This window comes from Geothrix alkalitolerans (assembly GCF_022808885.1).
GTDB classification, from domain to species: domain Bacteria; phylum Acidobacteriota; class Holophagae; order Holophagales; family Holophagaceae; genus Geothrix; species Geothrix alkalitolerans.
Genome location: NZ_JAKZLE010000001.1, coordinates 114,401 through 216,899 on the forward strand (window position 1 = coordinate 114,401; position 102,499 = coordinate 216,899).

Consider the following 102,499-nt stretch of genomic DNA (forward strand, 5'->3'; position numbering starts at 1 on the left):
CGCCGTGTCGACGTGGAGCCAGAAAGTCAGGGTCCCGGTGGCGGTGCTGGGGATGGCGATCTGCTGGTAGATGTAGTCGGTGTGGGCGGAGCCGTAGCCGCACATCCAGGCATCGTAGGAACCGGTGTGGGCGGGCTCACCGGTGTAGGTCCCAATGACGCCGGTGGTCTGGGTCCAGCTGGTGGCGCCGCTCTCGAAGCCGCCGTTCAGGACCAGTTCGGTGCCGGAGGTGCTGTTGGAGACCGTGAAGCTCACACCGGTGCTAGTGCCCACGTTGCCGGCGGCGTCATAGGCCTTGGCGGTCAGCGTGTGGGTGGCGTTGGTCAGCGTGGTGCTGTCCAGCGTCATGCTGTAGGGGCTGGTGGTGTCGCTGCCCTTCAGCGCGCCATCCACGTAGAACTCCACCTTGGTGACGCCCACGTTGTCGGAGGCGGTGGCGGAGAAGGTGATGGTGCCGCTGGTGCCGGATTCGGAGGCGGAGACGGTGGGGGCGGTGGTGTCAGAAGAACCGCTGGTCCAGGCGGCACCCACGTTGATGCCGTGGAAGGCGTTCCACACGGCCTGCTCCTCGACCCCACCGGCGCCGTAGAGGTCCTTGGCGGCGCTGATGGCGGCCGTGCGGGCCCCGGCGTAGTTGGTGCTGGAGGTCATGTAGACCGTCAGCGCGCGGAACCAGATGGCCGCGGCCTTGTCGTTGCCGATGCCGGTCATGCCGCTGGGCAGGTAAGTGGTGCTGGTGTTGCCGCTGGTGGTGGCGCCCTGGCTCAGGAAGTAGAAGCATCGGTTCATGGGACCGCTGGAGTAGTGCACGTCCAGGTTGCCGATGGTGGAGGACCAGGCGTCGGGGCTGGAGCCGTCCAGGCTGGGCTTGTACATCCAACGCAGGGGGTTGGTGGCCAGCTGCTCGCCGATGGTCCAGTTGCCGCCGGTGCTGCCGATGGTGGAACCCGACCCGCCGCGGGCGTAGAACTCGATCATGGTGCCGAAGATGTCCGAGTTGGACTCGTTCAGGCCGCCCGACTCGCCGGAGTAGGTGAGGTTGGCGGTGCGGGCGCAGACGCCGTGGCTCATCTCGTGGCCGGCCACGTCCAGGGCAGTCAGCGTCGTGAAACTGGAGCCGTCGCCGTAGGTCATGCAGAAGCAGCTGTCGGACCAGAAGGCGTTGTCGTAGCTGTTGCTGATGTGGACGCGGCTGTAGGTGGCGGTGCCGGCGCCGTCGATGCCATTGCGGCCGAAGACGTTTTTGTAGAAGTCCCAGCTCTTGATCATGCCGAACATGGCGTCCACAGCCGCGGTCTCGCCGTTGGCGGCGGTGGTGGAGGAGCCTTCCACGTAGTTGGCGCCGTCGCCCCAGGTGTTGTCCGCGTCGGTGTAGAGCGTGCCGGTGGCGGTGGAGGTGGTGGCGGCGTGGGCCATGTTGGTGACCACGTTGTTGCCGAAGGAGCCGCCGCTGCCGCGGGTCATGTCCCGCAGCTCATAGGTGCTGCCGGTGTAGTTCGTGGGCAGGGAGACGGTGCCGTTGTACTGGCTATTGCCCGTGCCGGTGGCCGCGGTGGTGTGGAGGGTGTTCCAGGACTTCAGGATGGCGCCGTTGCGGGCGTCCACCAGGTAGTCGGTGTGCTTGATGCCATCCTGGTCGTTCTCGAGCTCGGTATGGACGTGGTAGGCCAGGGTGTAGCGGACAACCTGGCGGGTCATGTCCTCGGCGTTCAGGTCGGCGGCGGTCCGGCCGTGGCGGGCGACCTCGATCGTTTCGGGGTAGACCACCAGCTCGGCGCTGGGGGCATAGGCGTAGGCACCCTTGGGGGCCAGGTCTCGCTGGACGACGGCCAGGGCCTCCGCCGTGTCGAGGGAGGGCGTCACGTTCAGCTGGATGCCCTTGAGCAGGGCGTTCGTGAGGGGAAGCTCGGTGCCGTTCTTGGCGGTGTGGGTGATGACGTCGCCGCCCCACACCTTCACGCCCTTGTAGGTCTGCTGGAAGTGGGCGTGCGACTGACCGAGCTGGTCGGAGTGGGCGTCGCGGAGGAGGAACGCGTGGTCGCCGTCCAGGCCGAGCTGGGCGCGGGAGGCCAGGAGGTGCTGGGACGCGGACTCTGCGCGCAGGGTGTCCTGCGGGAGGCGGGCGCTCAGGGAACCGGCGGCGAGGGCCGCGGTGAGGAAGGACAGGGCCATACGGCCCGTGGAGATCGCCATGGGGGCTCCTTGACTTGGGGGGGGCCTGCCCGCTTCGCACAAGCGAGGGCGGAGGCTCGGTGGGGGGGGGAAAGATCGGAAAGTCGGAACCAGAGTCCCTACCGCGCGTCAACCCCTCAAGTTAAGGCTTGTTAATTTTCTTGAGAATCATTTCTATTTAAAAACATGCGATATAAATTTATTAATACCAATGGTTGATAATTAATCCATCGGTCCGGTTTGATCATTTTGATCAAAGGCCCTGAAGGGATCTCGCCCTTCTGGAACCCCGGGGGCGGATCCGGAGCTTAGGGCCGCTTGGTGGATTTCTGGCGGACCCGCCTCGGGCCGGTGCCCTTGCGGGGGGCCTGCTTGGCCGCCGGTCGGGGGCCTTCCTTCTTCTTGGGCCTGGGCCGGGCCTTCACCCTGTCCGCCCGCTGGGCCTGGAGGGACTCGTTGCTGCGGGAGGGCTTGAGTCCTTCGCCGGGATCGAGGATGCGGCGCACGGGGGCCACCTCGGCCTCCTCGCCCTCGCCCTTCTGCTTCTTCTGGACGCTGAGGCGGAGGGGCACGCCCGCCAGGCCGAACTGCTCGCGCAGGCGGTTCTCCAGGTAGCGCACGTAGCTGAAGTGCAGGCCCCGGTCCGTGTTGGCCTTCACCACGAAGCTGGGAGGTCGCACGCCCACCTGGGTCATGAAGTAGAGCTTGGGAAGCTTGCCGTCCACCGCATGGGGGCTCATGGCCGCCACGGATTCGCGCAGGAAGCGGTTCAGTTCGCCCGTGGGGATGCGCCGTGCGTGGGCTTCGGCCAGCTCGTCGATCATGCCGAAGAGTTTGGACACTCGTTGTCCAGTCAAGGCGGAGAGGAAGATCATGGGCGCGTGGTGCAGGAAGCCGAGGCTGCGGCGGAGGTCCTCCTCGGCGCCGTAGATGGTGTGCGTGTCCTTCTCCACCAGGTCCCACTTGTTCACCACGAGGATGACGGCGGCGCCGGCCTCCTGCGCGTAGCCGGCGATGACGGCGTCCTGGTGGGTGGCGCCTTCGACGGCGTCCAGCAGCAGGAGGCTGACATCAGCCCGGGCCATGGCCTGCTTGGCCTTGAGGATGCTGAGCTTCTCGGCGCCCTCGTGGGTCTTGCCCTTCTTGCGGATTCCGGCGGTGTCGATCATCCGGTAGACCTTCCCCTTCACGTGGAAGACCGTGTCCACCGTGTCCCGCGTGGTGCCGGCCACCTCGCTGACGAGGCTGCGCTCATAGCCCAGCAGGCGGTTCGTGAGGGAGGACTTGCCCACGTTGGGACGGCCGATGAGGGCGAAGCGCAGCTCGTCCGAGAGGTTGTGGATGGCCGCTTCCTCGGGGGTGCGGTGGAAGGGCAGCCGGGCGCGGATGGCCTCCAGCAGCTCGGGCACGCCGGACCCGTGGGCCGCCGAGATGGACAGCACTTCGTCGAAGCCCAGGCCATAGAATCCGGCGTCCGGGGCGCCGCCCTTCATGCCATCCAGCTTGTTGATGACCAGCAGGATGGGCTTGCCCTGGCGGCGGAGGCGCGCGGCGATCTCCTCGTCCCCGGCCGTGAGGCCGTCGTGGCCGTCCACCAGCAGGATGGCGACATGAGCCTCGCCCAGGGCCGCTTCGGCCATGCGGGTGATGCCCTGGGTGATGACGTCGTCACCCTCGAAATCCAGGCCACCGGTGTCCACCAGCTCGAAGACCTCCTCGGCCACCCCCTCGTCATCGAGGCAGGTGACGCGGCCGTAGCTGCGGTCCCGGGTCATGCCCGGCAGGTCGTGGACCAAGGCCGCCCGGCTGCGGGTGAGCCGATTGAAGAGGGTGGACTTACCCACATTGGGGCGTCCGCAGAGGGCGACGAGGGGCAGTTTCATATCTGTTCCAAGCCCTTCAGTCTATCGGCCTGGACGGGAAAAGACAGCGCACGAATGAGGACGCGTCGTCGCTTCCGCCGTAAGCTGGGGAGGATAAATCCGACGAGGTGCGTTCATGAAGAGGATTCTGGCGGTCTTCCTGGTCGTGGCAGGGCTGTTCACCGGGGTCTACTACGTCATGACGGGCCGCCTTCCCTGGGTGGCCCTCTCCCAGGAGGAACAGCAGGTCATCGCCCTGGGCGAGGAGTTCCAGCGGGCGAGGGAGCAGTGGCAGACGGCCGGCCGGACCCAGGCCCTGGGGGTGGATGCGTCCAGCCAGATCGAGGCCCCGCTGGCGACCTTGGATCGCCTCGACCAGGAACTGGCGGACCTGACGCCCCAGCTGAAGTCGACCGAAGCCAAGAACCGGGCCACGATCCTGCGGAGGGAGATCGCGGCGTTCAAGAGCGAGATGAGGTAGAGGGCCCATCGGGTTGGCCGTTCTCCCCCTTCCGCACCGACCCATGAAGTCGCGGGGCTCGACCATTCGACTGAAGCGCAGCGGAAGGAGAATAGGACGGCATGACCGGAGGTCATGGCCGCCCGAAGGGCGAGGGCGGAGCCCGAGTCAGCGGGTCCGCGGAGCCCTGCGGGCTTGCGTCCCCCGGCCTTGCGGAGACAGGGCATCAAGCCCTGTCGGGGCAAGGCCACTCGACGCTGGATCCTGGCCGCGCATGCGCGGCCGGGGCGGGTCCGAGCCCCGTCGGCCCCGCGCTTCAGAACGAAAAAAGGGTCCCGCATGGGACCCTTTTTTCGTTCTGGCGGGGCTGACGGGGCTCGAACCCGCGACCTCCGGCGTGACAGGCCGGCACTCTAACCGACTGAGCTACAACCCCTTGCTTTTTCACCAGATGAATCTGGTGGGCGATGACGGGCTCGAACCGCCGACATGCTGCGTGTAAGGCAGCTGCTCTACCGACTGAGCTAATCGCCCGAATCGCCGAACCATGATGCTCACACAGGATGCAGGAAGGGTCAAGGCCAAAGGTCTGCATTGAGGGTTTCCTCCAGATCTGGTAAGGTTTTCAGACTTCCGTGCCAGGGGTTCCCGGGGACCTTTCGCTGGTGTCGGTGTGACCCTGGCCGATCCCTTCGGCCGTGGCCTTGGGATGTTTCTGGAGGGTGGCCTGTGGCGCTGCTGGAACTGGCGAATCTGACGCTCCGATCACCGGAAGGGGACGGCCCCGTCGCGCGCATCCTGGCCCAGATGCCGGATCCCATGCGCCCGGACCTGCCGGCCATCCTGTTCGTGATCGTCCTGCTCGTGGTGCTCTACATCTACCTCAAGGTGGTGTTCTTCAAGCCCATCACCCAGGTCATGGACGACCGGGAGCGGGATCTGAGCGCCGGCGGGGACGCCAAGGCCGAGGCCGCGGCGCAGCTGGAGGCCCGTCAGAAGGATTATCAGGGTCGCCTGAAGGATCTCCGTGCGCAGGCCTTCGAGCGACGCAAGGCCCTGGCGGATGCCGCCGGCAAGGACAAGCAGCAGTTGCTTGACGAGGCCCGGGCCAAGGCCCTGGCCGAGCGTCAGGCCGCTGTGGCTTCCCTGAAGGCCCAGCAGGCCGAAGCCAAGCAGAACCTGCTGGCCCAGGTGGACGCCTTGTCCGAGACCATGGCCCAGACCCTCCTGAAGCAGGCCTGAGCATGAAGACCCTGAGCATGAAGACGCTGACCCGACTCTCTCTCGCCGCGGCCCTGGCGCTCAGCCCCCTCGGGCTGTCGGCCCAGGCCCACGACACCCACGAAGCTCCCGCTGCCGAGAAGCACGAAGCCCCGGCGGCCGGGCATGAGGCCCAGCCCGCGGAGGGCCACGCGCCAGAAGCCCACGGAGCCGAGGCCGCCGGCCACGAAGCTACAGGGCATGAAGCTCATGGCGGCGCCCACCACGGCCCGGCCATGACGCTCTTCGGCAAGGCGTACGGCAACCTGGGCGCCTTCCTCGTCCAGCTGCTGAACTTCGCCATCTACGCCGCGGCCCTCTTCTTCCTGCTGAAGGGTGCCCTCTCCGCCATGTTCAAGTCCCGCAAGGAGGAGCTGGAAACGATGCTCGCCCAGGCGGAGAAGGACAAGGCCGAAGGCGCGGCCCAGATGAAGGAGATGGAGGCCAAGATGGCCGGGCTCGAAGGTGAGCTGGCGGGCATTCTGGCCAAGGCCGAGACCGACGCCGAGGCCGAGAAGCAGCGCGTGCTGGAGGCCGCGAAAGCCGAGGCCGCCCAGATCCTGGCCCAGGCCCAGGCGGAGATCGGCTTCCAGAAGCGGCAGGCCGAGCAGGAGCTGCGGGCTCTCGTGGCCGAGCTGGCCGTCGAAGGCGCCGCCAAGCGCCTGGAGGCCAAGCTGGCGGGTCCTGACGCCGCCAAGGCCATCGACCGCGCCATCCAGCAGATCGGCCAGCAGGCCGCCCAGCAAACCGGGGGTATCCAGTGAGCAACCGCCTGACCGCCCGGCGCTACGCCAAGGCCCTCCTCCAGATCGGCGACAAGCAGGGCAATGTGCCCCAGCTCCAGCAGGAGCTGGACACCGTGGCCGCCACCGTGGCCGCCAATGCCGACCTCACCCGCCTGGTGGCCTCGCCCCTGGTGCTGCCCGCCAAGAAGGCCGAAGTCTTCGAGGCCATCCTCGCCAGCGCGAAGGTGAGCCAGACCCTGCGCCACTTCTTCCGGGTGGTGGCCGAGGCGGGACGCCTGAACCTGCTCGCGGACATCCACCGCACCTTCGCCGAGCAGGTGGACGAGCGCGCCGGCATCGTCGAGGCCAAGGTGGCCAGCGCCCAGCCCCTCAGCGAGGCCCAGTCCAAGGCCCTCGTCGCCTCGCTAGCCACCCGCACCGGCAAGACCATCCGCCTCTCCTGGCACCAGGATCCCGCCCTCCTAGGCGGCCTGAAGGTGCAGGTGGGCTCCACGGTCCTGGACGCCTCGCTCCAGGGCCAGCTCCGCCAGCTCAAGACCCAGCTGCTCTCGGCCTAAGTCACCCCGGCATCAACCCCTTCGCATTCACTCGCAGGTTTTGGAGGACTTCATGGACATCCGCGCGGAAGAGATCTCCCGCATCATCCGCAGCCAGATCGAGGGTTTCGACGCCCAGGTGGACGTGGCCGAAGTCGGCACCGTCATCAGCGTGGGCGACGGCATTGCCCGCGCCTACGGCCTCGAGAAGGCCATGGCCGGCGAGCTGCTGGAACTGCCCCACGGCGTGATGGGCCTCGCCTTCAACCTGGAGGAGGATAACGTCGGCATCATCCTGCTCGGCGATGCCGCCGCCATCAAGGAAGGCGACACCGTCAAGCGCACCGGCAAGATCATGTCCGTGCCCGTGGGCCCCGCCTTCGTGGGCCGCGTGATCGACGCCCTGGGCAACCCCATCGACGGGAAGGGCCCCATCCAGGCCGTCCAGACCAACCCCATCGAGCGCATCGCCCCCGGCATCGTGGACCGCAAGAGCGTGCACGAGCCCATGCAGACGGGCCTCAAGGCCATCGACAGCCTGATCCCCATCGGCCGCGGCCAGCGCGAGCTTATCATCGGCGACCGCCAGACCGGCAAGACGGCCGTGGCCGTGGACACCATCATCAACCAGAAGGACACGGGCGTTGTCTGCATCTACGTCGCCATCGGCCAGAAGCGCTCCACCATCGCCCAGGTGGTGAAGACCCTGGAAGAGTACGACGCCATGAAGCACACCATCGTGGTGGCCGCCTCCGCTTCCGAGGCCGCCCCGCTGCTCTTCCTGGCCCCCATGACCGGCGCGGCGCTGGGCGAGTACTTCATGTGGCACGGCAAGGACGGCAAGCCGGCCGGCAAGGACAACCCCGGCGGCCACGTGCTCTGCATCTACGACGACCTCTCCAAGCAGGCCGCCGCCTACCGCGAAATCTCCCTGCTGGTGCGCCGCCCTCCCGGACGTGAGGCCTACCCCGGCGACGTGTTCTACCTCCACTCCCGCCTGCTGGAGCGCGCCTGCAAGCTCAGCGACGAGCGCGGCGCCGGCTCCCTGACCGCCCTGCCGGTCATCGAGACCCAGGCCGGTGACGTGTCCGCCTACATCCCCACCAACGTCATCTCCATCACCGATGGCCAGATCTTCCTCGAGAGCGACCTCTTCAACGCGGGCGTCCGCCCGGCCGTGAACGTGGGCATCTCCGTGAGCCGCGTGGGCGGTTCCGCCCAGGTGAAGGCCATGAAGTCCGTGGCCGGCACCATCAAGCTCGATCTGGCCCAGTACCGCGAGCTGGCGGCCTTCGCCCAGTTCGGCTCCGACCTGGACAAGGCCACCCTGGCCCAGCTCAACCGCGGCCAGCGGCTCGTCGAGATCCTGAAGCAGGGCCAGTACCAGCCCATGTCCGTGGAGAAGCAGGTCGTCAGCATCTGGGCCGCCACCAATGGCTACGTGGACGACCTGCCGGTGCCCCAGGTGCGCCGGTTCGAGAGCGAGTTCATGGCCTACCTCGACGTGAACGCCCCGGAGCTTCTCCGCGGCATCCGCGACACCAAGGTGCTGAGCGACGATGCCAAGGCCCAGCTCAAGACCCAGGTGGCGACCTTCAAGGAGACCTTCCTGGCCTCCCTGAACCAGGCCGCGGGAGCCTAGTCCGATGGCCGGTCTCCAGGACATTCGCCGCCGCATCCGGTCGGTGAAGAACACCCAACAGGTCACTAAGGCCATGAAGATGATTTCCGCCGTGAAGCTGCGGAAGTCCCAGGAACGCCTCGTGGCCCTGCGCCCCTACGCCGGGAAGATGATGGACGTTGTCCATCGCGTCGTGGGCCGCATCAAGGGTGATTCCGAGATCCAGCCGGGCCCCGCCGCCCAGGCCTTCCTGGCCCCCCGCGAGGAGAAGCGCATCCGCGTGGTCCTCGTGGCTTCGGACAAGGGCCTCTGCGGCGGCTTCAACGCCAACGTGCTCAAGGCCGCCACCGCCTTCGCGACGGAAACCCAGGCCGAGATCGTGCACCTGGACGTGGTCGGCAAGCGCGCGGCCGAGTGGGCGCGCAAGCGCAAGCTGACCGCCACCGGGGAATACCTGAACATCCCCCTCGCGGGCTTCCAGCGGGTGGTGACGGAGATCTCCGAAGGCGCCGCCACCCAGTATCACGCGGGGGAGATCGACGCGCTCTACGTCATCTACAACTACTTCAACAGCCCCGTGGCGCAGACGCCCACGGTCTTCAAGGTCTTCCCCATGGAGCTGGACCGGCGCACCGAGAGCCGCGAGGCCGCCGAGGTGCCCCACCTGCTCGAGCCTGATCCCAACGCGGTCCTCGAGACGCTGCTGCCCCGCTTCGTGGAGACCGAGCTGCTGCGCAACCTCCTGGAGAGCAGCGCCTCCGAGCACGGCGCCCGCATGGCGGCCATGGACAAGGCCAGCAACAACGCCGGCGAGATGATCGCCAAGCTGACGCTGACCATGAACAAGATCCGCCAGGCCAGCATCACCAACCAGATCATCGAGATCGTGTCCGGAGCCAACGCATGATGACTGGAACGCGAAGACCGCGAAGAGGAGCGCGAAGGGCGCGAATTCTCGGGTCTGCGCTCATGGTCTTCACAGAGTCACCTTCGCGTTCTTAGCCTTCTTCGCAAACTTCGCGTTCTTCTTTTTCCGAGGTCCCCATGTCAACCACCCTTCAAGGCCGCGTGATCGCCATCGTCGGTCCCGCCGTGGATGTCGAGTTCGACAGCCACCTGCCCGAGATCATGAACGCGCTGCACACCGAAATCGCCGGCGTCATGGTGACGCTGGAGGTGCAGCAGCACCTTGGCGAGAACCGCGTGCGCTGCGTCTCCATGCAGCCCACGGAAGGCATGATCCGCGGCCAGATCGTGACCGACACCGGCAAGGCCATCAACGTGCCCGTGGGTCCCGAGACTCTGGGCCGCATCATCAACGTGGTGGGCGACCCCGTGGACGAGCGCGGCCCCATCGGCCACAAGATGACCCTGCCCATCCACCGCGAAGCCCCCAAGTACGAAGACCTGAACACCTCCTCCGAGATGTTCGAGACGGGCATCAAGGTCATCGACCTGCTGGAACCCTACGCGAAGGGCGGCAAGACGGGCCTCTTCGGCGGCGCCGGCGTGGGCAAGACCGTGCTCATCATGGAGCTCATCAACAACATCGCCAAGGGCCACGGCGGCTACTCCGTGTTCGCCGGCGTGGGCGAGCGCACCCGTGAGGGCAACGATCTCTGGCACGAGATGATGGATTCCGGCGTCATCAACAAGGACGACATCTCGAAGAGCAAGGTGGCGCTCATCTACGGCCAGATGACCGAACCCCCCGGAGCCCGTGCCCGCGTGGCGCTGACCGGCCTCACCGTCGCCGAGTACTTCCGCGACGTGGAAGGCAAGGACGTGCTGCTCTTCGTGGACAACATCTTCCGCTTCACCCAGGCCGGCGCCGAAGTGTCCGCGCTGCTGGGCCGCATGCCCTCCGCCGTGGGCTACCAGCCCACGCTGGCCACGGAGATGGGCGAGCTGCAGGAGCGCATCACCTCCACGAAGAAGGGCTCCATCACCTCCGTGCAGGCCGTGTACGTGCCCGCGGACGACTACACGGATCCCGCGCCCGCCACGACCTTCGCCCACCTGGACGCCACCACGAACCTCTCCCGCGAGATCGCGGCCCTGGGCATCTACCCCGCCGTGGATCCCCTGGCCTCCACCAGCCGCCTGCTGGATCCCCGCGTCCTGGGCGACCTGCACTACAACACCGCCATGCGCGTGAAGGCGATCCTGCAGAAGTACAAGGAGCTGCAGGACATCATCGCCATCCTGGGCATGGACGAGCTCTCCGACGACGACAAGCTCGTCGTGGCACGCGCCCGCAAGATCCAGCGCTTCCTCAGCCAGCCCTTCCACGTGGCCGAACAGTTCACGGGCATGCAGGGCAAGTACGTGAAGCTGGAGGACAGCATCAAGGGCTTCAGCGAGATCTGCGACGGCAAGTGGGACCACCTGCCCGAGCAGGCCTTCTACCTTGTCGGCACCATCGAGGAAGCCGTCGAGAAGGCTGAGAAATTGGCGGCGGTTTAACTCCCCAGCCAGGTTGAAAAGTCATGGAACGGTACGCCGAGGCATCCACCTTTGATGTCTCGGCAATCCGCGAAGCGGATTCCGAGAAGATGGCCACGGATCCCGAGAGGCAATCATGTCCCAATCCATCAAGCTTGAAGTCGTGACCCCGGAACGTCCCGTCTTTTCGGCCGACGTGGCGGAGGTTCAGTTCCCCACGGCCACCCGCGGCTACTACGGCATTTTGCCGGGCCACACGCCCCTGATGACCGCGGTGGGCGACGGCCTGCTCTACTACGTGCAGGATGGCCAGAAGCACTGGCTGACGGTGTTCGGGGGCTTCGCGGAAGTCGGCCCCGATCGCGTCACCATCCTGGCCCGCGAAAGCGAGACGGTGGACATGATCGATCTGGAGCGCGTCGAGGCGGACCGCCAGCACGCGCTGAAGCTCCTCAAGGAGGCCCAGACCGAGCATGACCTGGCCTCCGCCCAGGCCGCCCTCGACGCCAGCCTCATCCGCCTCCAGGCCGCGGGCCACCCGGCCGGCCACGGATTCTGATCGGCTCCTCTCCCCCCGACGTCTTCCACCCGTTCTCATGGACCCGGTGCCCGGGGCCGATGAGGGCGGGTGAAGTCTTCCTGTCGGAGCCGCCTTGCCGGATCTTCTGCCCATCCTCGACCCCCGTCCTCTCCACGCCCTCCTGGAGATGGGGGCGGAACCGGGCTTGGTGACGGAGCTGATCGGTCTGCTGGAGGCGGATGTCCCCCAGCGGATGGCCGCCCTGCGGCAGGCACTGGAGCGCGAGGACGGTGACGCGGCGATACCGGAGGCTCACCAATTGAAGGGGGCCCTGGGGACCATGGGGCTCCAGCGCTTCGCCGACCTGGGCCACCGGATGGAGGAGCACCTCCGCGCCGGCGAGTGGGAGGCCGCGCGCCACCTCCTGGAGGCGTTCCCCGCCGCCTACGGGGAAGCCCTGGCCGCGATCCGGGCGGCCTTTCCGGAGGCCTGACCGTCCCCTACCAGACCAGCCGTTCGTCCTGGGCCAGCAGGCTGACCCGGCGGTCGCCCAGGGACTGGATCTGAGGCAGCATGGTGGCCTTGTCACCGGGGGTGAGGTGGTAGATCCTCACGGGCACGTCCCGGGTGAGCTTCCGGAGCTCGATTCCAAGCATGGCGGGGGTCAGGTGCTTGGAGGCCTCGGCGAGCCCGGCCTGTTCGTTGGGGAAGCTGGCTTCCGTGATGACCAGGCGCAGGTTGGGCGTGGCGTTGGCTTCCGCCCAGATGCGATCCGTTCCCGCGGTGTCGCTGGTGAAGATGAAGGCGTCCTTCCCGTCGTCGACCTTGTAGCCGACGCAGGGAACCAGGTGGTTCACGCGGATGGGTGTGATGGCGAGGCCGCAGACGCGGTAGGTGTGCTCGGGCTCGATCTCCGTGTAGCGGATGGTGGGATCGTTGGGGCTGGGGATCACGCTGAAGTCGGGCCACAGCTCGTCGTTGAAGAGGTGGCGCCGGAGCACGTCGAGGGTCTCGGGCAGGGCATGGATCTCCACGGCCTCGTGGGTGTGCCCGAAGATGTTCTTGGTGAAGAAGGGCAGGGTGCAGATGTGGTCCAGGTGCGAGTGGCTGAGGAACACATGCTGGATGGCCACCTGCTCAGCCACCGTGAGAGCCGCCGTCAGCGAGCCGGCATCGATGGCCACGCAGCCGTTGACGAGCAGGCCCGTGAGCCGCTCACCTTCGACCTCTCCGCCGCTGCAGCCCAGGACTCTGAGTTCCATCGTTCCTCGGTGTAAGTGGACTCATCATACGAAAAAGGGGCGCCGGAGGCGCCCCTTTTTCGTCGCGGGGACCGACCGCTAGAAGCGGATGCCGCCGTAGATGCCGATCTGCACCTGCGGAGCGAGGGCCTCGCTCAGGTCCTTGTAGGTGGCCGTGGTGTCCTTCTTGGTGAGGGGCGCGGCCACTTCGAGCGTGAAGAAGGGGCTCACGAGGGGGGTCGGGATGCTGAAGCCGACGTTCACGCGGGCCCAGGGGCGGCCCAGGGTGCTGTCCGTGCTGGCGCCCGCGGTGGGGCGGAAGGTGAGGCTCTCGGAGCGGTATTCCACGCCGGCGCCCACGTTCACCAGGAGCTTCCAATTCACCATGGCGCCCACGGCCCAGTACTGGTTCTCCAGCTCTCCGTATTTGGTGCCGCCGTAGGTCAGATCGCCGGTGGTCTTGTTGTGCCAGGTGGCGTTCAGCTGGAGGGCGGCCACCTTCAGGTCCACGACGTCGAAGCCGCCGCGGATGGCGAAGCCCGTGGGGCTCACGGCATCGTATTTCTGGCCCGTGCCGAAGGAAGCAGCCTGGGCCTTGCCCACCTGCTTGTCCAGCAGCACGCCGACCTCGCCGGCGGAGGCTGGGAGGGCGGTCATGGCGGCGAGCGCCGCGAGTGATAGCAGTTGCCTGCGCATAGGGTCCCCCAATCCGGCAGATATGGCATCATCGGGCCTCCGGAGGCTGTGGTCAACCTCCGCCGGTCCCGGCATCTTGCTAACCTCTGGTCATGCGGGCCCACCTTCGCTTCCTGATCCTGGACGGCTTCGACCCCGATACGGGCGAGCTCGCCCTGCGGGTGGCCTTCCAGGCGGGGCCGGAGCCGGGCATGGACCTGATCCGCCTGCACCTGCACCTGGGCAGGGCCGGCAACGCGCTGGACCCCCTGAGCCGCCAGCTCCGGACGCACGTGCAGATGCCGGTGCCGCCCCTCTGGGAACACGGCCTCAAGACCGTCATCCACGCCATCGAGGAGGAACTGCCCGGCCCCGAGGGGCGCAACCCCCTGCGCTACCTGTGGGTCAGGACCCAGCTGCTCCACCCGGCCGAGGCCGCGCGCTCCACACCGAACCATCCCGTGGCCCGCCAGGTGGAGATTCTGCGGGACTGGGCGAACCGCCTGGACCAGGAAGGCCAGGCCCTCCGGGCCGCCGAAGTTCTGGATCGCCTGCTGCTCCTCGCGCCCAAGGATGTCGCCAGCCTCGCCTACCTGACCACCTTCTTCCGCGACCAGGGCATGGCCGAGGAGATGGCCGCCGTCGCCGAGCGGTGGGTCAAGGCCGAGCCCGGGCGCCTGGAGGCGCAGCTGCGCCTGGGCGAGGCGCACCTGCGCCTGGGTCGCGCGCGGGAGGCCCGGGCTGCCTTCGAGGCTGTCCTGAAGGCCCAGCCGGTCCACCTGCTGGGCCACCTCGGCATGGCCCAGGCCCTGGGGATGCTGGGGGGAAACCCGTTCCCGCACCTGGACGCGGCCCAGGAGCTGGATCCCGCCGCCACGGCTTCGGTGCTGCGGGAGACCTTCGACTACCGGCTGCTGGAGCCCCCGGCCGGGGACCGGGTCCATCCCCTGGACGCGCTGCCGCCCCTCCTCGGCGTCTCCGGCGCCGAGATCCAGGACTTCCTCCAGTTCCTGGGCCTGCCCCTCACGGGGCCCGAGGGCAGCGTGCGCGAATCAGAGCTGGCCCGGTGGGTGGGCGTGATGAACCGCTACGCCCTGCTGCCCGGAGGCCTCAACTGGTCGGCCCCCACGCCCCGGCGGCTGCCGGATCTGGTATAGGAGCTGTCAGCTGTCAGCGATCAGTGACGGACCGGTGACGGCCGGCCGTTAGGATGGATGTTTCGACTCTGGAGGCTTCATGGCCGTCGTGTTGAGCACCGACCTTCCCTTCCCCGTCTTCCGCCGGGGCAAGGTCCGGGATGTGTATGACCTGGGCAAGCAGCTGCTCATCGTGGCCACGGACCGCATCAGCGCCTTCGACTGCGTGATGCCCGAGGGCATCCCGGACAAGGGGCGCATCCTCACGGCGGTGGCGGCCTACTGGTTCGAGGCCACCGAGGATCTGGTGCCCAACCACTTCCGCGGCAATCCCGCGTGGCCGGCGGCGCTGGAACCCTACCGCGAGGCCCTGGCCGGCCGCGCCGTGGTGGTGGAGAAGACCCGGCCCATGCCCGTGGAGTGCGTGGTGCGTGGCTACCTGGCGGGGAGCGGCTGGAAGGAATACCAGAGCGGCCAGTCCGTCTGCGGCGTGCCGCTGCCGGCGGGCCTGCGCCTGGCGGATCGCCTGCCCGAGCCCATCTTCACCCCCGCCACCAAGGAGGAGGAGGGGCACGACGAGAACATCAGCTTCGAGCGCATGGCGGAGATCGTGGGCGCGGATCTGGCGGGGCGGCTGCGGGACCTGAGCCTGGCCCTCTACCGGCGCGGCGCGGAGCTGGCGGCCCAGAAGGGCATCCTGCTGGCAGACACGAAATTCGAGTTCGGCCTCAGCGACGCCGGCGAGCTGATCCTCATTGATGAAGCCCTCACGCCGGACAGCAGCCGCTACTGGCTGGCGGATACCTGGGCGCCAGGGAAGAACCCACCCAGCCTGGACAAACAGTTCCTCCGCGACTACCTCGAGACTCTCGACAGCTGGGACAAGCAGCCGCCGGCACCGCATCTGCCGGAGGCCATCATCGAAGGGATCCGGGCCCGGTACCTGGACCTGGCCGGACGGTTCGGCGTGCAGGTCTGATCAGGGGCCGACGGGGCCGGCGAGGACTCCGGTCCGCATACGGGCCGGGTCCAGCCACCGGCGGAGCCCTTGGTTCAGGGTCTCCAACGTGAGCGCATCCAGGCGCGTGGGGGAGACCGACCGCCCCCGCGCCTCGGCCAGGGCTTCGCGGACCTGGGCTTCCGGGTGGAGGGTGATGAGGGCGCGGCTTTCGGACCAGGCGGCCTGGGCGCGGCGGAGATCCGTCTCGGTGAAGCCGCGCTGACGGATGGCCTGGAGGCGTTCCACCATCGAAGTTTCAGCGCTGGCCGCGGATCCGGAGGGATCCGCCTCCAGCTCGCCCACCAGATCCAGACCTTCCAATCGGAGCTGCGCGGGAGCCAGGGCCGGGTCTCCGGGGAGAAGCAGAGCGAGAAGCGCCGCCGATTCAGGATCCAGGTCCTCCGGCTGGGCCGCCACGGCCATGGCCAGGAGAGCGGGTCGAGGGCTCCGGACCAGGATCCGGGGGGCCTGCGGGGTCGCGGGAGCCGGGGCCGATGCGGCGGCGGGTGCCGAGGAGGCGGCGGGTTGGACGGTAGCCTGGGCGGCGGCCTCGGTGGTGGCGGGAACCGGCGGCTGCGCCTGGACGGTCCACGTGCCGAAGCTGAGGAGCACGAGGCGCTTGGCCTGCTCCAGGCCGAGGTCGCCCTGGAGGACCAGCACCGCCCGGTCGGGTCTCAGCGCGCGGGCGTAGAAGGCCAGCAGGTCCGGGTGGTTGATGGCGGACAGGTGATCGAGTGTGGGGATCTGGAGGGTCCAGTCCGGCTCCAGCAGCAGGCGCAGCTTGGCCCTTGGGGAGGCTTCCAGGCGCTCCGTCTCGCGCCAGCTGGCGAGGCGGTCGGTCTCGAGGGTGAGGGAGGTGGCCACCGAGCGGAAGGCGCGATCCGCCAGCAGGCCCAAGGCCAGATCCTGATCCCGGCTCCGGGCCAGGAGGCTCCAGGAGAGGCCGTCCGCCCGGAGGGCGGGAACCAGCTCGATGCCGGCCCCGGCCAGGAGCTGCTCGAACTCGTCGAGGCTGAAGGCGCCGGCGTCCGAATGCCCCAGGACACGCAGGGCTAGGGCCGCCAGGCCCGGGTGGACCGTCTCCAGGTCGCGGCTCAGGAGCACGTTCAGGCGGGCCCGGACCAGGGGGCGCTCGTGATCCTCCAGGAGGACCACCCGCATTCCGTTGGGCAGGCTGAAGGCCTGGGGCCGGATCGAGGTCTGGGCCTGCCCCGGGAGGGTGAGGATGATCGCGGCCAGGGCCGCCAGGGGTCTCATCGCTTCTCCGGTGTGAGCTGGGCTTCCAGGAGCTTGAGGGTCCGGCGGCGCTCGTCGAGGCTGAGCATGCGGAGCTGGCGGAGCCCCTCCGAGACCAGGCGCTCCCGCTGGGCCAGATCCTCGATGCGGGTGGCCGCGAGGGCTTTCAGCACCCGCGCTGTCTCTGCCTCCAGGGGATCCTGGCTCTCGTCCGTGCCCGACTGCAGCCAGAGGGTCGTCCGGTGGCTCGGGTTCAGCCAGGTCCGGGTGGCCAGCTGGACGGCCTCCGGCCCCAGGTTCCGCAGGCGCTGGACCTCCTGTTCCGCCTGCCGCCAGTCCCCGGCCTCCGCCCAGGCTCGAGCCAGGGTCGAGGCGAGGGCTCCGGGCTCATCCTGGATCCGGAGCTGCTCCACGTCGATCTGGGTCAAGGCGCGCTGCCACTCGTCCGTGGGGATGGGCTCCTGCTGGAGCCGCAGGATCTCCGTGTGCAGGGCGCCTTCCAATTCCGCGAGGCTGTGCCCTTCCGACGGCACGGCGCGGACCACCAGCAGGCCGGGCAGGCGGCCTCCCGGGACATCCATCCACACGTCGGCGGACTGGGCCACGGCCTTTTGGCGCACCAACCGCTGGGCCAGGCGGCCCGAGGGGCCTTCCAGGAGGCGGGCGGCCATGCGCAGGGCCAGGTGGTCCCGGTGCGGGCGCGCCGGGATGCGCCAGCTCACCAGCAGGGCGGGGGCCCCGCCCAGGCTCGCCTGGATGCGCCGGTCGCCGAGGTCTGCCGGGATTTCCGGCAGGAGGGGGTCCTCCGTCGAGGCGCTGGTCGCGCCGGCGGGCAGCGCCCCGAAGGTCCGCTCCACGAGGGGCAGAGCCGCGTCCATGCTGAGGCCGCCCACCAGCACCACCGTGAGCTGGTCCGGTCGGCAGGCGCGGCGGGCCCAGGTCTGGAGGTCCGAGCGGCGCATGGCCTCCAGGGCGGGAAGGTGGTCGGCCAGGTCGCGGCCGTACGGGTGGCCGGGCAGGGCGGCGCCCTGGATCATCGGCAGGCCCTGGGGGCCCCGGGACCGCAGTTCCGCCGCCAGGGCGGCGCGGGCTTCGGAGAACCGGCTGAGTTGGAGGACGGTCAGCCGCTGGGCCTCGGTGCGGCACCAGAACTCGAAGTCCGAGGCGGGCAGTTCGGTCTGGACCAGCAGCGCATCGGCGCCGGCGGTGGCGGTCTGACGCCCGCCGCGGGCCGCGTAGAGGTCCGCCAGGGGCGAGGTGGAATAGCGGGCCCGCACGGCCTGGTGCAGGGTCCAGAGGCTGGCTCCCAGGGCCTGCGCCTGGTTCGCGGACTCGGGCGCCTTCCGCTGGCGGAGCCGCTCCAGCCGCAGAGCCTCCAGCAGGCCCTCCTCTTCCTTGAGCAGGGCGTCGAGCGAACCGCTCCCCTTGGCCGGGTCCAGATCCTCGGGCCAGGTGGCGCCGTAGAGGGCCCGGGCCAGCAGGTCGGTGGCGCCGGCCAGCGGCGGGGGTTCCTCCGCCCGGCCGCCCCGGAAGACCAGGGCCGCATGGAAGGCGGTCACGGCCCGCCGCTCCACCACCAGGAGCCGGACGCCGTTCGCCAAGCGCCGCTCCTGCACATCCTCCGTGTGGGAGTCGAGGAGGGGCGCCTGGGCGCTCAGACCGAGGACGGCAAGAAGGGGCAGGACCAGGCGTCGCATGGTCCGTAGGGTACTACTTCACCCGGATGCTGCCGTTGGTGGTTTCGAGCCGGATCTGCTGCGTCCGGCCGGGCACCTTCACATGGGCGCTGTGCTTGGTGATCTCGATGACCTGCGCGCCCGGGACCTTGACGTCCATGGAGCCGTTGCTGTTCTCGGCCATCAGTTCTCCCGTGGCCTTTCCCAGCTCCACCTCGATGCTGCCGTTGGTGGATTCCAGGTAGATGCCTTCGCCCCAGCCGTCCAGGTTCCGGGCCCGGACGCTGCCGTTGGTGGTTTCCAGGCGGATGCCGCCGGCCACGTCCTCGAGGATGATGCGTCCGTTGGTGGTGCCGCCCTTGATCCGGGCCGCCAGGTTCCGGGCCTCAATGGGGCCGTTGGTGGTGTCCGCCTGGACCTCGCCCCGCACGTCCGCGACCTGGATGGCGCCGTTGGTGGCCTCGCAGCGGGCGTAGCCCTCGAGGTGCTCCACGGCCACGGTGCCGTTGGTGGTGCGGAAATAGCCCAGGACCCGACGGGGCACCTGGAGCGTCATTTCGCAGCGGGGGCTGATGTAGACGCCGAAGCTCCAGGAGGGCTGCTGGAACATCGCCTCGATGTCCAGGTCCGATCCCTTGCGCTGGAGCACCAGCTCCACCCGGCGCTTCTCGCTGTCGCGGATCTGGGCGGTGAGGGCAACCTCCTCCTTGTCCCAGCCGGTCACCCGGATGCCGCCGTTCCGGTTCTTCACCCAGAGCTTCGACCCGTAGGCGAGCTGCTCTGTGCGCTGCTCCGTGCGCGAGCCTGAGGGCACGTCCACCCCGATCATCGGAGCCGGGGGCGCCGGCGGGGGGGGCGGGGGCGGCGGTGGGGGAGCCTGGGCCAGCAGGGCGCTCCCGACCAGGAACAGGGGGATCCAACGGCTGGAGACGGTCATGGCGGCTTCCGTGGAGGAAAGAACCAGGGCGGGCCTGGATGTGAAGTTCACGGTAATGCCTCGGGGGCGTTTAGTCACCAGGGCTTGTCCCGGTCCCGACCGGGGCGGCCGGACCTCAGCTTTTCCTGGGGGCGGGCCCCAGGGTGGATCCCTCGACGATCTTCACCGGGACTACCACGTGCCGGACGGCGTCGCGCTCGATGGCCCCGAGGGCCAGCGCGACAGCTTCGTGGGCGATGGCGGGAATGTCCTGGGCCACGGAGGCGAGCCCAGGATAGAGGTCCACCAGGCCGTCAAAGCCCAGCACGGAGACCTGTTCGGGGACGGCCACGGACAGGTCTGCCAGGGCGCCCAGGGCCCCCACGGCCATCTCGTCCGTCGCGCAAAAGATGCCTGTCGGGCGGTGGCCCTGCTGCCAGGCATCCCGCATGAGCCGGTAGCCGCCCAGCACCGAGCCCCCGCCACGCAGGATGACGGGGGCCAGGGACTGGCCGCCGTGCTCGGCCAGGGCGGCGGTGAAGCCGGCGGCGCGGTCCACGGCCCACTGGTGCTCATCGGCCACCGTGAGGTGCAGCAGGTCGCGGTGGCCCAGCGCGAGCAGGCGCATGGCGGCGAGGCGGCCGCCGCCGATGTCGTCGGGCGCCACGCAGGACACGCCCGGGTGGTGGCCGATGAGCGCGCCCGGGACTCCGCGCCGCCAGAGGGTCGCCAGCCGCTGGTCGATGTCAGCGCAATGGAACATCAGCACCGCATCCAGCCGCCGCCGCACGGGGGTGATGTCCACCGGAAGCTCGATGAACTGGGTGGCGTGCATCTGCATCTCCCGCAGCAGGGCGCGCCAGATGACGCTGAAGTAGGGGGACAGCCGGTTCTCGCCGGCGCCCACCCAGATGCCGAGGGTGTGCTTGCTGCGCCGCGACAGCTCCCGGGCCACGGGGTCCGGCTCGTAGCCGAGTTTCTTCATCACGGCGAGGACATTCTCGCGCGTCTCCGCGGCCACGGTGGGCTTGCCGTTGATGACGCGGCTCACCGTGCCCGTGGAAACACCGGCCTGGCGGGCGATCTCACCGATGGTGATCTTCATGGGGGCCGCCAGGGAAGGATCGCGGGAGAAGGGAAGGGACCACCCATGAATAGCGTTCGGTCATCCGGGCGTCAATCCAGGCAGTCCAGGGCGCGGGCCGCGCCGTAGAGGCTCAGGTCGTAGTCCCGGGTGATGAAGACCGGCGTTTCCCGGGCGAGGGTGTCGATGTGCGGGCGGTAGTTCCGCTCGAACCGGGCCATGAAGCGCCCACCCTCCATGAAGCGGTCCGAGTTCTTGGCGGCGATGCCCCCGGCGAGGAAGAGTCCCCCGGTGGGCAGGAACGCGGCGCAAAGCTCGGCGCAGACCCGGGCGTAGAGGTCCACGAACATCGCCATGGTGCGGGCGCAGGCCGGATCCCAGCCGGCACGGGCGGAGATGGCGGCGGGCTGGTCCGCGGCGGGAAGGTCCAGGAGGGCGGTGGTTCCAGCCGTCCCATGCGCGCGGCCCGAGTCGAGGAGGAAGCGGAGGATGCGCGCCAGGCCCTGCCCTGAGACGGCCAGCTCGGCGCCCGGCGGGCCGGGCAGGCCTTCAGCCAGGTGCCTCCAGAGGGCCAGGGAGTCCTCGTCGAACACCGGAAGGCCGATGTGTCCCCCTTCGCTGGGGTAGGCCCGCGGGCCCTGGGGCGTGCGGACGATGAAGCCCGCGCCGAGGCCCGTGCCGGCTCCCACCACCAGGGCGAGGCCGTTGGGATCCGCCTTTGGGAGGCTGCCGTCGCCGTGGGGAAGCGGGAGGACCTGGCCGGCGTCCGAGAGGTCCAGCTCGAGCACGCCGCAGGACAGGGCCGTGAAGTCGTTGATCAGGCGGACCGGGATGCCCAGCGCCTGCTCCAGCTCGGCGCCGTCCATGTCCCAGGGGGCGTTGGTGAGGCGGATGCGGCGATCGAGAACCGGGCCGGCGCCGGACAGGCAGGCCCGGACCGGCCGATCGGCCGGAGCGGCGGCGAGGAACCGCCGGATGGGACCGAGAAGGGATGGCTCGTCCTGGGTGCTGAAGCGTTCCTTGCGGTGGAGGCGATAGCCGGATTCACCGGGCGCCAGCAGGGCCAGGCTCAGGTTGGTGCCCCCCACGTCCGCCACCAGAATGAGCTTGTCAACGGTTGCATTCACTGGACATCACCTCAGCAGGTCCCGAACGTGGGGCCGCACCGCCCCTTCATGCATGACGGTCGGCCAGGACCAGATTGTCCCCTCCCGGGCGAGGCGTCCACCGGATCCCATGGGATGACTCGGGCGGGTCGGAAGGGCTTCCAGGCGGACGTCGGCGGCTGAAAACGAGCCTGGATGCTGAATCGCATGCGAATCGTCAAAAAGTTCCCCCACCCCTGAATTCCTTCCTTGACACACCCATGACACCAGTCGACCATACCTGCGACCTCCTTGTAACCGTTTACACACGCCTCGACGCCACGCCCCTGACCCCATCCATGTTTCCCGCAGGTATCCAGGAAAAGCCCCTCGTGAATATCGATTTGTAACCGGTTACATACGAATTCATCCTGTGCCCCGCTCCCGTCCTCACCCCAACAAGGAACTCTGACCATGCCCGTCCGGGAACCCGTCGCCCACGCGATCCCAGGCACCGAATGGTGGCGCGGGGCGGCGATCTACCAGATCTACCCCCGGAGCTTCCAGGACACGAACGGGGATGGCATCGGCGACCTTCCGGGCATCACTCGCCATCTGGCCCACGTGGCCGACCTCGGGGTGGATGCCATCTGGATTTCGCCCTTCTTCACGTCACCCATGAAGGACTTCGGCTACGACGTGTCGAACTACCGGGACGTGGACCCCACCTTCGGCACGCTGGCGGACTTCGACCGGATGGTGGCCGAGGCGCACCGCCTGGGCATGAAGGTGCTCATCGACCAGGTGCTGTCCCATTCCTCCGACCAGCACGCCTGGTTCAAGGAGAGCCGAGCCAGCCGGATCAATCCCAAGGCGGACTGGTACGTCTGGGCCGAGGCCAAGGCGGACGGCACGCCGCCCAACAACTGGCAGTCGGTCTTCGGGGGCCCCGCCTGGACCTGGGAGCCGCACCGGCGGCAGTACTACCTCCACAACTTCCTGGAGTCCCAGCCGGACCTGAACTTCCACCATGAGCCCGTTCAGGCCCAGCTGCTCGAGGAAGTGCGGTTCTGGATGGAGCGCGGCGTGGACGGCTTCCGCTTCGACGCCTGCAACTTCCACTTCCACGACCGGCGGCTGCGGAACAACCCGGCGGCCCGGCCTGGATCCGTGGAGCTCACCTCCGTCCAGGAGGGCAACCCCTACGGGCGGCAGATCCACCGCTACGACAAGACCCAGCCGGAGAACCTCGGGTTCCTCAAGCGCCTCCGCATCCTGCTGGACCAGTACGGCGCCACGAGCGTGGGCGAGATCGGGGATGAAGGCGCCCTCGCCACCATGGCCGACTACACCGCGGATGGCGACAAGCTGCACATGGCCTACGGGTTCAGCCTCTTCACGGACGAGTTCAGCGCCGGGCGCATCCGGTCCGTGGTGGAGGAGTTCGAGCGCCATGTCCGTCGCGGCGGCGGGTGGGGCTGCTGGTCGCTTTCCAACCACGACAGCGTCCGGGTGGTCACCCGCTGGGGCAAGGGCGTGGATGATCCCGCCTTCCCGAAGCTGCTGCTGGCCGTGCTGGGCTCCCTGCGGGGGAGCTTCTGCATCTACCAGGGCGAGGAACTGGGCCTGCCCGAGGCGGAGGTGCCCTTCGACCGCCTCATCGACCCGTACGGCATCACCTTCTGGCCCGACTTCAAGGGCCGGGACGGCTGCCGCACCCCCATGCCCTGGACCAGCGAGGCGCCGCGGGGCGGGTTCTCGACCGTGGAACCCTGGCTGCCGATGTTCCCGGATCACCTGCGCCGCTCCGTGGCGGCCCAGGCCTCCGACCCCGATTCGGTCATGGGCTTCTACCGACGTTTCCTCGCCTGGCGGAAAGGCTTCGAATCCCTCCGGCGCGGGACCATCCGGTTCCAGCGCACCGCCGAGCCCCTCCTGGCCTTCCGCCGCGAGGCCGGAAACGAACAGATCCTGGCGGTCTTCAACCTGAGCCCCAACCCCATCAGCCACACCGTCCCCGGTTCCGTCCAGCCCCTCGACGGGCCTGGCCTCCCGGCCTGCCGGCTCGAAGGCCGAACCCTCCACCTTCCCCCTTGGGGAGGTTTCTTCGGCCGCATGGCCTGATCCCATGCGCCGGCCCTCCCTCCGCAAGCTTCCCACCCAACCCGCCGCCCCCGCGGCTTCTCCCACTGGAGGCAAGACCATGAAGTCTCTCTCCCTCATCAAGGCCGCGTTGCCCTTGGCGCTGGCCTGCGGACCGCTCCTCGCGCAGGACGTGGTCGAAATCCACGGCTACACCCGCATGGGCGTCGGCCGGTCATCGAACGGCGGCGAGCAGGTGTCGTTCTTCATGGCCAACACCGGCGGCGCCCCCACCAACGGCCCCGGCTACCGGCTCGGCAACGAGACTGACAACTACCTTGAACTGGCCGTGGACGTGAAGGCCTACGAGAAGGGCAACACCACCTTCAAGCTTCATTTCCGCCCGACTTTCCGCCAGTACTACCAGGTGCGCGACGCCTCCGCCGACGCCGGCGGCAATGTGGACAACAGCAAGGTCGCCAACCCCAACCAGATGGTCTACCTCCGCGAGACCTGGGGCGAGGCCACCGGCATCTTCGGGAACAGCGGTCCCTTCAAGGACGCCTCCCTGTGGGCCGGCCGGCGCTTCTACATGCGCCAGGACCTCCACATCCGCGACCAGTGGTACTGGAACAATAGCGGCGACGGCGTGGGCATCGAGAACATCGACTTCGGTGCCCTCAAGCTCCACTACGCCTACATCCAGCACGACACCGGCAACCTGGGCAGCGACTGGAACAATGGCGCCATCCTTGGCACCGTGAACCCCTACAGCCAGTGGGTGGGTGGCGGCGGCCACACCATCGTAGGCTCCCACGACCTGCGCGTGTCCGACATCAAGCTCTGGGAAGGCGGATCGTTGACCTTCGGCGTGCAGTTCAACGACGCCCGCACGAAGACCGGCTACGAGAACGACGGCAACAAGAACAACGGCATCCAGTACAACCTGATCGTCAACCAGGCCGGCGTGCTTGGCGGCGACAACCGCGTCTACGCCACCTGGGGCAACGGCTCCACTTACTGGAACTGGTACAACCCCGACGTGAAGACCGAGAACAACTGGTGGCACGTCATGGACATCTTCTACATCAAGCCGATGTCCAACCTCGAAATGCAGGGCGTGGTGCAGTACCGGAAGCAGAACGGCAAGGGCACCATGGAAGGCACCACGAACGCCTGGACTTCCGTTGGCGTGCGTCCCACCTACTTCTTCACCAAGCACTTCTCCGTGGCCTATGAAGTCGGCTTCGACAAGCTGAAGTTCGACAACGAGACCGAGGCCCGCAAGCTCCTCAAGAACACCATCGCGCTGCAGTGGAGCCCCCAGGCCTCCTTCTGGAGCCGCCCGGTGATCCGCCTGTTCGCCACCCGAGCGGACTGGAACAAGAACGCCAACAACTGGAACCTGATCGGAGAAGGCCAGTTCGGCAACTCCCTTCAGGGCATGACGTTCGGCGCCCAGGTCGAGGCCTGGTGGTAATGGAAGGCTGAAGAGACGGCCCGTCCTCCGGGACGGGCCGTTCCTCGCTCCTGACGCAAAGGACCGGATGTGAAGACCCTCCGCCTGATGACGGCCACGGCCCTGATCGCCTACCTCCTGGTGGGCGGAATGGCCTGCGTCGGCCCCACATCGAGCGACGCCAGCCGCTACCCGGTGGACACCACCACCATCGCCATCGGCCAGCAATTGGAGAGCGCCCCCGGCTGGTACCGGGACGCGGTGGTCTACCACATCTGGGTGAAGGCCTTCGCCGATGGCGCCTACCAGGACGGCATCGGCGACCTTCCCGGCCTCCAGGGCAAGCTGGACTACCTCCAGTCCCTGGGGGTGAACACCCTGTGGCTGTCGCCGATCTTCGAGTGCGGCTACAAGGGCGATAACATGCACGGGTACGACACGACGGACTACTACGCCGTGAACGACCGCTTCGGCACCCGCGCGGACCTCAAGGCCCTCATCGAGGCGGTGCACGCAAAGGGGATGCGGATCCTCTTCGACTTCGTGCCCAACCACACCTCCACGAAGCACCCCTGGTTCACGAACGCGGCCACCCGGGACAGCTGGTATGTCTGGAACTCCGGGCAACCCGCCGGCTGGGGCCTGCCCTGGGGCGGGGGGACCCCGCAGGACGTGTGGAAATCCGGCGCCTCGGGCTATTTCTACACCTCCTTCGCCACGGACACCCTGGCGGACCTGAACTTCTACAACCCGGCCGTCCAGGCCGAGATGCGGAAGGTCCAGGCCTTCTGGCTGGACCGCGGCTTCGACGGCATGCGCGTGGACGCCGTGCGCTACCTCTGCGAGACCGGCCCCGGCCAGCAGGCGGACCAGCCCGACACCCACACCCGGCTGCAGGCCTTCCGCGCGCTGCTGGACGAGTACGACAGTGGCGACCTCCATCCCCATCCGGGCAACGATCCTTTGAAACACAGCAGCAAGGCCATGATCGCCGAGGCCTGGACCAACGACGCCTCGGGCGTCACGCCCTACTACGGCAACGGCACAAACGAGTTCCACATGTGCCTGGATTTCAGCGCGCCCTGGGCTGTCTACAACACCATCAACCGAGGGGATGCCACACAGCTGACCTCCCTCTGGGAGTACGAGCAGCGCACCTACCCGGCGGGCTACCGCTCGGCCACCTTCGACTCGAACCACGACAACCTGATTTCCCGCCCCGGCACCCAGTACGGCGGCGACCGGGGCCGAATCATCCTGGCCGAGGCCCTGAACCTCCTGTCCCCCGGCACCCCCATCCTCTACTACGGCAACGAAGTGGGCATGACCGGCAAGGCTGGCGCGGACATCAACCTCCGCCAGCCCATGGACTGGGCGGCCGTCGCGACCCAGACGGGCCAGCCCGACTCCATCCTCAGCTGGTGCAAGTACCTCATCCAGGCCCGGAATACCTACCCGGCCCTGCGCGGCGGCTACGCGACCCTTGCCACCGACGTGGGCACCGGCAAGGCGCTGGCCTACCTGCGCGACGCGGGTACCGAGCGGGTGCTGGTGGTGGCGAACCTCACGGGATCGCCCCAGACCGTCACCGTGTCCGGGCTGACAGCCCTCGGCGCGCCCTCCGGGGGGCCCGTCCAGGCCATTCTCGGCGACCTGAAGGGGGCCACCGCCCTCAGCGGTGACACCTACACCGCCGCCAGCCTGCCCCCCTTCGGGATTCGCGTGCTCTACGTGGCGGGCACGGGCTTCCAGGGAACCCTTCACGGCGACCTGAACTGACCTTGCCTCCCGGGCCCTGCGGCCCTATCCATCTGGCTCCACCCGTCTCATCCGGAATCCCCATGGCCGACCTCCAGTTCAAAGCCCTCCGCAAGTCCTTCGGGGACATCGAGATCCTCCACGGGATCGACCTCGGCATCACCGACGGGGAGTTCGTCGTGTTCGTGGGGCCCTCGGGCTGCGGAAAGTCCACACTCCTGCGCTGCATCGCGGGCCTGGAGGAGATCACCAGCGGCGAGCTCTACATCGGGGGCCAGCTGGTGAACGAGGTGCCCCCCTCCAAGCGCGGCATCGCCATGGTGTTCCAGAGCTACGCGCTCTACCCCCACATGACCGTGGCCGAGAACATGGCCTTCGGCCTCAAGCTCGCCGGGCGTCCGAAACCGGAGATCGCGGAGGCCGTCCAGCGGGCCGCCCAGATCCTCCAGATCGAACCCCTGCTCGATCGCCGTCCGAAGGCGCTGTCGGGGGGACAGCGCCAGCGGGTGGCGATCGGCAGGGCCATCGTTCGGAAGCCTGGCGTCTTCCTCTTTGACGAACCCCTCTCCAACCTGGACGCCGGCCTGCGCGTGCAGATGCGAGTCGAGCTGGCCCGCCTGCACAAGGACCTGGCCACCACCATGGTCTACGTCACCCACGACCAGGTGGAGGCCATGACGCTGGCCGATCGCATCGTGGTCATCAACGAGGGCCGCATCGAGCAGGTGGGCACGCCGCTGGAGCTCTACCGCCGCCCCGCCAACCGCTTCGTGGCCGGCTTCATCGGCTCGCCCAAGATGAATTTCCTTCCCTGCACGCTGGTCTCCGCGACGGAGGGGCTGGCCACGGTGCGGCTGGAGGACGGCACCCAGGTGACCGCGCAGGTCGACGCCCGGGGCCAAGCCGAAGGCGCGGCGCTCACCTTGGCCATCCGCCCGGAGCGTCTCCTGGCCGAGACCGCCTCAGGCGAAGGCACGGCCCGCACATCCGTCATCGTGTCCGAGCACCTGGGCGACACCGTCTTCCTGTACGTCCATGTCCCCGGCGGCCAGGGCCAGCTCACGGTGAAGGCCCTGCCCGAGACCCCCCTCCGGACCGGCGACGAGACCCACCTCCGTTTCCCGGCCAAGCACTGCCACCTGTTCGGCCCGGATGGCCGGGCCTGTACCCGCCTCATCTAGCGTTCTCATCCACCGGACCTTCCGGCCCAACCCAAGGAGACTGTCGTGAGTCATCCATCCACCCTCCGCAAACTGGCGGCCACCACCGCCACCCTGCTCGTCGCCGGCGCCCTCACCGTGGCCCAGGCCGCCGAGAAGGGCAAGCTCCTCATCTGGATCAACGGCGACAAGGGCTACAACGGCCTCCAGAAGGTGGGCGACGAATTCACCAAGAAGACGGGCGTGAAGGTCGTTGTCGAGCATCCCGAGGACGCCCCCGGCAAGTTCCAGGCGGCCGCCGAAGAGGGCAAGGGGCCCGACATCTGGATCTGGGCCCATGACCGCGTGGGCGAGTGGGCCGACAGCGGCGTCATCAACGCCGTGACCCCCGGCAAGAAGATCAAGGAGCAGATCGACGCGAAGGCCTGGCAGGCCTTCACCATCAAGGGCAAGGTGTGGGCCTACCCCGTGGCCATCGAGGCGGTCTCCCTCATCTACAACAAGAACCTGATCAAGACGCCGCCCAAGACCTTCGAGGAGATCTTCGCCCTCGACAAGAAGTTCGCGGCCCAGGGCAAGAAGGCCATCCTCTGGGACTACACGAACACCTACTTCACCATGCCCATGCTGGCGGCCAACGGCGGCTACGCCTTCAAAATGAACGCCGACGGCACCTATGACCAGAAGGACACCGGCGTGAACAACGCGGGAGCCGTCATCGGCGCCGAGCTGCTCACGAAGATGGTGAAGGAGGGCGTGATGCCCAAGGGCGCCACCTATGCCGACATGGAAGCCCAGATGGCCCAGGGCAAGCTCGCCATGATGATCAGCGGCCCCTGGGCCTGGGACAACCTCAAGAAGGCCAAGATCAACTTCGGCGTGGCCAAGCTCCCCAGCGTGGCCGGCAAGCCCGCCAAGCCCTTCGTGGGCTACATGGGCGCCATGATCACCAAGGCCGCCTCCTCCGCCGGGAACGTGGACATCGCCCGCGAGTTCATCGAGAACAACATGCTGACGCTGAAGGGGCTCGAGACCATCAACGCCGACGTGGCCATCGGCGCTCCGGCCAACAAGGCCGCCTACGCCAAGATGAAGAACGATCCCTTCATCCAGGTCTCCATGGCCAGCGCCACCGATGGCGTCGTCATGCCGAACAATCCCCGCATGGGCCGCTTCTGGGCCGCGATGGTCTCCGCCCTGAACAACATGACCGAAGGCCGCCAGACCCCGAAGGAAGCCCTGGACGCCGCCGCCAAGCGGATCCTCAAGTAGCCGTTCCTCCCGGCGCGGGGCGGGCCTCCGGGTCCGCCCCGCTAGCCGGGGCCCTCTTCCCGATTCGGATCCACCCATGCCCATGCCGCCGGTTCTCAAACGCCTCCTGCCGCCCCTCCTGATGGTCCTCCTGGGACTGGCCGGGCTGTACGTCGTCACCGTGGTCTACGCCACGGGCGAGACCCTACTGGCAGGCGTCATGCTCGTGACCCTGGTCTGTTTCGTGTGGATCTACACCTCGAAGAAGACCTACGCGTACCGCTACCTCTTCCCGGGCATCGGCGCGGCGCTGATCTTCGTCGTCTTCCCGATGCTCTACACCATCCGCATCGGCTTCACCAACTACAGCTCCACGAACCTCCTGACCTTCAAGCGGGCCACCCAGTACCTGCTGGAGGAGACCTATCGGGCCGAGGGCGCCACCTACACCTCCGAGCTCCATGCCGACGGCAATCACTGGAGGTTCCGCCTGGAGGACGCAGACAGCGGCGCCACCTTCGCGACGGAGCCCTTCGCCCTGGGCGCCGAGGGGACGCACCTCACGCTGAAGGCCCAGCCTGCTACTGGGCCGCTTCCCGGCGACGAGATGCCCCTCAAGGACCTGATCGACCGCCAGCCCTTCCTCAAGGGCATCACCGTGCTCATGCCTGACGGCGGCCAGGTGCGCATGACCGGCCTGCGGGAGTTCGCCCCCAGCCGGCCCCAGTTCACCCGCAACGCCGACGGCAGCCTCACGAACAACGAGACCCATGACGTCCTCCGGCCCAACTTCAAGACGGGGTTCTACGAGACCACTGGTGGCGAGTCGGTGACGCCGGGCTTCCAGGTGGACATCGGCTGGAAGAACTACGTCGACATCTTCACGGACACCTCCCTGCGCGAACCGCTGTGGCGGATCTTCACCTGGACCATCGTCTTCTCCACCCTGACGGTGGTGTTCTGCACCGCACTCGGCATGGTGCTGGCCGTGCTGCTGAGCTGGGAGAACCTGCGGTTCCGGGGCGTGTACCGGCTGCTGCTCTTCCTGCCCTACGCGGTGCCGGGCTTCATCTCGATTCTCGTGTTCAAGGGGCTCTTCAACAACAACTTCGGCGAGATCAACCTGGTGCTGAACGGCCTCTTCGGCATCAAGCCCACGTGGTTCTCGGATCCCTTCCTGGCCAAGACGATGATCCTCATCGTCAACACCTGGCTGGGCTTCCCCTACATGATGGTGGTCTGCATGGGCCTCATCAAGGCGATCCCCCAGGACCTCTACGAGGCCTCGGCGGTGGCGGGCGCGGGGCCGATCACCAACTTCTTCAGGATCACGATGCCGCTGATCCTCAAGCCCCTGACGCCGCTGCTCATCTCCTCCTTCGCCTTCAACTTCAACAACTTCGTGCTCATCAGCCTCCTGACGGGCGGGCTGCCGGACTTCCTCAACACCTCCACGCCGGCGGGCACCACGGACATCCTCGTGTCCTACACCTACCGCATGGCCTTCCAGGACTCGGGCCAGAAGTTCGGCCTGGGCGCCGCCATCTCCACGGTGGTGTTCCTGATGGTGGCCGTGATCTCGATGATCCAGATCCGGTCCACCCGCATCGCCGAAGACACCAAGCGCTGAAAGGAGACGCCATGGCCATCGTCATCGACAAATCCCAGCGCTGGCGCGTCGTCGCCGCCCACCTCTTCCTGATCTGCCTCTGCGCCCTGGTCATCTTTCCGCTGCTGATGGTGGTCTCCATCTCGCTCCGCCCCGGGAACTTCGCCACGGGGAGCCTGATCCCCACGACCATCAGCCTCGAACACTGGCGCTTCGCCCTGGGTCTCCCCGTGACCAACGCGGATGGCCAAGTGATCATCCCCGACCTGCCCGTGCTGCGCTGGCTGTGGAACTCCGTGAAGGTGGCCACCCTCTCGGCCACCACGGCGGTGCTGCTCTCCACCACCGCCGCCTACGCGTTCTCCCGGATGAAATTCGGAGGGAAGAAGGCTTCGCTCGTGGGGCTGATGCTGATGCAGATGTTCCCCACGATCTTGGCCCTCATCGCCATCCACGCCATCTTCTCCCGCCTCGGGCACACCTTCCCCGCCTTCGGCATCGACAGCCCCTGGGCCCTGGTGCTGGCCTATTCCGGTGGCATCGCCCTGCACATCTGGACCATCAAGGGCTTCTACGAGACCATCCCCGCCGAGATCGAGGAGGCCGCCACCGTGGACGGCGCCACCCCCTGGCAGGCGTTCTGGCGGGTGCTCCTGCCCATGGCCCTGCCCATCATCATGGTCATCTTCCTGCTGGCCTTCATCAGCGCGGTGAACGAGTACCCGGTGGCCTCCATCCTACTGCGCAGCCAGGACCAGCTCACCATGGCCGCGGGCATGAAGCAGTTCCTTTACCAGCAGAGGTACCTCTGGGGCGATTTCGCGGCCGCGGCCATCCTTTCCGGCCTGCCCATCGCCGTCGTCTTTATTCTCGTCCAGCGCTGGATGATCTCCGGCCTCACGGCCGGCGCCAACAAGGGCTGATCCGTTTCCCCCCCCAACCCGAGGGCCGAGCCCTCCCTTCCCCCAAGGAGTCACGCATGAGCCTCCGCACGACCTTCCTCAAGGCGATCGCCGTGATCGCCCTGATCATCACCCCCGCCCTCGCTGCGCCGCCCGAGGGCAAGATCCAGATCAACTACCACCGCTGCGACGGCAAGTACGAGCGCTGGGGCGTGCACCTCTGGAAGAGCCCCAACATGCCCCTGCCCGACATCGAGTGGCCCAACCCCATGATGCCCACCGGGAAGACCGACTTCGGCGTCTTCTGGCAGGTGGACCTGGAGGAGTTCAACACCGGCTCCAGGTCCCAGGTGAACTACATCATCCACAAAGGCGACATCAAGGAGCAGGGCGCCAAGGACATGGCCTTCGACGGCCGCGCCCACAAGGAGATCTGGGTGATCAACGGCGACCGCACCATCTACTTCTCCAAGGAAGAGGCCCTGAAGGACCACGACTGCACGAAGGACAAGAAGTAAATGAATGCCCCGGCGCCAGGGCCGGGCTGCGTCCGGCCCTGGCTGCCCTTGAACTCTGATGAGATGCCCATGACCAACCCTCTCCGCTCCTCCGCTGCCGTCCGCGCCCTCCTCGTGGCAGGCGGCCTCGCCGCGGCCTGGCTGCCCTCGCGGGCCCAGGCTCCGATGCCGGCTCCAGGGCAGGCTCCGGCGGCCGTCCCCGGCACCTTCGCCGAGAACCCCATCGTCTATTTCGTGATGACGGACCGTTTCGTCAACGGGGATCCTTCCAACGACCACGCTTACGGCCGCCAGCGAGAGATGAATCCCAAGGACGACGTGGGCACCTGGCACGGGGGCGACTTCAAGGGCCTCACCCAGAAGCTCAAGGAGGGCTGGTTCAAGGAGCTGGGCGTGAACGCCCTCTGGATCACCGCGCCGTACGAGCAGATCCACGGCTGGGTGCAGGGCGGCCAGCGGGAGTTCAAGCACTACGGCTACCACGGCTACTGGGCCCTGGACTACACGGTGATCGACCAGAATCTGGGCACGGCGGCAGACCTCCGCGACCTGGTGGACACGGCCCACGCCCAGGGCATCCGCGTGCTCTTCGACGTGGTGATGAACCACCCCGGCTACCTCGACCTCCAGACCGCCAAGGACCTGAAGGTGGACGTCCTGTGGGACGGCTGGGAGAAGGATCCGAATCTGCTGCGGAACTACCACAACTACATCGACTACAACTCCTTCAAGTTCGGCGATTGGTGGGGCCGGCCCTGGGTGAGGGCCGGACTGCCCGGCTACATTGACGGTGGCCGCAACGACCTTACGATGCAGCTGGCCTTCCTGCCGGACTTCCGGACCGAGAGCCCCGACTTCGTGAAGCTCCCGAAGTTCCTGAAGGAGAAGGCGGACACGAAGGCGGCGGACCTCCCCAACACCACCGTGCGCGGCTACCTCGTCAAGTGGCTCACGGACTGGGTGCGCGAGTACGGCGTCGACGGCTTCCGCTGCGACACCGTGAAGCATGTGGAGCCCGAGGCCTGGGCCGCCCTCAAGGCCGAGGCCGTGAAGGCCCTGGCGGAGTTCAAGGCCAAGAACCCCACCCGCAAGATCGACGACGCCCCCTTCTGGATGGTGGGCGAGTACTGGGGCGCCGGGCCCGAGAAGCACAAGCTGACGAGCTTCGGCTTCGACGCCATGATCAACTTCGACTTCCAGCAGGAGGACGGCGCCTTCGCCAGGCCCGAGAAGCTCTTCCGGGGCTATGCCCAGGCCCAGGCCGGCAAGCCCGTCCACATGCTGAACTACCTCTCGTCCCACGATACGGAGCTCTTCGACCGCACGCGGCTCATCGAGGGCGGCACGGCTCTCCTGCTGGCGCCTGGCGGCGTGCAGATCTTCTACGGCGACGAGACCGCCCGGCCGGAGGGGCCCATGCCCCGCACGGACAAGCAGCAAGCCACGCGCTCGGACATGAACTGGGGCAAGGTGGATCCGAAGGTTCTCGCCCACTGGCGCAAGCTCGGCACCTTCAGGGCCCGTCACCGGGCCCTGGCCACCGGCGAACACAGGCAGCTCGGCGACGCTCCCTACACCTTCAGCCGCGTCGAAGCGGCCAGCGGCGACCGCGTGGTGGTGGCCCTGGGCGCCAAGGGCCAGGTGAGTGTCCCCGTGGCCGGCGTGTTCCAGGACGGCGAGACCCTGCAGGACGCCTACACCGGACGCACGGCCACGGTGGCGGCCGGAAAGGTCGCGCTGGAGACCGACGGCGTCGTGCTGCTGGAGCGGGTGCAGGGCAAGGCCCATTGAATTTGACCTTCGCGCCGTTCGGCATGAATGGCGCGCTGAACATCGCACAAATCGGGAACGAAGGAGCCTGCATGACCACCAAGAAGCTGCCCCGGGTCGCGTACTTCTGCATGGAGTACGCCCTCGAGAGCTCGTTCAAGATCTACTCCGGCGGCCTGGGCATCCTCGCCGGCGACTACCTGAAGGGCGTGAAGGACCACGGCTATCCCATGGTGGGCATCGGCATCCGCTGGAAGCAGGGCTACGGCGAGCAGATGGTGGATCCCGCGACGGGCCGCGTGTATGACGCCTACAAGAACGCCAGTCACGAGTTCCTGGAGGACACCGGCGTCACCGTCGAGGTGGAGATCAAGGCCCGGCCGGTGAAGATCAAGGTCTGGCGGGTGAACAGCTATGGCGTGGATTCCCTCTACCTTCTGGACACCGACATCGAGGAGAACGACGGCGAGGCGCGCTGGATCACGGGCCAGCTCTACGGCTGGTTCGGCGAGGAGCGGGTGGCCCAGGAGATGGTGCTGGGCATCGGCGGCGTTCGCGCCCTCCAGGCCCTCCGCATCAAGCCCGATGTCTACCACTTCAACGAGGGCCACGCCCTGTTCGCGGGCTTCGAGCTGATCCACCAGCGCATGGCGAAGGGCGCCACCTTCGAGGCCGCCTGGGCGAAGACCCGCGAGGAGGTCGTCTTCACCACCCACACGCCCATCGTCCAGGGGAACGAGTCCCATCCCATCGACCGCTTCCTGTACCTGGGCGCCAACCTCGGCATGACGAAGGCCCAGCTCAAGCAGCTCGGCGGCAGCCCCTTCAACATGACGGTGGGGGCGCTGCGCCTGTCGCGCATCTCCAACGCCGTGGCCGACCTGCACCGCGTCACCTCCAACCAGATGTGGAAGCACATTGAGGGGCGCAGCGAGATCATCGGCATCACCAACGCCATCCACCGCCCCACCTGGGTGGACCATCGGATGCTGGAGCTTGGGGCCGGCTACGATGGCACGAAGAAGGCCAAGGACGCGCTCTGGAAGACGCACCTGGACAACAAGAAGAAGCTCATCGCTTTCGTGGAGGCCCGCACGGGCGTGAAGCTCGATGCGGAGAAGCTGCTCATCGGCTTCTCCCGCCGCGCCGCGCCCTACAAGCGCTCGAACTTCATCTTCACCGACCGCAAGTTCATCGAACCCCTGCTCAAGAGCGGCCGCCTCCAGATCGTCTTCTCCGGCAAGGCTCATCCCCTGGACGACAACGGGAAGCGCATCGTCGAAAACATCCTGGAGATGACCCGGAAATACCCCGGCAGCGTCGTGTTCCTGGAAAACTACGACATGGAGATCGGCCGCATGCTCACCCGCGGCTCCGACGTGTGGCTCAACAACCCGCGCCGGCCCAAAGAGGCCTCGGGCACCTCCGGCATGAAGGCCGCCATGAACGGGGTCCTGAACCTGTCGATCCTGGATGGATGGTGGCCCGAGGCCTGCGAACACGGCGTGAACGGCTGGCAGTTCGGCGACGGGTTCGAGAGCGAGGACGAGGCGGTGCTGGACAAGCACGACTTCAAGGCCTTCAAGAAGGTGCTGGCCGACGAGGTGCTGCCCGCCTACTACGATCGCCACGACGCCTGGGTGGACATGATGGCCGCCTCGATCCGGAGCACCCGTGACGCCTTCGGCGTCGAACGCATGCTCGATGAGTACTACAGCCGGATGTACAAGCGGGCCACCCGCTAGCTCCTCCGCAGGAGGTCCCATGTCCCGAACGGCCCTGTCCCTCCTGACCGCCAGCCTGGTCCTCATGCTCGCCTGCGGGGGTGGAGGCGGTGGGGGCGGTGGCACGGGCCCCTCCAACCCCAGCGCCTCCGCCTTGGATGCGGATCCGAACGCCACGCCGGCCCCTGACGCCAGCTACTACAAGGTGCCCAGCACCGCCCTCGGCCCCGTCTTCCGCGCCGGGACCGTGACCTTCTCCTACTGGAACCCCAACGCAGGGAGCGTGAGCCTCTGCCTCTACGCCCACTGGAACGACGCCCTGAACGCCCCTGCGGCGACCGTGGTCATGACCCGTGGGTCCGGCGGCGTCTGGAGCACCGGAGCCATCGCGCCTCCCGTTCAGAGCTTCTACGTCTTCAAGGTGGGCAGCGAGTACGTGCTGGACCCCTACGCCAAGTCCATGGCCCAGTGGGTGCGTACGCCCAGCGCCTCCATCCCCGGCGACAGCATCGGGAAGGGCGCGATCGTCGATCCCACCGCGATCGGTCCGGATGGTGGCTGGACGCCCTATGCGGGCGCCTCCTACTACTTCGATGGATCCGCCATGAGGGGGCCGGATGGCGCCAGCGCCCCCTACGCCTACGCCTCGAACCGGGACGCCATCATCTACGAGGCCGGCGTGCGCGACCTCACAGTGGACCCGAACCTCAGCGGCTTCGTCGCCGGGAATACCTGGGGCACGTTCAAGGGGCTCGTGGACTTGCTGCCTCACATCCAGAAACTGGGCGTCACCCACGTGCAGCTGCTCTGCCCGCTGGAGAACTACACCTACGATCAGACGAAGGTCGGCACCCGGGAGCTGGACATTACCAGGACCTCCGGCGCCAACTACAACTGGGGCTACGATCCGCAGAACTACTTCACCCCCACGGGCATGTACTCGGCGACACCAGACGATCCCGCCGCCCGCATCAACGAGCTGAAGACGCTGGTCAATGAGATCCACAAGCAGGGCATGGGCGTCATCCTGGACGTGGTCTACAACCACACGGCCAACAACGCCGTGCTGGGCGATACCGGCATCCAGGGCTACTACTACCGCAGCACCAGCCGCAACGGGGCCGGCAGCCAGGACGTGCGCTCCGAGGCCAAGATGGCGCGGAAGCTCATCGTGGACTCGGTCGCCTACTGGGTGCGGGAGTACAAGGTGGACGGGTTCCGCTTCGACCTCATGGGGGTGCTGGACACCCAGACGGTGAAGGCCGCCTACGCCGCGGCCACCTCCTACAACCCGAAGACCCTCTTCATCGGGGAGGGCTGGAACGGCTTCTACAGCGGGCCGGCCACGGACTACAACGGCGACGCCACCGCGGGCGCAGACCAGGGGAACTCCGCCCAGTTCCTCGGCCAGAACGTCGCCATGTTCTCCGACAGCTACCGCCAGGTGCTCAAGAACGGCTATCCCAACGACGGCCAGCCCGCCTTCCTCACGGGCGTCTCCCAGTCGGTGGCCGCCCTGTTCTCCAACATCGCCGGCGTGCCCACCAACACCAGCCCCGCCTTCGCGCCCGGCTCCACGGACAACGTGGCCAGCTACCTCACCTGCCACGACAACCTCTGCCTCTACGACGTGCTGGCCATGGCCACCGCCTCGCCCAAAACCGCCGCGGGCGACGCCGTACTCCTCAAACGGGCCCGGGTGGGCTATGCCGCGCTGCTCACCTCCCAGGGGCTCGCGTTCATCCACGCCGGGGACGAGATGTTCCGGACGAAGGAGACCACGGGGCTGTACGCCAACACCAAGTCGAACGGCGGCCGCTACTTCGTGGACAACTCGTACAACGCCTCCGACGCCATCAACCTGGTGGCCTGGTCCCGGGTGTACACGAACGGCAATCCCCTGGCCGGCGGTTTCACCAACTACGATACGACCCAGAACGGCACCCAGCTCTACCGCTACGTCCAGGGCCTCATCGTCCTGAGAAAAAGCACCAACGCCTTCCGCCTGCCCGACGCCGTGCGTTCTGCGAACCTGACCAGCCTTCCAGCCGGCGCCGGTACCAGCGCCCTGGCCTTCGGCTACAAGGCCGTGTCCTCGGACGGCACCGGCACCTACTACGTCTTCCACAATGCCGACACCACCGCGAAGACCTTCTCGGCGGACATCGACCTCACCACGGCCACCCTGGTCGCCGATGGCGCGACCGCCGGCACCGCGGCGATCTCCACGCCTACCGGCGTGGCCGTCAGCGGCACCACGGTGACGTTGGATCCGCTGACCTCGGCCATCTTCAGGAAATAGTCAGGGGGCTACTTCAACTCCATGAAGGTGGCCTCCACTTTCCGGTGGCCCGGAAAGCCGGGCAGGGGACGGCTGGTGCGCTTCGCGAGTCGCCCGTCGAAGACGTAGGGCCGCAGGACCGCCTTCGGATCCTTGGGGGCGAAGTAGAGCACCGCAGACTGGTGGTGGAGGGCCTGGGCCGTGAGGTAGCCCACCAGGGCGTGCTCGGCGGAGTGGTAGCCGCTCTTCCACTGGTGGATCTTGGGACCCTCCCAGGGCTCGAATTCAGGTCCGCCAGCCCCGCCCCACACCTCGTGGTGCACGGGGTCCACCATGCGGCGGAACCAGAAGTCCGTGGTGCGGGGCAGGGGCGCGGCTTGGGCGGGATCGCGCAGGGCCAGGGTCTCCGCCAGCTGGTCCAGCTCGGCGTAGATCCACCATTCCTTGCCCGGGTCCACGCTGCCGTCGCGGTGCAGGCGGGAGCCCCAGGTCCCGGAGTCCGGCAGGTAGGCCTGCTTCAGCACCGTCTTGGCGCCGGTGGTGGCGAGGTCCACCAGGGCCTGGTCGTGCGTGAGCCGGCCGATGCGCTCCAGCATCCAGTAGGCCTTGGCCGTGTGGCCGAAGTCCGTGTGGCGGGAGCCCAGCTTTTTCTGGGCGGGGTCGTGGATCGTGCCCCAGAACAGGTGCCGGTCGGCCTCGTGGTAGTCCTTCACCATCACGTCTGCCAGGCGCTTCAGGTCGGCGGCCCAGGCCCGGCGCTCCTTGGCGGGCAGAAGGGGCGTCATGAGCAGCAGGTAGGCGTTCACCTGGTCCAGCTGGGCCACCAGCTCCTGGCGGAGCTGGTTCTTGTCCGCGTCCTCCTTCACCACCCAGCGCAGGGCCTGCCAGTCGGGATTCCAGTACTGAGTGAAGATGTGCGCCTTCAGGCGCCGGATGTCCGCCAGCACCGCCTCGTCGCGGGTGAGGTACCAGTACATCGCCATGCCCAGCTCCGCGTAGGCCAGGTCCTGGCTGGTGCGGGCCAGCACCTCGGGCTTCGGCTCGCCCTTCTCGAACCAGGAGACGGCGCTGCCGGTGGCGGGATCCAGCGCCTTGGACCGGATGAAGGCCACGCCATCCCGGGCCAGCTCGAGCATCTTGGGATCGCCGGTCAGGTGGTAGGCCACACCATAGAGGTAAGTCTGGCGGGACTTCATGCGGACGTACTCGCGGCCGAACTCGGCCCGGATCCAGCCCGGCGCGTCCGCCAGCTCGGCGGGCGGCTTGGCCCAGTCCACGGCCTTGCCGTCGTTGCCCCGGAAGGTGGGGAAGTCGCCCAGGGGTGAGCCCCACGCGTCGGGGATGTTCCAGAAGGGCAGCAGGTCCTCGCGGAAGTGCCGCAGCCAGCGTTCGCCCGTGGGCAGGTCGGCCGGGGCCTGAGCTTGGACCTGGGCCTGGGATACCGGGGCCGGCTGCGCCCGGGCTGGCAGCCCGGGGGCGAAGAGCAGAAGGCTCGCGAACAGCACGAGGGGCTTGGACATGGGAACTCCGCCGGGGGAACCGGACCAGGATACCGGTGATCCGGCGGCCCGGATCCCGCGCCTACTTCCCGATCACCCGCACCATCTCCAGAAGCTTGCTGGAGTAGCCCCACTCGTTGTCGTACCAGGCCACCAGCTTGACGAAGGTGCCGTCCAGGGCCATGCCGGCATCGGCGTCGAAGACCGCGGTGCAGCTCTCGCCGCGGAAGTCCGTGGAGACCACCTTCCGGTCCGTGTAGCCGAGGATCCCCTTCATGGGGCCCTCGGAGGCGGCCTTCATGGCGGCGCAGATGGCTTCGTACGTGGTCTCCGTCTTCAGTTCGGCGGTCAGGTCCACCACGGAGACGTCGGAGGTGGGCACGCGGAAGGACACGCCCGTGAGCTTCTTGTTCAGCTCGGGGATCACCTTGCCCACGGCCTTCGCCGCGCCGGTGCTGCTGGGGATGATGTTCTCGAGGATGCCGCGGCCGCCGCGCCAGTCGCGGTGGCTGAGGCCGTCCACGGTGCGCTGGGAGGCCGTGGCGGCATGCACGGTGGTCATGAGGCCGCGCTTGATGCCGAAGGTGTCGTTCAGCACCTTGGCCAGGGGCGCCAGGCAGTTGGTGGTGCAGGAGGCGTTGGAGACGATGGCCTGGCCCGCGTAGGTCTCGTGGTTCACGCCGTAGACGAACATGGGCGTGGCGTCCTTGCTGGGAGCCGAGAGGACGACCTTCTTCGCTCCGGCCGCCAGGTGCTTCGAGGCCAGCTCCTCGGTGAGGAAGAGGCCCGTGGATTCCACCACCACGTCCACGCCCGCCTCGTTCCAGCGGAGCGCCGCCGGGTCCTTCTCGGCGGTGAGGCGGATCTTCCGGCCGTCCACCACCAGGTGGCCGTCCTCGAGGGAGATCTTGCCCCGGAAACGGCCGTGCACCGAGTCGTAGCGCAGCAGGTAGCCGAGGTAGTCGGGCTCCAGCAGGTCGTTGATGGCCACCACCTCCAGGTCCGGGAAGTCCTGCGCGGCGGCGCGGAACACCATGCGGCCGATGCGGCCGAATCCGTTGATGCCGATCTTGAGGGTCATGAAATCTCCTGAGGGGAAGGTCAGCGGAGCGCGGCGGCCTCGCGGGCCAGCCGGGTGACGGCGGCCCAGTCGCCGGCGTCCATGAGGGCTTTCGGGGCGAGCCAGGAGCCGCCCACGCAAACCACGTTGGGCTGCGCGAGGTAGGCGCCGGCGGTGGCGGGGCTGATGCCGCCGGTGGGGCAGAAGGCGAGGTCACGGAAGGGACCGGCCAGGGCCTTGAGCATGGGGATGCCGCCCGCCGGCTCGGCGGGGAAGAGCTTGAGGAAGCGGAAGCCCGCGTCCACGGCGGCCATCACCTCCGTGGGCGTCATGACGCCCGGCAGCAGGGGCAGCCCCGAGCCGGCCGCGGCCTCCAGCAGGGGACGGCTGAGGCCGGGGCTCACGGCGAAGGCCGCGCCCGCCTCGGCCACCTGCCGCAGCGCCTCGGGCGTGGTCACGGTGCCGGCGCCCACGTGGGCCCGGGGGAAGGCCTGGCGGATCTGTCGGATGGCCTCCAGCGCCACGGGGGTGCGCAGGGTGACCTCCAGGGTGGGGATGCCGCCTTCCAGCAGGGCCGCGGCCAGGGGCAGGGCCTGCTCCAGGCGGTCCAGGGCGATGACGGGCATCACCGGCGCGGCACGGAGGATCGTTTCGAGGGAGGTCGTCATGGCCGGCTCCGGTCGAAGGCCTCGCCGAAGGAGGTGGCCCCGGCCTCGGCCTCGGTGGCGTGGGCCCGGAAGAGCCCGAACAGCTCGCGGCCCGTGCCGTGGTCGTGGCGGGCCGGGGGCGAGGCCAGGGGGCGCGCGGCCCAGTCGGCGGGGTCCACCTTCACCTCCAGCCGTCCATGCTCAGCATCCAGCTCGATGAGGTCGCCGTCGCGCACCTTCGCCAGGGGGCCGCTGGCCAGGGCCTCGGGCGAGACGTGGATGGCCGCGGGCACCCGGCCCGAGGCGCCGGACATGCGGCCGTCGGTGACCAGGGCCACGTGGAGGCCCTGGTCCTGGAGGTTGGCCAGGGTGGGGGTCAGCTGGTGGAGCTCGGGCATGCCGTTGGCCCGGGGGCCCTGGAAGCGCACCACGGCCACGAGGTCGCCGGTGAGGCTCCCGGCCTTGTAGGCGGCCTGAAGGGCCTCCTGGCTGTCGAAGACCCGGGCGGGGGCCACCACGTGGCGGTGCTCGGGCTTCACGGCCGAGACCTTGATGACCGAGCGGCCCAGGTTGCCCGTGAGCAGGCGCAGGCCGCCGTTGGGATCGAAGGGCCGCGCCATGGGTCGCAGCACGGACTCGTCGCCGCTCTCGGCGGGCACGTCGCGCCAGACCAGCTCGCCGGCCTCCAGCGCCGGGGCCTGGGTGTAGGGCCGCAGGCCCGGTCCGGCCACGGTCAGCACATCGCCGTGCAGCAGGCCCGCGTCCAGGAGCTCGCGGATCAGGAAGCCCATGCCCCCCGCGCGGTGGAAGGCGTTCACGTCCGCCTGGCCGTTGGGGTAGGCCCGCACCAGCAGCGGCACATGGGTGGACAGCTCGTCGAAGTCGGTCCAGTCGATGAGAATGCCCGCGGCGCGGGCGATGGCCACCAGGTGCAGGGTGTGGTTGGTGGAGCCGCCCGTGGTCAGCAGGCCCACCATGCCGTTCACGATGGCGCGCTCGTCGATCACCAAACCCAGGGGCGTGTACTCGGAGCCGCCTTCCACCAGGGCCGCGGCGCGCACGGCAGCACGGCGCGTGAGCGCCTCCCGCAGGGGCGTGCCCGTGGGCACGAAGGAGGCGCCCGGCAGGTGCAGGCCCATGACCTCCATGAGCATCTGGTTGCTGTTGGCGGTGCCGTAGAAGGTGCAGGTGCCGGGAGCCCAGTAGGCAGCGCCTTCAGCCGCCAGCAGCTCCTCCCGCGTGGCCTTCCCGGCCTGGTAGCGCTGGCGGACCTTCGACTTCTCCTCGTTGGAGAGGCCGCTGGGCATGGGACCGCCGGGCACGAAGACCACGGGCAGGTGCCCGAACTGGAGGGCCCCGATGAGCAGGCCCGGCACGATCTTGTCGCAGACGCCCAGGCAGAGCGCCGCGTCGAACACGTTGTGGGAGAGCGCCACGGCCGTGGCCATGGCGATGACGTCCCGGGAGAAGAGGGACAGCTCCATGCCCGGCTGCCCCTGGGTGATGCCGTCGCACATGGCGGGCACCCCGCCGGCCACCTGGGCCGTGGCGCCCGCGGCGCGGGCAGCCTCCTTGATCCAGGCGGGGAAGGCCCCCAGGGGCTGGTGGGCCGAGAGCATGTCGTTGTAGGCGGTGACGATGCCCAGATTCGGTTCGAGACCCTCCTTCAGCGCGGCCTTGTCGGCGCCGGCGGCGGCGAAGGTGTGGGCCAGGTTGGCGCAAGAGACGTCGCAGCGATGGGGACGAGCCGCCCCGGCCTCCCGCAGCTGGGCCAGATAGGCCTCCCGGCCGGCGCGGCTGCGCTGGCGGATGCGATCCGTGAGGGTGGAGACGTGGGCGTTCAGAGCCATGGGGAGGTTCCTTCCCGGAGTCCCGGTGGGTCGGGTGTCTGTAACATTATTACTTTCTGTAAGCGGTTGCATGAAAAAAAGTCGTAGTATTTCTACATCCGGAGATCCCATGAGACCCCTGCCCGATTTCGACATGGTGCTGTTCGGCGGGACCGGCGACCTGGCCATGCGCAAGCTGCTGCCCGCGCTCTACCAGCAGGTGAAGGCGGGCACGGTGGGCCCCGGCTCCCGCATCCTCGCCGCCGCGCGCCGCGCGCTCACCCGCGAGGCCTTCCTGGAACTGGCGGAGACCACCTGCAAACCCTTCCTGGGCGCGGACTACGACGTCGCCACCTGGGCCGCCTTCGCGGAGCGCATCAGCTACTTCCCCATGGACGTCCAGTCCGAGGACAGCTATGGACCGCTGGGCGCGGCGCTGGGCCAGCATCCGGACCGCATCCGCGTCTTCTACTACTCCACCTCGCCGGACTTCTTCGCGGCCATCTCCGCCCACCTGGGCGGCGCGGGCCTCATCTCGCCGCACTCCCGCGTGGTGGTGGAGAAGCCCCTGGGCCACGACCTGGAGTCCTCGCGGGAGATCAACGACGCCGTGGGCCGGCACTTCACCGAGCGCCAGATCTTCCGCATCGACCACTACCTGGGCAAGGAGCCCGTGCAGAACCTGCTGGCGCTGCGCTTCGCCAACGTGCTCTTCGAGCCGCTCTGGCGGCGGGAGTGGGTGCAGGACGTGCAGATCACGGTGGCCGAGCAGCTGGGCGTGGAGGGTCGGGGCGACTTCTACGAAGGAACCGGGGCCCTGCGGGACATGCTGCAGAACCACCTGCTCCAGCTCCTCTGCATCGTGGCCATGGAGCCGCCCACGGCCAGCGATCCCGACGCAGTGCGCGACGAGAAGCTCAAGGTGCTGCGCTCCCTGCGCGCCTTCACCCCCCAGGATGTGGCCGCCAAGACCGTGCGGGGCCAGTACAAGGCCGGCGCCGTGGCGGGGCGGCCCGTCGCCGGCTACGTGGAGGAGCCGGGCGTGGCCCCGGAGAGCCGAACCGAGACCTTCGTGGCCGCCAAGGCGGAGATCGACACCTGGCGCTGGGCCGGGGTGCCCTTCTTCCTCCGCACCGGCAAGCGCATGCCCGAGAAGCTGGCGGAGATCGTCATCAACTTCCGCCAGGTGCCCCACTTCATCTTCGGCGAGGCCTCCCACGGCACCCGGGCGAACCGCCTCGTCATCCGCATGCAGCCGGACGAGAGCATGCGCCTCTACCTGGTGGCCAAGCAGCCCGGCGACGCCATGGCCCTCCATCCGGTGAACCTCAACCTCGACTTCGCCGAGTCCTTCCGCGCCCGGCGCCTGGAGGCCTACGAGCGGCTGCTGCTGGACGCCATCCGAGGGCGGCTCACCCTCTTCGTCCGCCGCGACGAGCAGGAGGCGGCCTGGCGCTGGGTGGAGCCCATCCTCGACAGCTGGGCCGCCAGCGAGGACCGGCCCAAGTCCTACACCGCCGGGAGCTGGGGCCCCGCGGCCTCCAGTGCCCTGCTCTCGCGGGACGGCCTGGCCTGGTCCGAGGAGGACTAGGTGTGTGTTCTCAGAGAGTTCTCTGACCAGGCCACGCTCGTCGCGGCCCTGGCCCAGGATGTGGCGCGGCGGCTGAAGGAGGAGCTCGCGCGTCAGGATCGAACGGTGCTCGTGGTCTCTGGTGGTCGCAGCCCCGTGCCCCTCTTCCAGGCCCTGGCCAGGCAGGTTCTCCCCTGGGAGCGTGTGACGGTCACGCTGGCCGACGAGCGGTGGGTGCCAGCGGAACATCCCGACAGCAATGAGGCCCTGGTGCGGGCCCACCTCCTGCAGGGCGCCGCCGCCGCGGCCAGGATGGCGCCCCTGTTCACGGGGGCCCTTACTCCGGAGCAAGGCGCTCCCGCCGTCTGCGCGGCCCTCGCGGAGCTGCCCCGGCCCTTCTGTCGGGTGATTCTCGGCATGGGCGAGGACGGGCACATCGCCTCGCTGTTCCCGGGGGCCGCGGAGCTGGCCGAAGGCCTGACCACGGAGGCCGCGGCCCTGGCCCTGCATCCCCCTCGCGCGCCCCATCCGCGCCTCAGCCTCTCCCTGCGCGCCCTGCTGGACACCCGCGACCTCGTGCTGATGATCTCCGGTCCCGCCAAGCGCCGCGTGTTGGAGCAGGCCCTGGAGGAGGGCCCTGTGGAAGATCTGCCGGTGCGTGCCATCCTGCGCCAGACCGCGGTGCCGGTCTCGGTATGCTGGGCGCCATGAGCCTCCTGACCCGCATCCAGGCCCTCCTGCCCGAGCTGCCGCCCTCGGAGCGGCGCGTGGCGGACCTGGTGCTCAACCATCCGGTGGAGGTGGTCTCCGCCCCCATCTCGCGGATCGCCGCCCTGGCCGACGTGAGCCAGCCCACGGTCATCCGGTTCTGCCGCCGCCTCAAGTTCCCGGGCCTGCCTGGCTTCAAGCTGAAGCTGGCGGGGGATCTGGGCGCCGGCATCCCCTTCGTCCACGACCGCCTGGCGGCCGGCGACGGCATGGACCGCCTGATCTCGAAGGTGTTCGACAGCGCCCTGGCGGGCCTGGCCCGGGGCCGGGACGCCCTGCGGCCCGAGCAGCTCGCCCGGGTCGTGGAGGCCCTCGACCGCGCCAGCCGCATTGAGTGCTACGGCCTGGGCAATTCTGGCGTTACGGCCCAGGACGCCCAGATGAAGCTGTTCCGCATGGGGACGCCCACGGTGGTGTGCACGGATTCCCAGATGCAGCGCGTCGCCGCGGCCCTGCTGCCCGCCGACGCGGTGGTGCTGGCCATCTCCAACTCGGGGCGCACCCGGAGCCTGCTAGAGGTCGTCGCCCTGGCGCGGCACTCCGGGGCCACGGTCATCGCCCTTACGCGCTCGGGCACACCCCTGGCGGAGGCCGCGAACCTGCTGCTGCCCGCGGACGTGCAGGAGAACCCCGAGGTCTACGCGCCCATGGTGGCCCGGCTCGTCCACCTGGCCATCATCGACGTGCTCACCGTGGCCCTGGCCCTGCGCAAGGGACCCGCGGCCATCACGCGGATGGAGGCCGCCAAGGTCTCCCTCCAATCGACCCGGGAGCCCCGCTAGGCGTCCTTCGCTATGCTTCCGGAACGGCTCCGGCCACGACCCAGGAGGGTAACATGCGACACCGAGGCGAACTGGTCCGGGCCCTGGCGCTCGCGGCGGCCCTGCTCCCCGGCCTGGCGGCCCCGGCCGCCGAGGCCGACCGCACCCAGTGGAAGCTCGCCAGCTTCACCTGGGTGAATCGGGTGGCCGCCGAGCCGGGGGCCCCCGCCAACGACCATCCCGCGAAGGTCTCCCGGGAGGCCATCCAGGTGGCCCTCGGACCCGTGGTGGCGCAGGTGGACGGGAGCGACACACCGCTCTTCGAGGCGAAGGAGCTGGCGGCCCTGGCCAAGGCCCTGGAGGAGGCCTTCGCCGTGGCCAAGCCCTCGGAGGACCTGGTCCTCCTGAGCACCCAGCGGCGGGGCGGCCACTTCATGGATCCCGCCTTCGGCGTGACCGCGCGGATCTTCGTGAAGGGGGGAACCCTGAACCTCATCGTCCACGACGCGCGGCTCGACTTCATGGACCGTTATTCCGCCGACCGCACCCTGCCCACCTTCGCCTACGGTTCCCGGAAGGCCGCGTCCGCGGTGTCCCTCCGCGGTCCGGGAGCCGCCCTGGTCCGGCCCGACTGGCTGGCCATCCCCCTCGCGGTGACGCCCGCGGCCCCGGCCACGGCCCCGGCTCCGGCTCCGGCCCCGGCTCAGGCGCAGGCCCCGTCCGCCCCGGCACCGGCCCCCGCCGCCGAGGCCCCGAAGCGGGACCAGGGCTTCTATGACCAGCAGTACCAGAGGCTCAAGGCCCTCAAGCGGATGCGGGACGAGAACCTGATCACCGAGGCCGAATACCAGCAGAAGCGAGAGGCGATCCTGAAGACGCTCTGAGGCCCGCCGGATACCGGCGCGTCCTTGCGGCGCGGCTTCGCGATACCCTGGGGGGTCCCCCCCGGAGTCCGCCATGTCCACCTACATCCTGTCCGCGACCCGCACCGCCGTCGGTTCTTTCGGGGGCGGCCTGAAGCCGCTGAATGCCGTGCAGATGGGCGCCCTGGCCATCACCGAGGCCCTGAAGCGGGCCGGCGCGGCGCCCGAGGCCGTGGGCGACGTGGTCATGGGCAACGTGCTCCAGGCCGGCAGCGGGCAGAATGTGGCCCGGCTGGCGGCCCTCAAGGCGGGCCTGCCCTTCTCGACGCCCGCCCACACGCCCAACCAGGTGTGCGGCTCGGGCCTCAAGGCCATCGCCCTGGGCGCCCAGTCCATCGCCATGGGCGATGCGGACCTGGTGGTGGCCGGGGGCACCGAGAGCATGTCCAACGCGCCCTACCTGCTGCCCGCCGCCCGCTGGGGCGCCCGCATGGGGAACGCCCAGCTCATCGACAGCATGATCCAGGACGGCCTCTGGTGCGGCCACGGCGACACGCACATGGGCATCACCGCCGAGAACGTGGCGGCCAAGCACGGCATCACCCGCGAGGCCCAGGACGCCTTCTCCCTCGCCAGCCAGCAGAAGGCCGCCGCCGCCCAGGCCGCGGGCGCCTTCGACCGTGAGGTGTTCACCGTCACCCTGGCGGGCAAGAAGGGCGACGTCCTCTTCAACCGCGACGAGTACATCAAGGCCGACGCCACCGCCGAGGGCCTGGCCAAGCTCAAGCCCGCCTTCAAGAAGGATGGCACCGTCACCGCCGGCAACGCCAGCGGCATCAACGACGGCGCCGCGGCCCTGGTGCTGGCCTCCGAGGCGGCCGCCAAGGCCCATCAGCCCATCGCCCGCATCCTCGGGTTCGCCCAGGCCGGCGTGGATCCCGCCACCATGGGCCTGGGTCCCGTGCCCGCCATCCAGAAGCTGCTGGCCAAGACCGGCGTGAAGCTCCAGGACATCGACCTCTTCGAGCTCAACGAGGCCTTCGCCGCCCAGAGCCTGGGCGTGCTGGCGGAGCTGCCCGAGCTCGACCCCGCCAAGGTGAACCTGCGCGGCGGCGCCATCGCCATCGGCCACCCCATCGGCGCCAGCGGCACCCGCATCCTCGTCACCCTCCTGCACCTGCTCCAGGACCAGGACAAGAAGCTCGGCCTCGCCGCCCTCTGCGTCGGTGGCGGCCAGGGCGTGGCGATGCTGGTGGAGCGGCTTTAGACCGAGAGCTACTCGAACACCACCGTCTTGTTCCCATAGGTCAGCACCCGGTGCTGGAGGTGGAGCCTCACGGCCCGCGAGAGGGCCAGGCGCTCCATGTCCCGGCCCTTGCGGACCAAGTCCTCGACCGTGTCGCGGTGGCTGACGCGCACCACGTCCTGATCGATGATCGGGCCCGAGTCGAGATCCGGCGTGACGTAGTGCGCCGTGGCGCCGATGAGCTTCACGCCCCGGGCGTGGGCCTGGTGGTAGGGTTGGGCCCCGGCGAAGGCGGGCAGGAAGCTGTGATGAATATTGATGACCGACGGGAAGGCCTCCAGGAAGGCGGGGCTGAGGACCTGCATGTACTTGGCGAGGATCACCAGGTCCACGTTCTCCGAACGGAGCAGGGCCAGCTCCTGGGCCTCGGCGGCGTCCCGGGTCTCGCGGGTGATGGGGACCATGTGGAATGGGATGCCCAGGGGTTCGACATGGCGGCTCAGCGTGGCGTGGTTGCTGAGCACCAGGGCGATCTCCGCCCCCAGCTCGCCGGCCTGATGGCGCCAGAGGAGGTCCAGGAGGCAGTGCTCCTGCTTGCTGCACCAGATGGCAATCCGGGGGACCACGTCCGAGAAATGGAGCTCCCAGTGGCCGCCCATGGGTTCGGCGATGTCCGCGAACCCCTTCCGGAGCCCGGCCCGATCGAGGTCCAGGCCCTCGACCTCCAGCTCGATGCGGCCCAGGAAGCGCCCGGCCTGGAGGTCCGAGTGGTGGTCCGAGTCGACGATGTTCCCGCCGTGCTGGTACACGAAGCCGGCCAGACGCGCCACGATGCCCTTCTGGTCCGGGCAGGAGATGAGGAAGATGGCCGTAGGGTTGGACATAGGTGATTTCACCCCAGGGCGGCCCGGCCCGCAAGCAAATCGGGCGGCCAGGACGCGGCCAGGCTGGTGGAAAGGAACCAAAAGACTGGAACCGCGAATGGCGCGAATTTGCGCGAATATGAAAGACATGTATTCGCGTGCATTCGCGCCATTCGCGGTTAGGTTTTTTTCATGATCACCCTCACCCACGTCGGCAAGCAGTACGACCGCATCCACACGGCCCTCTCGGACGTGAGCTTCGCCATCGATTCGGGTGAGTTCGTGTTCCTCACGGGGCCCAGCGGCGCGGGGAAGTCCACGCTGCTGAAGCTGCTCTTCCGCGAGCAGGTGCCCAGCAGCGGCGAGATCCAGCTGGCGGGGCACCGCCTCTCCGCCATGCCCGAGAAGGAGATCCCCCTGCTGCGCAGGAAGCTGGGCGTGGTGTTCCAGGACTTCAAGCTCATCCGGACCCGCACCATCTTCGAAAATGTGGCCTTCGTCCTGCGGGTGCTGGGCGTGAGCGCCGCCGAGCAGAAGCAGCGCACCTTCCGGGCGCTCAAGATGGTGGGCCTCCAGCACAAGCTCAGCAGCTATCCGCTCCAGCTCTCCGGCGGCGAGCAGCAGCGCGTGGCCATCGCGCGGGCTCTGGTGAACGACCCCCTGCTGCTGCTGGCGGACGAGCCCACGGGCAACCTGGATCCCGACCTCGCCCAGGAGATCATGGCCCTCTTCGAGCGCATCAACGGCCAGGGCACCACCGTCGTCGTGGCCACCCATGACCGCAGCCTCATCCAGCGCATGAGGAAGCGCGTCATCGGCCTCGACCACGGGCGCATCGCCTTCGACCAGCCGGCGCCCACGAGCCTGGTGACGGTGTAGGGGCAGTTCGGACTCTCGGCGCCGCATGGCCTGGAAGGGCGCTAATCTTGAATCTGCCTCGACCTTCGTCGTAGCCACCCGAGGTCCCATGGCCCAGCCCCTCACCGATGCCCGTTTCGTCACCTCCGCCTCCGACGCCCGGACGCTGGGTGTCTGCCATGCGGAGGTGGCCTTCGTGGGGCGCAGCAACGTGGGGAAGTCCTCGCTGCTCAACGCACTGGCCAACCAAAAGCAGCTGGCGCGGGTGTCCAAGACGCCGGGCCGCACGCGGCTCATCAACGTGTTCCTCACCGGGCCGGACCGCTGGATCGTGGATCTTCCGGGCTACGGCTTCGCCACCGGACCCGCCGCCGAGCGGGCCACCTGGCAGAAGATGATCGAGGGCTACCTCACGGGCCGGGCCACGCTGCGCATGGTCTTCGTGCTGGTGGACGCCGAAGTGGGCCCCACGAAGCTGGACCACCAGATGATCGAGTGGCTCCGCGCCGAGGGCCTGCCCCTCCGCGTGGTAGCCACCAAGGCCGACCAGGTGAAGCCCAGCAGAGCCCTGAAGCAGCGCAAGGATGTGGCCGCGGACCTGGGCCTGCATGCCGGCGACATCGCTTGGGTGAGCGCGGGCAAGGGCACGGGCATCCCCGAGCTGCGGCGCGAAGTGGCGGACCTGCTAGGGCTCTAGCGATTCGACCTTCCCGCCCCGCCACACCATGAACCGCCCCTCGTGGGCCCAGGGCAGGGCGATGCCGTTGGCTTCGACCTCGTGGGTGTGGAAGTGGCCGGTGAGGAAGGTGGCCGGGGCATGGGCCTGGGCCGCGGCGTGGAAGGCCTCGCGCGGGAAGGTGAGCTTGTAGGCGGCGTTGGTGGTGCGGAGCTTCCGCTCCATCCAGGCGGACACCTTCCGGGCCATGCCGGCGGGCATCAGGCGGAACACCAGCCACAGGGCCCCTGAGCGGGACACCAGGTTCCACAGGCGGTACTGACGGTCCGCGCTGTTGATGAGGTCCCCGTGCTCCCAAGCCAGGGATTCGTCCTCCAGCGCCCCGCCGATCCCCTCGCCCATCAGGTCGAACCGGGCCGCGTGGCGGTCCAGGAAGTACTCGCGGTTCCCCATCCACAGGCCCACCCAGCGGCCCCCGGCGCGGCGGGCGTCCGCCCAGGCGAGGAAGGCCCGTTGCGCCTCCGTTTCCATGCCCGGGAAGCCCACCCACACGTCGAAGATGTCGCCGAGGAAGAGCCAGTCGGCCCCCGGATGGGCCGCGGTGGCCGCCTCCAGGCCAGTGAGCGCGGCGTTCCAGTGGGGGTCTGCGACCAGGATGAGATCCCGGGCGGGGTCCGGCCTGCGCGGCGCCCCGCGGCGCCAGGAGAGGGCTCCCAGGCGCCGGGTGAACAGGAGGTGGAGGGAGCCCAGGGTCAGGCCCAACCCCCCGCCGAAGCAGTCCGCCAGCCAGTCGCCGAATTCGCAGGAGCGGCCGGGGACGAAGAACTGGTGCAGCTCGTCAGAGGCGCCGTAGAGGGCGACGGCGGCCAGGATCCACAGGTGCCGACGGTAGAGGGGCAGGCCGGTGGCGGTGTGGCGCAGCGTCCGGTCCAAGGCCAGGGCCAGCAGCGCGTACACCGAGGCATGGGCGGCCTTGTCCAGGGGGGGCGGCAGCTCGATCCCGCCCGGGTAGTGCCCCTGCGCACTCAGCCAGAAGATCATCCCGGCCAGGGCCAGGGGAAGGAGCCAGTACCCACGAAAGCGCATGGTCCATCGAACCACAGGCGATGGGGAGATGCGAGCCGGCGCTCCCACGCAGATCCTGGTCCGGGCGATCCCCGAAATATCAGCGCCCGGAGACCTTGCCACCGCCCGTGGAGGCCGTACCTTCCGGGCGTAGGCCCCGGATCTGGCCGCTCAGAAGCCGGAGGTTCCATGCCCAGGAGCTTCGATTCCCTCATCCCCAGCATCGAGCAGCGCGAGGCCGGGTGGATGCGCCTCCGGGAGCGCTTCGATCAGGCCCATCGGCCCCAGGCCCATCCGTCGGTGACCATCTCCAGGCAGTACGGGTGCGAGGGCTATGCGCTGGCCCAGCGGCTCAAGGTGCTGCTGGAGGAGGCCTCAGGCCAGCCCTGGAACCTGTTCGACAAGGCCCTGGTGGACCAGGTGGCCTCGGACGAGAACCTGTCCCGCCAGCTCCTGGGCCATCTGGGGGATGAGAGCCACGCGCAGGATGTCCTCCGGACCCACTTCGGCCACCTCACCCACGACGATGCCTACGCCAAGGTGGTGAAGCACCTCGTCCAGATCGCCATGGTCGGCAGTGCCATCATCGTCGGCCGGGGCGGTGCCGTCGCCTGCCAGGACCTGAAGAACTGCTTCCATTTCCGCCTGGAGGCCGGCTTGGATTTCCGCATCGCAACCATCGCCCGCCGTCTGGACATCCCCCTGGCGGAGGCCGAGAAACTGGTCCGGAAGCAGTCGAAGCTGCGGGAGAAGTTCATCAGCGAGTGCCTCCACGCGGATGTCACGTCCTCCCGCTGGTACGACGCCGTGTTCAACAACGAGCGCCAGAGCGTGGAGACCATCGCCCAGGCCTGTCGGCGGATCGTGGTCGGCGGCTGGCCCGATCCGGACTACTTCAGGCACGACCCGATGCGCGTGGGCCTGGTGATCCGGAGCTGACTCCTTCCATGGCCCGGGCCTGGCAGGTCGGGCAGTGGCCCAGGCAGGTCCAGGAGCAGGCGGGGCGCGCGGCCTTGGGTGCCGGCGGGGGGATGGGAACGGAGGCGGCCATGCCTCCAGGATAGCGCCGGGGAGGGGGCGACCGCGGGCGGTTGGCTCGGCTGGGCGGAGACAACTTGGACATGATGCTCAGCCCGCCGGGGGCCGGCTCGGAAGACGGCCTTTGCCGTCTCCCTCGCCACCCGGCTGGGCTTCGCCATCCGTGACTTCGACTCCCCTTGGGACATGAAGAAGGCCCGGCATGCGCCGGGCCATTTGGTAGTCCCAAGGGGAATCCCTCCGCGTCACCCCTGCGGCTGCGCCTTCGGGGTGACGCTCCGGCCGCACGGCTGGCTGCGCACGGGCCTCCGCCTGCGGCGGATCGGCCCGGACAGCCCCCCGGGCTGTTCGGGCCTGGCCCTACCTGCGCGCCAACCGTGACTTCGATTCCCCTTGGGACATGAAGAAGGCCCGGCATGTGCCGGGCCTCGTTGGTAGTCCCAAGGGGAATCGAACCCCTGTTTACGCCGTGAGAGGGCGTCGTCCTAACCGCTAGACGATGGGACCAGGAACCAAGTTTTGAGTGGTTGGGGAGGAAGGACTCGAACCCTCACCTGACAGAACCAGAATCTGTTGTCCTACCATTAGACCACTCCCCAACGAGTGGAAGATTCAATGTACCAGGTGTTGGGTAAAAGACAAGAGGTGGTTCCGGCAGGTGGGATGTAGTCTTCCAAAAAAGAAGGGATCTCCCGGAGGACCCATGGTGCGCAAACGGCCTGCCCCGTCCCGGCCCGTGCAGGCGCCCGTCACCGCGGACATGCCCACGCTGGCGGGGATCCAGCCTGGAGGCGACCTCCCCGAGACTCCTTCGGAGTGGGCGCTCGTGGCCTACGCGGGCGCGGCGCTGGGACGGATCTTCGCCCTGCGGCCGGGGGCTTCCCTCATCGGCCGGGCGCCGGACGTCCAGGTGGCGCTGCTGGATGGCGAGGTGAGCCGACACCATGCCAGGATCGGCGTGATCGGCGGCCAGCTGTGGCTGGAGGACCTCGGGTCCACCAACGGCACCCTGCTGAACGGCTCGCGCATCCAGGGGGCCGTGGCCCTGCATCCGGGCGATCGCATCGCCATCGGCGGCCACGTGCTGAAGCTGGTGGCCATGGACCCCCTCGAGCGCGCCTTCCACGAGACCCTGCTCGACCTAAGCACCAAGGATCCGCTCACGGGTCTGGCCAACCGCACCCGCGCCCTGGCGGAGTTCCAGACTCGCTTCGGCCTCAGCGTCCGCTACGGCCGGCCGCTGTCGGTGCTGATGTGCGACCTGGACCACTTCAAGCAGATCAACGACACCCACGGCCACGGCGCCGGGGACTTCGTGCTCCAGGTCTTCGGGGAACGGCTGCGGGCGACGCTGCGCGAGGCAGACCTGGCCGGCCGCATCGGCGGGGAAGAGTTCCTTGTGATCCTTCCGGAGACGGACCTGACTGGCGCGCGGCCCCTCGCGGATCGCTTCCGCAAGGCCATGGGGGAAGTGCCCGTGCCCCTTCCCGGCGGCGGGCTGCTGGTCACCTGCAGCCTCGGCATCGCCGAGCGGGCCCCCGGGGACCTGGATGCGGGGCAGATGCTGGCCCGGGCGGACGCCGGCCTCTACCGGGCCAAGGTGGAGGGGCGCAACCGCGTGTGCGCCCTCTGAGGAGGCCTCCTCAATGGAGGCGGGGTCTCCAAGGTGGCTACCATGGGCCCTTCCAGGCGGAGGCACGGATGGTTCTGCTCTTTCTCGTGATGGCCTTCGCCATCGGGCTGGCGGTGCCCCTCCAGTCGGCGGTCAACAACGCGCTCAGGGCCTCGCTCCACAGCGGCTCCATGCTGGCGGCCCTGGTGTCCTTCGCGGTGGGCACCGTGGCGTTGCTGGTGGTTTCCGCCCTCACGGGCCAGCCCTTCGCGGCGCTGGGCGGCCTCTCCCGCGTGCCGTGGTGGCAGTGGCTGGGCGGCTTCCTGGGAGCCTTCTTCGTGTTCGGGACGACCCTGCTCGCTCCCCGCATCGGCCTGGCGGCCATGGTGTCGCTCATCGTGGCCGGCCAGGTGTGCTCCTCGCTGGCCTTCGATCATTTTGGTCTCATCGGCCTCCAGGCCCGGGGCCTGTCCTGGATCCGCCTTCTCGGGGCCGGATTCATCCTGGCGGGCGCGGTCCTCGTGAACTTCGGCGACCGCTGGCTGGCGCGCTGAGGCCGGCCGCTCAGGCCTTGCGGACCCGCTCGGCCACCTTGTCGAGCGTGTCCCAGATCTGATGGCAGTCCTCGCAGGAGGAACGCGGATCGCCGCAGGGGAAGCCCTCGATGCCGATGCCCTGGCAGCGAGGGGTGCGGAAGAAGAACAGCAGCTCGCCGATGGAGGTCTGCATGCGCTCCCGGAGGGCCGCGTCCGGAAGGGAGCGCAGGTCCTGGATGAGCTTCCACTCGGCGGGGCTGAGTTCGGGGCGGTCGATGGTCTGGGGCATGGGAACTCCGCGCAACCTCAAGTATACGAAGAACCCTGAAGGTGGCCCTAAACGCCCTCCGAAGGCCTTCGTATCACCTCCAACGTTCTCTGACAACGCTGGAGGTTCCCATGTCCCTCACCCATCCCATCGCCGCGGCCATGGCCGCCGTCCTCCTCTGGGCCCCGCTCGCCGCCCAGACCCAGGTGATCCAGCCCGCCAAGGCGGAGAAGGTCACGGAGACCCGCACGGTGCCCCTGGCGGCCGGCTCGACGCTCAAGGTGAAGAACGTCAACGGATTCATCCATGTGGAGGCCTGGGACCGCGACGAGGTGCAGTTCACAGGCGAGTTCAAGCCCAGCAGCCGGGACGAGCAGGTGAAGGTGGTCCTCGAATCCGGGAAGAACGGTCTGGAAATCCGCGGCGAGTATCCCAAGCACCATGGCTGGGGTTCCTACCAGGGGCCGCAGTGCCAGATGACCCTAAAGGTGCCGCGCCGCGTGGTTCCTTCCCTGGAAACCGTGAACGGTGAAGTGGCCCTCAGCGGAACCCGAGGCGCCGCCAGCCTCACCACCGTGAACGGCGGGGTGCGCGCCGTGGACCTCGGGGAGTCCCTGCAGGCCACCACGGTGAACGGCGCCGTCACCCTGGAGCGGGTGCAGGGTGGCCTCACCATCCAGACCGTGAATGGCGCCATCAAGGGCTTCGGCCTGGACGGGCAGGGCCGCGGGGTCAAGGCCGAGACCGTCAATGGCGCCATCCACCTCCAGATCGCGGGCCTGAAGGGGCACCTCACCGCCACCACCATGAACGGCGGCATCACCTTCAAGACCAAGGGCGCCGAGCAGGTGGAGGTGACCAAGCGGCGGGTCACGGCCACCTTCCCCGGAGGGGATCAGGACATCGAACTGAGCACGGTGAATGGCGCGATCACGCTCGATTAGGCTTCCGGGAAACCTGATGCGGCGCTTGATCTCCGCCCTCCTTCTCTGCGCCTGGGCGCTGGGTTTCGCGCAGGCGCAGGGTCCCGCCCCCGAGGCGATCCTGGCTCTTGAGCCCTACCGGAAGACCATCGCCCTCCGTGCCACTGTGGGCGGCATGGAGGGACTGTTCCTCTTCGACACGGCGGGAGGACTCTCACTGATCTCCCCCGGTTTCGCCCGGAAGATCGGCCGCCAGCCCTGGGGCCGGTTGACGGGTCACCGGATGATGGGCCAGCGCCTGGACACCCCGCGCTGTGACGACCTGGAGGTGAAAGCGGGGAGCCTGATCCTGAAGGCGCCGGTGGTTGGGATCCTGGACATCAGGGCCCTCTTCCCCAAGGACGCGGCCCCCGTGGATGGCAGCCTCGCCCTGGATCTCTTCGACGGGAAGGCCATCACCCTCGACTTCCCGGGCGGCCGGCTCATCGTCGAGACGCCCGCAAGCCTGGAGGCAAGGGTCGGGAACATCCGGCCGCTGCCCCTGCGCCTGGCCCGTGAGTTGCAGGGGCGCGCCCTGTCGGCCAATGTGGGTGTGCCTACCGCCAAGGGAACGGTGTGGATGGAACTCGATTCGGGAAACGGCGGGACGATCCTCGTGTCCAAGCCCTACGCGACGCTCGTTGGGCTGGATCCTGACAAGGAGGGCCCCCAGCAGGCGTCCTTCGAGGTTGGGCCAGGTCTCCGCGCCGTCGGGCCGGCATTCACGCCCGACATGATCCTCGACGGCAACCTCGGCATGCCCTTTCTGAAGGACAAGGTCGTCACCCTCGATCTGGCCGCGGGCCGCCTGTGGATCGTTCCAAACCCCGCGCCGCCGCCTCATTGACCGGGGGCCATTCCAGCCACGGGAGCTGGTGGAGCCGGCTCTCGCCGTAGATAGGCGCCCAAAGAGTCGTAAAAGAAATTTTGATATCGGATTGACAGGTCCTAATTTTATCTCATCCTGTTCCGGTCGGAGGACGGACCCTCGGACATCGGATGGATACCCCGTGAGCGGAAAGCGTCGCCTCTTCCTGTTGAGCGTCCTCGCCAGCGTCTTCGCGGGCGTCTTCGTGGGGTCCGGGGCCTACACGTTCGTGGCGGCCCACGGCACCTCGTACCTGTCGAACGATCCCCAGGTCTGCGTGAACTGCCACGTGATGCGGGGGGAGTACGACAGCTGGCGGCACGGTTCGCACCATGCGGTGGCCGTGTGCAACGACTGCCACCTGCCCCACGACAACGTCGTGAACAAGTTCTTCGTGAAGGCCAGCAACGGGTACCACCATTCGAAGGCCTTCACGCTCCTGAATTTCGCGGAGCCCATCCGCATCAAGCCCGGCAACGCCAAGGTGCTGGAGGACAACTGCATCCGCTGCCACGGCGAACTGACGGGCGAGATCACCGCCCACGGCACCCTGGGCGTGCCCACGGACCCGACCCAGAAGGCCGACCTCTACGGCTGCGTGCGCTGCCACCAGGAGGTGGGCCATGGGCCCATGGGCTGAGCTTTCGACCGACCTGACCACCTACTCCTGATCCCAACCCCGATCCCACTTCAAGGCGCGTGGCCCGCCACGCGGGAGGAACCCCAGATGACCGACAACCCCACCCCGTTCTTCTCCCGGCCCGTGGTCCGGATGGGCCTCATCGCCGCGGGCGCCGCCGTGGCGACGGTGCTCGTGATGGCCCTCTACGCCAGCATCACCACCCGCAAGGCCGAGGCGAAGCAGACCAGCTTCAAGCTCGTGGACCTCGACGAGAAGGTCGTCGATCCCGCCCTGTGGGGGAAGAACTTCCCCCGCGAGTACGAGACCTACCTGAAGACCTCCGAGAAGTACAACACCAAGTACGGCGGCGCCGGCAGCGAAGCCCTGCCCAAGAGCCGCATCCTGGAGGACCCGCGGCTGGTGACCATCTTCGACGGCTATGCCTTCGCCATCGACTTCAACCAGCGCCGCGGCCACGCCTACATGCTGGACGACCAGCGCAACACCAAGCGCGTCACCGAGCGCAAGCAGCCCGGCTCCTGCCTCCACTGCCACGCCTCCAACACGGTGGCCTTCCGCGAGCAGGGCCTGAAGGCCGGCGCGCCCGGCACGCTGGATGAGGACTTCACCAGCGCCAACGCCCAGGCCCAGCTCATGGCCGGCTTCGAGGCCGTCTGCAAGATGCCTTACGCCGACGCCACCAAGCTCGTGAAGCACCCCGTGGCCTGCATCGACTGCCACGACCCCAAGAACATGGCCCTGCGCGTCACCAAGCCCGGCTTCATCCGCGGCATCGTGGCCCTGGCCAACAGCCCCGAACCCGTTCCGCACCTGCCGTCCATCGAGAAGTGGCGCAAGGGCGACCGCGCCACGCCCTATGACGCGAACCGCGACGCCTCCCGCCAGGAGATGCGGTCCATGGTGTGCGGCCAGTGCCACGTGGAGTACTACTGCGGCCCCAAGGTCACGCTCTTCTTCCCCTGGAACAACGGCCTGAAGGTCGAGCAGATCGAGGCCACTTACGACGGCTACAAGTTCCCCGATGGCCACCGCTTCTTCGACTGGCAGCACGGCAAGACCGGCGCCGAGGTCCTGAAGGCCCAGCATCCCGAGTTCGAGATGTGGAGCCAGGGCATCCATGCCCGGTCCGGCGTCTCCTGCTCCGACTGCCACATGCCCTACGTCCGCGAGGGCGCGCTCAAGATCAGCGACCACCAGGTGCGCAGCCCGCTGCTCAACGTCTCCCGCTCCTGCCAGACCTGCCACCGCTTCCCCGAGGAAGAGCTGAAAGCCCGCGTGACGGCCATCCAGGACCGCACCAAGGCCCTCATGGACCGCGCCGAGGATGCCGTGGTGAACCTCATCAACGACATCGAGGCTGCCAAAAAGGCCGGTCTGGACGAGGCCAAGCTCAAGCCCATCCTCGAATTCCAGCGCAAGGCCCAGTGGCGGGTGGACTTCGTGAACGCCGAGAACTCCATGGGCTTCCACGCGCCCCAGGAGGTCGCCCGCATCCTCGGCGAGGCCATCGACTTCGGCCGGCAGGGCCAGGTGGCCCTCCGCGATCTGGGCGCCTCCAAGTCGGCCCGGAAGTAGGCATCTCCTCTTTGCACCCCGCGGGGCCGGCTCAGCCGGCCCCACTTGCGTCAGGGGGTAGCATGGAAGGAACCGATCCCACCTATGACCTGCTCCGTGCATTCGGAGGCGTCCCATGGCCCGTTTCCGCCTGATCTTCCTGGCCCTGATCCTGAGCCTGGGCCTGAGCCGCGGGCTCGCCGCCCAGTCCCACCTCGCCGAGGGCTTCACGGGACTGCCCGCCGGCGCCACGGTGGCTGTGATGCCGCTGGACGTGGAGCTGTTCGCCGTGACCGCCGGCGGCGTGCTGGAACCCCGGGCGGAGTGGACCACCAAGGCCATCGCCAATCTGAAGGAGGCGCTCCGCCTTCGGAAGGCGGGGCAGAGCGGGACCTTTGTGCCCGTGCCGCCCGGGGACGGAGAGCTTCTGGCGGAGCTCAACCACTTGCACGGCGCCGTGGCCCGCGCCATCGACCTCCACCACTTCGGCAGCTGGAAGCTGCCCAGCAAGGCCGGGAAGCTCGACTGGTCCCTGGGCGAGGAGGTTGCCGAAATCCGGAAGCAGGCCTCGGCGGAGTACGCGCTGTTCATCTTCCTGCGGGACAGCTACGCCACCGGCGGCCGGGTGGCGACCATGGTCCTCTACGCGGCCCTGGGCGTGGGGGTGGGCGGAGGCGCCCAGGTGGGCTACGCCTCCCTGGTGGACTTGAAGACGGGCCGCATCTTGTGGTTCAACGAGATGGCCAAGGTCACCGGAGATGTGCGGGAACTGGAACCCGCGAAGGCCACCCTCGGCCATCTGCTCAAGGAATTCCCGGAGTAGGGTGTGGACCGCCGCGACTTCGTCGGAACCTGCGGGTGCTGCGGCGCCATGGCCCTCCTGGGCCCGGCGCTGAGAGCGGCGCAGGGCTGGACGCCGCCGCCCCGGATCCCACGGCCCTCGCCGAAGACGGATGAGGGCGGCCTCTGGGCCCTCATGGACCGGGAGGAGGAACGCCTGCGCCAGAGCTCCTTCCTGGTGCGGGACGGCGCCCTATCCGCCTATGTCCACACCATCACCTGCCGTCTGGCCCAGGCCCACTGCCCGGACGTGCGCACCTACGTGGTCCGGTCCCCCTACTTCAACGCGAACATGGCCCCCAACGGCATGATGCAGGTCTGGACGGGGTTGATCCTCCGGGCGGAGAACGAAGCCCAGCTGGCGGCGGTGATCGGCCACGAGGTGGGGCACTACATGGCCCGCCATTCGGTGGAGCGCCTCCGGGACGCCAAGTCGCGGACGGCCTTCGCCCATGTCCTGGGCCTGGTGCCCGTGGCCGGCACGCTGGCGGGCCTGGGCGTCCTGGCCGGGGCGTTCGCCTACAGCCGGAACCACGAGCGGGTGGCCGATCAGATCGGGTTGGAGCTGATGGCCGCCGCGGGCTATCCGCCCCTGGAGGCCTCGAAGGTCTGGACGAACCTCCTGGCGGAACTGCAGGCGGAGAAGGACTGGACGGGCGACGCCTCCTCCCGGAGCCTCCTCTTCGCCACGCACCCCACGGAGAAGGAGCGCCAGACCAAGCTGGAGGCCGCGGCCAAGGCCCTCGGCCAATCGGAGCTCGACCCCCGCGCCCCGGCCCTCCGGCAAGCTACGGCGCCCTGGCGCCAAGTCTGGCTGGAGGACGAGCTCCGGCGTCGCAAGTTCGGCGAGAGCCTGGCGCTGCTGGACCGGCTCACCGCGGCGGATCCACAGGATGGCCAGGCCGCCTACTTCCTCGGCGAGGCCTACCGCCTGCGGGCCTCGGAGGGGGACGGCGAGCGCGCGCTGGCCGCCTACCAGAAGGCCGCGGGCCTGCCGGGCGCGCCGCCCGAAGTCCACCGGGCCCTGGGCGTCCTCCACCGCAAGGCCGGACGGCTGCCCGAGATGCGGGAGGCCTTCGGCCGGTACCTGGCGGCCCGCCCCGATGCCGAGGACGCCGAGATGATCCGTTCCTATTTGACGGAAGGGGGTTGAGATGAACCTGAAGCCCGTGCTCCTCGTCGCGCTCCTCGCCTCGCTGGTGCTGCTGGCCGCCTGCGCGAAACCGGCCACCTGGGTGGGCGTCACGCCCGGGGAAATGGTGGTGTGCGAGCGTCTGGCGGTCCGCATCGACGGCGCCTGGAGCCGCCTCGAGGGCACCCAGCAGCCCAAGCATGATATCTGGACCTCCGAGGGCATGCCCCTGGACCAGCTCCACTTCTATGCAGGGCTCGCCGAGGGGGAGGCCTTCGTGGTCGTCAAGGACCGTCCGGCCGACAAGCCCATTCCCCGCTTCCGGAAGGACATGCAGGCCCAGGACGTGGTGGAGATGTACGAAGCCTTCGCCAGCCGCGACGGCAGCGTCTTCAAGCTGGAGAAGCTGGCCCCGGCACGGTTCGCGGACGAGAGCGGCTTCCGGTTCGAGTTCAGCCGGGTGAGGAAGGGCGACGAGGTCCGCACGCGGGGCGTGGCCTACGGGGCCATCCATCGCGGCGAGCTCTTCCTCATGGTGTACGAGGCCCCCAGGATCCACTACTTCGCCAAGCACCTGCCCCAGGTCGAGGCCATCGCCCAGTCCGCGCGCCCCCGCGAGAAGGGCTGACCAGAGAAGGGAATCGCTTGACGAAGGCCGGTGACCTCCGGAGGCTGGAGCCAATGATTCCACGTCCGCCGGAGGCTCCGATGCAGAAGCTGTCCATCGTTCCCGCCCTGCTGCGCCTCATCTCCGAGGGCAGCTTCTTCAAGCAGGTCTTCTCCTGGCTCCTCCGGCTGTGGACCGTGGCCGCCCTGGTGGCGGGAATCTGGCTGTCCATCGAGCTGTGGCGGGGCGGCGGGACGAGCACCCAGGCCATCTTCGGACAGCTGATCTTCCAGGTCGCCCTGGTCCTGGCCGCCTACCTCGTGGCCCACCTGAGCTGGGTGCGGGCTCAGGACGTGGCGGCCATGCCCCAGATCGCCGGTGAGGTGATCATCCCTCTCACGCGGCTGCTGCTGCGGCTGGGTGGGGAGCTCTACGCCAGCCTGATGGCCGTGGCCAGCGTGGGCGGCGCCCTCATGATCTGGATCAGCGCCGGGGAGGCGCGACCTGACTTGGGCGAGCTGCGCATGCTCCTGCCTGCCGCCGGCGGCGACCCCTTCCCTGCGGGCCTGGCCATGCTGCTCGCCGGCCTGGCTTCCGCCGCCCTGGGCCTCCTGGGCGGCTACCTCGCCTCCGAGCTGCTGGGCCTGCTCTGCGCCATCGAGAGCAACACGCGGAAGCAGGGCTGAGACCTAGCGGTACCGGGCCGCCATGGCCTTCAAGGTGGCCGCCAGATGCGCCCGCAGGGCCTTCGGCTCGAGCACTTCCGCGTCGGCGCCCAGCTGGAGGATGTAGCGGGTGGGGCCGTGGAGGTCCGTCGCCATGAAGCTGAGCAGGACGGTGCCGCCCTTCTCCTTCCGCACTTCGATCCGGGGCAGGGCGGGGGGGGCGTCCTGCAGGGACTGGGGCCAGTTGGAGCCGCCCACGCGCACCTGCACCTGAAAAGGTGCGCCGGGGCTGAACCAGCCGCCGATCTGGAGGTCCCGGGCCTGTTCGAGGGGGCGTTTGTCGGGGATGAGGCCGCGCCGTGAGAGGGCCCTGGCCTCCACGATGCGGGCCAGGCGGAAGTGGCGGGGCTCCTGCTTGGCGGGGTCCCAGGCCAGCAGGAAGGCGCCGCCGGAGAACACGTCGTGGGTGAGGGTGAAGGGCACCACCGTGCGCGTGCCGGTGCGGCCCGTGGAGGCGGCGGCATAGGTGAGCTCCAGCTCGCGCGGCCCCTCCGGGTGGCCCAGGGCCATCAGCACCTGGGAGAGCATCTTCGTGTCCAGGGCCTGCTGGTCGTCGGCGGCTCCGCGCACGCAGACGTGGGACTGGAGGGCGTCGAAGAGGTTCCGGTCGCGGCTGCTGAGGTGGCTGTCCGCCAGCGCGCGCAGGCCCTCGAGCTGGTCGTACCACATCTCCGTCGCCGTGCCCTCCAGGGCCATGAGCGCCACTTCCAGGGCCAGGCGGGCGTGAGGCGTGATCTTGCTGTCCCAGTCCGGGGCCTTCTCCAGGGTGAAGTGGATGACGGCGGGCCGGCCTTCGCGGGCCTTGCCGAAGCGCGCCCCCTGGTCCTCCAGCAGCGCGATGGCGCGGTCCACGGTGCGCATGGCCACGCCGCCCAGCTTCCGGACCAGGGCGGCCTTGGTGATGCCGCGCTCCCCGGCGTCCCGGATGGCGTCCAGCACCGCCTGAAGACGCTCCGGCTTCACGAGGCTGGCCCCGTCCGGACGGTGGGATTCGGGGGCCTTGCGGGACGCGGGACGGGCCATGGCGACCTCCTGGGGACCATGATTGGCCAGCGACTGTCCAGAATCAAGGCAGGAGGGCGGCGGGCTCCGGCTATCGGTCCGTGGCCGTTCCGAGGGGGGCCCAGAAAGCCTTGAATGGTGTCGGATCCCATGGGGTTTCGTGGTGGCGGAAGCGGGCCAGGAGGCCGGTGGCCGGGGCGGCGGAAGGGGCCAGCACGGCATGGGCGCCGGCGAAGAGGGCGCTCCAGAGGGCCGCGCGGAGGGCAGGCTCGCCCAGGCGGGCCAGGGGCAGGTCCACGCGGGTGTCGTGATCCCAGCCCAGAAGCCCGTTCAGGCGCCGCAGGCGGACCATCAGTTCGCCATGGGTCAGACCTGTCGTGAAGGGTGTGCCCTCGGTGACGACCTGTTCCCGGGCATGGTAGGCGCTGCGCCCGGCTTCGGTGTTGAAGCGGGGGCCGCCCAGGACTTCCGTGGGCACGGATTGCCCTTCCGGCTCCCACGCCAGGCCTGAGGCCGCCGCGGCCAGCTCGGCGGCCCAATCCCAGATGGTGCCCGTGGCGCTGAACACCGCCGCGGGGGGTGAGGCAGCCAGCAAGCCCAGGGCCACCCCCTCGACGCGGTTGCGCAGCTGGGTGTAGCTCAACGTTTCCCACCTGGGGGCCGTCAGGGCCGGGCGGCCCTGGAGGCGGGCCGCGCGCTGGATGAGGAGGTCCCGCAGGGTGGAGGCCATTCGATCTCCCGGGACCAGTTTGGCCGGACCCGTGCTCCGGATTGCAACCTGAAACCTGTGATCAACCCTTTCTCGGAAGGGCGGGTCAGAGGGGTGTCCGCTTCCCCCTTCATCCGGAGCCCGGCTCCGCCCCATGGAGATTCCCATGCGCCCTGTTCTCCGCGCTTACCCCCTGCTGGCGCTTCCCCTGGGCCTCACCGCCCTGGCCCTCGGCCTGGCCTGCGGCGGCGGTTCCTCCAGCAGCACCGCCGGCTCCGCCACGCCCATGGGCACGGCGGCCGTCATCCTCACCGACGCCCCGTCGGACCAGTGGTCCGCCGTCGAGGTGGTGGTCACCCAGGTGGCCTTCCTGAACAAGGCCGACCACACCAGGGAGGTGGTGGCCTTCCAGGGCGCCAGCGCCAAGATCAACCTGGTGGACCTGGACAGCGTGGGCGAGCTGCTGGCCTCGGCGCAGATCCCCGCGGGCACCTACGATGCCCTGCGCATCACCATCGATCCCACGAGCGTGAACCTGGTGAAGGCCGATGGCACGGCGGTGCCCTCCAGCCAGGTGAAGGTGGCGGGCGGCAGTGTCCTCGTGAACCTCAGCTCCGACCTGGTGGTGACCGCAAACGGCAGCAATGCCGTCCAGCTCGACTTCGACCTGAGCCATCCCCTCTTCCTGGTGCAGCTGCCGGACGGCACCTGGGTGATGAACCTCCAGGTCAGGCACCGTCCCAACGTCAACGGCATGACCGGCGTGGCGCAGCTGATGTTCCGCCATCGCAAGGGCACCATCGCCTCCGTGGGCACCTCGAGCTTCGTGCTCCACTCGGACGCCGGCAACGACCTGACCGTGAACGTAGGCACGGGCGCCTGGTTCTTCGACGCCGATACCAAGACGGTCGGCAGCCTCGCGGGCCTGGCCGCCGGGAAGTACGCGCTGGTCTCCCTGCGCATGCAGCCGGATGGAAGCCTCTGGGCGGTGCGCGTGTGGTACAGCGTCAACCCGCTGCAGTCCTGGGCGCCCGAAGGCCATGTCTACGGCGTGGACCAGGCCAACGGCCTCATGGTGGTCAGCTCGGGCAACGGTACGCCCCGGACCATCGCCATCGATCCCGACACCGCCTTCACCTACCACATGGCCCAGTCCTTCGGTACCGGATCGGCGGCCCTCGCCAACCTGTGGACGGGCTTCAAGGTTCAGGTGCAGGTGAAGGACCCCCTGGCCACGCCCATGCACGCGCAGTCCGTGAACATCCAGCGCGCCGTGGACGGCGGCCGCATCAGCGCGGCCTCCACCAGCTCCTTCACCTACCAGCACGCCAGCGGCGACCGGACCCACGCCTATGACAGCGCCTTCGCCTGGTGGTACGTGGGCTTCCCCGGCATGACGTCCAGCAGCGTCAGCGCCTTCTCCTCGGCCTGCTCCGGCATGGGTATGGGCATGATGGGCACGGGGGCGGCCTCCCCCGACCTGATGCCCCGGGGCCTGAGCGACCTGGTCTGGAACACCGGCACCAGCGCCTGGGATGCCAACAATGCCATCTTCATGCCCGTGGCCCTGCCGCAGGGCACCATCAGCACCTCCTACAACGGCGGCCAGCTGGGCTTCACCTTCGTGGATTCCACCGCCGCCACCCAGACCGTCACCGTCACCTTGAACACCACCGTGGGCGCGCAGCCGCTGGTGCTGGAGGTGTCCAGGCAGAGCGGCGCCATCACGGTGACTCCCGTGGACGCGACGGCCTGGGCCACCAAGCTCGTGACGGCCACCCAGGCCCGCGTGGCCGTGGTGCCCAAGCCCGACGGCACCTATGCCGCCTACGCCGTGGTGGTGTTCACGGGGTTCTGATCCACCGACCGGCTTGACCAGGAAGCGGCGCCTCCAGGCGCCGCTTCCTGGTTCAGGCCAGGGCGGCCATGGCCCCGACGTTGAAGGCCGGATGCTGGTCCATCAGCGGGCGGGGAGGGGGGATGTGGCGGACGTCCCGGAAGCCCGCGTGGCGCAGGCAGTCGTCCCAGGCCTCGGGGGTGAGGAAGCCGTGCCGGGGCCGCCAGCGCGGGTCGAGCTTCACCTCGGTGAAGCTTCGGATGAAGCTGAAGAAGAATTCCAGGTAGAGGGGCGTGTCGAGGGTGGGCTTCAGGCACTCGCCGATCACGAGCCGCCCGCCGGGCCTCAGCCGGCTCCGCAGGTCGAGCAGGGTGGCTTCGAGATCCCGGGCCACGTGCAGGACATTGATCCCCACGATGGCGTCGAGGCTCTCCGGCTCGATGCCCTGGCCCCCCAGGGGCTGGTTCAGGTCGAGGGTCTGGAAGCAGAGGGGGAGTCCGGATGCCGCCTCCGGAAGGCGCCGCCGGGCCCGGTGGATGAAGGTGGGCGCCACGTCGGTGAAGCGGTACTCCACCATCCGGGAAAGCCAGCCTTCGGCGGCGCCCCGTGCGGCCACCAGCTGGGCGAAGGAGCCCACGCCGCCGCCCAGCTCCAGGATCCGCGCGCCTTCCGGCAGCCCCTTCCGGAGAGCCAGGAGCGTCAACAAGTTGTTGGGGAAGTAGACGAGGTTCTCGTTGCGGAAGTAGGCGAGCCAGAGGGGGAAGAGGGACAGCCCGAAGAGCAGGGAATCCCCGTCCTTCCCGTCCGTGAAGAAGGGACGGATGTGGGAGCGCACCCCGTCGAGGAGGTCGAAGTTGGCCGCATGTCCCGGCGCCTCGGCTTCCACGGCCTCCCGGATGCCGGCCAGGTCCAGATCGGGTTTGCCGGACAGGACGAAGCGGTCGCCCTCTTGGCCGAGCATCCCCTCGCTGGCGAGGAAGGGCAGCATCCAGGCCAGGGGCTTGCGGGCCTGGGCGGGCAGGCCTTCACACAGGGATTCGAGGGTCGCGCCCTGCCGGAGCCGGGCTTCCCATCCCAGATCGAAGAGCAGGTGCAGGCAGGTCCGCGCGGTGTAGAGGCCCGAAGCCCGGTGCAGGGCCAGGAAGGGGCGCGTCAGGAGGGACGAGATCTCCTGTCCCTCGGGCCCCAGCAGGTCGAGACCCGGAGGTCCGTCGATGGGCCCGAGGCGGACGGCCATCAGTCCATCATTTCGCTGATGCTGCGGCCTCCATGGATGCGGAGGATGGCGTCGCCGAAGAGGGCGGCCGTGGAGAGCACCCGCAGGTTGGGCAGGGCCTTGGCGCGATCCGGGGGCACCGGGATGCTGTCGGTGATGACCAGTTCGTCCAGGTTGGCGGAATTGAGGGTCTCCACTGCGTTCCCTGAGAGGACGCCATGGGTGACGCCTACGCGGACGGTGCGGGCCCCGAACTCGCGCAGGATGCGGGCGGCCTCCTTGATGGAGCCGCCGGTGGCGATCTCGTCATCGTAGATGATGGCGTCGCGGCCCTTCACGTCACCGATGAGGGCCACGCTCTGGGCCTTCTCGGAATCGTCGAAGCGGCGCTTGTCGATGATGGCCATGGGCACGGAGAGGCGCTTGGCGAAGTGGCCGGCGAACTTGGCGGCCCCTGCGTCCGTGGCCACCACCGTGGTGTTGGTGAGGTCCTTGGTCTTGAAGTAGTTCGTGAGGGTGGGCGTCGCCAGCAGCTGATCCGCGGGCTTGCGGAAGAAGCCCAGGATCTGCGGCGCGTGCAGGGTCATGGTGAGCACGCGGTCGGCGCCGGCGGTCTCCAGCAGGTCGGCCACCAGCCGGGCCGTGATGGAGATGCGCGCCTCGTCCTTCTTGTCGCTGCGGGCGTAGGGGAAGTAGGGGAGCACGGCGGTGATGCGGGCCGCGGACGCGAACTTCAGCGCGTCGATGAGGATCAGCAGCTCCAGCAGGTTGTCGCTGACGGGCGGGCAGGAGGTCTGGATCACGAAGACGTCCGATTCGCGGACGTTCTCCTCGATCTTCACCTTGATGTTCTCGTTGGAGAACCGGGTGATCTTGAGCTTGCCCAGGGGCATCCCCATGTGTGTGGCGATGCCCCTCGCCAGCTCCGGGTGGCTGCTCCCGGAAAACACCTTCATCTCGCCGAACATGGATCCCCCGATCTCGATTCCAAGTGTAGCCGAGGGCCTGGGTGGAGGTCGTCACAGGGATGAGGCGGGAGCAGCCTGGCCCGGCTCCGGCTCAGTTCTCGTCGGCGCTGGGCCCGTAGATGGAAGGAACCGGCACATCCAGCATGCGGAGGTAGACGGCGACCTGGGCCCGGTGGTGGATGAGATGGTTCATGACGAAGCCGCGGTAGACCGCGATGCGCGGCATGGCGAAGAGGACCTGGCCTTCGTTCTTGAGGGTCCAGACGACCTGGAAATCCTCGTCGGAGGCCTGGTTCAGGGCGTTCAGCGCGCCCTCCACGGCCGCGTCCAGGGTGCGCAGCAGCCCCTCGGTGGTCGCGCTCGGCTTGGGCTGCTTCGCCCGGGTCTCCGGCAGGCCGAAGTCCAGTTCCGTCTCCTTCAGGGTGGTGATGGCCCACCCCGGGATCGTGACCAGGTGGTTCGCCAGGTCATGGAGGGTGAAGGACTTGGGGTGCGGACGGTAGTCCATCCGGTCCGCGGGGATGCGCTCGATCACCCGGCGCAGGGTGGCCGTTTCGTGTTCGAACTCGGGGAGGAGGGCTTTGGCGAGGGCCATGGGGGCTCCTTGGGTGATGGAGGACCATCATGACGCCGGCTCCTGACAGCCTGGTGGCAGGAGTGTTCAGAGCCTGTTCTTTTCCGTCCTGATTTTTCCCAGGTAGTCCTCCAGGCCCCGGCCGGCCACCGCCTCGAAGGGCCCGAGAAGCTCGCTGGCCTGGATGCGGTCCACGCGGAAGGTCCGCAGCGCCTCGCGCAGCTCGCACCAGGCCGCCAGGTGCCAGCGGTACCCCCAGAAGATCACGCCCAGGGGCGAACCACCCGCACCGAGCCTGTCCCGTCCGCCCGGGCGTAGGTGATCCGGACCCGGCGCTGCTCGCGGAGGCCCTGTCGGAGATCCCCGAGGAAGCGGGCGGTCTCGGGCGGCACGTGGAAGTCGGGGACCAGGAAGGGGAGCTCCGAAAGGGCCGTCCGCCGTCCCGGGGGCAGGACGGCCTCCACCTTCCGGAGCAGGCTCTCCGCCGCCGCCCGGAGCGAGGGATCGCCCCAGGCCGCCGCGACGCGCGCCCCCAGGAGCAGGGCCTCGGCCTCTTCGGCGTTGAACATGAAGGGCGGCAGGTCGAAGTGGCGCGGCAGGCTGTAGCCCACCCCGGCCTCGCTCTCGATGGGCACACCGGAGGCCATGAGGTCGGCGATGTCGCGGTAGAGCGTCCGTTCGCTGACGCCGAGCTCCCGAGCCAGCTTCGCGGCGGTGCTGATGCGGTCGCGCCGGAGCAGCTGGACGATCTGGAACAGGCGGTCGGCGCGGCGCATGAGGATCGGAGATCTGGGGCCTCGGTCCGGACCAGGCCTAGACCCGGCCGCCGCCCACGCGCTCGATGCGGGCGCCCACGCCCTGGAGCTTCTTCTCCAGGCCGGCGTAGCCGCGGTCCAGGTGGTAGATGCGGTCCACGATGGTCTCGCCCGTGGCCACGAGGCCGGCGATGACCAGGGCAGCGCTGGCCCGGAGGTCCGTGGCCATGACCGTGCAGCCCGTCAGCTCCGCGGGGCCGGCCACGATGGCCGTGTGGCCGTCCGTGCGCAGGTTGGCGCCCAGGCGCTCCAGCTCCATGGCGTGCTGGAAGCGGTTCTCGAAGATGCCCTCGTTGATGACGCTGATGCCGCAGGCCTGGGTCATGACGGCCATCACCTGGGCCTGCAGGTCCGTGGGGAAGCCGGGGAAGGGCAGGGTGGTGACGTCCTTGGAGCGCAGCTTCTGGCCACACTCGCGCTGGATGCGGAGCTGGCGGCCGTCCTGCCCCTCGCGCTCGGTGATGACGCAGCCTGAGCGCTCCAGCAGGTCCAGCAGGGCCCGCAGGTGCTCGGGCTCGCAGCGGTCCAGCACCACGTCGCCGCAGGCGGCGGCCACGGCGCACAGGTAGGTGCCCGCCTCAATGCGATCCGGGATGACAGCGTGTTCGCAGCCATGGAGCCCCTCGACGCCGGTGATGGTGAGGGTGCCCGTGCCGATGCCCTCGATCTTCGCGCCCATCTTGACCAGCAGCTGGGCCAGGTCGCCGATCTCCGGCTCTTGCGCGGCGTTGCGCAAGACTGTCGTGCCCTCCGCCAAAGTCGCGGCCATGAGGATGTTTTCGGTCGCGCCCACGCTCACCTTCGTGAAGGCGTGGTCGATGGCCTTGAGCCGGCCCTTCACCGAGGCGTGGATGTAGCCGTGGCTGATCTCGATCACGGCGCCCATGCGCTCCAGGGCCTCCAGGTGCAAGTTCACGGGCCGCGCGCCGATGGCGCAGCCGCCGGGCAGGCTCACGGTGGCCTTCCCGAAGCGGGCGAGGAGAGGCCCCAGTACGAGAATGGAGGCCCGCATGGTCTTCACCAGCTCGTAGGGGGCCTTGGGATCCTCGCTGCCCCCGCAGGCCAGCTTCGCCGTCAGCTCGAAGCCTTCGCCTTCGGGTTCCAGCGCCGCCTCCGTGCCCAGGGACTGGAGCACCTTCACCATGGTGCGGATGTCCGCCACCGCCGGCAGGTTGGACAGCACGACGGAATCCGATGTCAGCAGGGCCGCCGCCAGGCAGGGCAGGGCCGCATTCTTCGCCCCCGACACCCGGATGCGCCCCCGCAGGGGATGTCCACCTTGGATCACCAGTCGGTCCATCGAAACTCCAGCCTTCCAGCGTAGCCCAACCTTGCGGAGGGGGGATGGATCACCATGCTTGAAGTGGGGTGGGGCGGAGGGCGGCGCTAAAGGTTTACCCCGGTGCTCCCACCATGAAACCCGGCGACCCCCGAACCTGGATGTGGACCCGCGCCCTCGAGGTGCTGAACGAGGCCGAGCGCCTGCAGAAGCAGTTCTTCCACGTGGGCCGGTCCGCGTCGCGCCGTCCGGCCTGGGAACCGCCGGTGGACATCTTCGAGTGCGAGGGGGGCCTGCGCATCGTGGTGGCGCTGCCGGGCCGGTCCGTCGACCGCCTGAAGGTGCTCTGGGAAGGGACCGATCTGGTGATCAGCGGGGAACTACCCGTTCCCTGGAAGGACCGTGTCGGCGCCATCCACCGCGTGGAGATCCCCCACGGCCACTTCGAGCGCCGGATCGAGGGCCTGCCCCCGGGGCTCGAGATCGTCCGGAATGAATGGAGCGACGGCTGCCTGCTCCTCACGTTCCGGGAGGCAGGCAGGTCATGACCAGGAACCACGGATCGCGGGCCGGCCGCGAACCCGTCAGAGAGGCCGAGCCGGAGCCGCTGTCGGTACCCGACCTTCCCAAGGATGCAGCGGCCATCATCGCCGTGCCGAAACTCGACCTCTTCCCAGGCATGGTGATGGTGGTGACCATCGGCCAGGGGCAGCCAGCCCTCATCGCGGCGCAGGAGGCCATCAAGACGGAACGCGTGCTGGGGCTGCTGCTGCAGCGGGATCCCGCCAAGGAGGAGCCAGGACCGGAAGACCTCTATCAGGTCGGGACCCTGGCCCACATCCTCCGGTTCATCACGACGCCGGATGGCTCCCACCACCTCATCTGCCACGGGGAGCAGCGCTTCCGGGTGCTTGAATTCCTCGATGGGTGGCCCTTTCTGGCTGCCCGCATCGACCGGGTCCACGAAGACGACACTCTGTCCAGCGCCCTGGAAGCCCGGCTCGTCACCCTGCGCCAGCAGGTGCAGGAATACGCCGAAGCCCTCCCCATGCCTCCCCTGGAGCTGATCAACGCCATCCGGCAGCTCAATGCGCCAGGACCGGCCGCCGATCTGGTGACCGGGCTGATGGACATCAAGGCCCAGGACAAGCAGGACATCCTCGAGACCTTCGATGTGCGGGAGCGGCTGGACAAAGTGCTGGCCCGCATGGCTCACGCCCTGGAAGTGATCCACATGTCCCGCAAGATCACCGAGCAGACGCGGGAAGCCATGAACGCCCAGCAGCGGGAATTCCTCCTGCGCGAGCAGCTGAAGCAGATCCAGAAGGAGCTCGGGGACACGGACGAGACGGCGGCGGAGCTGGAGGCGGTCGCGAAGGCCATCGCCGACGCGAAGATGCCGGAAGACGTCGAGAAGCAGGCCCGCAAGGAGCTGAGGCGCCTGCAGCGCATGCCGGATTCGGCCGCCGAATATTCCATGATCCGCACCTACCTTGACTGGCTGACCGAGCTGCCCTGGTCCCGCGAAAGCGAGGCCGGCATCGACATATCCGAGGCGCGGAAGATCCTGGACGCGGACCACTACGGCCTGGAGAAGGTCAAGAAGCGCATGCTCGAGTACCTGGCGGTCCGCAAGCTCAACCCCGGGGGGAAGAGCCCCATCCTGTGTTTCGTCGGACCTCCCGGGGTGGGGAAGACCTCGCTCGGGCAGAGCATCGCCCACGCCACCGGGCGAAAGTTCGTGCATGCGAGTCTGGGCGGCGTCCACGACGAGGCAGAGATCCGGGGCCATCGGCGCACGTACATCGGCGCCTTGCCCGGCAGCATCATCCAGGGCATCCACAACGCCGGCACACGCAACCCGGTGTTCATGCTGGACGAGATGGACAAGCTGGGCGCCGGGGGATTCCACGGCGATCCCGCCTCGGCCCTTCTGGAAGCCCTGGATCCGGAGCAGAACAGCACCTTCCGCGACAACTACCTCGGCCTCCCCTTCGATTTGTCGCACGTGATGTTCATCGGCACGGCCAACGTGCTAGAGACCATTCCCGGCCCGCTCCGCGACCGCATGGAGGTGATCCAGCTCCCGGGCTACACGGAGGAGGAGAAGCTCGAGATCGCACGCCGGTACCTGGTGGGGCGGCAACTGGCCACCAACGGGCTGACGGCGCCGCAGTGCGCCTTCGAGGAGGGGACCCTCACCGGCATCGTCCGGGACTACACGGGGGAAGCCGGCGTGCGCAACCTGGAGCGGGAGATCGGATCTGTGCTCCGCCACGTGGCCATGGGCGTGGCCGAAGGCAGGCTGGAGACCGTCCGCGTGAAGCCGGAGGATCTGGGCGAGATCCTCGGCCCGCCCCGGTTCGAGTCGGAGAGCGCCATGCGCTCGGGAAGGCCGGGCGTGGCCACGGGGCTCGCCTGGACCCCCGTGGGCGGCGACATCCTGTTCGTCGAAGCGGCCCGGATGCCGGGCAGCGGCAAGCTCCTCCTGACCGGCCAGCTGGGCGACGTGATGAAGGAGAGCGCCCAGGCCGCCCTGTCCCTCCTGAAGGGGCACCTGGGCGAGCTGGGCCTGGCGGGCGAGGACTTCGAGCGGCTGGATGTCCATATCCACGTGCCGGCCGGCGCCACGCCGAAAGACGGGCCCAGCGCTGGCATCGCCATGTTCGTGGCGCTGGTCTCCCTGTTCACCGGACGCTCCGTCCGGAGCGACACGGCCATGACTGGAGAGATCTCTCTGCGGGGGCTCGTCCTGCCGGTGGGCGGCATCAAGGAGAAGGTGCTCGCGGCCCTGCGCTCAGGGATCACCCGGGTCATGATGCCTTCCCGGAATCGGAAGGATCTGGAGGATATCCCGCCCTTGGCCCGGGAGCGCCTGCGGATCATCTGGATCGACCAGGTGTACGAAGCGCTCGGCGCGGTCCTAGAAGAAGGCCCCTGAGGCTGGCGGCATGCGCTTTCCCATGAACAAGGAAGGCCCGGTCCGCGTGGATCCGGGCCCTGGCGTTCAGTGGCGTCTACTTTGCCATGGTGGCATAGGCGCTGGGGTTCGCCTTGACCTTGGCGGCGCACTCGTCGCAGCAGACGGTGAGTTCCTTGCCCGCCACCCGCACCTTGATCCCGCCGTCTTTCATGTCCCAGTCGCACACGGGGCACTTTTCGATGCTCATGGACCTTCTCCTCGTGGGGTTCGCCGGGTAGCCACCACGGCCGCCGGGCTCGAACCCTGTGAGAACAAAGGTAGGAAAGGGCGGATTCTCAAACTTCCAGATTCTTGCTCATTTGATGCAAGGTCCGAACGCTGGCGTTCCGTCGCACCTCCGAAGGCGTCCGGCCGAATTCCTTCCGGAAGGCGTCCGCGAAGTGGCTGTGGCTGGAGAAGCCGAGATCCAGGGCCAGTGCGGTCAGATCCTCCTCGCCGCCCGCCAGGCGATCCAAGGAGGCCCTGAGGCGCAGCAGGATGAGGTAGCGATGGATGGAAATCCCGGTGCGCTGCTGGAACACGCGGGCGAAGTGGAAGGGCGAGGCGTGGACGGCCTGGGCCACCTCGTCGAGGCTGAGGCGTTCCCCCAGGCGGGCCGCGAGGTGGCTCTTGGCCGCTTCGACGAGGGCCTCGTGATCGGCTTCCGTGCCCTCCCGGCGGGGACGGCGGGGATGGCCTTGCTGGGCGAAGGCGGCCTCCAGGGCGTCGGCCACGATCTGGAGGGCCGTGACATCCACCCAGAAGGGCTCCAGGGCTCCGGCCCCTGCTTCCAGGCGCCGCACCAGTTCCCGGTGCCTCCAGAAGACCGTCGAATCACAGGGGCCGGACACGAAGGGGAAGGGCTGCTCCGGCCGATCATCCACGGTGGGATCCAACTCCCGGATGATGTCCTGGAGGACGCGCGGCACGACGGCGAATACCGTGCCCCTGTCTCCGTCGTCGCCAGGGTGGCTCACGCGATACGTGGATCCCTTCGAGAAGAAGACCGCCTGGTTGACGTCCGCGGTGGCGTGGCTCCGGCCGAAATGCCGGCAGAAGGCGCCATGCCGCATGAGAACGAGCGTGTTGGCGTCGGAGGCCTCTTCGGGCCCGGGGCCGCCGCCGCAGGCACGGCAGCGGTATTCCCGGACGCCGACGAGGGGGCTGTCGTACAGGCCCCGGAAGGCGACGGGAATGTCAGGGCGACCCGGCATGCTTTCATCCTAGTGCACCCTCCGGGGGGGGCGGCGGGCTGGTTCCCGGGCCACCCTGTCGCCACAGATGTACGCCTTGGATCTTCGCCCTTCCACCGGCATTCCCGGGCCTCCCGGCTGATCACCCGGCGGCCGGTCCGCGCAGGCGGAAGGGCTGGAGCCGTCCATAGCTCAAGGAGCGCCAGATCCATTCCAAGGGGACGAACTGGAATCGTGTGAGCCACCACCGGCTGGCCAGGACCTGCAGCCCGTAGACCACGACTCCGAGCAGGGTGGCGGAAGCGAGGCCCATGCGGTCGTAGAAGCCCAGGCCCCAGTGATAGAAGATGCCCGTCATGACGAGGCTCTGAGCCAGGTAGTTCGTGAAGGCCATGCGCCCCGGCCAGGTCAGGACCCGAAGCCGGCGGCGCCAGGTCTCGTCCTGCCAGAGCAGCAGCAGGCCGGCCCCGTACCCGAGGGCCAGGATCATGGGTTGCAGGGTGGTGAGGGCGCGGAGCGGCAGCAACCAGCGGGAGAGGGGCCAGTGGGAGAGGGCCCAGGCCCTGGCCGGAGGCGTGTCCCGGCCGGCCCACACGAGGCCCAGGAGGAGACCCAGGGCCAAGCCCCCCTTGGCGACGCGGCGGAGCAGGGGGAGGTGGGCGGCCGGATCCTTCAGGAGGCCCGACTTCCAGATTCCGAGACCCACGAGGAAGTTCAGGATGGAGTATCCAAGCCCCCCCAGGAGCAGGCCGCTGGCGTCATGGAGCCAGTCCCGGAGGCGGAAGACGAGGATCTGCCACCAGGAGCCCTGCCCATAGGCGGCCAGGCACTGGCTGGTCCAGGCGCGGGCGGCGGCCAGCTCGGCGGCGGAGGGCATCGGCGGGGCGCCCCGGCGGAGGTGGAAGATTGAGACCACGAGCGCGATCCCCAGCCCCAGTCCCCAGAGAGAGGCTGTCCAGATCCAGACGGTGCGGGCCCGCCTTCCCAGGAAGGGCAGCAGGAGGAAGCCGCACAGTGCATAGGCGTGGAGGATGTCCCCCATCCAGAGCAGGAGGATGTGCAGGATGCCGAACCCGAGCAGGACCGCGAGCCTGCGCCGGATGAAGGGACCGAAAGCCTCCCCCCGCGCTTCGATCCGCTCCTTCTGGATGCTCAGGCCCACGGCAAAGAGCATCGAGAAGAGGGTCATGGCCTTTCCGGAAAGGAAGACGGTGGTCAGGAAGGCCGTCGCCCCGTCAGCCAGGCTGGGCCAGGATTCCCGCAGAGACTGGACCCGCGCCTCGGGCGCGAAGAACCATGGCACGTTCATGAGGAGGACGCCGAACAGGGCCGCCCCGCGGAGGGCGTCCAGGTGGCCCAGCCGCTCGGATTGGGACACTGGCCGGGCCTCGAGGTGATCCATGCGGGCTCCTGAGATTGGACGGAAGCCTATCGGGAGTCCGGCTTCCCCGCGAGGCCGGAACCGAGGAGCCTGCCCTGGAGGGACCCGCCCGGGAGCGGGCCCCAGGTTCGTCCATCCTGGCTATCTGGCCGGTTGTCGCCCAGGACCAGGTAGCCGGCCCCGCAGGCCTGGCGCCCCGCGCCGTTCCGCTCGGGATGGACGACCCAGGGTTCCTCCAGGCGCCGGCCGTCGATCCAGAGATCCGGGCCGTCCCAGCTCAGGGTCTCGCCGGGAAGTCCCAGCACGCGCTTCACCGAGGGCCCGTGGGGGCCCGCGACGACCCAGACCTCCCCCCTCCTGGGTCTGTGGCTGGCCCAGGCCCGCACGGCCCAGCGCAGGTCGCCATCGCGGAGCGCGGGCTCCATGCTGTGCCCTGACACCCGGATCGGATGCAGCACCGTCAGGGGCGACAGGGCCAGGGCCAGGGCGGCCAGGGGGATCCAGGGTTTCACGGGCGGACGGTCATCCGCCTTCCCCGTCCGTCCGTCAGCGCGAGTTCCTTGAGACGGGCGGGGGCGGAGACGAAGGGGGTCAGCTCGATCAGCAGCCGCCGGGCCAGGGCCAGGGGACCGTCCAGGCCCAGCTCCGAGAGGAGCTTTCCCTGGAGGGGCGCCAGGCTGCGGTCCAGGGCCGCTTCCAGATCCCGGAAGTCCACCACCACGTCGAAGCTGTCCAGGCCCGGGCGGGTGGCCACCACCTCCACGGTGTAGTCGTGGCCCTCCCAGGCCTCGCCCGTGCGGAACACCACCGACAGGGGGCGGGTCACGGCGGCTTCGAAGATCAGGGGTACGGCGGGACTCAAAGGGGGGCTCCGGAAACTGACTCCAGGTCGGGCCTTCAGTTTGTCATGGGCAAGGCTACACTGGGCCTTCGACCGCATACCTGATAACCGGGTGAGACAATGATCGGCCTCCGGCTCCTTGCCGAGGGACGAGCTGAACCTTGAATGCTGGAGGGATTGCCATGAAGGCCCTGGAAATCGCGCTGTTCTGGATCATGACCCTGGCTGCGGGCGGGTTCTTCGCGTGGACCATCCGCCTGCGCATCGCCACCCTGAAGGCGGGCCTGCCAGACAACCGGTTCGACCAGCCCTGGGTGCGCCTGAAGGGCGTCTTCACCCTCGCGTTGATGCAGAAGCGAATGGTCCGCGACAAGTACGCGGGCTTCTATCACATCCTCATCTTCTGGGGCTTCTGCGTCCTGTCCCTGCGCACCATCGGGCTGGTGCTGGAGGGACTCTTCCCCGTCTTCCACATGACCGAGGCCCTGGGCGGCTTCGGACTGGGCTACCAGGCCACCAAGGACATCTTCGAGGTGCTGGTGCTCCTGGGCCTGGGCCTCGCCACCTTCCGCCGCCTGGCCGCCAAGCCCTGGCGCCTGGAGAACTCCTGGGACGCCTGGGCCACGCTGAGCCTCATCGGCGGCCTCATGGTCACGGACCTCCTGGCGGACGGCGCCTTCGTGGCCCTGCACCATCCCACCTGGGCGGCCTGGTCTCCTGCGGGCGTGGCCGTGGCCGGCTGGCTGGGCGGAATGAGCGAAACGGGCCTCGCCGTCCTCTACAAGACGATGTGGTGGCTGCACCTGGCCGTCCTCTACTTCTTCGCCAACTTCCTGCCCTACTCCAAGCACTTCCACGTCTTCACCAGCCTCTTCAACATCTACTTCCGCGAGCTGGAACCCCAGAAGAACCTCAAGCCCATGGACCTGGAGGCCGAGCACTTCGGCATCAACAGGATCCAGGACTTCAGCTGGAAGCAGATGCTGGACTTCTACACCTGCGTGGAGTGCGGCCGCTGCCTGGAGAACTGCCCCACGACGCTCACGGGCAAGCCCCTCCGGCCCAAGAACTTCGGCAATGACCTTCGCGACTACCTGAAGGCCACGCCCCTGGAGCAGATGGCCCAGGACAAGCCCGTGCCCGAGGACCGCAAGCTCATCGGCGGGCCCGTGCCCGAAGGTTCCTTCTGGAAGCGCGGTGACGAGCATGCCCCCTGGAGCAAGGAGCAGCTCGAAGGCTGGATCAGCCAGGACACCATCTGGGCCTGCACCAGCTGCGGCTACTGCGAGTGGGCCTGCCCGCTGCAGATCAGCTTCGTGGACAAGCTGGTGGGCATGCGCCGCTACCTCACGCTGGAGGAGAGCGACTTCCCCGCCGAGGCGCAGACCGCCTTCAAGGGCATGGAGCGCCAGGGCAATCCCTGGAACCTGCCCCAGGCGGACCGGGCCAAGTGGGCCGAGGGCCTCGAAGTCCCCACCTTCGCGGAGAACCCCGAGGCCGAGTACCTCTTCTGGGTGGGCTGCGCCGGCAGCTACGACGCGGCTGGACAGAAGGTGTCCAAGTCCCTGGTGAAGCTACTGAAGGCTGCGGATGTCTCCTTCGCCATCCTGGGCACCGAGGAGAGCTGCACCTGTGAATCCGCCCGGCGCCTGGGCAACGAATACCTCTACCAGTCAGCCACCGAGGCCAACATCGAGACCCTCAAGGGCCATGGCGTGAAGAAGGTCGTCACCAACTGCCCCCACTGCCTCAACACCCTGAAGAACGAGTACCCGGCCTTCGGCGGCGACTTCGAGGTGGTGCACGGCACGGAGCTGGTGGCCAAGCTGATGTCGGAAGGCCGGCTCAAGCTCGACCAGAAGGTGGATGTGGACCTCACCTACCACGACCCCTGCTACCTCAGCCGCATCAACGGCCAGGTGGAGGCCCCCCGCGCCATCCTGGACGCCATCCCCGGCGTGAAGCTCACCGAGATGGAGAAGCACGGCGAAGCCACCATGTGCTGCGGCGCCGGCGGCGGCCGGTTCTGGCTGGAGGAGCACCTGGGCAAGCGCGTGAACCACGAGCGCTTCGAGCAGGCCCTGGAGACCAAGGCCACCACCATCGCCGTGGGATGCCCCTTCTGCAACGTCATGCTGAACAACGCGGCAGGCGAGACCAACCACGAGGGCGTGGCCACCACGGACGTGCTGGAGCTGGCGGCCAAGGCCCTCAAGGCCTGAACCACCCGGCCAGGGTTACCCACCGGGGCGCGCCCGCGCCCCGGGCCCGCCCCGGGGAAGTTTCGTCACCACGGCCTCCAACCCTGTGATCAGATGATGGGGCCCCCGCTCACGAGGCTCCAGGCATGCGCATTGCAGCGAAGATCATCTCCCTTACGGTCGCCACGGCTTCGATCGCGGGCCTGGCGCTCGGGACCTTCCTTGTCATCGAGGGGCGGCGCACGTCCGAGCAGCGCATCGAGCAGCTCGAGCGGACCCTGCGCACCGACTACGACCGGCGGGCGCGCCTCGAGGTCGAGACCGCGGCATCCATGCTCAAGGCGATCGCGGAGCGGCAGCAGAAGGGCGAGATCAAGGCCGACGAGGCGAGGCAACTCGGTGCCGATCTCCTGCGTGGCCTCCGGTACGACGGGGAGGGGTACTTCTGGGCGGACACGGTGGATGGCCTGAACGTGGTCCACGCCACCCAGCCCGGCCTTGAGGGCAAGAACCGGATCGACGCCGTGGATCCGAAGGGCACCCCATACATGCGGGACATCATCCAGGCCGGCACCAGCGGCGGCGGATACAGCAACTACTGGTTCCCCAAGCAGGGTGGCAGCGTGCCGTTGCCCAAGCGGGCCTACTCGCTCCTGGTGCCGTCCTTCGGCTGGGTGATCGGCACGGGCAACTACGTGGACGACATCGACGCGATCGTCGCCTCCGAGCGGGCGGCCGCCCTGGCCGACATTCGGCAGCGTACCCAGGTGCTGCTCGCCGTGGTCGTCGTGTGCCTGGTCGTGACCGTGGCGGTGTGGGCGACCTTCGGGCACCGGATCGCCCGGCCCATCCTGGCGATCACCGCCAGCCTCGGCCGCCTGGCCGCCTACGATTTCCGGGAGGACGAGCCCCTGAAGGCCTTCGAGGCCGCGCAGGACGAGACCGGCGCGATGGCCAGCGCCTTGCGGGCCATGAGGGAGGCCGTGGCCTCCCTGGTGGCCACGCTCCAGCACTCGGTCGAAGTCGTGAAGCAGGTGAGCACCCAGGTGAACGGCACGGCGCAGGAGGTGAGCGAGGGCTCCTCGGAGCAGGCGGCCTCGGTGGAGGAGCTGACCGCCTCCATGCAGGAGCTGTCCGCGGGCGCGGCCCGGGCCGCGGAAGATGCGAAGAAGGCGAGCGAACGGGCGGCCGGCGTGGCGGAGGAGGTGCGGGTCGGGACCAGCGCCGCGGCGGACACCTCGGCGGCCATGCGCGACATCGCCGAGCGGATCGGCATGGTCGAGGACCTGGCTTACCAGACCAACCTCCTGGCCCTCAACGCGGCGATCGAGGCGGCGCGCGCCGGCGTCCACGGGCGCGGCTTCGCGGTGGTGGCCGCCGAAGTGCAGAAGCTTGCGGAGCGCAGCGGCGAGGGGGCCAAGGAGATCCGCGCCATCTCGGATCGGAGCGTGGGCATCGCCGTGCGCGCCGAGGCGCTGCTCGCGCGCGTGGCGCCCGAGGTGACCCGGAGCGCCCGGAAGCTGAAGGCCTTCGCCGACGCCGCCACGGCCCAGGATCACACGGTGCGGGAGATCAACCGCGCCCTCGAGGAACTCTCCCAGGTGGTGCAGCGGCACGCGACGGCCGCCGAGGAGATGTCGGCCACATCGGAGGTCCTGTCGTCGCAGGCGTCAGCCCTCGACGAGAGCGCCAGGGCCTTCGTGCTCGAAGGGCCTGCCCGCGATACTGCCCAGGGGTGAGGGGCCAGGGCCCCCAAGGCCCGAGGTAAGGCCGATCAGGAGGCGGGGTTCTGGTGGCTGCCGGCGCAGGCGCGATCCGCCTTGATGGTCCCGGGCAACCCGCCGTCAGACCCATGGGCGGACCGCCTGCGCGCGCACGCGCGATCCATGGGTGGATGGGGAGTCCGGTCGGCGAGGATGCGGCCAAAAAAATGAGGATTGCGCCCCAGGGCGGATGGCATATTCATGTAATAAGGTGATATTGTAATCGCCTATAGCATTATTTTTACAATGATCACTGATCATTAGAAGAGAGGGCCGGTGGTCCTCCTGGTTGCGGCCAACCACTTCCATTCACAGGGGGTATCCCATGGCCTGGTCGAGAATCAGTCGATGCGCGGCGACGCTCATTCACCTCCATGGCGTGCCCGTAATCCTGGCACTGGGGATGGCGGGTGGCGCCCTACGGAGCGATGAGGCTCCGGCCGGGATCACCCTCCTCACCCAGCCCACGGACCAGAAGCTGGGCCTGGGGCAGACGATGACAATGAAGGCCGAGGCCCCGCCCGAGAACCTGGTGGTAAACCTGGCTCCCTTCGTCACCGAGGGGAAGGCGGGGCTCATGGCGAGCACCCAGGACTGGGGGCCGAAGGCCGTCTATGCCTGGACCTTGACCGGCGGGACCCTCACCTCAGGCCAGGGAAGCCCCGCCATCACCTTCACCGCCGGCGTGGCCGACACCACCCTGACCGCCACGGTGGTCGTCACCGCCTTCGGCGGCAGCGGCTCCGGGAGCGCCTCCGCCTCCATCGTGCCCCGCCCCAACGCCGAACTGGCCCTGCCCTTGAAAACGCACCCAGGCGATGCCTGGATGAAGGCCAGCGTGCCCCACCAGCAGGGGATGACCTACCTCTGGTCCATCGTCTCCAGCACCGGCACGGCCAGCATCACCGCCGGGCAGGGTACCCATGTGATCAGCTTCTCGGCGGGTCCATCGGTGGGCACCTTCCACCTGAAGGTGGATGTCCAGAATCAAGCCGGAGATGCGGTCGCCTCCGCCCGGAAGGTCACCATCCAGGCGGGCACCTGGCTGGTCAAGAACGGAGGTGCTTCCGTCACGAGGTTCCCCTGCCAGGCCACGCGCCTCCCGAGTGGTCGCGTGCTGGTGACGGGCGGCGGCGGGAACAGCGCGGAAGTCTACGATCCCGAGACGGGCCATTGGAACCTCGTCGACAGCATGGCGAATCCACGGGAATGGCACACCTCCACCCTCCTCCGAACCGGCCAGGTGCTGGTGGCAGGCAATGGTACGGCCGAGCTCTACACTCCCGCCTCGGGGACCTGGCATCGCACAGCCAAGCCGGGAACCTCCCGGAGCGCCGGCACGGCCACGCTGCTCCCGGACGGAAAGGTGCTCGCCGCAGGCGGTCACACGGCCACCGCGGAAATCTACGACCCTGCGACTGAGGCCTGGACGCCCACCGGCAGCATGGGGATCGCGCGGACCTTCCACACAGCCACGCTGCTGCTGGACGGGAAGGTCCTGGTGGCTGGCGGATCCGAAGACAACCCTGCCACGGAGCTCTACGACCCGGCGAACGGCACCTGGGCTTCCACCGGAAGCCTGAACCAGGCGCGGAACGAGTGCGCGGCCACGCTGCTCGCGGATGGGAAGGTCCTCGTGACGGGCGGTTCGATCTTCGTCTCGGGAACGTCCAGCGCCGAAATCTACGATCCCGGGACCGGGACCTGGGCCCTCACGGCCACCATGGGGGAGGAACGCCGCCACCATACGACCACCCTCCTTCCGGATGGGCGGGTGCTGATGGCGGGTGGTGAATACCATGACAATTTCCTCTTCAGCACGGCCATCTACGACCCCGTGGCATCGGCCTGGACACCCGCCGGCAGCCTGGGGACAGGACGGTTTGGCCATAAAGCCACCCTGCTCCAGGACGGGACGGTCCTGGTGACCGGCGGCCGCGGGTCCCTGTACTTCCATGGCATCGCCAGTTCCGAAATCTACGACCCGGGAAACTGGACCTGGCGGCCCCTGGCCGGGCAGCCGATGGCCCCACGCGAGTTCCACACGGTCACCCTTCTCGCGAACGGGCAGGCGCTGGTCGCGGGAGGAGAGAACTTTCCTCGAGGGAACCTGAACGACGCGGAGATCGCCACCCCTGCGACTGGGTACTGGACGCCTGCGGAGAGCATGGGCACCACCCGCAGGGGTCACACGGCCACCTTGCTCGCGGATGGGAAAGTTCTGGTGGTAGGCGGTGACGCCCAGTCGCAACCAGGCTTCACCACTGCTGAGCTCTACGATCCCGCCGGAGGGTCCTGGACTCCGGTTGGCAGTCTGAACGAGACGCGGATCGGTCATACCGCCACGCTGCTCCCGAACGGGAAGGTCCTGGTCGTGGGAGGTTTCGTCGGAGGCGTGGCATCGGATAGCGCCGAACTCTACGACCCCGCCACCGCGACTTGGCGACCCACCACCGGTCTCGGGATCGCCCATGTCGGTCACACCTCCACCCTGCTTTCCACCGGGAAGGTGTTGGTGGCCGGTGGCGGGAGTTCCTCTGAACCAATCGCCAGCGCTGAACTCTACGACCCTGCTGGAGAGACCTGGACCGCCGTGGGCGCTCTCGGAACGGCCCGCCGGGGCCACCTGGCCACGCTGCTGCCGGACGGGAAGGTGCTCGTGACAGGCGGGACAGGGGCCTCCGGAACCCTGGACAGTGCTGAAGTCTTCGACCCCGCGACGAACGGCTGGCTCCCGACTTCCGCCATGGGATCGGCGCGCAGAGGCCACTCGGCGGACCTCCTCGCGAACGGCAAGGTTCTGGTGGTGGGAGGTCGGAATTCTTTCGACGCCATCCTCGGCAGCGCGGAACTCTATGATCCCGCCACGCAGGTCTGGACGCCGACGGATGGCCTGGCCTTGCCGCGGGCAGGCCACGGTTCCGTACGTTTCCTGAACGGAGACATCATGGTCGCTTTCGGCCCTGGTGGCGATCTCGTCATCGAGATCTACAGGCCCTAGACGGTAGGACCTCCTTCAGCAGGTTCCGCGTCTCCCGGAGCATGGCGGCGGTGTCGTCCCAGCCCAGGCAGGCGTCGGTGACCGAGCAGCCATAGCGGAGGGTGGACAGGTCCGCGGGGATGGGCTGGTTGCCTTCTTCCAGGAAGCTCTCCACCATGACCCCGACGATGGAGCTGTTGCCGCGCCGGATCTGGTGGGCGCAGTCCTGGAGGACCAGGGGCTGGAGGCGGGGGTTCTTGTGGCTGTTGGCGTGGGAGCAGTCCACCACGATGTTCCCGGGCAGCCCCGCCTTGCGCAGGGCCTCCTCCGCCAGGGCGATGCTGACGGTGTCGTAGTTGGGCCGGCCCCCGCCGCCGCGGAGCACCAGGTGGCCGTGGGCGTTCCCCCGGGTGCGCACGATCGCCGCCGAGCCCTGGTCGTTGAGGCCCAGGAAGCTGTGGGGACGCGAGGCCGAAAGGATGGCGTTCACCGCCGCCGCCAGGTCGCCGTCCGTGGCGTTCTTGAAGCCCACGGGCGTGGAGAGGCCGCTGGACATCTCCCGGTGGGTCTGGGATTCGGAGGTTCGGGCGCCGATGGCGGTCCAGCTGACGAGATCGCCGATGTACTGGGGCGTGTTCGGATCCAGGGCCTCGGTGGCCGCCGGGAGGCCGAGCTCCCCGATGCGGAGCAGGAACTCCCGGGCCTTCCGCATGCCCTCCTCGATGTGGAAGGAGTCGTCCATGCGGGGATCGTTGATGAAGCCCTTCCAGCCCGTGGCGGTCCGGGGCTTCTCGAAGTAGACCCGCATGACCAGCAGGAGCGTGTCCGCGACCTCGTCCGCCAGGACCTTGAGCCGCCGCGCGTAGTCGAGGCCCGCCACGGGATCGTGGATGCTGCACGGCCCCACCACCACCACGAGGCGGGGATCCTCCCGCGTGAGGATGCGCTGGAGATCCCGACGACCGCCGGCCACGGTCTCGGCCACGGCGTCCGGGACGGGCAGGGCCGCGTGGACCTCCGCCGGCGAGGGCATCCGGTCGAAGGAATCAATGTTCAGGTTCTCGAGCGCCTGGTGGGTCATGGGGGCCTTCCGGGATAAAGAAAAACCCCGATCCGGGGAACGGATCGGGGTGGTCATGGGGATGTTCCAGGGATCAGGCTGGACCCTCGCCGTGCCACGCGCGATCCGTGCGCGGGGACCAATAATAGCGATGGAAGCGGGGCGTCATGGTGGGGTCCGAAGGTGCTCCATCCTGGACCCCGGGTGCCGGGGGCGTCAAGGTGTGTGAAGCGCTCATCGACTGGCGCGTGGTCGAGAAGCGCTTCTGAAACCTGGGGCGTCTTGGGGAATTTACAAAATTGTAAGATCAAATCAAAGTCTGTACAATTTTGTAGACCACTCGCCGGAGCCCCCATGGCCGCCTCGGAGGACGCCCTTCACCTCTCGCCCCTGCTGGAGCTGAGCCAGGCCCTGGCCGCCTCGGACATCCGAGCCTCCCTGCCCCGGGTGCTGGAGATCCTGGCGGAGGCCTTCGGCGCCCTGAACGGCGCCATCCTGCTGGCGGACGAGGAGGGAGGCGCCCTCCGGGTCGAGGCGGCCCGGGGCCTCTCGAGCCAGGAGGTGGCCCGGGCCCGCTACCGCGTGGGGGAGGGCATCAACGGGCGGGTGCTGGCCAGCGGCAAGGCCATCGTGGTGCCCCAGGCCAGCCTGGAGCCCCTCTTCCTGGACCGCACCGGCGTGCTGAAGGCCCAGAAGCGGAAGAAGTCCGACATGTCCTTCTTCTGCATCCCGGTCTTCCTGGACCGGAAGACGGCCGGGACCCTCTGCCTCACCGTGCCCTACGACAGCCGCCGCGACTTCGACCGGGACACGAAGCTCCTCCAGATCGCGGCCTCCATGGTGGGCCTGGCCATGAAGGTGGCCCGGCTGGTGGCGGCGGACCGGCAGCGGCTGGTGGAGGAGAACCAGCAGCTCCGCCTGGAGCTTCGCGAGCGCTACGAGCTGCACCACCTCATCGGCCATAGCCATGCCATGCAGCGGGTCTACGAGGCGGTGGCCCAGGCGGCGCCCAGCAGCACCACCGTGCTCATCCGCGGAGAGTCCGGCACGGGCAAGGAGCTGGTGGCCCACGCCCTCCACTACAACTCGCCGCGGGCCGAGAAGCCCTTCGTGAAGGTGAACTGCGGGGCCCTGCCCGAGCCCCTCATCGAGTCCGAGCTGTTCGGCTACGAGCCCGGCGCCTTCACGGACGCCCGCCAGGTGAAGAAGGGCCGCTTCGAGCTGGCCCACGGCGGCACGCTGTTCCTGGACGAGGTGGGCGAGCTGACCCCGGCCACCCAGGTGAAGCTGCTGCGGGTCCTCCAGGAGCGCGAGTTCGAGCGCCTGGGCGGCGTGCGGCCCGTGAAGGTGGATGTGCGGCTCCTGGCCGCCACCAACCGGGACCTTGAGGCCGCCGTGCGGGCCGGCACTTTCCGGGAGGACCTCTACTACCGCCTCCGCGTCTTCGAGATCTTCCTGCCGCCCCTGCGGGAGCGCCAGGCGGACATCCTGCTGCTGGCGGACCACTTCGTGGAGAAGATCGCGGCGGCCCAGGGCAAGGACGTCCGCCGCATCTCCACCTCGGCCATCGACATGCTCACGGCCTACCACTGGCCCGGCAACGTGCGCGAGCTGGAGAACGCCCTCGAGCGGGCCATCCTCGTCTGCGAAGGCGGCGTCATCCACGCCCACCACCTGCCGCCCTCCCTCCAGACGGCGGAGGTCTCCGGCACCGTGCCGGGGACGGCCCTGGGTGAGGCCGTGGCGGCCTTCGAGCGCGACCTGCTCCAGGACGCCCTGAAGTCCGCCCGGGGCAACCGCTCCCGCGCCGCCCGGCTCCTCCAGACCACCGAGCGCATCCTGAACTACAAGGTCCAGAAGTACGGGCTGGAGCCCGAACGGTTCCGGTCATCTTGAGGCGAAATGGTACAAAAATGTAATTAAACCGAGTTGCAATTACATTTTTGTCAATTTGATTTTGAGGGAATTCGCTGTTCATATGGTGTCCAAGGGCCACCTTTTCATTATTTGGATGAAATGCCCCCTCATGGCCGTGAATAGGCACGTTCCCTGCTCTCTCTTCTGGGCACGGGGAGCCGGTGGTCGGCTCCCGGACTCCAGGGAGGATCGGAAGAGAGCCGTGGCCTGAGCCGATCCACCGGATTCCCTCGGTGAAGGCCACACCGATCCCCTTGTTCCACAAGAAGGAGAAACTCCCATGAACCGCCGAACCCTGTTCCGGGGTCTCGCGGTGGCGTTGGCTTTTGCGGCCATCTCCCCGCTGCTCTTCGCGGCCGATCCAAATGGCGGCGCCACCGGAGGCATCCAGAACGTGCCCGCGCAAGCGGCCGGTGCCCCCACCCTCCAGGAGCTGGGCGCGGCCGTGGGCCAGACCCGTGTCGCCCTGAATTTCGTATGGGTCCTGGTCGCGGGATTCCTGGTCATGTTCATGCAGGCCGGCTTCGCCCTGGCGGAGACGGGATTCACCCGCGCCAAGAACGCCGCCCACACCATGATGATGAACTTCATGGTCTACGCCCTCGGCATCCTGGGGTTCTGGGCCGTGGGCTATGCCCTGCAGATGGGTGGCTCGGGGGCCCCGATGGGGGCGGCCCTGAGCGCGCCCGAAGGCATGGCCAAGCTCGTGGGCCCCACCATCCATGGGAACCTGTGGGGCCTCTTCGGCGCCAAGGGGTTCTTCCTCACGGGCCCGGCCTATGATGTGTCGGCCTTCGCAGTGTTCCTGTTCCAGATGGTCTTCATGGACACCACCCTGACCATCCCCACCGGGGCCATGGCGGAGCGGTGGAAGCTGTCCGCCTTCATCGTCTACGCCCTGGTCGCGTCCAGCTTCATCTATCCCATCTACGCATGCTGGGCCTGGGGCGGCGGCTGGCTGTCGGCCCTGGGTCGCAACCTCGGCCTGGGTCACGGGTACGTGGACTTCGCGGGGTCGGGCGTCGTGCATCTCACAGGCGGGGTGATGGCCTTCACGGGCGCCCTCGTCCTGGGTCCCCGGCTCGGGAAGTATGTGAAGGGGAAGGCCCAGGCGCTGCCCGGCCACAACGTGCCCATGGCGGTGCTCGGGTGCTTCATCCTGGCGTTCGGCTGGTTCGGCTTCAACGCCGGCTCCACCCTGGCGGGCACGGACCTCCGGATCGCCGTGGTGGCCACCAACACCATGCTGGCCTCGGCCTCCGGCGCCCTGATGGCCTACCTCTACACCTGGGCGAAGTTCGACCGCCCTGATCTCTCCATGGCCGTGAACGGCATGCTGGCGGGCCTGGTGGCCGTCACTGCCCCCTGCGCCTTCGTCACCGCCCCCTCGGCGGTGCTCATCGGAGCGGTGTCCGGCGTCCTCGTGGTGGCCGCGGCCCTCTTCGTGGAGAACACGCTCAAGATCGACGATCCGGTGGGCGCCATCGCGGTCCACGGCGTGAACGGCGCCTGGGGCCTCATCGCCCTCGGCCTGCTGGCGGACGGCACCTACGGCCAGGGCCTGAATGGTCCCACCTCCGGCGTCACGGGTCTGTTCTACGGCGACGGGCGGCAGCTCGTGGCCCAGCTCATCGGCATCGGAGCCAACCTGGTCTGGGTCGGCGTCACGAGCTATGTCCTGTTCAAGGTGATCGACAAGGTCATCGGCATGCGGGTCACCCCGGAGCAGGAGATGGCCGGTCTCGACTTCCACGAGATTTCAGCCCCGGCCTACCCGGGCGACGGCGCCACGGTGAACACACCGGTGATCGTCTTCCCCAAGGTCGCCAAGCCGGCGCCGGTGGTCCTGCCCACTTCCCCCAACTCCATTCCCGCTCGCCTGGGAGGTGAAGCATGAGGCTCATCACCGCCGTCATCCGACCTGAGAAGCTGGAAGACGTGAAGACCGCCCTGTTCGCGGCCGAAGTCACGGGCCTCACGATCCTGCGCGTGGCGGGCCACGGCGGCGAAAAGATCGCCGTGGAGACCTACCGCGGGGCCCAGATGGCCTATGAGTTCCATGAGAAGGTCCAGCTCGACATCGCCGTCTCCGAGCCCTTCGTGGATGTGACCATCAAGGCCATCCTCGGGGCGGCGCGGACCGGTGAAGTCGGGGACGGCAAGATCTTCGTCCAGCCCCTGGAGCAGGTGATCCGGATCCGGACCGGGGAATACGACAACGAGGCGCTCACGCCCGAGCCCATGCGCCACCACTGAATGCCTGGGCCGCCGCGGCCCTGCCTCTGGTCTTCCCTCCCTGCGGCCCGCCGGGCCGCCGGGAGGAGGGCCGTGCCCTATCCACGCATTCCTCCCACCCACTGCCCCCCCTTTTCTGGAGCCCATCATGTCGGTCGCACTCAGGCCCCTCGCCCTGGGGCTTGCCCTCCCCCTATCTCTGAGCGCCGAGAGTCCTGCGCCTCCCCCCGCGATCCTTGGGGCCGCCCTGAGCGGTTCGGCCACCTTCGGGTCCCAGTACATCTTCCGCGGCCTCACCCAGACCGACGGGAAGCCCACCATCCAGGGAGAGCTGGACCTGGTCCATCCCTCGGGCTTCTACCTCAGCGCGAGCTTCAGCAACATCACCTGGATCACGGACCTCTACGCAGGTTCCGGCGGCAAGGTCTCCTCCGGCGTGGAAGCGGACCTCTTCGGGGGCTACAAGTGGGCCTTCGCCAAGGACTGGACCCTGGACCTCGGAGCCTACCGCTACCTCTATCCCGGCACCTACCAGAACGTCGGCTCCTTCAACCCCAACACCACCGAGGCCTACCTGGGCCTCAGCTACAGCTGGGCCAGCCTGAAGTACTCGCGGGTGGTCAGCGCAGGGAACTTCGGGGTCGCCGACGCCGAAGGCTCCAGCTATGTGGACCTGAGCCTGGCCATCCCGATCGGCGAAAGCGGATGGACCGTGCTCGCCCACGGGGGCAGGACCACCTACACCACCGGCGATCCGGCGGTCGAATCCCTGCTCAACTACACGGACTACAAGCTGGGCATCGCCAAGGAGTTCAAGGGCTACACCTTCACCTTGGCGGGCACGAAGGCCGACACCAAGGACCTGGGGTACAACAACGCCTTCGGCCGGAACATCGGCGGAACCCGCGGGACCTTCACCATCGCCAAGAGCTTCTGAGACCCTCCCGGTGCCCCTCGCAGCGCTGACCCCGCCCGCCGGGGACCTGGGCCTCGAAGCCTTCCGCAGGCTCGGTCCCTGGTCTTCGGCCCTGGGGTTCGCACCGTTCTCCCTCCTCCTGGCGGCCATCGCCGTCCTGCCCTTGGTGCCCAAGGTCGCGGGGTGGTGGGGCCGCCTGCCGAACAAGTGGGCCCTGGCCCTCCTGTGCAGCGTCGCGGGGGCCGGGTTCCACTACACCGTGGCCGGGGATCCCGCGCGGCTGCTGGACACCCTGCTGGACTACCTGGCCTTCATCGCCCTGCTTTCCTCGCTCTATGTGGTGAGCGGGGGGATCCATATCTCGGGGGCCTTCTCCGGGCTGCCCTGGCTGAACACGGTCTTTCTCGCCCTCGGCGGCGTGCTGGCCAATGTCATGGGCACCACGGGAGCCAGCATGGTCCTGATCCGGCCGCTGCTCCACGCCAACCGGCGGCGGCGCCACAAGGTCCATGTGGTGGTCTTCTTCATCTTCGTCGTGTCGAATACCGGCGGGCTGCTGACGCCGCTGGGGGATCCGCCCCTCTACCTGGGATTCCTCAAGGGCGTGCCCTTCGCCTGGACGTTGGGGCTGTTGCCCCAATGGGCTCTGCTCCAGGGGCTCCTGCTGACCATCTTCCACTTCCTGGACGAAATCGTGTTCCACCGGGAGGAACTGGAGGTCAAGCACGCGCTGGTCGAGGACCTCCGGCAGGCGGAGCGCCCGCTCCACGTCCAGGGCAAGGCGAATGTGGGGCTGCTTCTCGGGATTCTGGCCGTCGTGGTCGGTGCAGGCCATTGGCTGCTTCCCGCCCTGCAGGCCAGGTGGGGCGAGGCGAACGCGGCGCTCCTCGGCAAGGCGGTGCAGATCCTGGCCTTCGGAGGCATCACGGGGCTGGCGCTCTGGCTGAAGGCCAGCCCGGCCGGCGGCGTGCCGTTCCGGCGGAACCACTTCAGCTTCGAACCCCTCGAGGAGGTGGCCGCCGTATTCCTGGGCATCTTCGGGGCCATGCTCCCGGCCCTGGGCCTGCTGCAGGCCCGGGCTGCGGGCCTGCCCCTGCACAGCCCCTGGCAGTTCTTCTGGATGACCGGCGTGCTGAGCAGCTTCCTGGACAACGCGCCCACCTACCTCACCTTCGCCTCCCTGGCGGCGGTCAAGGCGGATGCGGCCGGGGGTTCCCTGGGCGCCCTGGCCCACGCGTCTCCGGTCCTTCTGAAGGCGGTGGCCTGCGGCGCCGTGTTCATGGGCGCCAACACCTATATCGGCAACGGTCCCAACTTCATGGTGAAGGCCATCGCGGAACGCAGTGGCTTGGAGATGCCGTCCTTCCTCGCCTATGTCGGCTGGTCTTCGGCCGTGCTGCTGCCGCTGTTCCTCGTCGAGACGCTGGTGTTCTTCCGCTGAGGCTCGCTGGAGGGGCCGCCGGGGGCCCGGGATTCCGATAAGCTGGTCCCATGCCGCTCGACCCGCGCCTTCTCGAGATCCTCTGCTGTCCGGCCTGCCACGGCGACCTCGTGGAGAAGGCGGAGGGGCTGCACTGCCAGAGCTGCGGGCTGCTCTATCCCATCGAGGACGGCATCCCCGTGATGCTGGTGGACCAGGCCAGGCAGGTGGACCTGTGAGGCTCGATCGCGCCCAGGCCGAGTCCCTGCTCCAGCGCGTCCAGGGCCGCAAGGTGGCCGTCCTGGGCGACGTGATGCTGGATGAATACCTCTTCGGAGAGGTGAGCCGCATCTCGCCGGAAGCGCCCGTGCCCATCGTGCGGGTGGTGCGGGAGCAGGCGGTGCTGGGCGGGGCGGCCAACGTGGCGGCCAACCTCAAGGCTCTCGGGGCGGAACCCCTGCTCATCGGGACGCTGCAGAAGGACATCGCCGGCGACCGGCTGCTGGGCCTCCTGGGCCGGCTGGACATCTCCATCTCGGGCCTGGTGCTGGATCCCTCCCGCCCCACCATCATCAAGACCCGCGTCATCGGCCAGCAGCAGCAGATGCTCCGCATCGACCGCGAGGAGTCCGGCCCGCCGGAGGCCGCGGTGCTGATGGGCCTCAGGGACCGCCTGTCGCGGGCTCTGGGTGAGGCCTCGGCCCTCATTGTGTCCGACTACGCCAAGGGCACCGTGAACGAACCGGTCATGGAGACGGTGCGGGAGCTCTGCGCCGCCAAGGGCTTGCCCTGGATCGTGGATCCCAAGCCCGCCCACAAGGCCCTCTACCAGGGCGCGACGCTCATGACCCCCAACACCAAGGAGACCTCGGAGCTTACGCACCGCGCCGCGAAGTCGGATGCGGAAGTGGCCGAGGCCGGGAGGTCGCTGGTGGCGGAGCTGGGCCTGAAGGGCCTGCTGGTGACCCGCAGCGAGCGGGGCATGGCCCTCTTCGCGCCGGACGGGGACCACCGGGCGCCCTGGATGGTGCCCACGGAGGCCCGGGAGGTCTTCGACGTGAGCGGCGCGGGCGACACCGTCATCGCGGCCTTCAGCGCCGCCGTCGCCGCGGGCGCCGACTGGCGGGAGGCCGCCATGCTGGCCAATGCCGCGGCGGGCCTGGTGGTGGCCAAGGTGGGAACGGCCACGGTCACGCCCGCGGAGCTGCTGGCCCACTACCACGAGCAGGAAGCGAACTGACCGCCTCCGGCGGGCCTAGGTCCGCCGATGCCACTGCTCCCAGGCCCCTGCCGCGGCGAACAGGAGGAAGGCGGCCACCGCGCTGAGGGTCATCCTTCCCGGCTCGTTGAAGTAGTCCCGCTCCATGATCTTCCAGACGGCCACGGCGGCCAGGCTTCCGAGCAGCAGACCCGGGACGATCCGCGGGCCCTTGACCAGGCGGTCGGCGGCGAAGACCAGGACCAGCAGGACCCCCAGTCCCGCCCACCAACCCCAGGCCTTTCCGCTCAGGAGCGCGAGGACCACCACCGCCAGGGCCCCGCCGCAGCCCAGCAGGCACCCCGCGGCGCCCCCGCAGCCATCACCGCGGACGGTGGAGGGCGGCAGGGGGCGGTAGCGGAGGCGGTTCCAGTCCGGAGTGGGAATCATGGCTGGGGCTCAGGGAAGAGGCGCTCAGGCCGCGGGACGGAAGATGCGCGGCACCTCCCGCTTGTGGATCAGCACGTGCTGGTAGCCCCGACCGCTGGCGTAGGGGAGGAGCACCTCTTCGCAGAACAGGCGGGTGCGGATGATCGTGGCGAAGAGGGCCGCGAAGGTGAGCGCCGCCAGGCCGGCGGTCACGCGGTCTGCGGGAGCCAGGGCGGCCCCTCCAGGCAGGAGGAAGGATCCCGCGGCCAGGGTGCCCATGCCGGTCATGAGGATGGGCCCCCAGGTGCGCGTCGGGTGCCGGAGATACAGCTGGCAGGCGCCTGCCTCCACCTGCCGGTCGAGCCGACCCTTGGCGTAGAGGGCCAGGGCGGATCCCCGACGCACCATCGCTTTCGGATGGCCCCTGCGGCGGACTTCGTAAGCGCCCAGGAGGACGGCTCCCAAGATGGCCCCGCCCAGGGCGAGGGCTCCGCCTCCGTCCAGCTTGGCGGGCTGGAAGGCCGTGAGCTGCGCGAAGGTGGCGCAGGCCAGGGCCCAGGCGGCCGGGGCCCACCCGAAGGCCTCGGGGATGCGCTCGCCTTCCGGCACCTGGGCCAAGTCGGAGGGGAAGGGCGTCGGATCGGCCATGGGATCACCGGAAGAAGGCGTAGGGGATGAAGGCGATGAGGAGGACCCCCAGGACGCGCAGCCAGATCTCGGAGGCCGGATCGAGGAGCTTCCCGGCGAACCCCGGCGGCGGCGCCGGTGGAAGGCCCTCGGTGAGGCTCCGCCTCCCGAGCCGCGGCAGTTCAGGCGTGATCTCTCCTTGGCCTGCCGACCGGGCCAGGGCCAGCACGCGATCCGCGGCGGCGATGTCCTCGGGACGGCGGAGGGAGAACCGGACCTGCTCTCCACCGTCGAAGTCGAAGCGGTAGCCCAGGCCGGTCCAAGTGGAGCCGTGGTACTCCTCCACCCGCTGGAAGGCCCGGGCGGTGGAGAGCCGGTGGATGTCCAGGGGGCGGTGGCCGCCCGTGCACTGGACCAGGTCGTAGGGTGTGAGCAGCAGGCAGGGACGCCATCCGCCCGTGCGCCCCCGGAGGACCTCGACCAGGGCGAGGGGGCCGTAGGCGAGGCCCAGCAGCGCCACCCTGGCCGCCCAGGCATCCGCGGGCCGGGGCCAGTCCGAGAAGCCGGACACCAGCCCCCAGGCGGACCCGAGCCCCGCGCCGAGGCTGAGGAGACCCATGGCCAGCAGCCATCGTCGTGGGCGCTTCTGGGAAAAGGCCCCGTCCACGCCACCGGCCCCCAGAACGCCCTGGAGGGAGGTGGCCCGGTCCGCCGGCAGGTCCTGGATCCGCACGCGCATCAGGCGGGTCCGAAGGGGCGGCCTGATTTGGACGCCTCGGGCCGCGTGCCGCCCGTGATCCCCTGGCAGGAGGCCTCGTCCACCTGATCCGGATTGGCCTTCGCCAGGGCCGCGATCCATTCGGGACGGGCGGCCAGGTAGACGGCGGTATGGGCGTCGAGGCCCCAGCGGGACTTGCCGGCGTAGTAGGCGGCCATCCCCCACACGGCCTGGTCCGGGCGGCGGGGGTGCCTGCGCCGCTTGACGAAGCGGGCCGCCAGGTAGAAGAGGATCCCGGCGAGGATGCCCAGCGCGGCACCGCCGGCGACCACGAAGTCCGCCTGGAGCGGCGTGCAGACGCCGGTCACCGGGTCCTTCAGGACCTCGCCCAGCGCGATGACCCCGGCCACCGCCCCCAGGAAGGCCACCAGCAGGCTGGACCAGCCCCAGCGGCGCAGCCCGTCAGCGGAGCGGGCCTGGGGAAGGCAGGAGGGGCAGTAGTGGAAGGACTGGTAGAACGTGGTGCGGGTGAGCCAGCCTTCGAGGCCCTTGTAGCCGTAGCGGAGGTGCTCGCGGCCCTCGGCCAGGCAGTTGGGGCAGACCGGGGGGATGACCTGGGCCTCCCCCTTCATCACGATTCGGGTCCAGTCCTTGGGCATGGCTCCTCGCGGGGGTCGATTCAGAGACCGTATCGGTAGATCGGGACCCGATTCAAGAATCGGACACGTTGGTGCCTTGACGGGGGGGGGGTGGCGGCTGCGATCCCGAGTGCGCTCCCCACTCGGCCCCAGGACCCGGGATGGCTCGCCAAACCCCGTGCCCAGGCCGGGTTCGTGCGGCATGGCCTGTACCTCCTGGCCCGGCTGGTCCCGGCCGTGCTCCTGGGGGCGGGCCTGGGCCGGTGGCTGGGTGCGTCCCGGTTCTGGCGGGCCTTCCGATGATTCGCCCTGGCCTTGCTCGGCTCGTTCATGGGAGGGGTTCTCGGCCTCCCCGCCGCCGCACCCTGGGGCGTAGATGTGGGTGTCCTGGCGCCTCTGGCCGCTTTTGCGCTCGCCGCCGGCACCGGACGCCTGACGCCGCGCGATCTGCCGCGTCCTCCGGCGTCCTAGACGGCTGCCGAAGGCCGGACTCGACCGTGCCGGGGTACTCGGCTCAGTTCCTCAGCTCGATGGCCAGCAGGAAGCGGTCGCCCTTGGGGAGGCGCTCCTTCACCTGGGTGAAGTTCAGGTCGAAGGTCTCGGTCTCGCCGGGCTTCACGGTCCCCAGCTTGGTGCCGCCGGAGGCGACGCCGAGCAGCTTGCCGTCCTTGTCCAGCACGGCCACGGCGAAGCCGGGGATGCGGGGATACTTGGCGGTGTTGGTCACCTCCACCTGAGCCCGCGTGCCGAACTCGGCCCCCTTGAGGATGTTGAAGAACCCGGGCTGCATGACGCGCCGGTTGAAGAAGATGCTGCTGACCTTGAGGCCGTCCACGTCCACGGACAGGGGGATCACGCGGTCCCAGGCGAAGGGTAGGGACTCCGAGAAGTAGGAGAGTGAGGCATCGGGGATGGGCGCGGCGGCCGGCGTGGAAGCCGGCGTGGGAGCGGGGGCAGGCGGGGCCTGCGCCAGGCAGAGGAGGGCGGCGAGGGCGAGGGTCTGCATGTTCAGTTCTTCCCGAAGAGGCCGCCGAAGAGGCTCTTCTTGGGAGCGATCTCCGGGATGGATGAGGCGTCGAAGCCGGGGGCGCCCTCGCGCCCTCGGCGCAGGCGATCGAAGACCAGGCGGAGGCCGGGCACTTTGTGGGCCTCCAGCCAGTTCTCGCTGTGCTGGCGGGCCACCAGGTGATGTTCGAGCACGCGCCCCTCTTCGATCCAGGCGGTGAGCTGGGCCATGGTGAGCCCCGGATAGATCTCCTCCCCGATCTTCAGCCGCAGCCGCTCGGCACCGGCCTCCTCGGCCGCCGGCGCGGCGGGGGCGGGCGGCTCCGGCAGGGGAACCGCCAGGTCTGAAGGCCGCAGGGCCTCGGTGGCAGGCTCCGCTGGGGGGGCGGGTTTGGCCGCGGCCAGAGCGGTCTGGAGATCTTCCTGGGACAGGCGCAGGGTGGTGGTGGAGGTGGCCTGGAGCACGTCAGAGAGGCTGCCCGCGGAAGTGGGTTCGTCCCCATCCGGAAGGGAAGGCGCCAGAGGGCCGGTGGTCTTGCCCAAGGTGGCCTCCAGGGCCGAGAGGGTGGCCTCCATGTCCATGGTGCCGGGGTCCTTCGGCGCCTTGGACACTGAGGGGAGATCCGGCATGCCGGCGAACAGCTTGCTGATGGCGTCCTTGGCGGAGCTGTAGGTGCCCGTGAGGGTGTCCTCCCCGACTTCCGCCACCTGGGCGGCGGGGGCAGTGGGGGCTGGAGTGGGGATGGCAGCGGGGGCCGGCGGTTCCACCTCAGGAGCGGAAGGCGCGTCGGGAACCGCCAGGACGGCGGCGGGAACGGGCTCGGCGGAAAGGCCCGAGAGGGTCTTCTCGAGGATGTCCTCGTCGGTGCTTTCCAGGTCCCCCAGTGTGAGGGAGGACGGAACGACAGGAACCGGCTCCAGGGCGGCGGCCACGTCGGCCAGGTCGAAGGAGGCGGTGGCCGCGGGCGACTCGGCGGGCGGAGGCGCAACCAGGTCCGGCATCGCGAGGCCCAGGGGGAACACCTCGCCGCAGCTGAAGCAGCGGGCCCGGCGGTAGGCCGGCCTCCACCGCTCGGGACGCAGGCGGTATCGGGTGGAGCAGCTGGGGCAATGGATCGCTTCGGCCACCTGGAACTCCTCGAGTTTCGAGCAGGATAGCACTGCGGCGGAAGGCGGCCAAACCGCGAAGGGCCGGCCCCCGGGTATCCTCATCGGGCGGAGGTCCGGTGCGGGGCGTGTTCATCACCATCGAAGGGGTGGAGGGTTCGGGGAAATCCACCCAGCTGCTGAGGCTCTCCGAGCGGCTGCGGCACCTTGGCCTCCCCCTGGTGGTGTCCAAGGAACCCGGCGGCACGGCCCTGGGCCGGGAGCTGCGGCGCCTGCTGCTGGAGCGCCATGCCAGTGGCGAAGCCTGGTGCGCGGATGCCGAGCTTCTGCTCTTCTACGCGGACCGGGCCCAGCACCTGGAGGCCGTGGTCCGGCCGGCCCTGGCCGAAGGCAAGGTGGTGCTGGTGGACCGCTTCGAGGACTCCAGCCGAGCCTACCAGGGCGCCAGCGGCGTGTCCGAGGCCAACCTGGACCGCCTCAGCGAGGTGGTTCTGCGGGGGCTGCGGCCGAACCTCACGGTGCTCCTCGACATGGATCCCGAGGTGTCCCTCCAGCGCGTGGAGGTGCGCAACCTGTCCCTGGGTACCGAGTTCGCGGAGACGCGCTTTGACGAGGCGGCCCTGGAGTTCCACCGCAAGGTGCGGAACCGCTTCCTGGTCATCGCGCAGGCCCACCCCACCCGCGTGGCGGTGGTGCCCGCGAGGGATCCCGTGGACCAGGTGGAGGGGGCCATCTGGTCCCGGGTGGCGCCACTCCTGCGCAGCGCCGGGTTCAAGGTCGACTGAGGAACCGCATGTTCGCCCCCGAGATCGTCGGCCACCACACCATCCGCCAGCGCCTGCTGGACCGTCTCCGGGCCGGGCGGATCCGGGGCTCGCTCCTGTTCACGGGGCCCGAGGGCATCGGCAAGCGCCGCGTGGCCCTGGAGCTGGCCCGCCGCGAGATCTGCCTCCGCCGGAACGCCTGCGGGCAGTGCGAAGGCTGTCGCATGGTGATGGGCGAGGACCTGCCCTTCGAGCTTCCGAACCTTCTGCGCATCTCGCCCGAGGGCAAGGCGGGCGTCATTCGCATCGACCAGATCCGCGAGGGCCTCGATTCGAACAACCAGCCGCGCTTCAGCCGGGGCGTCATCGAGTGGGCCTCCCTGGCTCCGCCCGTGGGCTGCCACCGCTGGGTCCTGGTGGAGGAGGCCCACCGGCTCCACGAGAACAGCGCCAACCTCCTGCTGAAGACCCTCGAAGAGCCCCCCGCAGACACCCACTTCATCCTGGTGACCCACCGTCCCGAGGCCCTGCTCCAGACCATCCGCAGCCGCTGCGAGCGCATCCCCTTCGCGCCGCTCGGGCCCGAGGAGGCCTGGGCCGTGGCCCTCCAGCAGGGGTGGACCGAGACGGACCGCCCCCGCTGGACTGCCCTGGGGGAAGGTGGGCTGCGCTTCCTCGACGAGGCCGCCTTCCGCCGGGCCGAGGCCCAGGTCGACGCCTGGCTGGCTCTCCTGGAAGGCCAGCCCTTCAGCGAGGTCGGCGGGGCCCTCTTGCCCGACAAGGAGTCCACCTTGGCCCAGGGCGAGCAGCTGCGCCAGCCTCTGGAACTGCTCCTGCGCCTGCTGGCGGACCTGGCGCGGCTCCGTGCCGGCCAGGCTCCGGCCCTGGAGCCCTGGCGCGAGGTCCTGGATCTCCTGGCTGCCCGGGACCGGGACCTGGGACCGCCCCAGCAGGCGGTCTTGGAAGGGCTCCGGCACCTGCCGCGGAACCTCAGCCCCGAGCCCCTGCTGCGGGAGGTGGGGCTGGCGCTCCAGGGGACTTGAGGGGGCGTGACCCCCGTCACCGCCGGGACCGGTAGACTGGATTCAGGAGCCACGACTCCTGAACTGGAGCCAGCCATGTCCGAACCCCTCTACGGCCACGACCTGCTGTCCCTGCTGGTGGAACGGGGCGGGAGCTGCCGCCTGGAAGACCTGCGTGCGGCCTCCGCGGCCACCCACGGCGTCTCCGCGGTCTACTGCAATTGCCACGGCGACCAGTTCGACTTCGACGGCGTCATCGCCTTCCTGGGCAGCAAGGGCAAGGTGCAGGTGGCGGACGGCACGGTGACCCTGGGCATGGCCCCGGCCTGCCAGCACTGAGAGCCGGGCCGGGGACGGTCCAGACTCCTGACCCGTCCTACACTGGTTCCGGGAGTCCCTCATGAAGCTGCTGCGCATCAACCACCTGGGCATTGCGACGCCGGGACTGGACGAGGCCATGGCGCGCATGGCGCGGCTCTTCGACATGGCCGCCGATCATACCGAGGCGGTGCCCGAGCAGAAGGTGACGACCGCCTTCTTCCCCGTGGGCGAGAGCACCCTGGAGTTCCTGGAGAGCACGGATCCCGAAGGTCCCATCGGGAAGTTCCTGGCCAAGCGCGGCCCCGGCATCCACCACGTCTGCTTCGAGGTGGACGACATCGACGCCGCCGTGGCCCAGCTGCTCGCCAAGGGCGTCCGCATGATCGACCAGGCTCCGAGAGACGGCGCCCATGGTTGCCGCGTGGCCTTCATCCACCCCGCGGAGACCGGCGGCGTGCTCATGGAGCTGAGCCAAGGGCGCTGAGGCGCCCTCAAAGCCAGGCGCTGAGGCGGCTTCAGGGCCGGCCGCCGCCCAGGCGGGCGAGCAGGTCTCGCTGGGCCGGACCCTGGGCGAGCTTCCGGTAGGCCTCGACCATGTCCTCCGTGGCGAGTTCGAGCATGACGCGGTTCTCCACCCAGAACTCGTAGAGCTCGAAGAGCTGGGTCTGGGGGTTGGGCCCCCGCCAGAAGTGCAGGGTCCGCCAGCCCTCGCGCGCGCCGATCCGCTCGATGTCCGTCCGCCCTGCCTTGACCGAGATCAGGGCATGGAAGGCGACGGCAGCGGGCGCCTGGCGCAGCGCGACGGCGCCCATGCTCCCGGCCTCGCCGGGCACCAGGGTGGTCCGCTCGGGGTAGACCTCGATCCCGGTGCCGTGGGCGTCCTCCGCGTACGCCACCCAGGCGCCGGGGATGGGGCCGACGAAGGGGCCTGCGTAGCCGCCCGTGTGGCCGCCGATCAGCTCCGCGAGCACCTTGGCCACGTGTTCCGGGTCGCGGGCGGGGATCGAGATGTGATGGATCATTCATGGCTCCGATGGTCAGTTGACCTGACTAGATATGGTCAGCTAAACTGACTTCATGTCAAGACCCCGATCCTCCGTCCGCCGCGCGGACCCAGCTGAGCGCCCGCTCCTCGGAGCGCTGCTCCGGCTGGCCAACCAGGTCATGGGGCAGGAACTGGTCCGATGGCTCGCCGCTTCAGGGCACGCGGACCTCCAGCCTGCCCACTGCGCCGCCATCCAGGCGCTGTGGACCCGGCCCGAGGGGGCCCGCTTGACGGATCTCGCCCAGACGGCGCGCGTCACGAAGCAGTCGATGGGGGCCCTCGTGGATCACCTGTGCCGGGCCGGTTATGCGGAGCGCGTGGGCGATCCCGACGACCGCCGGGCCTCGCGCGTGCGTCTCACGGCGCGGGGGCGCACCCTCACGAAGGAGGTCCGCGCCTTCGTCCGCGGCGTCGAGGCGGACTGGGCCCGACGGGTGGGCGCCCGCCGTATCCGGGACCTGCAGGAAACGCTGGCGGCGATCGTCCTCGAGCCCGCGGAGACGCCCTAGGGTCGGGTTCAAAGTGGATGCGAGCCGAGAGCCTAGCCCACCACGCCCAGGTACCCCAGCCACAGCGCCCGACCGAAGAACACGACGACGGGCGTGGCCAGGGCGAGGAAGCAGCCGAAGGGGAGCATGGTCTGGCCGCCAGAGCGGCGCGTGAGCATGAGCGGCACGCCCACGGCCGCCCCCAGGCCTGCACCCAGGAAGAGGATGCCCAGCATGGGGCCCCAGCCCCAGAAGGCGCCCAGCCAGGCCAGCATCTTGAAGTCGCCCATGCCCAGGCCGTCGGTCTTGCGGATGGCCTTGTAGAGCAGGTTCAGCAGGGCCGGGGCGCCGTAGCCGATCGCCAGGCCCAGGAGGCTGGCCTGCCAGGTGACGGTGGGCTCGAAGCCCCGATAGGCCGGGGCGGGCTGGAGGCCGTTGTGGAATGCCAGAGCCTGGATGAGCGTGTCGCCGCGGCCCCAGGCCTTCAGGAGCGCCTCCGACCAGGCCAGCTGCGGCAGGGCGAAGAGCACGCCCAGGGCCATGAGGGGAAACTGCAGGACGTCCGGCAGGATCATCTCCGTAAAATCCGTGAAGAACAGCACCAGCAGAGCGTAGGCGCAGATCACCGCCTTGACCCAGATGAGCGTCCCGAAGGGGAAGAGCCAGTGGGCCCCGCCGAGGATCAGGCCCCCCAGCAGCTCCACCAGCGGGTAGCGGATGGGGATGCGCCAGCCGCAGGCCGCGCACTTCCCCCGCAGCCACAGCCAGCCGAAGAGCGGCACGTTGTGCCAGGGCTTGATCTTCGCCTGGCAGGAGGGGCAGTGGCTGGCCTTCGTCACCACGTTGCGGTCCTCGGGCGCCTCCTGGGGCAGCCGGTGGATCAGCACGTTGCAGAAGGAGCCGATCATCAGGCCGAAGGGGGCCAGGAAGAGGCTGAGGATCCAGGGCGGCAGGTCCAGGAAGGGCATAAGACACGATACCGGGGACTTCTCGGCGGTTCGCGGCAGAATGGAAGGGAACGCCCCAGGAGTTCCCGTGTCCCGCCTGCTTCCGTGCCTTCTCCTTGCCACCTCCCTGTCCGCGCAGGCGCCTGCGCCGGCCCCCCCCCCCCCCGCCCCCCCCCCCCCCCCCCGGGGGCCCCCCCCCCCCGGGGGGGGGGGCCCCCGGGCACAGAAAGCCAGCCAAGGGGGCCA

At 68.9% G+C, this 102,499-nt stretch carries 95 protein-coding genes, 4 tRNA genes and 1 pseudogene (1 of these 100 only partly in view); 59 read left to right on the plus strand and 41 right to left on the minus strand.

Translation table 11 applies throughout. The features are described from left to right. Nucleotides 1–2,193: the 5' portion of a M4 family metallopeptidase gene (locus MLJ35_RS00510; protein WP_243382099.1), read on the minus strand. 234 nt of this gene lie to the left of the window's left edge; 2,193 of the gene's 2,427 nt are visible here — the first part of the coding sequence; the start codon lies at nucleotides 2,191–2,193; its stop codon lies beyond the left edge, outside the window. A 287-nt stretch (nucleotides 2,194–2,480) separates the two neighbouring features. Continuing rightward, a complete protein-coding gene (gene der / locus MLJ35_RS00515; protein WP_243382102.1) occupies nucleotides 2,481–4,055 on the minus strand; it encodes a ribosome biogenesis GTPase Der in 1,575 nt (524 codons plus the stop codon). Between the two features lie 115 nt (nucleotides 4,056–4,170). On the opposite strand from der, the gene MLJ35_RS00520 reads away from it, so the two are divergent. Then, nucleotides 4,171–4,515 carry a hypothetical protein gene (locus tag MLJ35_RS00520; protein WP_243319601.1) on the plus strand — a complete coding sequence of 115 codons (345 nt, stop codon included), beginning with the start codon at nucleotides 4,171–4,173 and terminating at the stop codon, nucleotides 4,513–4,515. 338 nt (nucleotides 4,516–4,853) lie between these two features. On the opposite strand, the gene MLJ35_RS00525 is transcribed toward MLJ35_RS00520, so the two are convergent. Further along, nucleotides 4,854–4,930 (minus strand) — tRNA-Asp (locus MLJ35_RS00525). Nucleotides 4,931–4,952: 22 nt separating this feature from the next. Beyond that, nucleotides 4,953–5,028 (minus strand) — tRNA-Val (locus tag MLJ35_RS00530). 195 nt (nucleotides 5,029–5,223) lie between these two features. Here MLJ35_RS00530 and MLJ35_RS00535 point away from each other — a divergent pair. The 8 genes from MLJ35_RS00535 (at nucleotide 5,224) to MLJ35_RS00570 (ending at nucleotide 12,115) form a co-directional block, all read left to right on the plus strand. Continuing rightward, complete coding sequence (locus MLJ35_RS00535) at nucleotides 5,224–5,736, plus strand: F0F1 ATP synthase subunit B family protein (RefSeq protein ID WP_243317598.1); 513 nt, start codon at nucleotides 5,224–5,226, stop codon at nucleotides 5,734–5,736. Nucleotides 5,737–5,738: 2 nt separating this feature from the next. Beyond that, complete coding sequence (locus MLJ35_RS00540) at nucleotides 5,739–6,518, plus strand: ATP synthase F0 subunit B (RefSeq protein ID WP_243382104.1); 780 nt, start codon at nucleotides 5,739–5,741, stop codon at nucleotides 6,516–6,518. Then, nucleotides 6,515–7,057: an ATP synthase F1 subunit delta gene (gene atpH / locus MLJ35_RS00545; protein WP_243382106.1), complete on the plus strand. Its 543-nt coding sequence runs from the start codon at nucleotides 6,515–6,517 to the stop codon at nucleotides 7,055–7,057. The genes MLJ35_RS00540 and atpH overlap by 4 nt, the downstream gene beginning before the upstream one ends. A gap of 52 nt (nucleotides 7,058–7,109) precedes the next feature. Then, nucleotides 7,110–8,678, plus strand: coding sequence for a F0F1 ATP synthase subunit alpha (atpA, locus tag MLJ35_RS00550; protein WP_243382108.1), 1,569 nt, complete (start codon nucleotides 7,110–7,112; stop codon nucleotides 8,676–8,678). 4 nt (nucleotides 8,679–8,682) lie between these two features. After that, nucleotides 8,683–9,564 (plus strand): ATP synthase F1 subunit gamma, encoded by an 882-nt coding sequence (gene atpG / locus MLJ35_RS00555; protein WP_243319608.1) that lies wholly within the window; start codon nucleotides 8,683–8,685, stop codon nucleotides 9,562–9,564. A 137-nt stretch (nucleotides 9,565–9,701) separates the two neighbouring features. Beyond that, nucleotides 9,702–11,123, plus strand: a complete 1,422-nt coding sequence (gene atpD / locus MLJ35_RS00560; RefSeq protein WP_243382110.1) for a F0F1 ATP synthase subunit beta — start codon at nucleotides 9,702–9,704, stop codon at nucleotides 11,121–11,123. A 115-nt stretch (nucleotides 11,124–11,238) separates the two neighbouring features. Next, nucleotides 11,239–11,661 (plus strand): ATP synthase F1 subunit epsilon, encoded by a 423-nt coding sequence (atpC, locus tag MLJ35_RS00565; RefSeq protein WP_243319612.1) that lies wholly within the window; start codon nucleotides 11,239–11,241, stop codon nucleotides 11,659–11,661. 94 nt (nucleotides 11,662–11,755) lie between these two features. After that, nucleotides 11,756–12,115, plus strand: a complete 360-nt coding sequence (locus MLJ35_RS00570; protein ID WP_243382112.1) for an Hpt domain-containing protein — start codon at nucleotides 11,756–11,758, stop codon at nucleotides 12,113–12,115. A gap of 7 nt (nucleotides 12,116–12,122) precedes the next feature. Here the strand turns inward: MLJ35_RS00570 and MLJ35_RS00575 are convergent, their stop codons facing one another. Both MLJ35_RS00575 and MLJ35_RS00580 read right to left on the minus strand, forming a co-directional pair. Next, nucleotides 12,123–12,884, minus strand: a complete 762-nt coding sequence (locus MLJ35_RS00575; protein WP_243382114.1) for an MBL fold metallo-hydrolase — start codon at nucleotides 12,882–12,884, stop codon at nucleotides 12,123–12,125. A gap of 78 nt (nucleotides 12,885–12,962) precedes the next feature. After that, nucleotides 12,963–13,559 (minus strand): hypothetical protein, encoded by a 597-nt coding sequence (locus tag MLJ35_RS00580; RefSeq protein WP_243319618.1) that lies wholly within the window; start codon nucleotides 13,557–13,559, stop codon nucleotides 12,963–12,965. 92 nt (nucleotides 13,560–13,651) lie between these two features. On the opposite strand from MLJ35_RS00580, the gene MLJ35_RS00585 reads away from it, so the two are divergent. Together MLJ35_RS00585 and MLJ35_RS00590 are read left to right on the plus strand one after the other, a co-directional pair. Continuing rightward, nucleotides 13,652–14,695, plus strand: coding sequence for a tetratricopeptide repeat protein (locus tag MLJ35_RS00585; RefSeq protein ID WP_243382116.1), 1,044 nt, complete (start codon nucleotides 13,652–13,654; stop codon nucleotides 14,693–14,695). Between the two features lie 79 nt (nucleotides 14,696–14,774). Continuing rightward, nucleotides 14,775–15,653: a phosphoribosylaminoimidazolesuccinocarboxamide synthase gene (locus MLJ35_RS00590; RefSeq protein ID WP_243382118.1), complete on the plus strand. Its 879-nt coding sequence runs from the start codon at nucleotides 14,775–14,777 to the stop codon at nucleotides 15,651–15,653. Here the strand turns inward: MLJ35_RS00590 and MLJ35_RS00595 are convergent, their stop codons facing one another. The 5 genes from MLJ35_RS00595 to MLJ35_RS00615 all read right to left on the minus strand — a co-directional run bounded on the left by MLJ35_RS00595 (nucleotide 15,654) and on the right by MLJ35_RS00615 (nucleotide 21,713). Then, nucleotides 15,654–16,931 (minus strand): M16 family metallopeptidase, encoded by a 1,278-nt coding sequence (locus tag MLJ35_RS00595; RefSeq protein WP_243382120.1) that lies wholly within the window; start codon nucleotides 16,929–16,931, stop codon nucleotides 15,654–15,656. It lies immediately after the preceding gene. Then, nucleotides 16,928–18,607 (minus strand): M16 family metallopeptidase, encoded by a 1,680-nt coding sequence (locus tag MLJ35_RS00600; RefSeq protein WP_243382123.1) that lies wholly within the window; start codon nucleotides 18,605–18,607, stop codon nucleotides 16,928–16,930. The genes MLJ35_RS00595 and MLJ35_RS00600 overlap by 4 nt, the downstream gene beginning before the upstream one ends. Before the next feature lie 13 nt (nucleotides 18,608–18,620). Continuing rightward, nucleotides 18,621–19,523 carry a DUF4097 family beta strand repeat-containing protein gene (locus MLJ35_RS00605; protein WP_243382125.1) on the minus strand — a complete coding sequence of 301 codons (903 nt, stop codon included), beginning with the start codon at nucleotides 19,521–19,523 and terminating at the stop codon, nucleotides 18,621–18,623. Between the two features lie 115 nt (nucleotides 19,524–19,638). Further along, nucleotides 19,639–20,607 (minus strand): LacI family DNA-binding transcriptional regulator, encoded by a 969-nt coding sequence (locus MLJ35_RS00610; protein WP_243382127.1) that lies wholly within the window; start codon nucleotides 20,605–20,607, stop codon nucleotides 19,639–19,641. Between the two features lie 71 nt (nucleotides 20,608–20,678). Continuing rightward, nucleotides 20,679–21,713 carry a glucokinase gene (locus MLJ35_RS00615; RefSeq protein ID WP_243382129.1) on the minus strand — a complete coding sequence of 345 codons (1,035 nt, stop codon included), beginning with the start codon at nucleotides 21,711–21,713 and terminating at the stop codon, nucleotides 20,679–20,681. 432 nt (nucleotides 21,714–22,145) lie between these two features. On the opposite strand from MLJ35_RS00615, the gene MLJ35_RS00620 reads away from it, so the two are divergent. From MLJ35_RS00620 to MLJ35_RS00670, 11 genes are all read left to right on the plus strand, one after another. Then, the gene (locus tag MLJ35_RS00620; RefSeq protein WP_243382131.1) at nucleotides 22,146–23,795 is read left to right on the plus strand and encodes an alpha-glucosidase; all 1,650 of its coding nucleotides are present in this window, start codon (nucleotides 22,146–22,148) and stop codon (nucleotides 23,793–23,795) included. 79 nt (nucleotides 23,796–23,874) lie between these two features. After that, nucleotides 23,875–25,233, plus strand: coding sequence for a maltoporin (locus MLJ35_RS00625; RefSeq protein ID WP_243382133.1), 1,359 nt, complete (start codon nucleotides 23,875–23,877; stop codon nucleotides 25,231–25,233). A 69-nt stretch (nucleotides 25,234–25,302) separates the two neighbouring features. Next, complete coding sequence (locus tag MLJ35_RS00630) at nucleotides 25,303–26,991, plus strand: alpha-amylase family glycosyl hydrolase (protein ID WP_243382135.1); 1,689 nt, start codon at nucleotides 25,303–25,305, stop codon at nucleotides 26,989–26,991. A gap of 62 nt (nucleotides 26,992–27,053) precedes the next feature. Continuing rightward, nucleotides 27,054–28,151: an ABC transporter ATP-binding protein gene (locus tag MLJ35_RS00635; protein WP_243382137.1), complete on the plus strand. Its 1,098-nt coding sequence runs from the start codon at nucleotides 27,054–27,056 to the stop codon at nucleotides 28,149–28,151. Nucleotides 28,152–28,196: 45 nt separating this feature from the next. Next, the gene (gene malE, locus MLJ35_RS00640) at nucleotides 28,197–29,402 is read left to right on the plus strand and encodes a maltose/maltodextrin ABC transporter substrate-binding protein MalE (protein ID WP_243382139.1); all 1,206 of its coding nucleotides are present in this window, start codon (nucleotides 28,197–28,199) and stop codon (nucleotides 29,400–29,402) included. Between the two features lie 76 nt (nucleotides 29,403–29,478). Continuing rightward, nucleotides 29,479–31,011: a maltose ABC transporter permease MalF gene (malF, locus tag MLJ35_RS00645; protein WP_243382141.1), complete on the plus strand. Its 1,533-nt coding sequence runs from the start codon at nucleotides 29,479–29,481 to the stop codon at nucleotides 31,009–31,011. 11 nt (nucleotides 31,012–31,022) lie between these two features. Then, the gene (gene malG / locus MLJ35_RS00650; protein ID WP_243382143.1) at nucleotides 31,023–31,913 is read left to right on the plus strand and encodes a maltose ABC transporter permease MalG; all 891 of its coding nucleotides are present in this window, start codon (nucleotides 31,023–31,025) and stop codon (nucleotides 31,911–31,913) included. Nucleotides 31,914–31,969: 56 nt separating this feature from the next. Beyond that, nucleotides 31,970–32,410 carry a pullulanase-associated domain-containing protein gene (locus MLJ35_RS00655; protein WP_243382145.1) on the plus strand — a complete coding sequence of 147 codons (441 nt, stop codon included), beginning with the start codon at nucleotides 31,970–31,972 and terminating at the stop codon, nucleotides 32,408–32,410. Between the two features lie 69 nt (nucleotides 32,411–32,479). After that, nucleotides 32,480–34,201 (plus strand): alpha-amylase family glycosyl hydrolase, encoded by a 1,722-nt coding sequence (locus MLJ35_RS00660; RefSeq protein WP_243382147.1) that lies wholly within the window; start codon nucleotides 32,480–32,482, stop codon nucleotides 34,199–34,201. Between the two features lie 71 nt (nucleotides 34,202–34,272). Then, the gene (gene glgP, locus MLJ35_RS00665) at nucleotides 34,273–35,925 is read left to right on the plus strand and encodes an alpha-glucan family phosphorylase (RefSeq protein ID WP_243382149.1); all 1,653 of its coding nucleotides are present in this window, start codon (nucleotides 34,273–34,275) and stop codon (nucleotides 35,923–35,925) included. 19 nt (nucleotides 35,926–35,944) lie between these two features. After that, complete coding sequence (locus tag MLJ35_RS00670; protein WP_243382152.1) at nucleotides 35,945–38,206, plus strand: alpha-amylase family glycosyl hydrolase; 2,262 nt, start codon at nucleotides 35,945–35,947, stop codon at nucleotides 38,204–38,206. 8 nt (nucleotides 38,207–38,214) lie between these two features. On the opposite strand, the gene MLJ35_RS00675 is transcribed toward MLJ35_RS00670, so the two are convergent. The 4 genes from MLJ35_RS00675 to edd all read right to left on the minus strand — a co-directional run bounded on the left by MLJ35_RS00675 (nucleotide 38,215) and on the right by edd (nucleotide 43,241). Further along, nucleotides 38,215–39,705 (minus strand): AGE family epimerase/isomerase, encoded by a 1,491-nt coding sequence (locus MLJ35_RS00675; protein WP_243382155.1) that lies wholly within the window; start codon nucleotides 39,703–39,705, stop codon nucleotides 38,215–38,217. A gap of 61 nt (nucleotides 39,706–39,766) precedes the next feature. Beyond that, nucleotides 39,767–40,765, minus strand: a complete 999-nt coding sequence (gap, locus tag MLJ35_RS00680) for a type I glyceraldehyde-3-phosphate dehydrogenase (RefSeq protein WP_243382158.1) — start codon at nucleotides 40,763–40,765, stop codon at nucleotides 39,767–39,769. 20 nt (nucleotides 40,766–40,785) lie between these two features. Continuing rightward, complete coding sequence (locus MLJ35_RS00685; RefSeq protein ID WP_243382160.1) at nucleotides 40,786–41,412, minus strand: bifunctional 4-hydroxy-2-oxoglutarate aldolase/2-dehydro-3-deoxy-phosphogluconate aldolase; 627 nt, start codon at nucleotides 41,410–41,412, stop codon at nucleotides 40,786–40,788. Further along, entirely contained in the window at nucleotides 41,409–43,241 is a 1,833-nt protein-coding gene (edd, locus tag MLJ35_RS00690) for a phosphogluconate dehydratase (protein WP_243382163.1), read from the minus strand. The genes MLJ35_RS00685 and edd overlap by 4 nt, the downstream gene beginning before the upstream one ends. Nucleotides 43,242–43,350: 109 nt before the next feature. Between edd and zwf the strand changes: the two genes are divergently transcribed. The 5 genes from zwf (at nucleotide 43,351) to MLJ35_RS00715 (ending at nucleotide 48,449) form a co-directional block, all read left to right on the plus strand. Beyond that, nucleotides 43,351–44,811 carry a glucose-6-phosphate dehydrogenase gene (zwf, locus tag MLJ35_RS00695; RefSeq protein ID WP_243382167.1) on the plus strand — a complete coding sequence of 487 codons (1,461 nt, stop codon included), beginning with the start codon at nucleotides 43,351–43,353 and terminating at the stop codon, nucleotides 44,809–44,811. Beyond that, nucleotides 44,812–45,501, plus strand: a complete 690-nt coding sequence (gene pgl, locus MLJ35_RS00700; protein ID WP_243382169.1) for a 6-phosphogluconolactonase — start codon at nucleotides 44,812–44,814, stop codon at nucleotides 45,499–45,501. Continuing rightward, nucleotides 45,498–46,340, plus strand: a complete 843-nt coding sequence (locus tag MLJ35_RS00705) for an SIS domain-containing protein (protein ID WP_243382170.1) — start codon at nucleotides 45,498–45,500, stop codon at nucleotides 46,338–46,340. The genes pgl and MLJ35_RS00705 overlap by 4 nt, the downstream gene beginning before the upstream one ends. Before the next feature lie 53 nt (nucleotides 46,341–46,393). Continuing rightward, the gene (locus MLJ35_RS00710) at nucleotides 46,394–47,203 is read left to right on the plus strand and encodes an SHOCT domain-containing protein (protein ID WP_243382173.1); all 810 of its coding nucleotides are present in this window, start codon (nucleotides 46,394–46,396) and stop codon (nucleotides 47,201–47,203) included. Nucleotides 47,204–47,276: 73 nt separating this feature from the next. After that, nucleotides 47,277–48,449: an acetyl-CoA C-acetyltransferase gene (locus MLJ35_RS00715; RefSeq protein WP_243382175.1), complete on the plus strand. Its 1,173-nt coding sequence runs from the start codon at nucleotides 47,277–47,279 to the stop codon at nucleotides 48,447–48,449. Nucleotides 48,450–48,457: 8 nt separating this feature from the next. Here the strand turns inward: MLJ35_RS00715 and purU are convergent, their stop codons facing one another. Next, complete coding sequence (gene purU, locus MLJ35_RS00720) at nucleotides 48,458–49,312, minus strand: formyltetrahydrofolate deformylase (protein ID WP_243382178.1); 855 nt, start codon at nucleotides 49,310–49,312, stop codon at nucleotides 48,458–48,460. Nucleotides 49,313–49,483: 171 nt separating this feature from the next. Between purU and ftsE the strand changes: the two genes are divergently transcribed. Both ftsE and yihA read left to right on the plus strand, forming a co-directional pair. Continuing rightward, nucleotides 49,484–50,170: a cell division ATP-binding protein FtsE gene (gene ftsE, locus MLJ35_RS00725; protein ID WP_243319672.1), complete on the plus strand. Its 687-nt coding sequence runs from the start codon at nucleotides 49,484–49,486 to the stop codon at nucleotides 50,168–50,170. Nucleotides 50,171–50,258: 88 nt separating this feature from the next. Beyond that, nucleotides 50,259–50,846 carry a ribosome biogenesis GTP-binding protein YihA/YsxC gene (gene yihA, locus MLJ35_RS00730; RefSeq protein ID WP_243319674.1) on the plus strand — a complete coding sequence of 196 codons (588 nt, stop codon included), beginning with the start codon at nucleotides 50,259–50,261 and terminating at the stop codon, nucleotides 50,844–50,846. Here the strand turns inward: yihA and MLJ35_RS00735 are convergent. Then, nucleotides 50,835–51,911, minus strand: coding sequence for a VanZ family protein (locus tag MLJ35_RS00735; protein WP_243382180.1), 1,077 nt, complete (start codon nucleotides 51,909–51,911; stop codon nucleotides 50,835–50,837). The two genes, yihA and MLJ35_RS00735, sit on opposite strands and share 12 nt — an antisense overlap. A gap of 168 nt (nucleotides 51,912–52,079) precedes the next feature. On the opposite strand from MLJ35_RS00735, the gene MLJ35_RS00740 reads away from it, so the two are divergent. Then, nucleotides 52,080–52,829 (plus strand): cytidylate kinase-like family protein, encoded by a 750-nt coding sequence (locus tag MLJ35_RS00740; protein ID WP_243382182.1) that lies wholly within the window; start codon nucleotides 52,080–52,082, stop codon nucleotides 52,827–52,829. Between the two features lie 531 nt (nucleotides 52,830–53,360). Here MLJ35_RS00740 and MLJ35_RS00745 read toward each other — a convergent pair. Beyond that, nucleotides 53,361–53,435: transfer RNA gene (locus MLJ35_RS00745), tRNA-Glu, on the minus strand. 17 nt (nucleotides 53,436–53,452) lie between these two features. Next, nucleotides 53,453–53,527: transfer RNA gene (locus MLJ35_RS00750), tRNA-Gln, on the minus strand. 104 nt (nucleotides 53,528–53,631) lie between these two features. Here MLJ35_RS00750 and MLJ35_RS00755 point away from each other — a divergent pair. Further along, complete coding sequence (locus MLJ35_RS00755) at nucleotides 53,632–54,561, plus strand: GGDEF domain-containing protein (protein WP_243382184.1); 930 nt, start codon at nucleotides 53,632–53,634, stop codon at nucleotides 54,559–54,561. Between the two features lie 68 nt (nucleotides 54,562–54,629). Further along, nucleotides 54,630–55,094 (plus strand): DMT family transporter, encoded by a 465-nt coding sequence (locus MLJ35_RS00760; RefSeq protein WP_243382187.1) that lies wholly within the window; start codon nucleotides 54,630–54,632, stop codon nucleotides 55,092–55,094. A 10-nt stretch (nucleotides 55,095–55,104) separates the two neighbouring features. Here the strand turns inward: MLJ35_RS00760 and MLJ35_RS00765 are convergent, their stop codons facing one another. Beyond that, nucleotides 55,105–55,365, minus strand: coding sequence for a hypothetical protein (locus MLJ35_RS00765; protein ID WP_243382190.1), 261 nt, complete (start codon nucleotides 55,363–55,365; stop codon nucleotides 55,105–55,107). Nucleotides 55,366–55,475: 110 nt separating this feature from the next. On the opposite strand from MLJ35_RS00765, the gene MLJ35_RS00770 reads away from it, so the two are divergent. The 8 genes from MLJ35_RS00770 to MLJ35_RS00805 all read left to right on the plus strand — a co-directional run bounded on the left by MLJ35_RS00770 (nucleotide 55,476) and on the right by MLJ35_RS00805 (nucleotide 62,636). Next, a complete protein-coding gene (locus tag MLJ35_RS00770; RefSeq protein WP_243382193.1) occupies nucleotides 55,476–56,288 on the plus strand; it encodes a DUF4097 family beta strand repeat-containing protein in 813 nt (270 codons plus the stop codon). Between the two features lie 16 nt (nucleotides 56,289–56,304). After that, nucleotides 56,305–57,153: a hypothetical protein gene (locus MLJ35_RS00775; RefSeq protein ID WP_243382196.1), complete on the plus strand. Its 849-nt coding sequence runs from the start codon at nucleotides 56,305–56,307 to the stop codon at nucleotides 57,151–57,153. Nucleotides 57,154–57,316: 163 nt separating this feature from the next. Then, complete coding sequence (nrfH, locus tag MLJ35_RS00780) at nucleotides 57,317–57,814, plus strand: cytochrome c nitrite reductase small subunit (RefSeq protein ID WP_243286772.1); 498 nt, start codon at nucleotides 57,317–57,319, stop codon at nucleotides 57,812–57,814. Nucleotides 57,815–57,901: 87 nt separating this feature from the next. Then, the gene (locus tag MLJ35_RS00785; protein WP_243382199.1) at nucleotides 57,902–59,392 is read left to right on the plus strand and encodes an ammonia-forming cytochrome c nitrite reductase subunit c552; all 1,491 of its coding nucleotides are present in this window, start codon (nucleotides 57,902–57,904) and stop codon (nucleotides 59,390–59,392) included. A gap of 115 nt (nucleotides 59,393–59,507) precedes the next feature. Then, nucleotides 59,508–60,194, plus strand: coding sequence for a hypothetical protein (locus MLJ35_RS00790; protein ID WP_243382201.1), 687 nt, complete (start codon nucleotides 59,508–59,510; stop codon nucleotides 60,192–60,194). A gap of 3 nt (nucleotides 60,195–60,197) precedes the next feature. Next, nucleotides 60,198–61,364, plus strand: coding sequence for a M48 family metalloprotease (locus MLJ35_RS00795; protein ID WP_243382204.1), 1,167 nt, complete (start codon nucleotides 60,198–60,200; stop codon nucleotides 61,362–61,364). A 1-nt stretch (nucleotide 61,365) separates the two neighbouring features. Then, the gene (locus MLJ35_RS00800) at nucleotides 61,366–61,971 is read left to right on the plus strand and encodes a hypothetical protein (protein ID WP_243382206.1); all 606 of its coding nucleotides are present in this window, start codon (nucleotides 61,366–61,368) and stop codon (nucleotides 61,969–61,971) included. 80 nt (nucleotides 61,972–62,051) lie between these two features. Next, on the plus strand, nucleotides 62,052–62,636 hold the full coding sequence (locus tag MLJ35_RS00805) for a hypothetical protein (protein WP_243382208.1): 585 nt from the start codon (nucleotides 62,052–62,054) through the stop codon (nucleotides 62,634–62,636). Between the two features lie 3 nt (nucleotides 62,637–62,639). Here MLJ35_RS00805 and MLJ35_RS00810 read toward each other — a convergent pair whose 3' ends face one another. Both MLJ35_RS00810 and MLJ35_RS00815 read right to left on the minus strand, forming a co-directional pair. Next, nucleotides 62,640–63,698 (minus strand): helix-turn-helix transcriptional regulator, encoded by a 1,059-nt coding sequence (locus tag MLJ35_RS00810; protein ID WP_243382210.1) that lies wholly within the window; start codon nucleotides 63,696–63,698, stop codon nucleotides 62,640–62,642. A gap of 70 nt (nucleotides 63,699–63,768) precedes the next feature. After that, nucleotides 63,769–64,407, minus strand: coding sequence for a hypothetical protein (locus MLJ35_RS00815; RefSeq protein ID WP_243382212.1), 639 nt, complete (start codon nucleotides 64,405–64,407; stop codon nucleotides 63,769–63,771). A gap of 145 nt (nucleotides 64,408–64,552) precedes the next feature. Here MLJ35_RS00815 and MLJ35_RS00820 point away from each other — a divergent pair, with 145 nt between their 5' ends. Then, nucleotides 64,553–66,244, plus strand: coding sequence for a DUF4382 domain-containing protein (locus tag MLJ35_RS00820; protein WP_243382214.1), 1,692 nt, complete (start codon nucleotides 64,553–64,555; stop codon nucleotides 66,242–66,244). A gap of 52 nt (nucleotides 66,245–66,296) precedes the next feature. On the opposite strand, the gene MLJ35_RS00825 is transcribed toward MLJ35_RS00820, so the two are convergent. From MLJ35_RS00825 to murA, 5 genes and pseudogenes are all read right to left on the minus strand, one after another. Beyond that, the gene (locus tag MLJ35_RS00825; RefSeq protein WP_243382215.1) at nucleotides 66,297–67,460 is read right to left on the minus strand and encodes a class I SAM-dependent methyltransferase; all 1,164 of its coding nucleotides are present in this window, start codon (nucleotides 67,458–67,460) and stop codon (nucleotides 66,297–66,299) included. Beyond that, a complete protein-coding gene (locus MLJ35_RS00830) occupies nucleotides 67,460–68,407 on the minus strand; it encodes a ribose-phosphate diphosphokinase (protein WP_243319704.1) in 948 nt (315 codons plus the stop codon). The genes MLJ35_RS00825 and MLJ35_RS00830 overlap by 1 nt, the downstream gene beginning before the upstream one ends. Nucleotides 68,408–68,498: 91 nt before the next feature. After that, entirely contained in the window at nucleotides 68,499–69,002 is a 504-nt protein-coding gene (locus MLJ35_RS00835) for a DinB family protein (protein WP_243319706.1), read from the minus strand. Between the two features lie 66 nt (nucleotides 69,003–69,068). Continuing rightward, a pseudogene (locus MLJ35_RS00845) lies at nucleotides 69,069–69,757 on the minus strand (helix-turn-helix transcriptional regulator). 37 nt (nucleotides 69,758–69,794) lie between these two features. Next, complete coding sequence (gene murA, locus MLJ35_RS00850) at nucleotides 69,795–71,096, minus strand: UDP-N-acetylglucosamine 1-carboxyvinyltransferase (RefSeq protein WP_243382221.1); 1,302 nt, start codon at nucleotides 71,094–71,096, stop codon at nucleotides 69,795–69,797. Between the two features lie 113 nt (nucleotides 71,097–71,209). Here murA and MLJ35_RS00855 point away from each other — a divergent pair, with 113 nt between their 5' ends. Both MLJ35_RS00855 and lon read left to right on the plus strand, forming a co-directional pair. After that, complete coding sequence (locus tag MLJ35_RS00855; RefSeq protein WP_243382223.1) at nucleotides 71,210–71,623, plus strand: Hsp20/alpha crystallin family protein; 414 nt, start codon at nucleotides 71,210–71,212, stop codon at nucleotides 71,621–71,623. After that, a complete protein-coding gene (gene lon, locus MLJ35_RS00860) occupies nucleotides 71,620–74,016 on the plus strand; it encodes an endopeptidase La (protein ID WP_243382226.1) in 2,397 nt (798 codons plus the stop codon). The genes MLJ35_RS00855 and lon overlap by 4 nt, the downstream gene beginning before the upstream one ends. A 76-nt stretch (nucleotides 74,017–74,092) precedes the next feature. Here the strand turns inward: lon and MLJ35_RS00865 are convergent, their stop codons facing one another. The 5 genes from MLJ35_RS00865 to MLJ35_RS00885 form a co-directional block, all read right to left on the minus strand. Then, nucleotides 74,093–74,245, minus strand: coding sequence for a hypothetical protein (locus tag MLJ35_RS00865; RefSeq protein WP_243294416.1), 153 nt, complete (start codon nucleotides 74,243–74,245; stop codon nucleotides 74,093–74,095). Nucleotides 74,246–74,333: 88 nt separating this feature from the next. Further along, entirely contained in the window at nucleotides 74,334–75,251 is a 918-nt protein-coding gene (locus tag MLJ35_RS00870) for a helix-turn-helix domain-containing protein (RefSeq protein ID WP_243382228.1), read from the minus strand. A 121-nt stretch (nucleotides 75,252–75,372) separates the two neighbouring features. Next, entirely contained in the window at nucleotides 75,373–76,632 is a 1,260-nt protein-coding gene (locus tag MLJ35_RS00875; protein ID WP_243382230.1) for a DUF418 domain-containing protein, read from the minus strand. A 26-nt stretch (nucleotides 76,633–76,658) separates the two neighbouring features. Beyond that, nucleotides 76,659–77,123: a signal peptidase I gene (gene lepB, locus MLJ35_RS00880; RefSeq protein ID WP_243382232.1), complete on the minus strand. Its 465-nt coding sequence runs from the start codon at nucleotides 77,121–77,123 to the stop codon at nucleotides 76,659–76,661. Further along, nucleotides 77,120–77,473 (minus strand): hypothetical protein, encoded by a 354-nt coding sequence (locus MLJ35_RS00885; protein WP_243382234.1) that lies wholly within the window; start codon nucleotides 77,471–77,473, stop codon nucleotides 77,120–77,122. The genes lepB and MLJ35_RS00885 overlap by 4 nt, the downstream gene beginning before the upstream one ends. Before the next feature lie 161 nt (nucleotides 77,474–77,634). Between MLJ35_RS00885 and MLJ35_RS00890 the strand changes: the two genes are divergently transcribed. From MLJ35_RS00890 to MLJ35_RS00900, 3 genes are all read left to right on the plus strand, one after another. Beyond that, nucleotides 77,635–79,674, plus strand: coding sequence for a (Fe-S)-binding protein (locus tag MLJ35_RS00890; RefSeq protein WP_243382236.1), 2,040 nt, complete (start codon nucleotides 77,635–77,637; stop codon nucleotides 79,672–79,674). A 125-nt stretch (nucleotides 79,675–79,799) separates the two neighbouring features. Continuing rightward, nucleotides 79,800–81,392, plus strand: a complete 1,593-nt coding sequence (locus MLJ35_RS00895) for a methyl-accepting chemotaxis protein (protein ID WP_243382239.1) — start codon at nucleotides 79,800–79,802, stop codon at nucleotides 81,390–81,392. A gap of 349 nt (nucleotides 81,393–81,741) precedes the next feature. Then, complete coding sequence (locus MLJ35_RS00900) at nucleotides 81,742–84,417, plus strand: Kelch repeat-containing protein (protein WP_243382241.1); 2,676 nt, start codon at nucleotides 81,742–81,744, stop codon at nucleotides 84,415–84,417. Here the strand turns inward: MLJ35_RS00900 and MLJ35_RS00905 are convergent. Further along, a complete protein-coding gene (locus tag MLJ35_RS00905) occupies nucleotides 84,395–85,477 on the minus strand; it encodes a 3-deoxy-7-phosphoheptulonate synthase (RefSeq protein WP_243382243.1) in 1,083 nt (360 codons plus the stop codon). The two genes, MLJ35_RS00900 and MLJ35_RS00905, sit on opposite strands and share 23 nt — an antisense overlap. Nucleotides 85,478–85,810: 333 nt before the next feature. On the opposite strand from MLJ35_RS00905, the gene MLJ35_RS00910 reads away from it, so the two are divergent. From MLJ35_RS00910 to rfaE1, 7 genes are all read left to right on the plus strand, one after another. Continuing rightward, a complete protein-coding gene (locus MLJ35_RS00910; RefSeq protein ID WP_243382245.1) occupies nucleotides 85,811–87,352 on the plus strand; it encodes a sigma-54 interaction domain-containing protein in 1,542 nt (513 codons plus the stop codon). A gap of 301 nt (nucleotides 87,353–87,653) precedes the next feature. Beyond that, nucleotides 87,654–89,270, plus strand: coding sequence for an ammonium transporter (locus tag MLJ35_RS00915; RefSeq protein WP_243382247.1), 1,617 nt, complete (start codon nucleotides 87,654–87,656; stop codon nucleotides 89,268–89,270). Next, nucleotides 89,267–89,629 carry a P-II family nitrogen regulator gene (locus MLJ35_RS00920; RefSeq protein WP_243382249.1) on the plus strand — a complete coding sequence of 121 codons (363 nt, stop codon included), beginning with the start codon at nucleotides 89,267–89,269 and terminating at the stop codon, nucleotides 89,627–89,629. Before MLJ35_RS00915 ends, MLJ35_RS00920 begins: the two co-directional genes overlap by 4 nt. 127 nt (nucleotides 89,630–89,756) lie before the next feature. Next, entirely contained in the window at nucleotides 89,757–90,545 is a 789-nt protein-coding gene (locus tag MLJ35_RS00925; RefSeq protein ID WP_243382251.1) for a TorF family putative porin, read from the plus strand. Between the two features lie 10 nt (nucleotides 90,546–90,555). Continuing rightward, nucleotides 90,556–91,965, plus strand: coding sequence for a sodium:proton antiporter (locus tag MLJ35_RS00930; RefSeq protein WP_243382253.1), 1,410 nt, complete (start codon nucleotides 90,556–90,558; stop codon nucleotides 91,963–91,965). Nucleotides 91,966–92,015: 50 nt separating this feature from the next. Beyond that, complete coding sequence (locus MLJ35_RS00935; RefSeq protein WP_243319748.1) at nucleotides 92,016–92,183, plus strand: Trm112 family protein; 168 nt, start codon at nucleotides 92,016–92,018, stop codon at nucleotides 92,181–92,183. Next, nucleotides 92,180–93,184, plus strand: coding sequence for a D-glycero-beta-D-manno-heptose-7-phosphate kinase (gene rfaE1 / locus MLJ35_RS00940; protein WP_243382255.1), 1,005 nt, complete (start codon nucleotides 92,180–92,182; stop codon nucleotides 93,182–93,184). The genes MLJ35_RS00935 and rfaE1 overlap by 4 nt, the downstream gene beginning before the upstream one ends. A gap of 15 nt (nucleotides 93,185–93,199) precedes the next feature. On the opposite strand, the gene MLJ35_RS00945 is transcribed toward rfaE1, so the two are convergent. The 4 genes from MLJ35_RS00945 to MLJ35_RS00960 are packed head-to-tail and all read right to left on the minus strand — an operon-like array spanning nucleotide 93,200 to nucleotide 95,575. Continuing rightward, nucleotides 93,200–93,592 (minus strand): hypothetical protein, encoded by a 393-nt coding sequence (locus tag MLJ35_RS00945; RefSeq protein ID WP_243382258.1) that lies wholly within the window; start codon nucleotides 93,590–93,592, stop codon nucleotides 93,200–93,202. Between the two features lie 24 nt (nucleotides 93,593–93,616). Next, the gene (locus MLJ35_RS00950) at nucleotides 93,617–94,219 is read right to left on the minus strand and encodes a hypothetical protein (RefSeq protein WP_243382260.1); all 603 of its coding nucleotides are present in this window, start codon (nucleotides 94,217–94,219) and stop codon (nucleotides 93,617–93,619) included. A gap of 4 nt (nucleotides 94,220–94,223) precedes the next feature. Further along, nucleotides 94,224–94,937 (minus strand): hypothetical protein, encoded by a 714-nt coding sequence (locus MLJ35_RS00955; protein ID WP_243382262.1) that lies wholly within the window; start codon nucleotides 94,935–94,937, stop codon nucleotides 94,224–94,226. Continuing rightward, nucleotides 94,937–95,575, minus strand: a complete 639-nt coding sequence (locus tag MLJ35_RS00960; protein ID WP_243382264.1) for a hypothetical protein — start codon at nucleotides 95,573–95,575, stop codon at nucleotides 94,937–94,939. The genes MLJ35_RS00955 and MLJ35_RS00960 overlap by 1 nt, the downstream gene beginning before the upstream one ends. Before the next feature lie 90 nt (nucleotides 95,576–95,665). Here MLJ35_RS00960 and MLJ35_RS00965 point away from each other — a divergent pair, with 90 nt between their 5' ends. After that, nucleotides 95,666–95,857, plus strand: coding sequence for a hypothetical protein (locus tag MLJ35_RS00965; RefSeq protein ID WP_243382266.1), 192 nt, complete (start codon nucleotides 95,666–95,668; stop codon nucleotides 95,855–95,857). Nucleotides 95,858–96,068: 211 nt separating this feature from the next. Here MLJ35_RS00965 and MLJ35_RS00970 read toward each other — a convergent pair whose 3' ends face one another. Both MLJ35_RS00970 and MLJ35_RS00975 read right to left on the minus strand, forming a co-directional pair. Then, a complete protein-coding gene (locus tag MLJ35_RS00970) occupies nucleotides 96,069–96,560 on the minus strand; it encodes a hypothetical protein (RefSeq protein WP_243382268.1) in 492 nt (163 codons plus the stop codon). 2 nt (nucleotides 96,561–96,562) lie between these two features. Next, nucleotides 96,563–97,687: a zinc-ribbon domain-containing protein gene (locus tag MLJ35_RS00975; RefSeq protein WP_243382270.1), complete on the minus strand. Its 1,125-nt coding sequence runs from the start codon at nucleotides 97,685–97,687 to the stop codon at nucleotides 96,563–96,565. A gap of 107 nt (nucleotides 97,688–97,794) precedes the next feature. Here MLJ35_RS00975 and tmk point away from each other — a divergent pair, with 107 nt between their 5' ends. The 4 genes from tmk (at nucleotide 97,795) to mce (ending at nucleotide 100,257) form a co-directional block, all read left to right on the plus strand. After that, nucleotides 97,795–98,451 (plus strand): dTMP kinase, encoded by a 657-nt coding sequence (gene tmk / locus MLJ35_RS00980; protein WP_243382272.1) that lies wholly within the window; start codon nucleotides 97,795–97,797, stop codon nucleotides 98,449–98,451. 8 nt (nucleotides 98,452–98,459) lie between these two features. Beyond that, on the plus strand, nucleotides 98,460–99,473 hold the full coding sequence (locus MLJ35_RS00985; RefSeq protein ID WP_243382274.1) for a hypothetical protein: 1,014 nt from the start codon (nucleotides 98,460–98,462) through the stop codon (nucleotides 99,471–99,473). A 75-nt stretch (nucleotides 99,474–99,548) separates the two neighbouring features. Then, the gene (locus MLJ35_RS00990) at nucleotides 99,549–99,791 is read left to right on the plus strand and encodes a DUF2492 family protein (protein WP_243382276.1); all 243 of its coding nucleotides are present in this window, start codon (nucleotides 99,549–99,551) and stop codon (nucleotides 99,789–99,791) included. Between the two features lie 61 nt (nucleotides 99,792–99,852). After that, nucleotides 99,853–100,257: a methylmalonyl-CoA epimerase gene (gene mce / locus MLJ35_RS00995; RefSeq protein WP_243382279.1), complete on the plus strand. Its 405-nt coding sequence runs from the start codon at nucleotides 99,853–99,855 to the stop codon at nucleotides 100,255–100,257. 31 nt (nucleotides 100,258–100,288) lie between these two features. Here the strand turns inward: mce and MLJ35_RS01000 are convergent, their stop codons facing one another. After that, nucleotides 100,289–100,795, minus strand: a complete 507-nt coding sequence (locus tag MLJ35_RS01000) for a hypothetical protein (RefSeq protein WP_243382281.1) — start codon at nucleotides 100,793–100,795, stop codon at nucleotides 100,289–100,291. A 55-nt stretch (nucleotides 100,796–100,850) separates the two neighbouring features. On the opposite strand from MLJ35_RS01000, the gene MLJ35_RS01005 reads away from it, so the two are divergent. Continuing rightward, nucleotides 100,851–101,327, plus strand: a complete 477-nt coding sequence (locus MLJ35_RS01005) for a MarR family winged helix-turn-helix transcriptional regulator (protein WP_243382283.1) — start codon at nucleotides 100,851–100,853, stop codon at nucleotides 101,325–101,327. 32 nt (nucleotides 101,328–101,359) lie between these two features. On the opposite strand, the gene MLJ35_RS01010 is transcribed toward MLJ35_RS01005, so the two are convergent. Next, on the minus strand, nucleotides 101,360–102,274 hold the full coding sequence (locus MLJ35_RS01010) for a prepilin peptidase (protein ID WP_243382285.1): 915 nt from the start codon (nucleotides 102,272–102,274) through the stop codon (nucleotides 101,360–101,362). Nucleotides 102,275–102,499 lie beyond the last annotated feature (225 nt).

What these genes read in the sequence shown, in the direction of transcription:
- der (WP_243382102.1), bottom strand. Translation starts at nt 4,055, where the DNA reads ATGAAACTGCCCCTCGTCGCCCTCTGCGGACGCCCCAATGTGGGTAAG.
- MLJ35_RS00520 (WP_243319601.1), top strand. Translation starts at nt 4,171, where the DNA reads ATGAAGAGGATTCTGGCGGTCTTCCTGGTCGTGGCAGGGCTGTTCACC.
- MLJ35_RS00540 (WP_243382104.1), top strand. Translation starts at nt 5,739, where the DNA reads ATGAAGACCCTGAGCATGAAGACGCTGACCCGACTCTCTCTCGCCGCG.
- atpA (WP_243382108.1), top strand. Translation starts at nt 7,110, where the DNA reads ATGGACATCCGCGCGGAAGAGATCTCCCGCATCATCCGCAGCCAGATC.
- atpG (WP_243319608.1), top strand. Translation starts at nt 8,683, where the DNA reads ATGGCCGGTCTCCAGGACATTCGCCGCCGCATCCGGTCGGTGAAGAAC.
- atpD (WP_243382110.1), top strand. Translation starts at nt 9,702, where the DNA reads ATGTCAACCACCCTTCAAGGCCGCGTGATCGCCATCGTCGGTCCCGCC.
- atpC (WP_243319612.1), top strand. Translation starts at nt 11,239, where the DNA reads ATGTCCCAATCCATCAAGCTTGAAGTCGTGACCCCGGAACGTCCCGTC.
- MLJ35_RS00575 (WP_243382114.1), bottom strand. Translation starts at nt 12,884, where the DNA reads ATGGAACTCAGAGTCCTGGGCTGCAGCGGCGGAGAGGTCGAAGGTGAG.
- MLJ35_RS00580 (WP_243319618.1), bottom strand. Translation starts at nt 13,559, where the DNA reads ATGCGCAGGCAACTGCTATCACTCGCGGCGCTCGCCGCCATGACCGCC.
- MLJ35_RS00585 (WP_243382116.1), top strand. Translation starts at nt 13,652, where the DNA reads ATGCGGGCCCACCTTCGCTTCCTGATCCTGGACGGCTTCGACCCCGAT.
- MLJ35_RS00590 (WP_243382118.1), top strand. Translation starts at nt 14,775, where the DNA reads ATGGCCGTCGTGTTGAGCACCGACCTTCCCTTCCCCGTCTTCCGCCGG.
- MLJ35_RS00595 (WP_243382120.1), bottom strand. Translation starts at nt 16,931, where the DNA reads ATGAGACCCCTGGCGGCCCTGGCCGCGATCATCCTCACCCTCCCGGGG.
- MLJ35_RS00600 (WP_243382123.1), bottom strand. Translation starts at nt 18,607, where the DNA reads ATGCGACGCCTGGTCCTGCCCCTTCTTGCCGTCCTCGGTCTGAGCGCC.
- MLJ35_RS00605 (WP_243382125.1), bottom strand. Translation starts at nt 19,523, where the DNA reads ATGACCGTCTCCAGCCGTTGGATCCCCCTGTTCCTGGTCGGGAGCGCC.
- MLJ35_RS00610 (WP_243382127.1), bottom strand. Translation starts at nt 20,607, where the DNA reads ATGAAGATCACCATCGGTGAGATCGCCCGCCAGGCCGGTGTTTCCACG.
- MLJ35_RS00620 (WP_243382131.1), top strand. Translation starts at nt 22,146, where the DNA reads ATGCCCGTCCGGGAACCCGTCGCCCACGCGATCCCAGGCACCGAATGG.
- MLJ35_RS00625 (WP_243382133.1), top strand. Translation starts at nt 23,875, where the DNA reads ATGAAGTCTCTCTCCCTCATCAAGGCCGCGTTGCCCTTGGCGCTGGCC.
- MLJ35_RS00635 (WP_243382137.1), top strand. Translation starts at nt 27,054, where the DNA reads ATGGCCGACCTCCAGTTCAAAGCCCTCCGCAAGTCCTTCGGGGACATC.
- malF (WP_243382141.1), top strand. Translation starts at nt 29,479, where the DNA reads ATGCCCATGCCGCCGGTTCTCAAACGCCTCCTGCCGCCCCTCCTGATG.
- malG (WP_243382143.1), top strand. Translation starts at nt 31,023, where the DNA reads ATGGCCATCGTCATCGACAAATCCCAGCGCTGGCGCGTCGTCGCCGCC.
- MLJ35_RS00655 (WP_243382145.1), top strand. Translation starts at nt 31,970, where the DNA reads ATGAGCCTCCGCACGACCTTCCTCAAGGCGATCGCCGTGATCGCCCTG.
- MLJ35_RS00660 (WP_243382147.1), top strand. Translation starts at nt 32,480, where the DNA reads ATGACCAACCCTCTCCGCTCCTCCGCTGCCGTCCGCGCCCTCCTCGTG.
- glgP (WP_243382149.1), top strand. Translation starts at nt 34,273, where the DNA reads ATGACCACCAAGAAGCTGCCCCGGGTCGCGTACTTCTGCATGGAGTAC.
- MLJ35_RS00670 (WP_243382152.1), top strand. Translation starts at nt 35,945, where the DNA reads ATGTCCCGAACGGCCCTGTCCCTCCTGACCGCCAGCCTGGTCCTCATG.
- MLJ35_RS00675 (WP_243382155.1), bottom strand. Translation starts at nt 39,705, where the DNA reads ATGTCCAAGCCCCTCGTGCTGTTCGCGAGCCTTCTGCTCTTCGCCCCC.
- gap (WP_243382158.1), bottom strand. Translation starts at nt 40,765, where the DNA reads ATGACCCTCAAGATCGGCATCAACGGATTCGGCCGCATCGGCCGCATG.
- MLJ35_RS00685 (WP_243382160.1), bottom strand. Translation starts at nt 41,412, where the DNA reads ATGACGACCTCCCTCGAAACGATCCTCCGTGCCGCGCCGGTGATGCCC.
- edd (WP_243382163.1), bottom strand. Translation starts at nt 43,241, where the DNA reads ATGGCTCTGAACGCCCACGTCTCCACCCTCACGGATCGCATCCGCCAG.
- zwf (WP_243382167.1), top strand. Translation starts at nt 43,351, where the DNA reads ATGAGACCCCTGCCCGATTTCGACATGGTGCTGTTCGGCGGGACCGGC.
- MLJ35_RS00705 (WP_243382170.1), top strand. Translation starts at nt 45,498, where the DNA reads ATGAGCCTCCTGACCCGCATCCAGGCCCTCCTGCCCGAGCTGCCGCCC.
- MLJ35_RS00710 (WP_243382173.1), top strand. Translation starts at nt 46,394, where the DNA reads ATGCGACACCGAGGCGAACTGGTCCGGGCCCTGGCGCTCGCGGCGGCC.
- MLJ35_RS00715 (WP_243382175.1), top strand. Translation starts at nt 47,277, where the DNA reads ATGTCCACCTACATCCTGTCCGCGACCCGCACCGCCGTCGGTTCTTTC.
- purU (WP_243382178.1), bottom strand. Translation starts at nt 49,312, where the DNA reads ATGTCCAACCCTACGGCCATCTTCCTCATCTCCTGCCCGGACCAGAAG.
- ftsE (WP_243319672.1), top strand. Translation starts at nt 49,484, where the DNA reads ATGATCACCCTCACCCACGTCGGCAAGCAGTACGACCGCATCCACACG.
- yihA (WP_243319674.1), top strand. Translation starts at nt 50,259, where the DNA reads ATGGCCCAGCCCCTCACCGATGCCCGTTTCGTCACCTCCGCCTCCGAC.
- MLJ35_RS00735 (WP_243382180.1), bottom strand. Translation starts at nt 51,911, where the DNA reads ATGCGCTTTCGTGGGTACTGGCTCCTTCCCCTGGCCCTGGCCGGGATG.
- MLJ35_RS00740 (WP_243382182.1), top strand. Translation starts at nt 52,080, where the DNA reads ATGCCCAGGAGCTTCGATTCCCTCATCCCCAGCATCGAGCAGCGCGAG.
- MLJ35_RS00755 (WP_243382184.1), top strand. Translation starts at nt 53,632, where the DNA reads ATGGTGCGCAAACGGCCTGCCCCGTCCCGGCCCGTGCAGGCGCCCGTC.
- MLJ35_RS00760 (WP_243382187.1), top strand. Translation starts at nt 54,630, where the DNA reads ATGGTTCTGCTCTTTCTCGTGATGGCCTTCGCCATCGGGCTGGCGGTG.
- MLJ35_RS00765 (WP_243382190.1), bottom strand. Translation starts at nt 55,365, where the DNA reads ATGCCCCAGACCATCGACCGCCCCGAACTCAGCCCCGCCGAGTGGAAG.
- MLJ35_RS00770 (WP_243382193.1), top strand. Translation starts at nt 55,476, where the DNA reads ATGTCCCTCACCCATCCCATCGCCGCGGCCATGGCCGCCGTCCTCCTC.
- MLJ35_RS00775 (WP_243382196.1), top strand. Translation starts at nt 56,305, where the DNA reads ATGCGGCGCTTGATCTCCGCCCTCCTTCTCTGCGCCTGGGCGCTGGGT.
- MLJ35_RS00785 (WP_243382199.1), top strand. Translation starts at nt 57,902, where the DNA reads ATGACCGACAACCCCACCCCGTTCTTCTCCCGGCCCGTGGTCCGGATG.
- MLJ35_RS00790 (WP_243382201.1), top strand. Translation starts at nt 59,508, where the DNA reads ATGGCCCGTTTCCGCCTGATCTTCCTGGCCCTGATCCTGAGCCTGGGC.
- MLJ35_RS00800 (WP_243382206.1), top strand. Translation starts at nt 61,366, where the DNA reads ATGAACCTGAAGCCCGTGCTCCTCGTCGCGCTCCTCGCCTCGCTGGTG.
- MLJ35_RS00805 (WP_243382208.1), top strand. Translation starts at nt 62,052, where the DNA reads ATGCAGAAGCTGTCCATCGTTCCCGCCCTGCTGCGCCTCATCTCCGAG.
- MLJ35_RS00810 (WP_243382210.1), bottom strand. Translation starts at nt 63,698, where the DNA reads ATGGCCCGTCCCGCGTCCCGCAAGGCCCCCGAATCCCACCGTCCGGAC.
- MLJ35_RS00815 (WP_243382212.1), bottom strand. Translation starts at nt 64,407, where the DNA reads ATGGCCTCCACCCTGCGGGACCTCCTCATCCAGCGCGCGGCCCGCCTC.
- MLJ35_RS00820 (WP_243382214.1), top strand. Translation starts at nt 64,553, where the DNA reads ATGCGCCCTGTTCTCCGCGCTTACCCCCTGCTGGCGCTTCCCCTGGGC.
- MLJ35_RS00825 (WP_243382215.1), bottom strand. Translation starts at nt 67,460, where the DNA reads ATGGCCGTCCGCCTCGGGCCCATCGACGGACCTCCGGGTCTCGACCTG.
- MLJ35_RS00830 (WP_243319704.1), bottom strand. Translation starts at nt 68,407, where the DNA reads ATGTTCGGCGAGATGAAGGTGTTTTCCGGGAGCAGCCACCCGGAGCTG.
- MLJ35_RS00835 (WP_243319706.1), bottom strand. Translation starts at nt 69,002, where the DNA reads ATGGCCCTCGCCAAAGCCCTCCTCCCCGAGTTCGAACACGAAACGGCC.
- murA (WP_243382221.1), bottom strand. Translation starts at nt 71,096, where the DNA reads ATGGACCGACTGGTGATCCAAGGTGGACATCCCCTGCGGGGGCGCATC.
- MLJ35_RS00855 (WP_243382223.1), top strand. Translation starts at nt 71,210, where the DNA reads ATGAAACCCGGCGACCCCCGAACCTGGATGTGGACCCGCGCCCTCGAG.
- lon (WP_243382226.1), top strand. Translation starts at nt 71,620, where the DNA reads ATGACCAGGAACCACGGATCGCGGGCCGGCCGCGAACCCGTCAGAGAG.
- MLJ35_RS00865 (WP_243294416.1), bottom strand. Translation starts at nt 74,245, where the DNA reads ATGAGCATCGAAAAGTGCCCCGTGTGCGACTGGGACATGAAAGACGGC.
- MLJ35_RS00870 (WP_243382228.1), bottom strand. Translation starts at nt 75,251, where the DNA reads ATGCCGGGTCGCCCTGACATTCCCGTCGCCTTCCGGGGCCTGTACGAC.
- MLJ35_RS00875 (WP_243382230.1), bottom strand. Translation starts at nt 76,632, where the DNA reads ATGGATCACCTCGAGGCCCGGCCAGTGTCCCAATCCGAGCGGCTGGGC.
- MLJ35_RS00890 (WP_243382236.1), top strand. Translation starts at nt 77,635, where the DNA reads ATGAAGGCCCTGGAAATCGCGCTGTTCTGGATCATGACCCTGGCTGCG.
- MLJ35_RS00895 (WP_243382239.1), top strand. Translation starts at nt 79,800, where the DNA reads ATGCGCATTGCAGCGAAGATCATCTCCCTTACGGTCGCCACGGCTTCG.
- MLJ35_RS00900 (WP_243382241.1), top strand. Translation starts at nt 81,742, where the DNA reads ATGGCCTGGTCGAGAATCAGTCGATGCGCGGCGACGCTCATTCACCTC.
- MLJ35_RS00905 (WP_243382243.1), bottom strand. Translation starts at nt 85,477, where the DNA reads ATGACCCACCAGGCGCTCGAGAACCTGAACATTGATTCCTTCGACCGG.
- MLJ35_RS00910 (WP_243382245.1), top strand. Translation starts at nt 85,811, where the DNA reads ATGGCCGCCTCGGAGGACGCCCTTCACCTCTCGCCCCTGCTGGAGCTG.
- MLJ35_RS00915 (WP_243382247.1), top strand. Translation starts at nt 87,654, where the DNA reads ATGAACCGCCGAACCCTGTTCCGGGGTCTCGCGGTGGCGTTGGCTTTT.
- MLJ35_RS00920 (WP_243382249.1), top strand. Translation starts at nt 89,267, where the DNA reads ATGAGGCTCATCACCGCCGTCATCCGACCTGAGAAGCTGGAAGACGTG.
- MLJ35_RS00925 (WP_243382251.1), top strand. Translation starts at nt 89,757, where the DNA reads ATGTCGGTCGCACTCAGGCCCCTCGCCCTGGGGCTTGCCCTCCCCCTA.
- MLJ35_RS00935 (WP_243319748.1), top strand. Translation starts at nt 92,016, where the DNA reads ATGCCGCTCGACCCGCGCCTTCTCGAGATCCTCTGCTGTCCGGCCTGC.
- MLJ35_RS00945 (WP_243382258.1), bottom strand. Translation starts at nt 93,592, where the DNA reads ATGATTCCCACTCCGGACTGGAACCGCCTCCGCTACCGCCCCCTGCCG.
- MLJ35_RS00950 (WP_243382260.1), bottom strand. Translation starts at nt 94,219, where the DNA reads ATGGCCGATCCGACGCCCTTCCCCTCCGACTTGGCCCAGGTGCCGGAA.
- MLJ35_RS00955 (WP_243382262.1), bottom strand. Translation starts at nt 94,937, where the DNA reads ATGCGCGTGCGGATCCAGGACCTGCCGGCGGACCGGGCCACCTCCCTC.
- MLJ35_RS00960 (WP_243382264.1), bottom strand. Translation starts at nt 95,575, where the DNA reads ATGCCCAAGGACTGGACCCGAATCGTGATGAAGGGGGAGGCCCAGGTC.
- MLJ35_RS00970 (WP_243382268.1), bottom strand. Translation starts at nt 96,560, where the DNA reads ATGCAGACCCTCGCCCTCGCCGCCCTCCTCTGCCTGGCGCAGGCCCCG.
- MLJ35_RS00985 (WP_243382274.1), top strand. Translation starts at nt 98,460, where the DNA reads ATGTTCGCCCCCGAGATCGTCGGCCACCACACCATCCGCCAGCGCCTG.
- MLJ35_RS00990 (WP_243382276.1), top strand. Translation starts at nt 99,549, where the DNA reads ATGTCCGAACCCCTCTACGGCCACGACCTGCTGTCCCTGCTGGTGGAA.
- mce (WP_243382279.1), top strand. Translation starts at nt 99,853, where the DNA reads ATGAAGCTGCTGCGCATCAACCACCTGGGCATTGCGACGCCGGGACTG.
- MLJ35_RS01000 (WP_243382281.1), bottom strand. Translation starts at nt 100,795, where the DNA reads ATGATCCATCACATCTCGATCCCCGCCCGCGACCCGGAACACGTGGCC.
- MLJ35_RS01005 (WP_243382283.1), top strand. Translation starts at nt 100,851, where the DNA reads ATGTCAAGACCCCGATCCTCCGTCCGCCGCGCGGACCCAGCTGAGCGC.
- MLJ35_RS01010 (WP_243382285.1), bottom strand. Translation starts at nt 102,274, where the DNA reads ATGCCCTTCCTGGACCTGCCGCCCTGGATCCTCAGCCTCTTCCTGGCC.